General features: G+C 58.6%; 129 protein-coding genes, 4 tRNA genes and 1 pseudogene (1 of these 134 running past the window's edge). 47 read left to right on the top strand and 87 right to left on the bottom strand.

Translation table 11 applies throughout. The features are described 5' to 3' along the window. Together AT6N2_RS02065 and AT6N2_RS02060 are read left to right on the top strand one after the other, a co-directional pair. A protein-coding gene (locus AT6N2_RS02065) for a hypothetical protein (protein ID WP_209088080.1) crosses the window boundary here: on the top strand, window positions 1-258 show its 3' portion. It extends 33 nt beyond the left edge of the window; only the last 258 of its 291 coding nucleotides appear in the window; the start codon falls outside the window, past its left edge; the stop codon is at window positions 256-258. Window positions 259-529: 271 nt separating this feature from the next. After that, complete coding sequence (locus tag AT6N2_RS02060; protein WP_209088077.1) at window positions 530-880, top strand: hypothetical protein; 351 nt, start codon at window positions 530-532, stop codon at window positions 878-880. A gap of 9 nt (window positions 881-889) precedes the next feature. Here the strand turns inward: AT6N2_RS02060 and AT6N2_RS02055 are convergent, their stop codons facing one another. Together AT6N2_RS02055 and AT6N2_RS02050 are read right to left on the bottom strand one after the other, a co-directional pair. Then, the gene (locus AT6N2_RS02055) at window positions 890-1,654 is read right to left on the bottom strand and encodes a phosphodiester glycosidase family protein (protein WP_209088074.1); all 765 of its coding nucleotides are present in this window, start codon (window positions 1,652-1,654) and stop codon (window positions 890-892) included. A 107-nt stretch (window positions 1,655-1,761) separates the two neighbouring features. Beyond that, window positions 1,762-1,923, bottom strand: coding sequence for an entericidin A/B family lipoprotein (locus AT6N2_RS02050; RefSeq protein ID WP_004442283.1), 162 nt, complete (start codon window positions 1,921-1,923; stop codon window positions 1,762-1,764). A 191-nt stretch (window positions 1,924-2,114) separates the two neighbouring features. Between AT6N2_RS02050 and AT6N2_RS02045 the strand changes: the two genes are divergently transcribed. Together AT6N2_RS02045 and AT6N2_RS02040 are read left to right on the top strand one after the other, a co-directional pair. Next, entirely contained in the window at window positions 2,115-2,891 is a 777-nt protein-coding gene (locus AT6N2_RS02045) for a formyl transferase (protein WP_209089587.1), read from the top strand. An 89-nt stretch (window positions 2,892-2,980) separates the two neighbouring features. Next, window positions 2,981-3,901 (top strand): methylenetetrahydrofolate reductase, encoded by a 921-nt coding sequence (locus tag AT6N2_RS02040; RefSeq protein ID WP_209088071.1) that lies wholly within the window; start codon window positions 2,981-2,983, stop codon window positions 3,899-3,901. Between the two features lie 50 nt (window positions 3,902-3,951). Here AT6N2_RS02040 and AT6N2_RS02035 read toward each other — a convergent pair whose 3' ends face one another. Beyond that, the gene (locus AT6N2_RS02035; protein ID WP_172801597.1) at window positions 3,952-4,890 is read right to left on the bottom strand and encodes a LysR family transcriptional regulator; all 939 of its coding nucleotides are present in this window, start codon (window positions 4,888-4,890) and stop codon (window positions 3,952-3,954) included. A gap of 222 nt (window positions 4,891-5,112) precedes the next feature. Here AT6N2_RS02035 and AT6N2_RS02030 point away from each other — a divergent pair, with 222 nt between their 5' ends. Together AT6N2_RS02030 and AT6N2_RS02025 are read left to right on the top strand one after the other, a co-directional pair. Further along, window positions 5,113-5,331, top strand: coding sequence for a hypothetical protein (locus tag AT6N2_RS02030; protein ID WP_063949102.1), 219 nt, complete (start codon window positions 5,113-5,115; stop codon window positions 5,329-5,331). A gap of 271 nt (window positions 5,332-5,602) precedes the next feature. Next, on the top strand, window positions 5,603-6,643 hold the full coding sequence (locus AT6N2_RS02025; protein WP_063948802.1) for a GlxA family transcriptional regulator: 1,041 nt from the start codon (window positions 5,603-5,605) through the stop codon (window positions 6,641-6,643). Window positions 6,644-6,837: 194 nt separating this feature from the next. Here the strand turns inward: AT6N2_RS02025 and AT6N2_RS02020 are convergent, their stop codons facing one another. Further along, complete coding sequence (locus AT6N2_RS02020; protein ID WP_209088068.1) at window positions 6,838-8,313, bottom strand: NAD(P)H-hydrate dehydratase; 1,476 nt, start codon at window positions 8,311-8,313, stop codon at window positions 6,838-6,840. A gap of 358 nt (window positions 8,314-8,671) precedes the next feature. On the opposite strand from AT6N2_RS02020, the gene AT6N2_RS02015 reads away from it, so the two are divergent. The 4 genes from AT6N2_RS02015 to hspQ all read left to right on the top strand — a co-directional run bounded on the left by AT6N2_RS02015 (window position 8,672) and on the right by hspQ (window position 11,925). Next, window positions 8,672-9,010 (top strand): P-II family nitrogen regulator, encoded by a 339-nt coding sequence (locus tag AT6N2_RS02015; protein WP_003515720.1) that lies wholly within the window; start codon window positions 8,672-8,674, stop codon window positions 9,008-9,010. Between the two features lie 71 nt (window positions 9,011-9,081). Next, a complete protein-coding gene (gene glnA, locus AT6N2_RS02010) occupies window positions 9,082-10,491 on the top strand; it encodes a type I glutamate--ammonia ligase (RefSeq protein ID WP_063948800.1) in 1,410 nt (469 codons plus the stop codon). Window positions 10,492-10,587: 96 nt separating this feature from the next. Beyond that, window positions 10,588-11,508: a DMT family transporter gene (locus AT6N2_RS02005; protein WP_209088066.1), complete on the top strand. Its 921-nt coding sequence runs from the start codon at window positions 10,588-10,590 to the stop codon at window positions 11,506-11,508. Between the two features lie 87 nt (window positions 11,509-11,595). After that, window positions 11,596-11,925, top strand: a complete 330-nt coding sequence (hspQ, locus tag AT6N2_RS02000) for a heat shock protein HspQ (RefSeq protein WP_063948798.1) — start codon at window positions 11,596-11,598, stop codon at window positions 11,923-11,925. A 104-nt stretch (window positions 11,926-12,029) separates the two neighbouring features. Here hspQ and AT6N2_RS01995 read toward each other — a convergent pair whose 3' ends face one another. Continuing rightward, complete coding sequence (locus AT6N2_RS01995) at window positions 12,030-12,689, bottom strand: invasion associated locus B family protein (protein WP_063948797.1); 660 nt, start codon at window positions 12,687-12,689, stop codon at window positions 12,030-12,032. A 303-nt stretch (window positions 12,690-12,992) separates the two neighbouring features. Between AT6N2_RS01995 and AT6N2_RS01990 the strand changes: the two genes are divergently transcribed. From AT6N2_RS01990 to AT6N2_RS01980, 3 genes are read left to right on the top strand one after another with little or no spacing between them, the layout of a single operon-like run. After that, complete coding sequence (locus AT6N2_RS01990) at window positions 12,993-14,840, top strand: extracellular solute-binding protein (protein ID WP_209088063.1); 1,848 nt, start codon at window positions 12,993-12,995, stop codon at window positions 14,838-14,840. 39 nt (window positions 14,841-14,879) lie between these two features. Continuing rightward, window positions 14,880-15,548, top strand: coding sequence for a DsbA family oxidoreductase (locus AT6N2_RS01985; RefSeq protein ID WP_144574003.1), 669 nt, complete (start codon window positions 14,880-14,882; stop codon window positions 15,546-15,548). A gap of 50 nt (window positions 15,549-15,598) precedes the next feature. Next, window positions 15,599-16,531, top strand: a complete 933-nt coding sequence (locus tag AT6N2_RS01980; RefSeq protein WP_209088060.1) for a DMT family transporter — start codon at window positions 15,599-15,601, stop codon at window positions 16,529-16,531. 53 nt (window positions 16,532-16,584) lie between these two features. Here the strand turns inward: AT6N2_RS01980 and AT6N2_RS01975 are convergent, their stop codons facing one another. The 3 genes from AT6N2_RS01975 to AT6N2_RS01965 all read right to left on the bottom strand — a co-directional run bounded on the left by AT6N2_RS01975 (window position 16,585) and on the right by AT6N2_RS01965 (window position 20,913). After that, entirely contained in the window at window positions 16,585-16,929 is a 345-nt protein-coding gene (locus AT6N2_RS01975) for a hypothetical protein (RefSeq protein ID WP_063948793.1), read from the bottom strand. A 170-nt stretch (window positions 16,930-17,099) separates the two neighbouring features. Further along, entirely contained in the window at window positions 17,100-20,597 is a 3,498-nt protein-coding gene (mfd, locus tag AT6N2_RS01970; RefSeq protein ID WP_209088057.1) for a transcription-repair coupling factor, read from the bottom strand. Between the two features lie 4 nt (window positions 20,598-20,601). Then, window positions 20,602-20,913, bottom strand: coding sequence for a succinate dehydrogenase assembly factor 2 (locus AT6N2_RS01965; protein ID WP_209088054.1), 312 nt, complete (start codon window positions 20,911-20,913; stop codon window positions 20,602-20,604). A 188-nt stretch (window positions 20,914-21,101) separates the two neighbouring features. Here AT6N2_RS01965 and recG point away from each other — a divergent pair, with 188 nt between their 5' ends. Genes recG through AT6N2_RS01945 form a run of 4 tightly spaced genes read left to right on the top strand, consistent with a single transcriptional unit; the run spans window position 21,102 to window position 24,183 of the window. Further along, complete coding sequence (gene recG / locus AT6N2_RS01960) at window positions 21,102-23,207, top strand: ATP-dependent DNA helicase RecG (protein WP_209088048.1); 2,106 nt, start codon at window positions 21,102-21,104, stop codon at window positions 23,205-23,207. 11 nt (window positions 23,208-23,218) lie between these two features. Beyond that, window positions 23,219-23,491, top strand: coding sequence for a hypothetical protein (locus AT6N2_RS01955; protein WP_209088046.1), 273 nt, complete (start codon window positions 23,219-23,221; stop codon window positions 23,489-23,491). A 54-nt stretch (window positions 23,492-23,545) separates the two neighbouring features. Continuing rightward, complete coding sequence (locus tag AT6N2_RS01950; protein WP_209088043.1) at window positions 23,546-23,803, top strand: type II toxin-antitoxin system Phd/YefM family antitoxin; 258 nt, start codon at window positions 23,546-23,548, stop codon at window positions 23,801-23,803. Beyond that, window positions 23,800-24,183, top strand: coding sequence for a type II toxin-antitoxin system VapC family toxin (locus AT6N2_RS01945; RefSeq protein ID WP_209088040.1), 384 nt, complete (start codon window positions 23,800-23,802; stop codon window positions 24,181-24,183). Before AT6N2_RS01950 ends, AT6N2_RS01945 begins: the two co-directional genes overlap by 4 nt. A gap of 1 nt (window position 24,184) precedes the next feature. On the opposite strand, the gene AT6N2_RS01940 is transcribed toward AT6N2_RS01945, so the two are convergent. The 10 genes from AT6N2_RS01940 to pcsA form a co-directional block, all read right to left on the bottom strand. Further along, complete coding sequence (locus AT6N2_RS01940; RefSeq protein ID WP_209088037.1) at window positions 24,185-24,853, bottom strand: DUF502 domain-containing protein; 669 nt, start codon at window positions 24,851-24,853, stop codon at window positions 24,185-24,187. A 12-nt stretch (window positions 24,854-24,865) separates the two neighbouring features. Further along, the gene (locus AT6N2_RS01935; RefSeq protein WP_209088035.1) at window positions 24,866-25,369 is read right to left on the bottom strand and encodes a GNAT family N-acetyltransferase; all 504 of its coding nucleotides are present in this window, start codon (window positions 25,367-25,369) and stop codon (window positions 24,866-24,868) included. Then, entirely contained in the window at window positions 25,366-27,192 is a 1,827-nt protein-coding gene (gene glmS, locus AT6N2_RS01930; protein ID WP_209088032.1) for a glutamine--fructose-6-phosphate transaminase (isomerizing), read from the bottom strand. Before glmS ends, AT6N2_RS01935 begins: the two co-directional genes overlap by 4 nt. Window positions 27,193-27,294: 102 nt before the next feature. After that, the gene (glmU, locus tag AT6N2_RS01925; RefSeq protein ID WP_209088029.1) at window positions 27,295-28,656 is read right to left on the bottom strand and encodes a bifunctional UDP-N-acetylglucosamine diphosphorylase/glucosamine-1-phosphate N-acetyltransferase GlmU; all 1,362 of its coding nucleotides are present in this window, start codon (window positions 28,654-28,656) and stop codon (window positions 27,295-27,297) included. Between the two features lie 205 nt (window positions 28,657-28,861). Next, on the bottom strand, window positions 28,862-29,599 hold the full coding sequence (locus AT6N2_RS01920; RefSeq protein WP_063948785.1) for a FadR/GntR family transcriptional regulator: 738 nt from the start codon (window positions 29,597-29,599) through the stop codon (window positions 28,862-28,864). 357 nt (window positions 29,600-29,956) lie between these two features. Then, on the bottom strand, window positions 29,957-31,030 hold the full coding sequence (locus AT6N2_RS01915; RefSeq protein WP_063948784.1) for a BMP family ABC transporter substrate-binding protein: 1,074 nt from the start codon (window positions 31,028-31,030) through the stop codon (window positions 29,957-29,959). A 34-nt stretch (window positions 31,031-31,064) separates the two neighbouring features. Further along, the gene (locus tag AT6N2_RS01910) at window positions 31,065-31,985 is read right to left on the bottom strand and encodes an ABC transporter permease (RefSeq protein ID WP_063948783.1); all 921 of its coding nucleotides are present in this window, start codon (window positions 31,983-31,985) and stop codon (window positions 31,065-31,067) included. Then, the gene (locus AT6N2_RS01905; RefSeq protein ID WP_209088026.1) at window positions 31,985-33,076 is read right to left on the bottom strand and encodes an ABC transporter permease; all 1,092 of its coding nucleotides are present in this window, start codon (window positions 33,074-33,076) and stop codon (window positions 31,985-31,987) included. Before AT6N2_RS01905 ends, AT6N2_RS01910 begins: the two co-directional genes overlap by 1 nt. After that, on the bottom strand, window positions 33,066-34,625 hold the full coding sequence (locus tag AT6N2_RS01900; RefSeq protein WP_209089586.1) for an ABC transporter ATP-binding protein: 1,560 nt from the start codon (window positions 34,623-34,625) through the stop codon (window positions 33,066-33,068). Before AT6N2_RS01900 ends, AT6N2_RS01905 begins: the two co-directional genes overlap by 11 nt. A gap of 211 nt (window positions 34,626-34,836) precedes the next feature. Next, a complete protein-coding gene (gene pcsA / locus AT6N2_RS01895) occupies window positions 34,837-35,562 on the bottom strand; it encodes a phosphatidylcholine synthase (protein ID WP_063948780.1) in 726 nt (241 codons plus the stop codon). 211 nt (window positions 35,563-35,773) lie between these two features. Between pcsA and AT6N2_RS01890 the strand changes: the two genes are divergently transcribed. Continuing rightward, entirely contained in the window at window positions 35,774-36,982 is a 1,209-nt protein-coding gene (locus tag AT6N2_RS01890; protein ID WP_063948777.1) for a UbiH/UbiF family hydroxylase, read from the top strand. Here AT6N2_RS01890 and AT6N2_RS01885 read toward each other — a convergent pair. Further along, on the bottom strand, window positions 36,966-37,904 hold the full coding sequence (locus AT6N2_RS01885) for an AEC family transporter (protein ID WP_063949099.1): 939 nt from the start codon (window positions 37,902-37,904) through the stop codon (window positions 36,966-36,968). The genes AT6N2_RS01890 and AT6N2_RS01885 overlap by 17 nt on opposite strands. A 34-nt stretch (window positions 37,905-37,938) precedes the next feature. After that, a complete protein-coding gene (locus AT6N2_RS01880) occupies window positions 37,939-38,685 on the bottom strand; it encodes a cytochrome c biogenesis CcdA family protein (RefSeq protein ID WP_063949098.1) in 747 nt (248 codons plus the stop codon). A gap of 280 nt (window positions 38,686-38,965) precedes the next feature. Here AT6N2_RS01880 and AT6N2_RS01875 point away from each other — a divergent pair. Next, window positions 38,966-39,041: transfer RNA gene (locus AT6N2_RS01875), tRNA-Lys, on the top strand. A gap of 165 nt (window positions 39,042-39,206) precedes the next feature. Here the strand turns inward: AT6N2_RS01875 and AT6N2_RS01870 are convergent. The 3 genes and pseudogenes from AT6N2_RS01870 to AT6N2_RS01860 form a co-directional block, all read right to left on the bottom strand. Continuing rightward, window positions 39,207-39,950: a glycosyltransferase family 25 protein gene (locus AT6N2_RS01870; RefSeq protein ID WP_209088024.1), complete on the bottom strand. Its 744-nt coding sequence runs from the start codon at window positions 39,948-39,950 to the stop codon at window positions 39,207-39,209. 127 nt (window positions 39,951-40,077) lie between these two features. Next, window positions 40,078-41,316 (bottom strand): YcbK family protein, encoded by a 1,239-nt coding sequence (locus AT6N2_RS01865; RefSeq protein ID WP_209088021.1) that lies wholly within the window; start codon window positions 41,314-41,316, stop codon window positions 40,078-40,080. 157 nt (window positions 41,317-41,473) lie between these two features. Beyond that, a pseudogene (locus AT6N2_RS01860) lies at window positions 41,474-41,913 on the bottom strand (VOC family protein). A 191-nt stretch (window positions 41,914-42,104) separates the two neighbouring features. Between AT6N2_RS01860 and AT6N2_RS01855 the strand changes: the two are divergent. Then, window positions 42,105-42,683: a cold-shock protein gene (locus AT6N2_RS01855; RefSeq protein ID WP_063948771.1), complete on the top strand. Its 579-nt coding sequence runs from the start codon at window positions 42,105-42,107 to the stop codon at window positions 42,681-42,683. After that, window positions 42,683-43,165, top strand: a complete 483-nt coding sequence (locus AT6N2_RS01850; RefSeq protein ID WP_209088019.1) for a DUF192 domain-containing protein — start codon at window positions 42,683-42,685, stop codon at window positions 43,163-43,165. Before AT6N2_RS01855 ends, AT6N2_RS01850 begins: the two co-directional genes overlap by 1 nt. A 60-nt stretch (window positions 43,166-43,225) precedes the next feature. On the opposite strand, the gene AT6N2_RS01845 is transcribed toward AT6N2_RS01850, so the two are convergent. Continuing rightward, window positions 43,226-43,474, bottom strand: a complete 249-nt coding sequence (locus AT6N2_RS01845) for a BON domain-containing protein (RefSeq protein WP_063948767.1) — start codon at window positions 43,472-43,474, stop codon at window positions 43,226-43,228. A 213-nt stretch (window positions 43,475-43,687) separates the two neighbouring features. Between AT6N2_RS01845 and AT6N2_RS01840 the strand changes: the two genes are divergently transcribed. Together AT6N2_RS01840 and AT6N2_RS01835 are read left to right on the top strand one after the other, a co-directional pair. Continuing rightward, window positions 43,688-43,957, top strand: coding sequence for a DUF982 domain-containing protein (locus AT6N2_RS01840; protein WP_063948765.1), 270 nt, complete (start codon window positions 43,688-43,690; stop codon window positions 43,955-43,957). A gap of 182 nt (window positions 43,958-44,139) precedes the next feature. Further along, entirely contained in the window at window positions 44,140-45,282 is a 1,143-nt protein-coding gene (locus tag AT6N2_RS01835) for a ceramide glucosyltransferase (protein WP_209088017.1), read from the top strand. A 50-nt stretch (window positions 45,283-45,332) separates the two neighbouring features. Here AT6N2_RS01835 and AT6N2_RS01830 read toward each other — a convergent pair. Beyond that, a tRNA-Pro gene (locus AT6N2_RS01830) sits at window positions 45,333-45,409 on the bottom strand. Between the two features lie 267 nt (window positions 45,410-45,676). Here AT6N2_RS01830 and AT6N2_RS01825 point away from each other — a divergent pair. After that, the gene (locus AT6N2_RS01825) at window positions 45,677-45,982 is read left to right on the top strand and encodes an ETC complex I subunit (RefSeq protein WP_063948763.1); all 306 of its coding nucleotides are present in this window, start codon (window positions 45,677-45,679) and stop codon (window positions 45,980-45,982) included. A gap of 42 nt (window positions 45,983-46,024) precedes the next feature. Continuing rightward, window positions 46,025-46,101 (top strand) — tRNA-Arg (locus tag AT6N2_RS01820). 409 nt (window positions 46,102-46,510) lie between these two features. On the opposite strand, the gene AT6N2_RS01815 is transcribed toward AT6N2_RS01820, so the two are convergent. The 7 genes from AT6N2_RS01815 to AT6N2_RS01785 all read right to left on the bottom strand — a co-directional run bounded on the left by AT6N2_RS01815 (window position 46,511) and on the right by AT6N2_RS01785 (window position 51,391). Beyond that, window positions 46,511-47,203, bottom strand: a complete 693-nt coding sequence (locus tag AT6N2_RS01815; protein ID WP_209088016.1) for a deoxynucleotide monophosphate kinase — start codon at window positions 47,201-47,203, stop codon at window positions 46,511-46,513. Continuing rightward, window positions 47,200-47,511 (bottom strand): hypothetical protein, encoded by a 312-nt coding sequence (locus tag AT6N2_RS01810; protein WP_209088015.1) that lies wholly within the window; start codon window positions 47,509-47,511, stop codon window positions 47,200-47,202. Before AT6N2_RS01810 ends, AT6N2_RS01815 begins: the two co-directional genes overlap by 4 nt. After that, window positions 47,508-47,786, bottom strand: a complete 279-nt coding sequence (locus AT6N2_RS01805; RefSeq protein ID WP_209088013.1) for a hypothetical protein — start codon at window positions 47,784-47,786, stop codon at window positions 47,508-47,510. The genes AT6N2_RS01810 and AT6N2_RS01805 overlap by 4 nt, the downstream gene beginning before the upstream one ends. Further along, window positions 47,783-48,040, bottom strand: a complete 258-nt coding sequence (locus tag AT6N2_RS01800; protein ID WP_209088011.1) for a hypothetical protein — start codon at window positions 48,038-48,040, stop codon at window positions 47,783-47,785. Before AT6N2_RS01800 ends, AT6N2_RS01805 begins: the two co-directional genes overlap by 4 nt. 79 nt (window positions 48,041-48,119) lie before the next feature. Continuing rightward, window positions 48,120-49,013 (bottom strand): hypothetical protein, encoded by an 894-nt coding sequence (locus AT6N2_RS01795; protein WP_209088009.1) that lies wholly within the window; start codon window positions 49,011-49,013, stop codon window positions 48,120-48,122. A 211-nt stretch (window positions 49,014-49,224) separates the two neighbouring features. Continuing rightward, window positions 49,225-50,460, bottom strand: coding sequence for a hypothetical protein (locus AT6N2_RS01790; RefSeq protein WP_233282465.1), 1,236 nt, complete (start codon window positions 50,458-50,460; stop codon window positions 49,225-49,227). Between the two features lie 235 nt (window positions 50,461-50,695). Beyond that, window positions 50,696-51,391, bottom strand: coding sequence for a S1C family serine protease (locus AT6N2_RS01785; RefSeq protein ID WP_233282464.1), 696 nt, complete (start codon window positions 51,389-51,391; stop codon window positions 50,696-50,698). 347 nt (window positions 51,392-51,738) lie between these two features. On the opposite strand from AT6N2_RS01785, the gene AT6N2_RS01780 reads away from it, so the two are divergent. From AT6N2_RS01780 to AT6N2_RS01750, 7 genes are all read left to right on the top strand, one after another. Then, window positions 51,739-51,939, top strand: a complete 201-nt coding sequence (locus AT6N2_RS01780) for a hypothetical protein (RefSeq protein ID WP_022556386.1) — start codon at window positions 51,739-51,741, stop codon at window positions 51,937-51,939. Continuing rightward, window positions 51,929-52,405: a hypothetical protein gene (locus AT6N2_RS01775; protein ID WP_209088007.1), complete on the top strand. Its 477-nt coding sequence runs from the start codon at window positions 51,929-51,931 to the stop codon at window positions 52,403-52,405. The genes AT6N2_RS01780 and AT6N2_RS01775 overlap by 11 nt, the downstream gene beginning before the upstream one ends. Before the next feature lie 2 nt (window positions 52,406-52,407). Continuing rightward, window positions 52,408-53,067 carry an SOS response-associated peptidase gene (locus AT6N2_RS01770; RefSeq protein ID WP_209088005.1) on the top strand — a complete coding sequence of 220 codons (660 nt, stop codon included), beginning with the start codon at window positions 52,408-52,410 and terminating at the stop codon, window positions 53,065-53,067. 157 nt (window positions 53,068-53,224) lie between these two features. After that, entirely contained in the window at window positions 53,225-53,443 is a 219-nt protein-coding gene (locus AT6N2_RS01765) for a hypothetical protein (protein ID WP_209088003.1), read from the top strand. Window positions 53,444-53,487: 44 nt separating this feature from the next. Further along, window positions 53,488-53,790: a hypothetical protein gene (locus AT6N2_RS01760; protein WP_209088000.1), complete on the top strand. Its 303-nt coding sequence runs from the start codon at window positions 53,488-53,490 to the stop codon at window positions 53,788-53,790. A 253-nt stretch (window positions 53,791-54,043) separates the two neighbouring features. After that, window positions 54,044-54,466: a hypothetical protein gene (locus tag AT6N2_RS01755; RefSeq protein WP_233282463.1), complete on the top strand. Its 423-nt coding sequence runs from the start codon at window positions 54,044-54,046 to the stop codon at window positions 54,464-54,466. 116 nt (window positions 54,467-54,582) lie between these two features. Then, complete coding sequence (locus AT6N2_RS01750) at window positions 54,583-55,143, top strand: hypothetical protein (RefSeq protein WP_209087994.1); 561 nt, start codon at window positions 54,583-54,585, stop codon at window positions 55,141-55,143. Window positions 55,144-55,208: 65 nt separating this feature from the next. Here AT6N2_RS01750 and AT6N2_RS01745 read toward each other — a convergent pair whose 3' ends face one another. From AT6N2_RS01745 to AT6N2_RS01735, 3 genes are all read right to left on the bottom strand, one after another. Beyond that, window positions 55,209-55,553 carry a hypothetical protein gene (locus tag AT6N2_RS01745; protein WP_209087990.1) on the bottom strand — a complete coding sequence of 115 codons (345 nt, stop codon included), beginning with the start codon at window positions 55,551-55,553 and terminating at the stop codon, window positions 55,209-55,211. Then, a complete protein-coding gene (locus tag AT6N2_RS01740; RefSeq protein ID WP_146175682.1) occupies window positions 55,550-55,741 on the bottom strand; it encodes a hypothetical protein in 192 nt (63 codons plus the stop codon). The genes AT6N2_RS01745 and AT6N2_RS01740 overlap by 4 nt, the downstream gene beginning before the upstream one ends. Window positions 55,742-55,906: 165 nt before the next feature. After that, complete coding sequence (locus AT6N2_RS01735; RefSeq protein WP_209087987.1) at window positions 55,907-56,833, bottom strand: glycoside hydrolase family protein; 927 nt, start codon at window positions 56,831-56,833, stop codon at window positions 55,907-55,909. A gap of 380 nt (window positions 56,834-57,213) precedes the next feature. Between AT6N2_RS01735 and AT6N2_RS01730 the strand changes: the two genes are divergently transcribed. Next, window positions 57,214-58,455 (top strand): methyltransferase domain-containing protein, encoded by a 1,242-nt coding sequence (locus tag AT6N2_RS01730; RefSeq protein WP_209087984.1) that lies wholly within the window; start codon window positions 57,214-57,216, stop codon window positions 58,453-58,455. A 63-nt stretch (window positions 58,456-58,518) separates the two neighbouring features. Here the strand turns inward: AT6N2_RS01730 and AT6N2_RS24095 are convergent, their stop codons facing one another. The 8 genes from AT6N2_RS24095 to AT6N2_RS01690 form a co-directional block, all read right to left on the bottom strand. Next, window positions 58,519-60,603 carry a hypothetical protein gene (locus AT6N2_RS24095; RefSeq protein WP_233282462.1) on the bottom strand — a complete coding sequence of 695 codons (2,085 nt, stop codon included), beginning with the start codon at window positions 60,601-60,603 and terminating at the stop codon, window positions 58,519-58,521. Further along, complete coding sequence (locus AT6N2_RS01720) at window positions 60,603-60,812, bottom strand: hypothetical protein (RefSeq protein ID WP_209087981.1); 210 nt, start codon at window positions 60,810-60,812, stop codon at window positions 60,603-60,605. Before AT6N2_RS01720 ends, AT6N2_RS24095 begins: the two co-directional genes overlap by 1 nt. A gap of 9 nt (window positions 60,813-60,821) precedes the next feature. Next, complete coding sequence (locus tag AT6N2_RS01715) at window positions 60,822-62,366, bottom strand: hypothetical protein (RefSeq protein WP_209087977.1); 1,545 nt, start codon at window positions 62,364-62,366, stop codon at window positions 60,822-60,824. Continuing rightward, entirely contained in the window at window positions 62,363-64,852 is a 2,490-nt protein-coding gene (locus tag AT6N2_RS01710; protein ID WP_209087974.1) for a phage tail protein, read from the bottom strand. The genes AT6N2_RS01715 and AT6N2_RS01710 overlap by 4 nt, the downstream gene beginning before the upstream one ends. Before the next feature lie 34 nt (window positions 64,853-64,886). Next, window positions 64,887-65,315: a GNAT family N-acetyltransferase gene (locus tag AT6N2_RS01705; RefSeq protein WP_209087971.1), complete on the bottom strand. Its 429-nt coding sequence runs from the start codon at window positions 65,313-65,315 to the stop codon at window positions 64,887-64,889. Beyond that, window positions 65,315-65,983: a hypothetical protein gene (locus AT6N2_RS01700; RefSeq protein ID WP_209087968.1), complete on the bottom strand. Its 669-nt coding sequence runs from the start codon at window positions 65,981-65,983 to the stop codon at window positions 65,315-65,317. The genes AT6N2_RS01705 and AT6N2_RS01700 overlap by 1 nt, the downstream gene beginning before the upstream one ends. Before the next feature lie 330 nt (window positions 65,984-66,313). Next, window positions 66,314-66,958 (bottom strand): hypothetical protein, encoded by a 645-nt coding sequence (locus tag AT6N2_RS01695; protein WP_209087965.1) that lies wholly within the window; start codon window positions 66,956-66,958, stop codon window positions 66,314-66,316. Between the two features lie 3 nt (window positions 66,959-66,961). Further along, window positions 66,962-69,307, bottom strand: a complete 2,346-nt coding sequence (locus AT6N2_RS01690; RefSeq protein WP_209087962.1) for a phage tail length tape measure family protein — start codon at window positions 69,305-69,307, stop codon at window positions 66,962-66,964. Between the two features lie 48 nt (window positions 69,308-69,355). On the opposite strand from AT6N2_RS01690, the gene AT6N2_RS01685 reads away from it, so the two are divergent. Then, on the top strand, window positions 69,356-69,808 hold the full coding sequence (locus AT6N2_RS01685) for a YbjQ family protein (RefSeq protein ID WP_209087959.1): 453 nt from the start codon (window positions 69,356-69,358) through the stop codon (window positions 69,806-69,808). Here the strand turns inward: AT6N2_RS01685 and AT6N2_RS24375 are convergent. The 20 genes from AT6N2_RS24375 to AT6N2_RS01585 form a co-directional block, all read right to left on the bottom strand. After that, the gene (locus AT6N2_RS24375; RefSeq protein WP_209089583.1) at window positions 69,805-69,972 is read right to left on the bottom strand and encodes a phage tail assembly chaperone; all 168 of its coding nucleotides are present in this window, start codon (window positions 69,970-69,972) and stop codon (window positions 69,805-69,807) included. The genes AT6N2_RS01685 and AT6N2_RS24375 overlap by 4 nt on opposite strands. 32 nt (window positions 69,973-70,004) lie before the next feature. Beyond that, on the bottom strand, window positions 70,005-70,364 hold the full coding sequence (locus AT6N2_RS01675; protein WP_209087956.1) for a hypothetical protein: 360 nt from the start codon (window positions 70,362-70,364) through the stop codon (window positions 70,005-70,007). A gap of 1 nt (window position 70,365) precedes the next feature. After that, on the bottom strand, window positions 70,366-70,797 hold the full coding sequence (locus AT6N2_RS01670) for a phage tail tube protein (protein ID WP_013636135.1): 432 nt from the start codon (window positions 70,795-70,797) through the stop codon (window positions 70,366-70,368). 33 nt (window positions 70,798-70,830) lie between these two features. After that, complete coding sequence (locus AT6N2_RS01665) at window positions 70,831-71,241, bottom strand: DUF3168 domain-containing protein (protein WP_209087954.1); 411 nt, start codon at window positions 71,239-71,241, stop codon at window positions 70,831-70,833. Then, on the bottom strand, window positions 71,241-71,735 hold the full coding sequence (locus AT6N2_RS01660; RefSeq protein ID WP_209087951.1) for an HK97 gp10 family phage protein: 495 nt from the start codon (window positions 71,733-71,735) through the stop codon (window positions 71,241-71,243). Before AT6N2_RS01660 ends, AT6N2_RS01665 begins: the two co-directional genes overlap by 1 nt. Beyond that, window positions 71,732-72,088 (bottom strand): phage head closure protein, encoded by a 357-nt coding sequence (locus AT6N2_RS01655; protein WP_209087948.1) that lies wholly within the window; start codon window positions 72,086-72,088, stop codon window positions 71,732-71,734. Before AT6N2_RS01655 ends, AT6N2_RS01660 begins: the two co-directional genes overlap by 4 nt. 125 nt (window positions 72,089-72,213) lie before the next feature. Next, on the bottom strand, window positions 72,214-72,561 hold the full coding sequence (locus AT6N2_RS01650; protein WP_209087946.1) for a head-tail connector protein: 348 nt from the start codon (window positions 72,559-72,561) through the stop codon (window positions 72,214-72,216). Between the two features lies 1 nt (window position 72,562). Then, window positions 72,563-72,904 carry a hypothetical protein gene (locus AT6N2_RS01645; protein ID WP_209087944.1) on the bottom strand — a complete coding sequence of 114 codons (342 nt, stop codon included), beginning with the start codon at window positions 72,902-72,904 and terminating at the stop codon, window positions 72,563-72,565. Next, entirely contained in the window at window positions 72,882-73,142 is a 261-nt protein-coding gene (locus AT6N2_RS01640; protein ID WP_209087941.1) for a hypothetical protein, read from the bottom strand. Before AT6N2_RS01640 ends, AT6N2_RS01645 begins: the two co-directional genes overlap by 23 nt. A gap of 45 nt (window positions 73,143-73,187) precedes the next feature. Further along, the gene (locus AT6N2_RS01635) at window positions 73,188-74,390 is read right to left on the bottom strand and encodes a phage major capsid protein (RefSeq protein WP_209087938.1); all 1,203 of its coding nucleotides are present in this window, start codon (window positions 74,388-74,390) and stop codon (window positions 73,188-73,190) included. Window positions 74,391-74,399: 9 nt separating this feature from the next. Next, the gene (locus AT6N2_RS01630) at window positions 74,400-75,518 is read right to left on the bottom strand and encodes a S49 family peptidase (RefSeq protein WP_209087935.1); all 1,119 of its coding nucleotides are present in this window, start codon (window positions 75,516-75,518) and stop codon (window positions 74,400-74,402) included. Window positions 75,519-75,527: 9 nt separating this feature from the next. After that, on the bottom strand, window positions 75,528-76,757 hold the full coding sequence (locus AT6N2_RS01625) for a phage portal protein (RefSeq protein WP_209087933.1): 1,230 nt from the start codon (window positions 76,755-76,757) through the stop codon (window positions 75,528-75,530). Between the two features lie 24 nt (window positions 76,758-76,781). Next, a complete protein-coding gene (locus tag AT6N2_RS01620) occupies window positions 76,782-78,410 on the bottom strand; it encodes a terminase large subunit (protein WP_233282461.1) in 1,629 nt (542 codons plus the stop codon). 27 nt (window positions 78,411-78,437) lie between these two features. Continuing rightward, window positions 78,438-78,893, bottom strand: a complete 456-nt coding sequence (locus AT6N2_RS01615) for a terminase small subunit (protein ID WP_112515543.1) — start codon at window positions 78,891-78,893, stop codon at window positions 78,438-78,440. Window positions 78,894-79,011: 118 nt separating this feature from the next. Next, complete coding sequence (locus AT6N2_RS01610; RefSeq protein ID WP_209087927.1) at window positions 79,012-79,323, bottom strand: HNH endonuclease signature motif containing protein; 312 nt, start codon at window positions 79,321-79,323, stop codon at window positions 79,012-79,014. Then, window positions 79,316-79,645: an HNH endonuclease gene (locus AT6N2_RS24370; RefSeq protein ID WP_425292729.1), complete on the bottom strand. Its 330-nt coding sequence runs from the start codon at window positions 79,643-79,645 to the stop codon at window positions 79,316-79,318. The genes AT6N2_RS01610 and AT6N2_RS24370 overlap by 8 nt, the downstream gene beginning before the upstream one ends. 799 nt (window positions 79,646-80,444) lie before the next feature. Next, window positions 80,445-80,521: transfer RNA gene (locus AT6N2_RS01600), tRNA-Met, on the bottom strand. Between the two features lie 226 nt (window positions 80,522-80,747). Then, window positions 80,748-81,653, bottom strand: coding sequence for a hypothetical protein (locus AT6N2_RS01595; RefSeq protein ID WP_209087923.1), 906 nt, complete (start codon window positions 81,651-81,653; stop codon window positions 80,748-80,750). Window positions 81,654-81,671: 18 nt separating this feature from the next. Further along, complete coding sequence (locus AT6N2_RS01590) at window positions 81,672-82,160, bottom strand: VRR-NUC domain-containing protein (RefSeq protein ID WP_209087921.1); 489 nt, start codon at window positions 82,158-82,160, stop codon at window positions 81,672-81,674. Window positions 82,161-82,292: 132 nt separating this feature from the next. Beyond that, entirely contained in the window at window positions 82,293-82,454 is a 162-nt protein-coding gene (locus AT6N2_RS01585; protein WP_209087918.1) for a hypothetical protein, read from the bottom strand. Window positions 82,455-82,810: 356 nt separating this feature from the next. On the opposite strand from AT6N2_RS01585, the gene AT6N2_RS01580 reads away from it, so the two are divergent. After that, window positions 82,811-83,344, top strand: coding sequence for a hypothetical protein (locus AT6N2_RS01580; RefSeq protein ID WP_209087916.1), 534 nt, complete (start codon window positions 82,811-82,813; stop codon window positions 83,342-83,344). Between the two features lie 133 nt (window positions 83,345-83,477). Continuing rightward, a complete protein-coding gene (locus tag AT6N2_RS01575) occupies window positions 83,478-84,275 on the top strand; it encodes a DUF4145 domain-containing protein (RefSeq protein ID WP_209087913.1) in 798 nt (265 codons plus the stop codon). Window positions 84,276-84,353: 78 nt separating this feature from the next. Here AT6N2_RS01575 and AT6N2_RS01570 read toward each other — a convergent pair whose 3' ends face one another. Genes AT6N2_RS01570 through AT6N2_RS01545 form a run of 6 tightly spaced genes read right to left on the bottom strand, consistent with a single transcriptional unit; the run spans window position 84,354 to window position 90,077 of the window. Continuing rightward, window positions 84,354-86,579 (bottom strand): bifunctional DNA primase/polymerase, encoded by a 2,226-nt coding sequence (locus tag AT6N2_RS01570; protein ID WP_209087910.1) that lies wholly within the window; start codon window positions 86,577-86,579, stop codon window positions 84,354-84,356. Continuing rightward, window positions 86,563-88,101, bottom strand: a complete 1,539-nt coding sequence (locus tag AT6N2_RS01565) for a DNA cytosine methyltransferase (RefSeq protein ID WP_233282460.1) — start codon at window positions 88,099-88,101, stop codon at window positions 86,563-86,565. Before AT6N2_RS01565 ends, AT6N2_RS01570 begins: the two co-directional genes overlap by 17 nt. Window positions 88,102-88,112: 11 nt before the next feature. Next, window positions 88,113-88,487, bottom strand: coding sequence for a DUF6511 domain-containing protein (locus AT6N2_RS01560; RefSeq protein ID WP_209087907.1), 375 nt, complete (start codon window positions 88,485-88,487; stop codon window positions 88,113-88,115). Continuing rightward, window positions 88,484-88,717: a hypothetical protein gene (locus AT6N2_RS01555; RefSeq protein ID WP_209087904.1), complete on the bottom strand. Its 234-nt coding sequence runs from the start codon at window positions 88,715-88,717 to the stop codon at window positions 88,484-88,486. The genes AT6N2_RS01560 and AT6N2_RS01555 overlap by 4 nt, the downstream gene beginning before the upstream one ends. Next, window positions 88,714-89,532, bottom strand: a complete 819-nt coding sequence (locus tag AT6N2_RS01550) for a methyltransferase (RefSeq protein WP_209087901.1) — start codon at window positions 89,530-89,532, stop codon at window positions 88,714-88,716. The genes AT6N2_RS01555 and AT6N2_RS01550 overlap by 4 nt, the downstream gene beginning before the upstream one ends. Next, window positions 89,532-90,077: an MT-A70 family methyltransferase gene (locus AT6N2_RS01545; RefSeq protein ID WP_209087898.1), complete on the bottom strand. Its 546-nt coding sequence runs from the start codon at window positions 90,075-90,077 to the stop codon at window positions 89,532-89,534. Before AT6N2_RS01545 ends, AT6N2_RS01550 begins: the two co-directional genes overlap by 1 nt. A gap of 108 nt (window positions 90,078-90,185) precedes the next feature. On the opposite strand from AT6N2_RS01545, the gene AT6N2_RS01540 reads away from it, so the two are divergent. Next, a complete protein-coding gene (locus AT6N2_RS01540) occupies window positions 90,186-90,395 on the top strand; it encodes a hypothetical protein (RefSeq protein WP_209087895.1) in 210 nt (69 codons plus the stop codon). Window positions 90,396-90,435: 40 nt separating this feature from the next. Here the strand turns inward: AT6N2_RS01540 and AT6N2_RS01535 are convergent, their stop codons facing one another. From AT6N2_RS01535 to AT6N2_RS01460, 16 genes are all read right to left on the bottom strand, one after another. Further along, window positions 90,436-90,648, bottom strand: coding sequence for a hypothetical protein (locus tag AT6N2_RS01535; RefSeq protein WP_209087892.1), 213 nt, complete (start codon window positions 90,646-90,648; stop codon window positions 90,436-90,438). After that, a complete protein-coding gene (locus tag AT6N2_RS01530; protein WP_209087889.1) occupies window positions 90,645-91,172 on the bottom strand; it encodes a siphovirus Gp157 family protein in 528 nt (175 codons plus the stop codon). Before AT6N2_RS01530 ends, AT6N2_RS01535 begins: the two co-directional genes overlap by 4 nt. Before the next feature lie 90 nt (window positions 91,173-91,262). After that, window positions 91,263-92,996 carry a DEAD/DEAH box helicase gene (locus AT6N2_RS01525; RefSeq protein WP_209087886.1) on the bottom strand — a complete coding sequence of 578 codons (1,734 nt, stop codon included), beginning with the start codon at window positions 92,994-92,996 and terminating at the stop codon, window positions 91,263-91,265. Beyond that, entirely contained in the window at window positions 92,996-93,532 is a 537-nt protein-coding gene (locus tag AT6N2_RS01520; RefSeq protein ID WP_209087883.1) for a sigma-70 family RNA polymerase sigma factor, read from the bottom strand. Before AT6N2_RS01520 ends, AT6N2_RS01525 begins: the two co-directional genes overlap by 1 nt. Window positions 93,533-93,552: 20 nt before the next feature. Next, window positions 93,553-94,482: an oxidoreductase gene (locus AT6N2_RS01515; RefSeq protein ID WP_209087880.1), complete on the bottom strand. Its 930-nt coding sequence runs from the start codon at window positions 94,480-94,482 to the stop codon at window positions 93,553-93,555. Between the two features lie 2 nt (window positions 94,483-94,484). Next, complete coding sequence (locus AT6N2_RS01510) at window positions 94,485-94,664, bottom strand: hypothetical protein (RefSeq protein ID WP_209087877.1); 180 nt, start codon at window positions 94,662-94,664, stop codon at window positions 94,485-94,487. Continuing rightward, a complete protein-coding gene (locus AT6N2_RS01505; RefSeq protein WP_209087874.1) occupies window positions 94,661-94,948 on the bottom strand; it encodes a hypothetical protein in 288 nt (95 codons plus the stop codon). Before AT6N2_RS01505 ends, AT6N2_RS01510 begins: the two co-directional genes overlap by 4 nt. Further along, a complete protein-coding gene (gene dnaN / locus AT6N2_RS01500) occupies window positions 94,948-96,000 on the bottom strand; it encodes a DNA polymerase III subunit beta (RefSeq protein ID WP_209087871.1) in 1,053 nt (350 codons plus the stop codon). Before dnaN ends, AT6N2_RS01505 begins: the two co-directional genes overlap by 1 nt. 75 nt (window positions 96,001-96,075) lie before the next feature. Continuing rightward, a complete protein-coding gene (locus AT6N2_RS01495; RefSeq protein WP_209087868.1) occupies window positions 96,076-96,828 on the bottom strand; it encodes a hypothetical protein in 753 nt (250 codons plus the stop codon). 62 nt (window positions 96,829-96,890) lie between these two features. After that, window positions 96,891-97,448: a DUF669 domain-containing protein gene (locus tag AT6N2_RS01490; protein ID WP_209087865.1), complete on the bottom strand. Its 558-nt coding sequence runs from the start codon at window positions 97,446-97,448 to the stop codon at window positions 96,891-96,893. Window positions 97,449-97,788: 340 nt separating this feature from the next. Then, entirely contained in the window at window positions 97,789-98,562 is a 774-nt protein-coding gene (locus AT6N2_RS01485; protein ID WP_209087862.1) for an ATP-binding protein, read from the bottom strand. A gap of 89 nt (window positions 98,563-98,651) precedes the next feature. Further along, window positions 98,652-98,879, bottom strand: a complete 228-nt coding sequence (locus tag AT6N2_RS01480; RefSeq protein WP_209087859.1) for a hypothetical protein — start codon at window positions 98,877-98,879, stop codon at window positions 98,652-98,654. Next, a complete protein-coding gene (locus AT6N2_RS01475; RefSeq protein ID WP_112501946.1) occupies window positions 98,879-99,079 on the bottom strand; it encodes a hypothetical protein in 201 nt (66 codons plus the stop codon). The genes AT6N2_RS01480 and AT6N2_RS01475 overlap by 1 nt, the downstream gene beginning before the upstream one ends. A 60-nt stretch (window positions 99,080-99,139) precedes the next feature. Next, entirely contained in the window at window positions 99,140-100,285 is a 1,146-nt protein-coding gene (locus AT6N2_RS01470; RefSeq protein ID WP_209087856.1) for a hypothetical protein, read from the bottom strand. Further along, entirely contained in the window at window positions 100,285-100,566 is a 282-nt protein-coding gene (locus tag AT6N2_RS01465; RefSeq protein WP_209087853.1) for a hypothetical protein, read from the bottom strand. Before AT6N2_RS01465 ends, AT6N2_RS01470 begins: the two co-directional genes overlap by 1 nt. After that, window positions 100,563-100,907, bottom strand: coding sequence for a hypothetical protein (locus AT6N2_RS01460; RefSeq protein ID WP_209087851.1), 345 nt, complete (start codon window positions 100,905-100,907; stop codon window positions 100,563-100,565). The genes AT6N2_RS01465 and AT6N2_RS01460 overlap by 4 nt, the downstream gene beginning before the upstream one ends. Window positions 100,908-101,010: 103 nt before the next feature. On the opposite strand from AT6N2_RS01460, the gene AT6N2_RS01455 reads away from it, so the two are divergent. From AT6N2_RS01455 to AT6N2_RS01415, 10 genes are all read left to right on the top strand, one after another. After that, window positions 101,011-101,613 (top strand): hypothetical protein, encoded by a 603-nt coding sequence (locus AT6N2_RS01455; RefSeq protein ID WP_233282459.1) that lies wholly within the window; start codon window positions 101,011-101,013, stop codon window positions 101,611-101,613. Window positions 101,614-102,246: 633 nt separating this feature from the next. Beyond that, window positions 102,247-102,945 carry a LexA family transcriptional regulator gene (locus AT6N2_RS01450; protein ID WP_162249029.1) on the top strand — a complete coding sequence of 233 codons (699 nt, stop codon included), beginning with the start codon at window positions 102,247-102,249 and terminating at the stop codon, window positions 102,943-102,945. Between the two features lie 98 nt (window positions 102,946-103,043). Next, on the top strand, window positions 103,044-103,397 hold the full coding sequence (locus AT6N2_RS01445) for a hypothetical protein (RefSeq protein WP_209087848.1): 354 nt from the start codon (window positions 103,044-103,046) through the stop codon (window positions 103,395-103,397). Beyond that, window positions 103,394-103,528: a hypothetical protein gene (locus AT6N2_RS24305; protein WP_273545422.1), complete on the top strand. Its 135-nt coding sequence runs from the start codon at window positions 103,394-103,396 to the stop codon at window positions 103,526-103,528. The genes AT6N2_RS01445 and AT6N2_RS24305 overlap by 4 nt, the downstream gene beginning before the upstream one ends. A gap of 32 nt (window positions 103,529-103,560) precedes the next feature. Beyond that, complete coding sequence (locus tag AT6N2_RS01440; RefSeq protein WP_209087845.1) at window positions 103,561-103,773, top strand: hypothetical protein; 213 nt, start codon at window positions 103,561-103,563, stop codon at window positions 103,771-103,773. Window positions 103,774-103,775: 2 nt separating this feature from the next. Continuing rightward, a complete protein-coding gene (locus tag AT6N2_RS01435; RefSeq protein WP_209087842.1) occupies window positions 103,776-104,213 on the top strand; it encodes a hypothetical protein in 438 nt (145 codons plus the stop codon). Further along, window positions 104,197-104,676, top strand: a complete 480-nt coding sequence (locus AT6N2_RS01430; RefSeq protein ID WP_209089732.1) for a hypothetical protein — start codon at window positions 104,197-104,199, stop codon at window positions 104,674-104,676. The genes AT6N2_RS01435 and AT6N2_RS01430 overlap by 17 nt, the downstream gene beginning before the upstream one ends. After that, the gene (locus tag AT6N2_RS01425; RefSeq protein WP_209087839.1) at window positions 104,669-105,022 is read left to right on the top strand and encodes a hypothetical protein; all 354 of its coding nucleotides are present in this window, start codon (window positions 104,669-104,671) and stop codon (window positions 105,020-105,022) included. Before AT6N2_RS01430 ends, AT6N2_RS01425 begins: the two co-directional genes overlap by 8 nt. Continuing rightward, complete coding sequence (locus AT6N2_RS01420; RefSeq protein ID WP_209087836.1) at window positions 105,006-105,275, top strand: helix-turn-helix transcriptional regulator; 270 nt, start codon at window positions 105,006-105,008, stop codon at window positions 105,273-105,275. Before AT6N2_RS01425 ends, AT6N2_RS01420 begins: the two co-directional genes overlap by 17 nt. Then, entirely contained in the window at window positions 105,247-106,308 is a 1,062-nt protein-coding gene (locus tag AT6N2_RS01415; protein WP_209087834.1) for a tyrosine-type recombinase/integrase, read from the top strand. The genes AT6N2_RS01420 and AT6N2_RS01415 overlap by 29 nt, the downstream gene beginning before the upstream one ends. Window positions 106,309-106,550: 242 nt before the next feature. On the opposite strand, the gene AT6N2_RS01410 is transcribed toward AT6N2_RS01415, so the two are convergent. Together AT6N2_RS01410 and AT6N2_RS01405 are read right to left on the bottom strand one after the other, a co-directional pair. Then, on the bottom strand, window positions 106,551-107,342 hold the full coding sequence (locus AT6N2_RS01410; RefSeq protein WP_233282458.1) for a DUF429 domain-containing protein: 792 nt from the start codon (window positions 107,340-107,342) through the stop codon (window positions 106,551-106,553). 31 nt (window positions 107,343-107,373) lie between these two features. Further along, window positions 107,374-107,529, bottom strand: coding sequence for a hypothetical protein (locus AT6N2_RS01405; protein WP_077224739.1), 156 nt, complete (start codon window positions 107,527-107,529; stop codon window positions 107,374-107,376). Window positions 107,530-107,562: the final 33 nt, after the last annotated feature.

The raw sequence follows: 107,562 nt of genomic DNA, 5'->3' as shown, positions 1-107,562 counted from the left end.
CAGAGGAAAACCGCGCCGTTTCAAAAACCCGTCATTCAGGAGAGATGCTTATGGGCTGCCAAAAATGTACGTCAATGCGAGAAAAGCGGCAAAGCCTGCAAGTGCGCGCAAGGTGACGCCCCAGCAGGATTTCTGAGCGGTTTCTTCCATGATTACTCCAGCTATTCACTCTCCGGGGGATCTTCAAGACCCGGCCCGTTGGAGCAAGCATTTATTAAAATCCGGCGCGGAACGCAAATGCAAAAAGCGGCTAAATGAAGGCGTTTTTGACGGTCTGCCATTCGCGCGGCGCATAGGTATGTGAAAAAACAAAGCCTTACAGGACTGTCCCAAAGATGGACGTTTGTCGGTGTCGCCGCAATTTAGGCTAAAGTGTAACCGTTATTTAAAGCTTTTCCACAAACCCCTGTTGAAGAGGAGCCTGCTCGGCACGCAGCGGTCGAATTTTGACCGGCCGCGCGCACGCTGTCTTGAAAGGCCACAGCCCCTGCTCTATCGACGATGCCAACAGCAACGAGGCGAGTCTTTCATGCAGCAGGCTTCTTCCTTTCCCGACAGAGATACGGTCGCGTCAAAACTGACGGCGCTCACAAGTGAGGACAAGGCGTGGGTTTCGTTACTGATGGAAAATGCGGTGCAGGACGAGAATTTACTGGCCGGCATCAATCTCTACCTCGACCAGCAGGCCAATGCGCGCTTCCTCAACAGCCTTAAACTTGAAGCCGCAGGCGAATGGCTCGGCAGCAATGCCCCCGCCCGCCTGCAAATCCGTCTGGCGGAAACGGCCAAGGCCAGCCAGCATCCTGCCTATCTTTCTTTCCGAAAGGGGCTGACGGCATCGGCCGGGCTTGAAAAAGCCTATCCCAAGGCACCGATCTGACGTTTCCGGTCAGTCCGGCACACGGTCGACCACGGCGATGATGGGCCCCATCGGGAATAGCTGATCCCGCCGGTTCATGGCAGGGATATCGACACTGGAGATAGTGCCGTCGAGATAAAGCGCATTTGGCGCATCCAGCACATCCCGAAACAGCGTGCCGAAATCGTAAAAACGGACAGTGTTTTCGGAAATGGCGAAATGCACCATGCCGTTGCGGGAGACACCGACGCCATTGCGCCGTTTCAGACTGTCGCTATCGGGCAGGAAACGTGGGTGAAGCTTACCGTCGATGACAAGCATCGGCCCGGACTGGGTGGCGAAATCGGGCTTGGGATCGGCCGCCAGATAGGCTTGCGTTTCCAGAACGCCGGCGGCCGCACCCTTTAAATAAAACACGCCGTTGGGAAGCAGATGGAAATTTCCCCAGCCGCCGCCGCTAATGATGCGCGACCGCTCCATGCCGTTTTCGACGAAAAGCCCGACGGGGGAATAGTCGGAGTGATACATGCCGCCATTCATGGCGAAAACGCTGAACATATGCTGTCGCCACAGGGCCGACGACAGATCGGCGAAGCTGCGATATCCCTGCCCGGAGACAGGGTCGCGGTCATAGATGCGGATGGTGCTTTTTGCCGGATCGAAACTGCAAACGATATAGCGCCCGCCGGCATGATCGATGGTCTTGCAAAAATCCGCCTGCCCGGCTGCCTGCGCCGAAAACGGTAATAACAACGGTAGCAGCACCTGCGCCAGTTTCTTCATCGAATACATCATGACCGCCCACCTGATTCTCGTCGGGCGAACACTCACAGGCAAATCAGGACAAAGAAAAGGCGTCACCCGACTTTTCGGGTAACACCTTTCCGAGAGGGGAGCTTGTGTTAGCGGCGGGCGGCGCGGTCGACGCTGCGTCCGGCGTCCTGCGTTGCATCAACGGCGTTTGCCGTATCGCGGCCCATACCACGGATGGTATTGCCGCAGGAGCTCAGGGTGACAACGGTCAGCAAAGCCACGAAAACGGTAGAAAGAATACGTGTGATCATGTGAAACAACTCCCCTATGACTTGCCGTCCACGGCAAGCGCCGATGTGATGTGCGTCACAATAACGTGAGTCCAAAAAAACGGTTCCAGCGGCGTTTCAAAAAATCCCGTCGATGAAAATTAACATGGTTTTGAACTTCACAGGCGACACTCCAGCAGCAGTGCAGGTTTAGGATAACTTCCGTGGGCGACATGACCGAATTCAACAAACGGCTCCTGGTGATGACGGCGGGCGGCGTGAACCCCAATGTCATGATCAACGCGCTCTCAGCGCAGTTCCCGGATATTCACGTGTTCCTGGAAGAGCCGGAAGGCAAATCTGCCATTCTGAAGCGACGGGCGCGGCGGCTCGGCTGGGTTGTTGCTCTCGGCCAGATGGCGACGATGATCGCTTCCCGGCTTGGCAAACGTGTCGCCGCCCGAAGAAGCGGTGAGATCATCGCCGAGCACGGTCTTGTCGCAGACCTCTCTCCCGACATTCCCGTTACTCGCTTTACCTCGCTCAATGACGAGGAATGCCGCAAGGCCGCCAATATGCTGGAACCGGCGGTGATCTTCACCATTTCCTGCCGCCTTCTGACGGCAGAGACACTGCGTTCCCTCCGCTGCCCGGTCATCAATTTCCACGCCGGTATCAACCCTGCCTATCGCGGCCAGATGGGCGGTTATTGGGCGCTTGTGGAAAAGGACCGCGGTAACTTCGGCGCAACCGTGCATCTGGTGGACAAGGGCGTCGATACCGGCGCAACGCTTTATGAAAAGCGGCTGAAACCCTCCTCTTCCGACACCATCGCCACCTACCCGCTGCTTCTGACGGCGGGTTCGGTCGATATCGCCATCAGCGCCATCGAAGACGCATTTTCCGGCAGCCTCTCGCCACAGCCACCTTCCCACGGCCGATCCGTCCTGCGGTTTCCGCCGACGATCTGGACATGGCTCTGGAACGGCCTGACGAAACGAATCTGGTGACGGCCGTGGAGGCAGCGGCAAGCGAGCTTCGTCGCAGATGCAGGCCTGTCTTGCCGCAACAACTACAGACTTCGCCCTGAAATCCGTGCATGATAATAAAAAGGAACATGCACAAATTGCCCGATAACGTCACCACGTCCGCTATCCCCGCCTCCATCGAAGCCTCGCCCGCGCAGGTGCTCGGCGCGACTGATCTATCCGGTGTTTTTCCGAAAGGTGTGCGGGTCTATCTTACCGATACCGGGGCGGCCTCGCAGGAAAAGCTTGTGCAAGCCGCAGCGCATCTGCGCGACCTGGGTTATATGCCAGTGCCGCATCTCGCAGCACGGCGCCTTCCCTCCCGCGCAGGATTTGAGGAACAGGTAAAGCGGCTGGCGGGCGAAGCGGGCGTGACCGATGTCCTTGTTGTCGGCGGTGGCGTCGACCGGCCCGTGGGACCCTTCGCATCCAGCATGGACCTGCTCTCGACGGGCCTGTTGGACAGTTGCGGTATCACGCAGATCGCCATTGCCGGCCACCCGGAGGGCAGCCCGGACTTCAGCGACGATATTGCCGTAAACGCTCTGAAGCTGAAACGCGAGTTTGCTGAACGGACGAACGCCGACATGCGCATCGTCACCCAGTTCGGTTTCGATCCCGGCCGTTTTATCGCCTGGGCGGAAGGGCTCGCCCTCTCCGGCATCGATTTGCCGGTTCATATCGGTGTGTCTGGCCCGGCCAAAATCACGACGCTTCTGAAATATGCCGCCCTCTGCGGGGTCGGCAATTCCATCGCCTATCTCAAGAAAAACGCGCTGTCCTTGACGACGCTTGCAAAAGGCCATTCGCCGGAAGGTGTGGTGGGCCCGATTGAGCGTCACTGGCGCGCCAAGACGCAAGGGCCGATTCAGCAAATTCACGTCTTCCCCTTCGGCGGCCTGCAGAATTCAGCCGACTGGCTGGTTCAACGCGGAAGTTGGAAAAGGGACCCAACCGCCCACGCCTTGTCACCGGATTCGATGACGGGATAGCGAGTGATAGAGGCTGCGCACCAGCGTGGCCGCTGCGCCTGCCTGCGATATCAGGCCGCCTTGGCAACCTCTCCAAAAGCATTTCGAATGCTCTCCGCCACGGCCAGAACCGGGCGTGAGGCCTTATCACCCATGATCAGGCGGATATCGAAACTGCCAAGCTCCGGCAGGCCCTCCTTGTCACCCAGGATCACCATGTCGTTCTGGACATAGGAGCGCGGTAACGGCGCGATGGCAAGATCCGCCACGATCGCCGCGCGTTGCGCCATGGTATGGCCACTGAGATAGGCCACGCGGAAATTGCGCCCGCGCCGTTCCAGCGAGTTGATCGCTTCCGAGCGCCAGATGCAGCCTTCTTCCCAGATCGAGATCGGCAGCGGATCACGCAGATGAGCAGTCCCGCATTTCGCGCCGGCCCAGACCAGCCGCTCGCGCATCAACACCTCGCCGGTGTCGCGCAATGGATGCGAGGCACAGTTGACCAAGGCAAGGTCAAGCCGCCGTTCATCCATGCGCTTGTAAAGATTGGAACTGGAATCGATGGTGACGTCGATCATTATGCCCGGGAAAACATCGGCAAAACGCTTGAGAATGCCTGGTAGCAGGCCACGCTCGCCGATATCTTCCGGCGCGCCCAGCCGGACGACACCCGACAGTTCCGGCATGACGAAACGCGACACCGCCTCATTGGAAAGCGCGATCATGCGCCGCGCGTAGGTGAGCAGCGTCTCGCCGTGCGCGGTCAAGGTGACGGAACGCGCGTCTCGCAGGAAGAGCGTCGTCTTCAACTGCTCCTCCAGCTTCTTGATCTGCATTGAAACGGCCGAAGGCGTCCTGAACACGACTTCCGCAGCGGTGGAGAAATTCCCTGTTTCCGCAATCGCGACGAAGGTTCTCAAGATGTCGTTATCCAGCAACGGCAGTGGTTGGCGGAAAGTCACGGTCATGGCACGTACCTTCAAATATTTTGATTTATAGATGGATATCATTTCGTTTGATTGAATGTCAACCGAGGCGCATCCTTCTGACATGATTGATGGCGCGCACTGGTCGCGGGAATGAGTGTCAAGGGCATTGATAGAGTTACACCCTGCTCGACAATTCATTCCGAAATTTGATGAATGACATAAGATTCATTCTATTGCCTGATGAAACAGGCAAGCGCATACCGAAGTCGCAAACAGGATCGTTGTTCACGAAAGGACAAAGACATGACCATGGTACATTATCTGCCGGTAACGAACCGGTCTCCACATCGTCCGTCACCCGGAGGCTGGCTCAATCGCCTCTCAGAACAGGTCGCTGCCCGTTATGCGGAATGGCGCCGCGACAGGATGCTTCGTACATTGGAGGGCCTGCCGCCCGAAACCTTAAAGGACATTGGATGGCCGACAGCCGAAACCCCCAGCATGCGCGACATCCGCAAGTGATGGCCGCCCCCTTGGCTCGCAATCTTTGAATGCATTGCGAGCCACCACTATAATTTTGAGTTATATCATGAAGGGCGCAAATAAGCCTGCCTGTTTTGCATGCGACAGACCGCCTGTTTAGAAGGCGCATCGCAAAATTTGCTTATTTCAAAAGCGATTCTTTGACAGCTCCATTTTCGCGACGTATTTTTCGCGAAAGATGTCGCAATGAGGACATCCAGAATACCAATTCCAAGAGAGGAATTGTGTATTCGCAACGGAGCACGGGCAAATGAGCAGAGACTCCCAGAAAAAGCGCTCAATCGTCTTTTTTCTCATTCCGCAATTTACCATGCTGCCTTTTACCGGAGCCATCGAGACACTTCGCCTGGCCAACCAGATGCTGGGTTACACGGCCTACCAATGGCGCCTGGCGTCTCTGGATGGCGGCAAGGTCATGTCCTCAAGCCGTATCTGTCTTGAGGCCGATACCTGTCTTGCCGACGAACGACGTTTCATCAACGGTGAAAAGCGTCCGGATATGGCAATCGTCTGTTCGGGTCTGAATGTGGAGCAATACGGCAATAAATCCGTCAATGCCTGGCTGCGCGAAGCCTATAATCGCGGCATCACGCTCGGCAGCCTCTGTACGGCCACTCACATTCTCGCCGAGGCGGGACTTCTCAACGGCAAGCGCTGCGCAATCCATTGGGAGAACCTCCCGAGCTTTGCCGAAGCCTTTCCGCAGGTCGAGGTCTATGCCGACCTCTACGAAGTCGACAGCAACATCTACACCTGCGCCGGCGGGACCGCATCGCTGGACATGATGCTGAGCCTGATCGGCCAGGATTTCGGTGAGAACCTCGTCAACCGCGTTTGCGAACAGCAGCTGACGGACCGGGTGCGCAGCCCGAACGATCGCCAGCGCCTGCCACTGCGTGCACGACTTGGTGTCCAGAACAGCAAGGTTCTTTCGATTATCGAGTTGATGGAAGGCAATCTGTCGGAACCGCTTTCGCTTCTGGATATTGCCGATGCCGCCGATCTGTCGCGGCGGCAGGTAGAACGCCTCTTCCGCCAGGAAATGGGTCGCTCCCCCGCCCGATATTATCTCGAAATCCGCCTCGATCGCGCACGGCATCTGCTGATCCAGTCCGCAATGCCGGTCGTTGAGGTTGCGGTTGCCTGCGGTTTCGTTTCCGCCTCGCATTTTTCGAAGTGTTATCGCGAAATCTACAATCGCACGCCGCAGCAGGAACGCGCCGAGCGCAAACTGTTGATGAGCGCGTCACGAATGGCAATGGCGAGCCAAGCAGGCAAAGCCGCGCATTGAAGACGCGGCCTTACAAAGCCTCGGACACGATCGCAGGCAGATCGAAGACGAAGCATCTCCCTCATGCCGGAATTGATCCGGCATCCAGCCACGGCGCGTCGGCGCCGTCAAAGAGTCTCTCGCGATCAAGGATTTGATTGCGCTGGACCCTGGACCAGATCCGGGGTGTCGGAAGTGAAGATGAGCATCCTACATCACCCAAACGGCCGGACCGCATGGGCAAGGTCCTCCGCGGTCATGCCATCTCCAGCCCGGTGGCCCGCCTCACCGTGCAGCCAGACACCGGCGGCAGCGGCCTCGAAAGCGGGCGTTCCCTGCGCCAGCAACGCGCCGACAATACCCGCAAGCACATCGCCCGAACCCGCCGTGGCAAGGCTTGCCGGTGCGTTGGCGTTAACGACTGCCCTGCCATCGGGGGCAGCGATGACGGTATCGGCCCCCTTGTAAACCAGCACAGCGCCGCTGAGAGCCGCCGCTTCTTGCGCCTTCTCAATCTTGCTCAGCGTCCTGTCGTCGGCGAGATCGGGAAATAGTCTGGCAAATTCACCCTCATGCGGCGTCATCACGAATTTGCCCTGCCCGGCTCGGATCACCTCGAACAGGGTGTCGGTCTGCGCCTTGAATGCGGTAATCGCGTCAGCATCCAGCACGACAGCCTTGTCTCCAAGCAGCGACACGAACCGCCTTGCCTTATCGAGATCGCCGAACCCCGGACCGATCACAAAGGCGCCGTGGCGATTGTCGTCGAGCCACGCGCGAAGCTCGTCCTCGTCGTCCATCGGCGTGTTCATCACCGCCGTCAACGTCACCGACAGCACGTCCAGCGCTTTCCTGGGCGCTGCAACGGTGACGATGCCTGCGCCTGCCTTCATCGCCGCCATCGCCGTCATGCGGCTGGCACCCGTTGCGTGCGGCGGGCCGGCAAAGACCGTCAGATGCCCTCGGCGGAATTTGTGGGTTTCGATCTCCCGCGCGGGCAAGGCATCGCGCCACACAAGCGGATCGTTTTCCGATACAGACCCCGCATGATCGAGCAGGATGCGCGAGGGAATGCCGATATCGAAAACCTCTAGCGAGCCGCACAGCTCCCGCCCCGGCATCAGCAGATGCCCCGGCTTGCGTGCCATGAAGGTCACCGTCCGTTCCGCCCGGAACGCCGCCCCGAGAGGAACGCCCCGTCGGCCGCAGAGCCCTGACGGCAGATCGACCGCAAGAACCGGAGCCTTCGCCGCCGAAACGGCATCAATCACGCGCACAAGCTCTTGCGGAACATCGCGAGAAAGTCCCGCTCCGAAAACGGCGTCGATCACCACATCGCCCGGCTGCGGCGCGTATTCAGCCAGGGGCAAAGGCTTGACGCCGCTCCGCTCGAATGCTCGCCCCGCGTCACCCTTCAGAGCGTCTACATCGCCCAGATGATGAGCCGTCACCGCCGCTCCGCTCTGCAGAAGCGCCCGCGCCGCCACATAACCATCGCCACCATTATTGCCGCCTCCACAAAGAACGACAAAACGCCGCGCCTGCGGATAGTGCCGCAACGCAGAAGCTGCGACCGCCTGGCCCGCCCGCTCCATCAGGTCATAAAGCGGGATGCCTGACTGGCCGGCTGCCGCGTCGATCCGGGCCATGGTTTCGGGGGCAATGAGAAGCAGGTGCCTAAGAGATGTCATACCCCGATCATCCCTGCAAAACGCGGCAAAGGCAATCGATACAAAAATGAGCAGATTCCAGTGAGGAAATAATAGTCAATTGCATAAAATATAAACAAATCAACATTTAAGCGATCATAAAATTATAAATATTCAAAATTACTAAAATAATACAAATCGGTCGAAATGCAGATGATTTTTTAGAAGTCTGACGAGAAATTGGCTGGAAAATCGCAAAAACTAGATGCATTTTGTGCTGGTGGGGCCGGTGAGCGAAGTTTTTTCTTCAAGCTGGCTTCCGATCTGGCACAATACGTGCATTCTTGTGGCAGAGCGGGATTTACCTGCTTTAACGGGAGAAGCGGAGAGATATTTTCTCATGAAAAAGATCGAAGCGATCATTAAGCCTTTCAAGCTCGACGAAGTGAAGGAAGCCCTTCAGGAAGTCGGTCTTCAGGGAATCACGGTCACGGAAGCAAAAGGCTTTGGTCGTCAGAAGGGACACACGGAACTCTACCGCGGTGCAGAGTACGTTGTGGACTTTTTGCCGAAAGTGAAAGTCGAAGTCGTATTGGCAGATGAGAATGCGGAAGCCGTCATTGAGGCGATCCGCAATGCGGCACAGACAGGACGCATCGGCGATGGAAAGATTTTCGTTTCCAATGTCGAGGAAGTCATCCGCATCCGTACCGGTGAAACAGGCGTTGACGCCATATAATTAAAAACGTCCCGAGCCGGGGAGGCTTGGGTTTTCACCTCGTCATCATCACACTCAAGGAAAATGTTTAAATGACGACCGCAAACGATATCTTGAAGCAGATCAAGGATAACGACATCAAGTTCGTGGACCTGCGCTTTACCGACCCCAAGGGCAAGCTGCAGCACGTCACCATGGACATTGTCTGTGTGGACGAAGACATGTTCGCCGATGGCGTCATGTTCGACGGCTCCTCGATCGCCGGCTGGAAGGCCATCAACGAGTCCGACATGGTGCTGATGCCCGATCCGGCGACGGCCCATGTCGATCCGTTCTTTGCCCAGTCCACCCTGGTCATCCTTTGCGACATTCTCGACCCGGTTTCGGGCGAAGCCTACAACCGCGACCCGCGCGGCACCGCCAAGAAGGCCGAAGCCTACCTCAAGGCATCAGGTATCGGCGACACGGTTTTCGTCGGCCCCGAGCCTGAATTCTTCGTCTTCGACGACGTGAAGTACAAGGCAGACCCCTACAATACCGGCTTCAAGCTCGATTCGTCCGAACTGCCGTCCAACGACGACACCGACTACGAGACCGGCAACCTGGGTCACCGTCCGCGCGTCAAGGGCGGTTACTTCCCGGTTCCGCCGATCGACAGCCTGCAGGACATGCGTTCCGAAATGTTGACGGTTCTCGCCGAAATGGGTGTCGTCGTCGAAAAGCATCACCACGAAGTGGCTGCTGCACAGCACGAGCTGGGTGTAAAGTTCGATACGCTCGTCTCCAGCGCCGACAAGATGCAGATCTACAAGTATGTCGTGCACCAGGTCGCCAATGCCTATGGCAAGACGGCAACCTTCATGCCGAAGCCGATCTTCGGCGACAACGGCTCGGGCATGCACGTTCACCAGTCCATCTGGAAGGGCGGCAAGCCGACCTTCGCAGGCGACGAATATGCCGGTCTTTCCGAGACCTGCCTCTATTACATCGGTGGCATCATCAAGCACGCCAAGGCGATCAACGCCTTCACCAACCCCACCACCAACTCCTACAAGCGTCTGGTGCCGGGTTATGAAGCGCCGGTTCTGCTCGCTTACTCCGCGCGCAACCGTTCCGCCTCCTGCCGTATCCCCTTCGGCTCCAATCCGAAGGCCAAGCGCGTCGAAGTCCGCTTCCCGGACCCGACCCAGAACCCCTATCTCGGTTTTGCGGCCATGCTGATGGCCGGCCTCGACGGCATCAAGAACAAGATCCACCCCGGCAAGCCGATGGACAAGGACCTTTACGACCTTCCCGCCAAGGAACTGAAGAAGATCCCAACCGTCTGCGGTTCGCTGCGTGAAGCGCTGGAAAGCCTCGACAAGGACCGCAAGTTCCTGACCGCCGGCGGCGTGTTCGACGACGACCAGATCGACAGCTTCATCGAGCTGAAGATGCAGGAAGTCATGCGTTTCGAAATGACCCCTCACCCGGTCGAATTCGACATGTACTACTCGGCCTGATCGGTCCTGCGAGCGCTCCACCGGGGCGCTCCACTCATCGCGGCGGTTTTCCCCGGAAAGCCGCCGTTTTTTTTCTACCTGATGTGACGCAAGCCCATGCCAACGAAACCAGTCTCTCAGCCCGCACGCTTCACGGACTGGCTCATCTTTCTTGCTGTGCCGTTCTTTTTCTCCAGCAACGTCATTTTCGGCCGTGGCGTCGTCGGCGAAGTCTCGCCTTTCATCGCCGCCTTCATCCGCTGGATCGGCTCGACCCTCATCATCGCACCTTTCATGGTAGCCGACTGGCGCAATTGCCTTGCCTTCGTCCGGCGCAAGACGCTGCTCTGGCTCATTCTGGGTATGCTCGGCATGGGCGTCTGCGGGGGCGTGGTCTATTGGGGCCTCACCATGACGACGGCCGCCAACGGCACGCTGATCTACACCACGTCGTCGCTGTTCATCATCCTGTTCCAGCGCATCTTTCAGGGCCGGGTCATCAGGAGGCTGGAAGTGGCCGGCATGGTGATCGCATTTACCGGCGTTGCCGCCATCGTGCTTAAGGGCGACCTCTCCGCGCTGCGTCACATGAATTTCAACATCGGCGATTTCGCAATCCTGACCGCCGCCATCGCCTTCGCGACCTATTCGCTGCTTCTGCGCGATCCGGCGGCCCGGCAGATGGCCTCCTTCAGCCTTTTTGGGCTGATCGCCTTTTCCGGCGCGCTGGTGCTTCTGCCGCCGGCCGCACTGGAACTGGCGCAGGGCGGCATGTTGCCCGCGACAGGCCTGGCCTGGGCGAAAATCGGCGGCATCATTCTCTTCGCCTCGCTTCTCGCCTTTTATTGCTTCACCCATACGGTACGCGTTTTCGGCCCGGCGACGGCAGGCATTACCCTTTACATGATGCCGCCAGTATCAATCGTCATGGCGACGCTGTTCCTCGGCGAGACTTTCGAGAGCTACCACGCCATCGGCATCGTGCTGGTCACGGGCGGCGTCATTCTGGCCACCGCGCCGATTGGCAGAAAGCGCTGAGCCTTTCGGCAGGCCGCCACCACGACCGCTAGCCCTTGATATTTCCTAATCTACACCCAACTAATATTGGGAAAGGAAGTACATGCCATGAAACAACGAGACGCAAAATTTACGCTTGGCGAGATCGTTCGCCACAAGGTGTTTCCGTTCCGCGGTGTGGTAATCGACGTGGACCCGGAATATTCCAATACCGAGGAATGGTGGAATGCCATCCCTGCGGAAATTCGGCCGGAACGCGACCAGCCCTTCTACCATCTCCTCGCCGAAAACGACGAGACGGAATACGTCGCCTATGTCTCCGAGCAGAACCTCGTCCACGACGAAAACGAGACGCCGCTGAGAAATCCCAATATCGGCCGCATCTTTGACAAGGCGCCAAACGGGGAATGGCGTCCGAAAATGTCCACTGCGCACTGACGCCCGCCAAGCATTCCCCTCCTCCCGGGGATGTCGAACGCGCATAAAAAAACCGGTCTGTCGCCAGACCGGTTTTCTGTTTTTTCTGAAGCTTGCGCTGGAAATCAGGGCTTCGGCGCGCCCTTGGCAGCGTCCTGAGCGGCTTCCAGCTTCTTGCGAGCCTCTTCCGCCTTCTTCTGCATGCCTTCCTGCAGGCTGCGCTGGCTTTCGGCCAACTGCGACTGCGTGATCGCCGGGCCGTCATAGGCGCCAGTGAAGCCGGAAAGCGCGATCTTGATGGGGTTCGGCGCGCGGCGGAAGTTGATGGAGGTGAAGACCACCTCGCTACCCTTCTTGAGCGACGCGATCATGGCATCCGTCAGCGGAACTTCGGCCGTGCACTTGTCGGGAAGGCAAACGGCGTAGTCGAGCTTCTGGCCCTTGCCGCCGTCGATCTGCATCATCACACCAGGAGGAATGAGACGCGCGGTCGGAACGGAAACCTGCAACAGCTTGCGGTTGACCTTGCCTTCAACGGTGATCAGGCCGACTGCCGTAATCATCTGGCCATTCTGGGCGAGAACCACGTTCTGCACGACGCAGACATCGTTGTCTTCCTGCTTGGAGCAGGTCTTGAACCAGCCGAGCGGAGGAGCGCCAGCGCCGCCCTGGGCAGCCGGGGCAGCATCCTGCGCCTGCGAGATGGCCGGAGCGGAAACTGCGCCGAGAGAAAGGACCAGAGCGGACAGAGCCGTCCGGGTGAATGTGTTTGCCTTGTGCATCATAAGAGTTCCGTCTCCTGAATGTCTGCCAGAACAGAACCGCAAAGTCCTGTTCGCCGATGGCGGTATCCTTCTGCCCGTTCAACTGTCGTTTAAATGAGGCAAATGCGTGACCCGTCTCTTCCGGCCACCCTGTTACATGCCGATCGCGGCGATATCCAGCACTTCTTTAACTTTTTCTTGAGCGGAGCCAAGATTTCCCGCTCCCGCATGGGTCGTGCAATGTCCCTGTGCTACATATCTGCCAGAATCATGACGATAACCATCGTGACGATCATCGGACGGACAGTTAGACAGGATAATAACATGCGCAACCTTGCGGCCCTCATCCCCGCATTGTTCCTTTTGGGATCATCCCTGCTTCCAGGCGGCGCCGCGCAGGCACAGCCGCTGCACGGCATCTCCATGCATGGCACACCTGCCCTTCCTGCCGATTTCCGGCACTTGCCCTATGTCAATCCGGACGTGAAAAAAGGCGGGCGTATTTCCTATGGCGTGGTCGGCACGTTCGACAGCCTGAACCCCTTCGTTCTCAAGGGAATGCGCACCACGGCGCGCGGCGTCTGGGATCCGGAATTCGGCAATCTGCTTTACGAGCCACTGATGCTGCGCTCCAGCGACGAGCCCTTCAGCCTCTATGGCCTGCTGGCCGAAACCGTGGAGTGGGACGAGGAGCGAAGCTTTGTCCAGTTCAACATCAACCCCAAGGCAAAATGGTCGGATGGCGAGCCCGTCACGCCTGACGATGTGATCTTCAGCTTCAACCTCCTCAAGGAGAAGGGCCGGCCGCCCTTCAACACCCGTCTTGCCGGCGTAGCCAAGATGGAGAAGACCGGCGATCGCAGCGTGCGCTTCACCTTCAACGACAAGGCGAATCGCGAAACCCCGCTCATTCTCGCCTCCTCGACACCGATCCTGCCTAAACATGCGACGGATCCTGAAAAATTCGAACAGGCGGGCCTCGGCGAGGTTATCGGCTCCGGCCCCTACCGAATCAAGACGCTGCGCCCGGGCGAGCGAATCATCTGGGAGAGAAACCCCGATTACTGGGGCAAGGATATTCCCGGCAAAGTCGGCTTCGACAATTACGACGAGATCAGCATCACCTATTTCCTCCAGGTCACGACCATGTTCGAGGCCTTCAAGAAAGGTGAGATCGACATCTACCCCGAAGGCGATGCGATCAACGGCACCTCCGATACCTCCCATTGGGGACAGGCCTATAATTTTCCGGCCGTCCATCGCGGCGATATCGTCAAGGACGTGTTCCAGCCACGCCTGCCGACCGGCATGTTCGGCCTCGTCTTCAACACCCGCCGCGCCGTCTTTGCCGACGAGAAGGTGCGCGAAGGCCTGACCTATGCCTTCGATTTCGAGTGGATGAACAGAAACATCCTCGGCGGCTCCTTCAAGCGAACGCAGAGCTACTGGCAGAACTCGCCGCTCGGCGCCTATGGCAACGCCGCCGACGCGCGCGAACTGGCGTTGCTGGGCGATGCCGCAAAATCCATGCCGCCGGAACTGCTGGCCGGCACCTACGCCCTGCCGACCACGGACGGCACGGGCGCCGACCGCAAGGTTCTGAAAATGGCCGTCGACAAGCTGAAAGAGGCGGGCTACAGCATCAAGAACGGCAGGATGTCCGATGCCAATGGCCGCCAGCTCGCCTTCGAAATCATGACGCAGAATCCGGCGCAGGAACGCATCGCGCTTGCCTATCAGCGCTCGCTGAACCTGATCGGCGTCGCCATGGGCATCCGCTCGGTCGATGACGGGCAATACCAGGCCCGCTCGAACAGCTTCGACTACGACATGATCATCCGCTCCCTGCCCTCATCGCTTTCGCCCGGGATGGAGCAGCTGAACCGTTGGGACTCGCTGTCGCGCGATGCGCAGGGCAGCTTCAATTATGCAGGTGTTGCAAATCCCGATATAGACCGGATGATAGAGGCGTTGTTGCAGGCCCGTTCGACGGAAGATTTCCAGGCAGCCGTGCGCGCCTATGACCGCCTGCTGGTGGCGGGACATTATATCATTCCGCTCTATTATATAGGCGCCCAATGGGTCGCGCGCTGGAAATATATCGACCGCCCGGATATGACACCCATACAGGGCAATCAGAAACAGACCTGGTGGGATGCGCGGGCGCAATAACCTGCCGCCATCATGTCGATCATATAAGGAATATCAGCCATGGAACGCATCGTTGTCGACGTCGTATCGGACATGGTCTGCCCATGGTGTTATCTCGGCAAAGCTCGGCTCGATCTTGCCATTGCCGAGGTGCAGGACGAAATCAGCGTCGATGTGAACTGGCGTCCCTATCGCCTCAACCCCGATTATCCGCCAGAAGGCGTCGACCAGAAAGCCGCACTCGAGGAAAAGCTCGGCAAGGAACGTCTGGAACAGGCCCATGCGACGCTGGTCCAGCTGGGCAAGGAAGTCGGCATCAACTACGATTTCGACGCGATCAAGATCGGCCCGAACACGCTCGATGCCCACCGCCTGTCGCTCTGGGCCCATTCCGAAGGCCGCGACGTTCAGGAACGCGTCGTGACCGGCCTGTTCAAGGCCAATTTCGAAGAGGGCCGTAATATCGGCGATCACACCGTGCTGACAGACATTGCCGCAAAGGCTGGCATGGATGCGAAAGTCATCGAGCGGCTGCTGGCTTCAGATGCGGACAAGGATACGGTCATCGCTGAAATCGATGCTGCCCAGCAGATGGGCGTCGCCGGCGTGCCCTTTTTCATCATCGACCAGAAATATGCCATAAGCGGTGCACAAACACCCGATGTCCTGATTGCTGCATTGCGGGATATTGCAAAAATCAAGGCGGACGAGCATAGATCGATGAACTGACGGTCAAATCACCGGCGGTTTTCAACAACTCGATTTTTGCCGGTGTTTCCGTGTCCGACCAGACCCTGAAAGGCATTCTGCTCGCCTTTGCAGCCTTCGCTGCTTATGCCTGGAGCGATGCCAGCGTTAAACTCATTGAAGGCCAGATTTCGCCGATTGAATCTGCCTTCTTCGGAGCCCTGTTCGGCCTCGTCGCCCTACCCTTCATCCGCAAGCGCAATGACAGCTGGCTGGATGTGGTAAAGACGACCAACCGGCCTTTGTGGATCATCCGTTTTTTCGCCGCCGGCACGGGCGCGGTCGGCAGCGTCACCGCTTTCACCCATCTATCCATGGCCGAAGCCTTCGCGCTGATCTTCCTGCTTCCATCTTTCGTCACCATCATGTCGGTGGTGTTTTTGAAGGAGCAGGTGGGTATCCGCCGCTGGTCGGCCGTCATCATCGGCTTCCTTGGCGTGCTCGTCATCCTGCGGCCGGGCTTCCGTGAACTTGGCATCGGTCATCTCGGTGCCATCATCGGCGGCTTCAGCGGCGCGCTCAGCATCGTCATCTTCCGCGCCATGGGCCCATCGGAAAAGAACGTCTCGCTTTATGGGGCGGGCGTGCTCGGCTGTCTCACCATCAGCGGCATCGCCATGGTGCCGACATTCATCATGCCGGGTGGCGAACAATGGCTGCTGCTGGCGGGATATGGCCTGCTCGGCGCGCTCGGCAACGTCCTGGTCATGTATGCCGCCCAATATGCGCCCGCCGCCATCATCGGCCCGACGCAATATAGCCAGATGCTCTGGGCCATCCTTTTCGGTTATCTGATTTTCGGTGATCGTATCGACGGATGGATGCTGATCGGCATCGCCCTCATCGTCGGCTCCGGCCTGTTGACGCTGATCCGTGAAAAGCAGAGAAAAGTACCGCTGCCCGCCTCGATCGCCGCGACCGACCAGAACGTGGCCGTCGGCATCACGCCGGAAGACAGCCGCTAGCTGAAACATGCAAAAACCGGCGACGCTCTGCACGCCGCCGGTCTGCCTGTCGATCAATCACAAACCCTGACCCGATACATGTCGCCCCAGGCATTCTGCCTCCAGGCCACATGGCAGCGGGGATAGACCGGCTGGTAAACGACAGGCGGGCCATAGGCCGGAGAAGCGTAAACAGGCGGACCGTATGCAGGCGCATAATAGGCCGGGCCGTAAGCGTAGCCCGGATGTCTTGCCCCCGCAATCAGCGCTCCGCCAATGATCGTGCCGGCAATGCCTGCGGCAAGGCCGCGGCCGAAATTATTGCGCGCTTCCGCCTGGCTGGTGGTGGCAATTGTGGTGCCCGCAATTGTCAAAGCAACCAGACCAGCGGTGGCAAACCTGTTCATATTGGTCCACATCGTCCTGCTCCTTCAAAACCCGGCGGCAATCACTGATCCGCCGCACCGGGTATGAGGAAAAGATTACGCCCGCGAAGACTACCGATACATGTCCGTTTCGTTACATCGGGGTAATTTTCGCTGAGCCGCGTGGGGGGCATCTGTGAGTGGCCACACCCACCAACGCCGCGTCAGGACCGAGCCAGCTCCGCCAGTTGCGTCATGATCATCGCCGCTCCCGTCAGCCGCTTTTCCGGCGTCGGCAGGTCGCGGTTGAGGAACAGGCTGTGATCGGGACGGATCTTCGCCATCGATCCCTGCTTACCGATATACCCCACCAGCGCTGCCGGGTTCGGGAATTCCTTGTTGCGGAACTGCACCACGACGCCCTTCGGACCGGCATCCAGTTTCTCGACATTGGCAATGCGGCAGAGCGACTTGATGTAGACGATCTTGAGGAGGTGCTGCACCTCTTTCGGCAACGGGCCGAAACGGTCGATCATTTCCGCGCCGAAACCGTCGATCTCGCTGATATCCGCAAGCTCGCCAAGGCGGCGGTAAAGACCCATGCGCAGATGCAGATCAGGAACATAATCTTCCGGGATCATGACCGAGGTGCCCACAGAGATTTGCGGCGACCAGCCGCTATCCTGCACCTGCTCGTCACCCTTCACTTCTGCGACAGCTTCTTCCAGCATCTGCTGGTAAAGCTCGAAGCCGACTTCCTTGATATGGCCGGATTGTTCCTCGCCGAGCAGATTGCCCGCGCCGCGAATATCAAGGTCGTGGCTCGCCAGCTGGAAACCCGCGCCGAGCGTATCGAGCGATTGAAGCACCTTCAGCCGGCGCTCGGCAGTCGTCGTCAGTACCTTGTTGACCGGCAGGGTGAAGAGCGCGAAGGCCCGCACCTTGGAACGGCCGACACGGCCGCGCAGCTGGTAAAGCTGGGCGAGACCGAACATATCGGCGCGGTGCACGATCAGCGTATTGGCGGTGGGCACGTCAAGGCCGGATTCGACGATGGTGGTCGACAGCAGCACATCGTATTTGCCGTCATAGAAGGCATTCATGATGTCTTCCAGCTCGCCCGCCGCCATCTGGCCATGCGCCACCGCCACCTTCAGCTCCGGCACATCCGACTGCAGGAAGGCGTGGATATCGGCGAGATCGGCAAGCCGCGGGCAAACGTAGAAACTCTGGCCGCCACGATAATGCTCACGCATCAGAGTCTCGCGGATCACCAGCGGATCGAAGGGCGAGATGAAGGTGCGCACCGCCATGCGGTCGACCGGCGGCGTGGTGATGAGCGAGAGTTCGCGAACGCCGGTCATCGCCAGCTGCAGCGTACGTGGAATTGGCGTCGCAGAAAGCGTCAGCACATGCACATCGCTTTTCAGCTCCTTCAGCCGCTCCTTGTGCTTCACGCCGAAATGCTGCTCTTCATCGATGATCAGCAGGCCGAGATTGGCAAAGCTGATACCCGCGCCGAGAAGCGCGTGCGTGCCGACGACGATGTCGGTCTTGCCATCGGCGACTTCCTTTTTGGTCAGCGCCAGTTCCTTGGAACCAACAAGGCGCGACGCCTGCTGCACGCGGATGGGCAACCCGCGGAAACGCTCCGAGAAAGTCCGGAAATGCTGGCGGGCGAGCAGCGTGGTCGGCACCACGACCGCCACCTGCACGCCATTCATGGCGGCAAGGAAAGCGGCGCGCAGGGCCACTTCCGTCTTGCCGAAGCCGACGTCGCCGCAGATAAGGCGGTCCATCGGCCGGCCGGCCGCGAGATCCTCCCGCACCGCCTCGATGGCGTTCAGCTGGTCCTCGGTTTCGTCGTAGGGGAAACGAGCTGCAAACTCATCATAGAGCCCGTCCGGCGCAATGAGCTCCGGCGCATGGCGCACCAGGCGCGCGGCCGCTATGCGGATAAGCTCATCGGCCATGTCGAGAAGGCGCTTCTTGAGCTTGGCCTTGCGCATCTGCCATGCGCCGCCGCCGAGCTTGTCGAGCGTTGCCTCTGCCGCATCCGAGCCGTAACGCGAGAGAAGATCGATGTTTTCAACCGGCAGAAACAGCTTGGCATCATCGGCATAGTGCAGTTCTAGACAGGCACGCGGTGCGCCCGCCGCCTCTATGGTCTGCAAACCGACAAAACGGCCAATGCCGTGTTCCGCGTGAACGACGAGCGAGCCCTCGTCCAGCCCGGCCACTTCCGAAATGAAATCCGCACCGCGCTTGCGGCGCTTGGAGCGCCGCACCATGCGGTCGCCGAGAATATCCTGCTCGCCGATGACGGCAAGGTTTCCAGTCTCGAAACCCGCTTCGAGGCTCAGCACCGCCGAGGCGGCCTCGCCCTTGCCAAGCTTCTCCACCTCTTTCAGTGAGGCAACCGGCTTGATCTTCTCAAGCCCGTGCTCGTTCAGCACCTGCAGCAGCCGGTCGAGCGAACCTTCCGACCAGCCTGTTATCAGCACCTTCCAGCCCTTGGCGCGGCGCTCGGCTATGTGTTTCACGGCCAATGCAAAGACATTGACCCGCTCTTCGCTTTCGCCTTCGGTTGGCTGCCGCGCCCAGCGCGGGCCGACATGCGCGTCCAGCGTGGCGACGGGCCTTCGCTCGCTATCCTGCTCATTAAAGGGTGTCAAACGCACCGCATTGACGGCAGACAGGGCCGTGTCGAAATCCTTGCCGTTGAGATAAAGCTGGCCGGGAGACACGGGCTTGTAGGGCGCACCCTGCGTCGATCCCTTGGTCTCGCCGGAAGCCCGCCGCGCCTCGTAATAATCGAGCACCAGCTTGGACCGCTCCTTGGCCGCCTCTTTCGCCGTATGGTCCGTGACGATGCGAAAACCCTTGAGATAATCGAAGGCGGTTTCCAGCTTCTCGTAAAACAGCGGCAGCCAGTGCTCCATGCCGGCATAACGGCGGCCTTCGGAGACGGCCTGATAAAGCGCATCGTCGCGCGTCGCAGCACCGAAAAGCGAGAGGTAATTCTTGCGGAACCGGCTGATCGTATCGGGCGTCAGCGTCACTTCGCTCATCGGGTTCAGGTCGAGCGAGCGCGCCTGGCCGATGGTGCGCTGGCTGGCGGGATCGAAGGTGCGGATGCTCTCCAGCGTATCCCCGAAGAAATCGAGCCGCACAGGCTCTTCGGTGCCCGGCACGAAAACATCGAGAATGCCGCCGCGCACGGCGAATTCGCCCACTTCACGCACCGTCGCCACCCGGTCGAAGCCGTTGCGCTCCAGCCGCGCGGCGATATCCTCCATGCGGATCTGGTTGCCGGGTCTGGCGGAGAAGCCAAGGCTTTCGATGATGTCGCGCGGCGCCATCTTCTGCAGCATGGCGTTGACGGTAACGAGAACGATGGCGGGATGCGGTTTTTTGGCGTGACTGATGAGACCGGCAAGCGCCGCCAGACGGCGCGCCGACGTGTCGGCGCTCGGTGACACGCGGTCATAGGGAAGGCAGTCCCAGGCCGGCAGCGTCATGACCGGAATATCGGGCGCAACGAAGCCGAGGATTTGTTCGAGATCGGCGATACGCTGGCCATCCGACATGACGTAGGCAACCGACGTGCCTGCGCGCGCCATCTCGGCAAGCAGCAGCGCTTCCATGCCTGCGGGAACGTTTCCGATGGTCAGCGGCGTATCGGCCGACGACACCAGCTTTGCATCGAATCCGGCTATCATGGTTTCAGGCTTTCACATTGTCTGCAGTGACGAGATCGAAATCGGGACGATAGGATGCGATCTTCATGAACAGAGGGGTCTGGAACTTTTCAGGAATGGCAAGCGCCCCCGTCACCATCTTGACGAGGTCATTGTCTTCTTCCGACATGATGACTTCAAGCTCATCGAGCTGGTCATCGGTAAGCAGCGCGATATTGTCTTCCGCGAATTGCCCGAGAACGAGGTCCATCTCGCGGATGCCGCGGTGCCAGCAGCGGTAAAGTATCCGCCGGCGTCTCGGATCGAGATCGGCGCTCGTGCGCACCAGTCCAGTCATCGCATTCACCTTTCGGTTGACCATTCAACAGCATGTTGATCGCGACCTCCTATAGAACAGGAGGCGAACGCTTGGGAACCGGTTTTTATCGAAATAATGCCACGGCCGCGAAAATCTGCCGGTGATAACCCGGCTTTGTGACCCGCGAAGTCTTGCATAAGCCATTCCCTTCCCCGATTTTGCTGGCCATGCGCCCGGCCATTCTCGATCCGCTGTTTGCCTCCGTCTCCACGCTCGCCGGTGTGGGGCCGAAGCTTGCCGATCTCCTGGCGAAACTTCTGGGACGGGAGAGTGCGGACGATACGCGCGTCATTGACCTTTTGTTCCATGCGCCCTCCAATGTCATCGACCGGCGGAACCGCCCCGGCATCGCGCTCGCAGCCCCGGGCGCCATTGTCACCATTCAGGGACGCATTGACCGTCACCAGCCGCCACCGCCGGGAAACCGCTCCGCCCCCTATCGCGTCTTCCTGCATGACGAAACCGGCGAACTGGCTCTGACCTTCTTCCGCGCCAAGGGTGACTGGCTGTCCAAGGCCCTGCCCGTCGATGAAGAGGTTCTTGTCAGCGGCAAGGTTGACTGGTTCAACGGCCGCGCCTCCATGGTGCACCCGGATTTCATGGTAAAATTATCCGAGGCGGACAACCTGCCTTTGGTCGAAGCCGTCTATCCCATGACCGCCGGCCTTTCCGCCAAGGTTCTGCGCAAGGCGATCGAAGGCGGGCTGTCGAAGCTGCCGGTTTTCCCGGAATGGATCGACGAGACGCTCAAGACCCGGCAGGGCTTCGGTGACGTGGCGTCCAGCTTCCGCGAATTGCACGACCCGCGCGACAGCGCCGATATCGAACCGCAAGCCCCGGCGCGCAGACGGCTTGCCTATGACGAATTCCTGGCCGGGCAGCTCTCACTGGCGCTGGTGCGCCAGCGGCTGCGCAAGGTCGCGGGCCAGCCGATCCGCGCCAAAGGCGATACCGCCGCAAAGATCCTGTCGCAACTGCCCTTCTCGCTGACGGCAAGCCAGAGCGCCGCCGTGAAGGATATCCTGACCGACATGGCCGGCGAAGACCGCATGTTGCGGCTGCTGCAAGGCGATGTCGGCGCTGGCAAGACGCTGGTAGCGTTGATGGCCATGGCGACGGCGGTGGAAGCCGGCGGACAGGCGGTGCTGATGGCGCCGACGGAAATCCTCGCCCGCCAGCACTATGCCACCATCTCCAAACTCGCGCAGGCCGTGGGCCTCACGGTGGAAGTGCTGACCGGCCGTACCAAGGGCAAGGAACGCCGCGAGATAGAGGAGCGCGTCGCTTCCGGCGAAGCGCAGATCGTCATCGGCACCCATGCGCTGTTTCAGGACAGCGTGAGCTACAAAAACCTCGTGCTGGCCGTGGTGGACGAACAGCATCGCTTCGGCGTGCATCAGCGCCTGCGCCTCACCGCCAAGGGCATCACGCCGCATATGCTGGTGATGACCGCCACGCCCATTCCACGCACGCTGGTTCTGGCTGCCTTCGGGGACATGGATGTCTCCAAGCTCACCGAAAAACCGGCGGGCCGTAAACCCATCCAGACCGTGACGATCCCCACCGAACGCATCGGTGATATTGTCGAGAGGCTGCGCGCAGCGCTGAAGGAAGGCAAGAAAGCCTATTGGATTTGCCCGCTGGTGGAGGAGACGGAAGAGTCCGACCTGATGTCGGCGGAGGAGCGACACGCGGTTCTCTCGCAAATGCTTGGCGCTAATATCGGTCTCATTCACGGACGTATGAGCGGCCCGGAAAAAGACGCCGCCATGTTGGCCTTCAAGAACGGCGAAACCCGGCTTCTGGTGGCAACGACAGTGGTGGAAGTGGGCGTCGACGTGCCTGACGCGACGATCATGGTCATCGAACATGCCGAACGTTTCGGCCTTGCCCAGCTTCACCAGCTGCGCGGCCGCGTCGGACGCGGCGACGAGGCCTCCACCTGCATCCTGCTTTACAAGGGCCCGCTCAGCGAAAACGGTCGCGCACGGCTCTCCATCCTGCGCGACAGCGAAGACGGGTTCCTGATCGCCGAGGAAGATTTGAAGCTGCGCGGCGAAGGGGAATTGCTCGGCACACGTCAATCAGGCACGCCGGGCTTCCGCATCGCCAGCCTGGAAGCCCACGCCGATCTTCTCGAAATCGCCCGCAAGGACGCAGCCTATGTCATCGAGCGTGATCCCGAGCTGACAGGTCCACGCGGCGAGGCGCTACGCACCTTGCTCTACCTGCACCGCCGCGACGAAGCGATCCGCTTCCCGCACGCCGGCTGAAAGTGATCGCCATGAACATGATCGACCCCCGCCGCCCGCCGCCCGCCTTCCGCAAGGGATACGCGCTGTGCTCGCCGCAGAACATCCTGCAACCCGAGACATTTGCGAAGAGCGAGAAAAAGGCGATCGGCAAGATGTTCAAAAAGCCCGGCCGCAAGAAGGCTTGGAGCCTGGCGCTGGAAGAAGGCTGGAGCGTGAGGCTGGTCTATATGCGGCTTTTCGTGCCGGTGTTCCATGCCACGACCACGGGAGCAGAGGTGGATGATCTGGACGACGAGGATTGATATGGTCCATTGAATGGACTAATATAACGCTAACTTTAACGCCCGAGGTTAGCCGTGCAGATATCCGTGACTGATGCAAAAAGTCAGCTTACCGAACTGGTGCGCCGCGCCGAAGCCGGTGATGAGGTCATTCTCACTCGTCATGGCCACGCAGCCGTGCGGCTGGTTCCGGTCACCGTCGTGGCGGATAAAACATCCCGTAGCGCCGCGCTCGCAAAAGTGCGCGCGACTGTCGCCAATAAAGGCGATAATGGCCCGGATGCCGCGCATAGTCAGGATTTTCTCTATGACGAGCACGGCTTTCCGAAATGATCGTTATCGATACGTCGGCTCTGATGACGATCCTGCTCGATGAACCCAAAGCGGATGCCTGCGCCTCAGCGCTCGAAACTGATGAACCTCTGCTCATTTCAGCGGGGACGCTTGCGGAGGCCATGATCGTGGCGCAGCGGCGCGACCGCAGCCGGAAACTAGAGATGCTGATCGAAGGCCTGGGCGCCGAAATCAAGCCCGTCACCCCCAAATCGGCGCATGGCATTTCGGAAGCTTATCGCATTTGGGGCAAGGGCGTTCATCCTGCCGGACTAAATTTCGGCGACTGCTTTGCCTACGAGCTGGCGAAAACAGAGGGTTGCCGTTTGCTTTATGTCGGTAACGACTTTTCGCAGACGGACATCCCGGGCGTTCTCTAGATTAGACCGGCGCAATCATCTTCGGCGGCGTGAAATCCGGCGCCACGAGACCACCCGAGATCAGCAGTTTTGCCGCGTCTTCCGGGGTCATGTCCAGCATCACGATCTTGTCCTTGGGCACGAACAGCAGGAAACCAGCCGTCGGCACCGGTGTCGGCGGCAGGAATACGGCGACCATCTGCTGACCCATCTCGTTGAAGCGATGCGCAAGCTCGCCCTTTGCTTCGGACGCTACGAAGACCATCGCCCATGTGCCCGGGGACGGGAACTCGATGAGGCCGACCTTCTTGAACGAGTTCGAGTGCTCCTTCAGAACGGATTCGAACAGCTGCTTGATGCTTTTATAGATCGGCCGCACCAGCGGCATGCGGTTGAGGATGGATTCGCCGACGCCGACGATCCATTTGCCGATCAGATTATTTCCGAGGAAGCCGATGAGGGTAATGCCGATGACGGCGATCAGCAGGCCAAAGCCGGGAATGGCGACATCGAAATATTGCTCGGGATCGTAACGGGCGGGGATGTAGGGCTTCACCCAGCTGTCGGCCCATTGCAGGAAGCTCCACACCAGCCACATGGTGATGGTGACGGGCGCGAGAATCAGAACGCCCGTAAGGAAGCTGTTGCGCAACCGTGTCGCAAAGGAAATTTTGGGAGGAATGTCGGTCATTTACCGTTCGCGTTAAGCGCTGTCGCTATCGAAACCCGGATGAAAACTGACAATGCCGGATGGCGTTCCCCCATGCAAGCGAAGAACTGTGAAATATTCGTCAGGAATCCCAAGAGCGCCAAGGCCTTCGACGGCGCAAAAACCGAAGCGTCCATAATAATCGGGATCGCCAGCAACGACACATCCCGACGCGCTCAGCCGATCGAGCGCACCAAGCCCCTCACGCACCAGCCGTGAGCCGATGCCCTCGCCCTGCCGTTCCGGCGTCACCGAAAGCGGCGCAAGACAAAACCATCCCGTCTCGCCGCTTGAGAGCGTCACGGGCGAAAAGCCGATATGGCCGACGATCCCTTCGCTGTCTTCGGCCACAAGCGAAACGGTGAGCGTACCGGCCTCACGCAGCCGCGCCACGATCAGATGTTCGGTCTTGTCGCTGTGGTCGACGTTACGGAAGGCTTCTTCCGTAACGCTGGCAATCGCCTCTTCGTCACCTTGGCGCTCCGGCCGGATGATCATTCCACCGTGACCGATTTTGCAAGGTTGCGCGGCTGGTCGACATCCGTCCCCATGAAAACGGCGGTGTGATAGGCCAGCAACTGGATGGGCAACGAGAAGACCATCGGTGCGATCAATTCATCGACGGTCGGCAGCGTGATTGTCGCCATGGTATCGAGCTTGGAAGCAGCAGCTCCCTTCTCATCCGTGATGAAGATGATCCGGCCGCCACGGGCTGCGACCTCCTGCATGTTCGAGACGGTCTTTTCGAAGAAGCGATCATGCGGGGCGATGACGATAACAGGCATGTTCTCGTCGATGAGCGCGATGGGTCCGTGCTTCAGCTCGCCAGCGGCATAACCTTCTGCGTGAATATAGGAGATTTCCTTGAGCTTCAGCGCACCTTCCAGCGCCAGCGGAAAGCTGGTGCCACGGCCGAGATAAAGCACGTCCTTGAAACGCGACAGATCGCGCGACAGCGCCTCGATCTGCGGTTGGATGATGTTGAGCACCTTGCTCATGATGCGTGGCATCTCGATCAGATGCTGCACGAGTTCGGTTTCCTGCCGAGGTGTGATCGTGCCGCGCGCCTTGCCGGCGGCAATCGCCAGCGACGCGAGCACGGCGAGCTGGCAGGTAAAAGCCTTGGTGGAGGCGACACCGATTTCCGGCCCGGCAAGGATCGGGAAAATCGCATCTGATTCGCGTGCGATCGTCGATTCCCGTACGTTGACGATGGCGCCGATCTTGAGATCATTTTCCTTGCAATAACGCAGCGACGCCAGCGTATCGGCGGTCTCGCCGGATTGCGAAATGAACAGCGCCGCCTGCGATGGCTGAAGCGGCATTTCGCGATAACGGAACTCGGAGGCCACATCGATTTCCACCGGCAGGCGCGCATAACGCTCGAACCAGTATTTGCCGATCAGGCCGGAAAGATAAGCCGTACCGCAGGCGGAAATCGCGAGGCCGGAAAGCTTGGCGAAATCGATGGCTTTATCGGCTTCCTTCACTGTCTTGGAGGCGAAATCCACATAATGGCTAAGCGCGTGAGAAATGACTTCCGGCTGCTCGTAGATTTCCTTTTCCATGAAGTGACGGTGGTTGCCCTTGTCGACCACATAGGCCGTCGCCTGCGAAATCTGCCGCTCGCGCTTCACCGGTCTGCCGGAGAAATCGATGATCTCAGCACCCTGACGGGTCACGATGGCACAGTCGCCATCGACCAGATAGGTGATTTCGTTGGTGAAGGGCGAGAGCGCGATGGCATCCGACCCCAGGAACATTTCTCCGCGGCCATAACCGACGGCAAGCGGCGGGCCGGAGCGCGCCGAAAGCAGCGTGCCGGGATCGTCCTTGAACATCACCACCAGCGCATAGGCGCCCGTGACGCGGTTGAGCATCTTCAGCATCGCCTCACGATGGCCAAGACCATCGCGGGTGTATTTGGCCAGAAGCTGGGCAACCACTTCCGTGTCGGTCTGGGTGGTGAAGGTGGCACCCTCGGCGATCAGTTCTTCGCGCAGTTCGGCGAAGTTCTCGATGATACCGTTATGGACGACGGCTACGCCATCGACGAAATGTGGGTGCGCGTTGGTTTCGTTTGGCACACCATGGGTCGCCCAGCGGGTGTGCGCGATGCCGACCACGCCCGGCAGCGGCTGTTCGGACACCAGCTTTTCGAGATTGAACAGCTTGCCCTCGGCACGGCGGCGATCCATCGCGCCATTGTCGATGGTGGCAACGCCGGCTGAATCGTAACCACGATATTCGAGGCGCTTCAGCGCATCGACAAGCCGTTCAGCAACGGGCTCAGTTCCGACAATTCCGACAATTCCGCACATATATATCTCCAGACGACGATCTCTTCGCCAAAACTACTCATCTTTCCCGCACAATCAGCAATGATGCCGACGGTCGGGTTCAATATCGTTTGGTAACGTCCTTCAAGACGACTTCTTCTTTGCTTCCTTCAGCGCCTTTGCCCGCTCGCGGACCACCGTTGCCCGACCCGGCTTCACTTCCTGGCGCGCGCGCCCAAAAGCCAGCGCATCGGCGGGCACATCATCGGTAATGACGCTGCCGCAAGCGATATAAGCCCCTTCGCCAATCGTCACGGGTGCGACCAGCGACGAGTTCGAGCCGACGAAGCTGTTGGCGCCGATCCGCGTTTCAGCCTTGTTGTAGCCATCGTAATTGCAGGTGATCGTACCGGCACCGATGTTGCTGCCAGCGCCAATAAAGGCATCGCCGATATAGGTCAGGTGATTGACCTTGGCGCCCTCGCCTATCTCGGCCTTTTTAACCTCGCAAAAATTGCCGACCTTGGAATTAGCGTGCAGGTTTGCCCCCGGGCGCAGCCGCGCATAGGGACCGATCTCGGCGCCTTGTGCAACATGCGCGCCTTCCAGATGCGAGAAGGCATGGATAACGACGCCGGACTCGATCGTCACCCCGGGTCCGAAGAAAACATTGGGTTCAATCAGTGTATCCTGTCCGATCACCGTATCGAAGGCGAGGAACACGGTCTCGGGCGCGATCATGGAAACGCCATCCACCATCAATTCATGACGCCGGCGCTCCTGCCAGAGCCTTTCGATGAAGGCCAGTTCCGCGCGGTTGTTGCAGCCAACCAGTTCGGCCTCCGGCGCATCGATGGCGACAGCGCGGCGGCCGAGAGAGCGGGCGATTTCCACCACGTCGGTCAGGTAATATTCGCCCTTTGCATTGCTGTTGCCGATGCGGTCGAGTAGATCAAGCGCATTGCGGCCATTGATCGCCATCAAGCCACTATTGCACCATGTGACCTTGCGCTCCGCATCGGTTGCGTCTTTTTCCTCACGGATTGCCACCAGCTCGCCATCCTTGACGAGCAACCGGCCATAACCCGTTGGACGCTCGGTATGAAATCCGATTACCGCGACATCGGCGCCGGCCGCGATGGCATCCCTCGCCCGGTCGAGCGTTGCGGACGTGATCAGCGGCACATCGCCATAGGCCACGATGACATCATCGAAGCCGCGAGCGATGGCGGCGCGGGCGGCAAGAACGGCGTGGCCCGTGCCCTTCCGCTCTGTCTGCAGGAAAGCTTCGACCTCAACACCCGGCAGGCTCGCTGCCGCCGTGACGTTTTCGGCATCCCGTCCAACCACGAGGGCAACCGTTCCCACACCCGATCCAGCCACAGCGCCGACCACATGCGCAATCATCGGACGCCCGGCGACCGGATGCAGCACCTTGGATTTCGACGATTTCATGCGCGTGCTGTCGCCCGCTGCGAGAATTACGGCTAGAGAGCTGCGCTCCATAAGACCTCCGACACCTTGTCACGACCGCAGGAAGCCGCGACGACGGCATATGTTTGACTTCGCGCCGCCCGGCGGACAGGCGGACGCATCGATAATTTCATTCCGGAATTGCTATAGCGGCGGCCCGCTTAAGAAACCATGCAAATATGCACCAAATTTCCGCACCGATTTTCATCAATCGTGATCAACGCCAGAGCGAAATCATCTATTTGCGCGGGTTGCGGGCGGTGAACTCCAGCACCTGCTGGCGACCGTTTTCGATCAGCCTTTCCATCTCGCGCCGCGCCGTAACCTCGTCGCGCTGACGAAATGCCTCGACAAGTCTCAGATGGGAGGCGGAGACATCGGAGATCTCGTTTGGATCGGTATCCGGGTTGCTCATCCGGAAAATGCCAACGAGCGCCGCCTTGATCAATGACCCCACCGTGCGCATGAACGGGTTGCCGGACATTTCCGTGATGAGCACGTGGAAATTCATATCCGCGAGCGCCCGTTTCTCCTTGGAATAAGCGGTATTTCCCATCTCGTTGGCATAGGCGGCGAGCCTGGTGATGTCTGCATCCTTCGCCCTGACGGCGGCGAGCGCGGCACCATAGGGTTCGAAAGCGTGGCGGATATCGTAGAGATGCAGCAGAAACTCGTCACTGACCCCGGCTTCGAAATGCCAGAGCAGCACTTCGCTGTCGAACATGTTCCAGCTGTCACGCTCCGTTACCCGCGTTCCGATCCGCGCCTTCGGCGAAATCATTCCTTTGGCGGTCAGCGTCTTCATCGCCTCGCGCAGCACGGTGCGGGAGACTTTCAGCCGCTCCATCAACTCGGCATCACCGGGAAGAATGTCGCCAGTTTTGAAGGTGCCGGAGACAATATCCAGACCGAGTTTGTGAACGACCTGTGCATGATTGGTCCGCAGCTTTCGAAAACCGATCGCTGCATCGAGCATTCCGCGCTGCAAATGTCATGTCCTTCCGTTCGGCTGGTGATCTCAAAAAATCGCGCCAGACGCGTATATCTCAAGTCAGATTATAGTGAAAAACATCAAGTTGCGTGAAAAGCAAAGGCAAACTTCGTTCAAGCAATAAAACCGGTGAAAATAACAAAGGCCGCGCATGAATTCATGCACGGCCTTTGTTGATGAAGTGGTCGCTACTCTCTCCCGTCATGCCAGACCTGATCCGGCATCCAGCCACGGCGTGTCTGCGCCGTCAGAAGACTCATTGCGATGAGGACTTGATCGCGCTGGATCCCGGCTGAAAGCCGGGATGACGGCGTGCGGATGCGGCCTATGCGACGCGCGTCATTACTGAGGCAGCTTGTCATCCACGCCGGCGACGTAGAAGTTGAGGCCCAGCAGCACCTTGTCTTCAGCCTTTTCGCCAGCCTTCAGCCACTCCGAACCGTCCTGCTTCTTCACCGGGCCGGTGAAGGGGTGCAGTTCGCCGGACTTGATCTTGGCTTCGGTTTCCTCAGCCATCTTCTTCACGTCGTCGGGCATGTTGGTGTAGGGGGCCATGGTCAGGATGCCGTCCTTCAGGCCGTCCCAGACCGATTCGGACTTCCAGGTGCCGTCAAGAAGCGCCTGCGTGCGCTTGATGTAATAAGCGCCCCAGGTATCCTTGATCGCCGTCAGCTGCGTCTCGGGCCCGGCCTTGATCATGTCGGAAGCCTGACCGAAAGCCTTGATGCCGCGCTCGGCTGCAACCTGCATCGGCGCCGTCGTGTCGGTGTGCTGCGTCAGGATGTCGACGCCCTGGTCGATCAGCGCCTTGGCGGCATCGGCTTCCTTGCCGGGGTCAAACCATGTGTTGGCCCAGACGACCTTGACCTTGAACTCAGGATTGACGGACTGTGCGCCGAGAACGAAGGCGTCAATGCCCATCACCACTTCCGGGATCGGGAAGGATGCGATGTAACCGGCAACGCCCTTTTTCGACATTTTCGCGGCGATCTGGCCCTGAATGTAACGGCCTTCATAGAAGCGCGAATTGTAGGTCGCAACGTTCTCAGCCGTCTTGAAGCCGGTGGCATGCTCGAACTTCACCTTCGGGAATTTCTGGGCAACCTTCACGGTGGCGTCCATGAAGCCGAAGGAGGTGGTGAACACCAGCTCACAGCCGGAACGGGCCATACGCTCGATAGCGCGTTCGGCATCCGGGCCTTCCGGAACGCTTTCGAGGAACGGCGTTTCGATCTTGTCGCCGAAGTGCTTCTGCAACTCTTCGCGGCCGATATCATGTGCCTGCGTCCAGCCGCCATCCGTGCGGCTGCCGACATAGATGAAGCAGACCTTCTTGGCGTCGGCGGCTTCAGCGGAGGAAACAACGCCTCCAAGTGCCGCGATGGAAGCGGCAAGTGCGATGACCAGTTTTTTCATTTTTACCCCTGTTGGTTTGGAGACTGGATAGTTTTTACCTGTCCGGCACGAAGGATTTGCCGAGCGATGCCGGTGTGTTGATCAACGTCGTGCGGCGATTATGCGAGATGATGACCAGCACGACAATGGTTGCAAGGTAAGGTAGCGCCGAAAGCAACTGCGACGGCACGCCGATGCCGAAGGCCTGCGCGTGCAGCTGTCCGATGGTGACCGCCCCGAACAGATAACCGCCAGCCAGCAGACGCCACGGACGCCAGGACGCGAAGACGACGAGCGCCAGTGCGATCCACCCGCGCCCGGCGGACATGTTTTCCACCCATTGCGGCGTGTAGACGAGTGACAGCTGCGCGCCAGCAAGACCGGCACACGCACCGCCGAACATGACGGTTAGATAGCGGGTCCGGATAACGTTGATGCCGAGCGCATGGGCCGAAGCATGGCTGTCGCCGATAGCGCGGATTTTCAGGCCCGTACGGCTCTTGAACAGGAACCAGCCTATGCCGGCGACAAGCGCTATCGAGAGGTAGAAGATCAGATCCTGCCGAAAGAGCAGCGGCCCGATGAAGGGTATTTCCGACAAGACAGGAAACACGATCGGCTGCAGCTTGATGCCGGGCAGGCCAACGAAGCTTTCGCCCAGCATGCCCGATACACCGAGGCCGAGAATGGTCAGCGCAAGGCCCGTCGCCACCTGGTTCGTCACCAGCGTCAGCGTCAGGAAGCCGAACAGCAGCGAAAACACCGCGCCCGAGGCAATGCCGGCAAGAATGCCGAGATAGGGCGAACCCGTCATATGCGCGGTCGCGAAAGCGCAGACCGCCCCCATGATCATCATGCCCTCGACGCCGAGATTGAGCACGCCCGAGCGCTCCACCACCAGCTCGCCGGAGGCGGCTATGACGAGCGGCGTCGCCGCGGTGATGACGGTGAGGAGAATGGCCTGAAGCATATCCATCATGCCGCTCCTTCTCTGCGATGCGCCCTGCCGGAAAAAACGACACGGATGCGATAGAAGATCAGCGTGTCGCAGGAGAGCACGAAGAACAGCATCAGCCCCTGAAACACGCGCGTGACCTTGTCCGAAACACCGATCGAAAGCTGGGCTGCCTCGCCGCCGAGATAGGTCAGCGCCAGAACCAGGCCGGAGAGGATAATGCCGAGCGGATTGAGGCGGCCAAGAAAGGCGACGATGATGGCGGTAAATCCATAGCCCGGCGAAATGCTGGGCTGGAGGTGGCCGATGGAGCCGGACGCCTCCGAAATGCCGGCAAGCCCGGCCAGCGCGCCGGAAAGCAGCAGTGAAAACCACACCATGCGGCTGGAGGAGAAACCGGCAAATCGCCCTGCCCGGGCCGACTGGCCAAGCACGGTGACTTCGAAGCCCTTCAGCATGTAGCGCATCATGAACCACAGCGCGATGGCCGCAACGATGGCGAAGACGAAGCCCCAATGCGCCCGGCCGGACGCCAGCATTTCCGGCAGCACGGCGCTTTCGTTGAAGGGTTTCGTCTGCGGAAAATTATAGCCCGCCGGATCGCGCCAGATGCCGCGCGTCAACCAGTCGAGAAACAACTGCGCGACATAGACCAGCATCAGGCTGACGAGAATTTCATTGGTGTTGAACTTGGTCTTCAACAGCGCCGGAATACCCGCATAAAGCGCGCCCCCGACAGCGCCCATCACCATCATCAGCGGCAGGATGAGCGGGGAATGCCAGTCGGGATAAAGCACTGGCAGTATGGAGCCGGTAATCGCGCCGATGGTGAATTGCCCTTCCGCGCCGATGTTCCAGTTGTTGGAGCGATAACAGATGGAAAGACCAACGCCGATCAGGATCAGCGGCGCGGCCTTGATCGCCAGCTCATGCAGCGACCACACTTCCAGCAGCGGCTCGACGAAAAAGGCATAAAGCGCATGGGCCGGATTTTTGCCAAGCATGGCGAACATGATGGCGCCGACCAGCAGCGTCAGCACCAGCGCCAGAAGCGGCGAAAGCAGGGTGAAAAGTTTCGAGACCCCTGCGCGTTTTTCAAGTTCAATGCGCATGCTGGGCGGCTCCCGAATGTGACGTGTGAATGCCGCCCATCAATAGGCCGATCTTTTCAAGCGTCATCTCCTCCACCGGATGAACATCGGAAAGCTTGCCGTCGGAAATGACTGCGATATTGGTGGCGACCTCGAAGATTTCATCGAGATCCTGGCTGATGACGATAACGGCCGAGCCGGCCTTGGCGAGATCGACAAGCGCCTGACGGATGCGGCTCGCCGCACCCGCATCCACACCCCAGGTCGGCTGGTTGACGACGAGCACGGAAGGCTGCCGATCGAGCTCGCGCCCGACGATGAATTTCTGCAGATTGCCGCCCGAAAGCGATCCGGCCAGCGGATCAGCGCCGCTCTTGCGCACATCCATGTTTTCGCAAATACGGCGCGCCGCCGCCTTGATCACCGAGCCCCTGATGACCCGCAGGAACCCGCCGGCGAGAAATGCCTTGCGGTCGGACCGCGCGCGCGCAAGCAACAGATTGTCGGAAAGGCTCATGCCGGGAACGGCAGCGTGACCGTGGCGTTCCTCCGGCACGAAGCCCGCGCCCATCAGCCGGCGGCCATTGATGCCGATTCGACCCACCGGCTTACCGCGCAGATGAATGGCATCATTATTGTAGACAGGATACTCGCCGGAGAGCGCATCGAACAGCTCGCCCTGCCCGTTGCCGGCCACACCGGCAATCGCCAGCACCTCGCCTGCGCGAACATTCATCGAGATCGATTTAAGCGCCACCGCGAATGGCGTGCGCGGTGCAACTGACAGCCCCATCACCTCGATCTGCGGCGCGCCGAGCGCTTCGCCCGTCGCCCGCGAGACGCTGGCGACATCGCTGCCGACCATCATACGCGCCAGCGACGCCGGCGTCTCCTTGCGCGGATCGCAAGCTCCCGTCACCTTGCCGTGGCGCAGGACCGTGGCGCGGTCGCAAATGCGCTGTACCTCTTCCAGCCGGTGGCTGATATAAAGCACCGAACGGCCTTCCGACTTCAGTTTTGCCAGCGTCTGAAACAGCTTGTCGGCTTCCTGCGGCGTCAGCACCGAGGTCGGCTCGTCGAGGATGATGAGGCGCGGGTTCTGCAACAGGGCGCGGACGATCTCGATCCGCTGACGTTCTCCGACCGAAAGATCGGCCACATGCGCGTATGGATCAAGCGGCAGGCCATAGGCGCGCGACAACGTCTCGGCTTCCTTGGCGATTTCCTTCAATGAAATTTTTGGGTCAAGCGACAGGGCGATATTTTCAGCAACCGTCAGCGCTTCGAACAGTGAGAAGTGCTGGAACACCATGCCGATGCCGAGCCGGCGCGCTTCGCTTGGCGAGCCGACGGATACCGGCTGGCCCTGCCACACGATCTCGCCTTCGCTTGGCGCGAGAACGCCGAACAACATCTTCACAAGCGTGGATTTGCCGGCGCCGTTTTCACCCAGAAGCGCGTGGATTTCACCCGGCGCGATATCGAGGTCAATGCCATTGCAGGCGGCAAAATTGCCGAAAAGTTTGGTCAGCTTGCGAACCGACAGGAGAGGCACGGCCTCTGGCGCCATAGTTCCAGTCACGAGTTCCCTCTCTCACCAGCCATCCATGCCTTCTGCGAGGCGTTTCAACGGCCGTGGTCATTGTTCCCAATCGCGCGGCAAGTCGTATGCAATGCTGCGCCATCATGATGTATTGATAACTGTTTTGCTGCTGCGCACAACTGAAAAAGACGGTGCTTAAATGCAATTTGCGCAAACAATAAACAGCTTTATCTTTTCATCATTCTGCCCCGAGCGACGGGAAAAACTGCAGGATTCCGCCAATGCAATAGAGGTAGATGCCGCTCGCCACAAAACCGATGACCGCCCAGGTGGGCGTCTGGAAGTGCATGAGCAGGGCATACCCGCCAAGCGCGCACCAGATGGCGACGACCAACAGATTAAGCGGCCGCAGCCGCTTCACCCGCACCGGGTGCAGGAAGTTGATCGGCAGGAATGTCAGGAACACGGAGACTGTCACGACAGTCATCGCGGTGGTCGCGCTGGCATCCATCACGAACAGGGTAAAGATCACCATGTTCCATACGACGGGAAAGCCCGAGAAGAAATACTCATCGGTCTTCATGCCCATATCGGCATAATAGATGGCGCTCGATACCACGATCATGCCGGCCGCCACAAACGACCAGGGTTCGCCGATCATGCCACTCTGGTAAAGCGCAAAGGCGGGCAGGAGCACATAGGTGACATAGTCGATGATATTGTCCAGCGTATCGCCGGACCAGTTTGGCAGTACTTCCTTGACCCGCACCTTGCGTGCGATGGGTCCGTCGATGCCATCAACGAGCAGCGCCAGCCCCAGCCACCAGAACATGTCCACGAAGCGGTGTTCGGAAGCCGCGACGACGCCGAGGAAGGCCAGAAATGAGCCGGATGCCGTCAGAATATGAACGGAAAAGGCGCGGATTTCCGCATAGGGAACACGCTTGTAGTTGAAAATTTTCATGGTCAGCGTCTGCGCCCCGTTTTTTTCATCCGCCCTGTTCCTTCCGGTATGCGGCCATTCACCACGCTTTGCAACCGGCTGATTTCGCTTATCCTAAGACTAATATAGCCCGGCCATCAACGAATCGTCTTGATGGCATGTTCCCGTACCCATGTGGATTTGCCCCGGCAAAGGCACTATGTTGGTGCGGAAATAACAATGGATCAGGACCATGAGACACTTTGATATTGCTATTACCGGTGCGGGCCTTGCGGGCCAGATAGCGGCCATCGCTTTGGCGCGCGCCGGCCGGCATGTGGTTCTCATCGCTCCCTCCAGCGGCCGCAGGGACCAGCGCACCACGGCGCTGATGGATCAGTCCATCCGATTCATGGATCGTCTCGGCCTGTGGCAGCGCATCGCCCCTTCGGCGGCTCGCCTTTCCACCATGCAGATCATTGACGGCACGGACCGGCTGCTGCGTGCGCCGACGGTCCAGTTCCGCTCGTCCGAAATCGGCCTTGATGCTTTCGGCTGGAACATTCCCAATGAAGCGCTGCTCGGCGTTCTCAGCGAAGCGGTTGAACAGGAGAACAATATCACGCGGCTGGAAACGACAGCGGAGACGATTGATATCGGCAATGACCGCGTCTCCGTAACGCTTGGGGACAATGAGGTCGTTTCGGCCGATTTTCTGATAGGGGCCGATGGCAGGAAATCGATGGTGCGGGAAGCGGCAGGCATCGGCGTCAAGTCGTGGACCTATCCGCAGACTGCCGTGGTTCTGAACCTCAGCCACACCCGCCCGCACGGCAATGTCTCGACGGAATTCCACACGCCGACCGGGCCTTTCACACAGGTCCCGCTGCCGGGAGATCGCTCCAGCCTCGTCTGGGTCGTCACGCCGGAGCAGGCGAAAGAACTGACCGCCTTACCGCTCGATGCGCTGAGCCTTAAGGTTGAAGAACGCATGCAGTCGATGCTCGGCACCGTGACCGTCGATGACAGCGTGCAGGCATGGCCGCTCTCCTCCATGACCGCGCATCGCTTCGGCAAGGGTCGTGTCGCCCTGATCGGCGAGGCTGCGCACGGCTTCCCGCCTATCGGCGCGCAGGGGCTGAACCTCAGCCTTCGCGACATTATTGCCCTGACCGAACTGCTGGGCGCCGTCTCCGACCGCCTGATTGCCGCAGACGCCGGCAGCAGTTTCGACCGCAGGCGGCGCGCGGACGTCTATAGCCGCACGCTGAGCGTCGATCTTCTCAACCGATCCCTGCTATCGGATTTTCTGCCGGTGCAGATGGCTCGGGCGGCGGGCCTGCATGTCCTCTCCGGCATCGGCACACTCAGGAGCATCGTCATGCGCGAGGGCATCGAGCCCGGTCGCGGACTGAAGGCCCTGCCCTCGCTCCTGTTCGGCAGCTTCAAAAAGGCTGGATGAAATAAACCACGCCCGTCAGCGTGAAGACTGAAAGCACCGTCGAGATCAGGATCGTGGCCGACGCCCTCTCCTGCCAGACGTGATATTGCTGACCGATGACGAAGACATTCGTCGCTGTCGGCAGCGCGGCCAGCAGCACTGCGGAATAAATCCACACCGGCTCGAATCGCCCGAGCGACGAGAGAACGAGATAAGCCGCAAGCGGATGCAGGATCAGCTTGGCCGGCACGATATAGCTGATTTCCACCGGAACCCGTTTCATCGGCCGCAGTGCCAGCGTCACCCCCATGGCGAAGAGCGCACACGGGGCGGCCGACTGCGCCAGATAATCCACCAGCCGCTGCACTGCCTCCGGTGGCTGCCAGGAGAACGAAGCGGCCAGAAAACCGGCGACGACAGACACGATGAAGGGATGGGTGATGACCTTGCGCGCGACATCCAGGGCAAGCCTTGCCGCCGAGCGCTTGTCGCCACCCGCAACCGCCATCATCGCTGGCGCCACGATGAAGTGGGCAGCATTTTCAAGACAGACGATCAGTGCCACCGGCACCGCCGCTTTTTCCCCTAGCGCCAGAAGCGCGATGCCCGGCCCCATATAACCGATGTTGCCGTAGCTCGCCGCAAAGCTCTGGATCGTGGTTTCGGAAAGACTGTTTTTCCGCACGAAGCGGCTGATCAGAAACACCAAGAGGAAAACGCCGTAGGTGCAGGCAAGGCTTGCCGCGACAAAATCCATCCGCCCCAGCTCTTCCACCGGCGTCTTGGAGACGAGCTTGAAAAACAGGGCCGGCAGCGCCGCGTAGATGATGAAGGTATTCAGCCAGCCCATCGCCTCGACCGGCTGCTTCGTGATACGCGCCGCCACGTAACCGATGAAGATCAGGCCGAAAAATGGCAACAGCAATCCCACGATATCGGCCACGATCATTCCCCTCGCCTAATATGTCAGCGGAGGCTTAGCCGATTTTCATCAGGATCGGAAAGGTCTCCTGGAACCAGATCGCCACATTGGTGATGAAACCGGACATGAAAGCGAGGCCGGTGAGCACCAGTAACACGCCCAGCAGCTTTTCAACCAAGCCGAGATGGCGGCGGAAGCGGACAAGGAAACGCATGAAGGACCCGGAAAACGCCGCCGCGATCCAGAACGGCACCGCAAGGCCAAGCGAATAGACTGCAAGCAGCATCGCGCCGTCGCCCACGGTATCACGCGCGGCGGCGACACCCAGGATCGCCCCCAGTACTGGACCTATGCAGGGTGTCCAGCCGAAGGCGAAGGCAAGCCCCATCACATAAGCGCCTGACACTGTCGCCGGCTTGCCCCCACTTTGAAACCGCGCTTCGCGGGCAAAGAGGCCGATGCGGAAAACACCGAGGAAGTTCAGGCCCATCAGGATGATGATGAAACCGCCGATCTTGGCGAGAATGTCGAGATTCTGGCGCAGCAAGGTGCCGATCGTCGAGGCGCCTGCCCCAAGCGCCACAAACACGGTCGCAAAACCCAGCGTGAAGAAAAAGGCCGAAAGCAACACCGCCCGGCGAATCTCCGGCCGCGGCGCCGCATCTTCCGCCCTGAACTGCTCCACCGAAACGCCGGCCATATAACAGAGGTACGGCGGCACCAGCGGCAGGACGCAGGGCGACAGGAACGAAAGCGCACCAGCCAGAAGGGCGCTGAAAAGGGAAATATCGGCGATCGACAAGAAAAACTCCGCATCCCGCAAAGCCGATGCGATTCCTTCGATTCGCCGCCGCTTTACACATTCATTTCGTGCATGTCATTGCTGCAAAAGGATTTCACCCATCGGCCCGACATGCCTGAGGCCGGTTTTAGCCCCAGCCGCCGCCTCTCTCCAATCACCTTTTTGGGGGTGCGACAAAAAAAACCGTATTGAGTGTTGAAACCGCTTTTTTTGGGTTGACCGAACGGATCGCTCTACCTATGTTCCGCGCACTTCCGAAGGGCAACCAAGCCCGCCGCGGGAGAGCGTAGCTCAGCCGGTAGAGCAACTGACTTTTAATCAGTAGGTCCAGGGTTCGAATCCCTGCGCTCTCACCACCTCAAAATATCTTTTCCGTTTCCTCATGAAAGACTTAAGCGCTCCGCGCCTGTCCGTCAGCCGCAATGCGTCAAAAGCTTGATATTGGGTGGATTGAAACCACGTGGCCGGCTCCCGCCGCCCACGCGCCGAGCCCGACGTTGATCTAGCTCAAGCTGTGCAGGTCAGCGATAAGCGTAGATGTAGCGCGCTATATTGTCGTAGAAGCTGGAAAGGTAGGCTGGCACGCGCTTTATGCGCGCGAATTTGCTCTTCTTATATTCCGCTCGTGTCGCGACCAGCGTATTCGGGTCGCCGAAGGGCAGGAAATCCTTGTCTGTCACGTAGACCTTTGTGCCGTAACCCCAGCCGCATTCCAGAGCGCGGTCGAAAGGCAGCGTCATGACGCGCGCGGCGTTTAGGAAGCGTTGCGCGGCGCGGCGCGAGATGATGTAGCATGCGGAAGACCCTTGCGGGCCGTAAATGCAGCGGCCGAAACTGTCGCCAAGCGCGCTGGTTCCGCGGCCCTTGAAACCTTTGCGGCGGTGGTTTGTCAGTTTCACGATCGCATCGTCCGGCATGATCGCAACGATCGCCTTTACCCGCTCCGAAAAATCAGGCGTGAAAGCGACGTCATCTTCGACGACGACGGCGACGGGCGCATCGGTCGACAGGAAGAGTTCCAGCGCCTTGATGTGGCTGGCATAACAACCATATTCGCCCGGCAGCGCATGGCGGCCATTGCGCAATTCAAAACCGCTTCGGTCGAAATCGCGCCAATTCTCAGGGGCAATGGTTTTACCATCGACACCGTCGACCGGCCGCAGATCAAGATCGAGGCCAGAGGCCCCCTCCAGCATTTTCTCCAGCCGCGCCCGCGCACGGGCAATTGAAATAATATAGACAGGAAAGGTGGAGATCGGCTGCATTTCGCGGGCACCATAAGCGGAAAATCGGATGGCCGCGTCCTACAGCAAAGAAAGCCTGGCGTCCACGGTTGCGGCGCTCGCGGGCTAACACGCCCGTGCGTTGGCTTACAATCTGATCAGTTGGGAATCAGCGACGCGCGGCGGTGCGGCGGCAGCGCCAGTTCCAGTCTCTTGGCTCGCCCGTATCCATATGAACGGACTCCGTGTGGCAATAGGTGCCCACCCCACCGCGATCCGGCAGGGACCGCAGATAGGTGGCAAGCTCCCACTTGGAAACACCCTTGATCTGAATGTCCGCGGCATCACACGTATAATGTTTGGAGCCCTGCCTGATGCCTTTCGGCGGGCGATAACCCGAGGTGACGATCGCCGGGCTATTATAGTGCCGCTCGACATCCTTGATCATGCGCACCAGTTCCGGCTTGAAACAGCCGACCTCGACGTGATCGGTCTGGAGAAACAACCCGTTCGGGGAGACACGCGTGAGGCCTGAAAGAGAGGCAAGCTTCATCAGGCCGGTCGGCTGGTCGTCTTCTTCATCGAGATGCGCATCATCAAACTCATCGGACATCACCGAGCGACCGTAAAGCGCAATGCCCATTGTTCCCCCCTGCCCTGCCGGCAAGGCCGCCACCTGCGTAGTATCAGCCGACCCGCTCTCGATCATCTTGGGCAGGCGCTTCTTGGCAGCCCCTGCGAAAAATGCCGCCAGCGTCACGCCCTTGCCATCACTTTCCGGCGCCTCACCTGCCGCATCCGAAGCCGGTTGCCCGGCAACCGCTGCCACCTGCCCGGAGGCCGGCTGCGGGACCGGCACGGCAACCGGAACCGGCTGGCGATTTTCCGTGTGCTGTTCCGCTGGCAGCTGAGCCGCCGGGGGCACGACCGGTGCTGAGACCGGTTGCGGTTGCGCCGCTGGCACGGGCGCGGAATAAACGCTGCTGACTGCGGGGACAATCCTGTTTGAAGCGGCTCCAGGTGCGCCTGTTACAACGGCGGGTGCGGCACTGGAATAGATGCTTGTCGTTCCAGCAGAAATCGCCGTTGGCTGGGTCGCCAGGCCGCCGATATCAGCGGCGGCGCCATAGGCCTGAGCCGGGGTGCCAGGAGCCTGGGGATGGACAGGTGCTGCCGCCGCACCGGCAGCGGACGCCACGGCGGGATCCACATAATGGCCGGGCTGGGTGGCGGCGGCAGACGCTGGCGCCTGGGGCTTTTGCGGCGCGGCAATTTCGGGCTTTTTGGCGGCGGCCGCCATCTCGTCGTCGGTCACTGCCGAAACGCATCCGGAAAGCCCAAGCAGCGAAACAGCGGCGAGAAAACGCTGACAGACAACGCGTCCTTTCGCGCTTTCGACAGATTTCATGGGTGCCTCCGTATCTTGCATTTACAACAGCAGCACGGGAACGGAATCGTCTGCTTTTCCAAAACGGAACAGGCCGTTTTTGATTCGAGGACTATGCCTCATCCTTTCGGGACAAGGCAAGAGCACCCGAAAACGCCGCTACCTCACCGGATAATCCCTACCAGGAACCGGTGTTCTGCATAGATATCCACGGCTCGGCTGGTGCGAGGCTTTCGCCTTTCTGCAAAATTTCGAATGAAATGCCGTCCGGTGAGCGCACGAAGGCCATGTGGCCGTCCCGCGGGGGCGGTTGATGACGACGCCGTTCTCCTGCAGGTGCGCGCAGAAGTCGTAGATATTGTCGACTTCATAGGCCAGATGGCCGAAGTTGCGACCGCCCGTATAGTCTTCGGTATCCCAATTATAAGTGAGCTCGAGGCAGGGAGCCTTGTTCTCCTTCGCCGCAGCAATGTCATCACGCGCGGCAAGAAACACCAGCGTAAACTTGCCCTTTTCGTTCTCGATCCGGCGTATTTCCGTCATGCCAAGCAGGTCGACATAGAATTTCAGTGATTCGCCAAGGTCTTTGACGCGAACCATCGTGTGCAGATACCGCATTTTAGCTCTCTCCATTACAAGGTCCGGAACCGATAAACGCCTGATGGCAAGCCCCGGACAAGGACGGCGACATAAAAGCAGCTGCGTAAATCAAAAACTAGGGCTTGCGTGAAACCGTTACCAAGATGTTAATCTGGCGCCTGGGAATCAGTTGACCGGTGTGTGGCGCGTAATCGAGGGGTTGGCAGGATATGGCTGATAGGATGTCATCGAAAACGATAGTCGATGTCGAGGACCTTTCGGGCGATGCCGTGGACCTGACCGAAATCACCGGTGTTGTAAAGTGGTTCGATGTCGCCAAGGGTTTTGGCTTCATCGTGCCCGATAATGGCACACAGGATGTGCTCCTGCACGTCTCCTGCCTGCGTCGCGACGGTTACCAGACAATCCTTGAAGGCACGCGCATTGTCGCCCTCATCCAGCGGCGCGACCGCGGCTTTCAGGCGTTCCGCATTCTCTCCATGGACCAGTCGACCGCCGTTCACCCCTCGCAGCTGCCGCCGGTGCGCACCCATGTCCAGGTGACGCCGTCCAGCGGGCTGGAACGCGCCATCGTCAAGTGGTTCAACCGCACCAAGGGTTTCGGCTTCCTGACGCGCGGCGAAGGCACGGAAGATATCTTCGTGCATATGGAAACGCTGCGCCGTTTTGGCCTGACGGAGCTCCGCCCCGGCCAGGTCGTGCTGGTGCGGTATGGCGACGGCGACAAGGGCCTCATGGCGGCGGAAATACACCCCGACAACCCGGTTTCGATGGGGATGTCGCACTAATGTCCGCCCTGCCACAATTGCTGAAGAGCGCCGTCGCGGCGCTTCTTTTTTTCGCATTTGCCAGCGCCGCACAGGCGCAGGAACGCGTGACCTTCACCTCCGAGCCGCTGGCGATTGAGACAGCGGAAGGAAAAACATACGATTTCACCGCCGAACTGGCATTGAACGATGCCCAGCGGGAACAGGGGCTGATGTTCCGCAAGTCAATGCCGCCTGACCACGGCATGTTGTTCGATTTCGATGAACCACGCGCCGTCGCCATGTGGATGCGCAATACGCTGATCCCACTCGACATGCTGTTCATCGGCAGCGATGGCCGAATCACCCATATCCACGAAAATGCGGTTCCGCATTCCGAAGCGATCATCAGTTCCCGTGGACCGGTCAAATTTGTGCTGGAGTTGAATGGCGGCGCCGCGCAACGCTATGGCATCAAGCCGGGCGATATGGTTCGTAGCGCGCAAATTGGCAACCGGAAGTGATGCTGCCGCGTTATTGCGTTTGAATGCGCCGGACGAAATGTCGCCCGGCTCTCGCAATAATCAGTAAACCGGCTCGATATGGCTCAAAATCCGGCAATTCGAAATGGAAGCGGCAAGGTTGATGGCGATATCGATCGCCTCAACGGAGTCAGCCGTGCCTTCGAGATAAATCGTGTCGTTCTCGACGCTTGCGGAAATACGCGACTTTTCAAGACCTGATTCGAAGGCCAGTGCCGAGGTGATCGCCTGGCATACGCCTGCCATGCGGTCGCCGAAGAAGCTTTCCTGAATGCCTGACATATTGAACATGTGCGTTCTCCTTCTTATGGACATACCAACGCTTGAGCGCCAGTTTTGTTCATCTCCGGTTCATCTATTCGTTCATCTTCCATTCATCTTGAAAAAATGGAACCCCCCTGCCGATCACATTTTAGGTGATCGGGAACAATTCCGTGAGGCCGGCATTACGCGCATGGGAGTTGGGAAGGCCTGCAGAGCAGGCAGAACAGGGAGGAGAATGGCATGCTGATTCATAAAACGGAGCCATGTCACCACGCCTCGTGGATGAAGCCTGTGGCGATCCATCTTCCGCTTTCGGCGGCGGTGGAAATCTATAGCCCATTGGTGGCGCTCGACATGCTGATGTACCGCTGGCCCGAAGAACACGGGCCTGAATATGAGGAGGCGCGCAGGAACTGCCTCGATGCCATCGCCGGACGTTGCGATATCGAAAAGGCGAGAGAATCATTTCTCGTTGCGAGCAGCCATGCGCATATCCTGAACGTGCACTGAAACTGACAACCATCATAAAGACTGGGCCCTTCGATACGGAGGGCTTTTCTTTTGCGCGGAACCCGATGGCCCGCCCCGTCATGATGACATGTAACTGTCACGCAAACGTTATAATCGGCAGAGACGAATTCCATGGAATCGGCGGCTGGACCGCCCCAACATCGGAAGTGGAACTGGCCCGCATGGAAACCGTCTTCGCTCTTTGCGCAACGCTGCTCATCGGCTTCAATCTTCTCGGAATCGTTCTCGCTGGCTGGCGGCTGATGCGGCGAGAGGCGGATAATGACCTTGTCAGGCAACGTCCGCCTGTCTCGGTCGTGGTCCCGCTGCGAGGGGTGGAAACCTTCACGCCGCTCACGCTTGCACGCGCCTTCGAGTTGGACTGGCCAGATTATGAACTCCTGTTCTGCGTGGCCGACCAAGACGATCCGGTCATCGAGGAAGTTCGCAGGGCTGAAGCGGCCCATCCGATGATCCCAACGCAATTGCTGACGGGTGATGATCGCATCAGCGCCAATCCAAAACTGAACAATTGCGTCAAGGGCTGGCGGGCAGCGCGACATGACTGGGTCATTCTCGCCGATTCCAACGTGCTGATGCCGACATCCTATATCAAAACCATGATGTCAGCCTGGCAACCGGCTAGCGGGCTCGTCTGCTCGCCGCCGCTCGGATCACGCCCGATCGGCTTTTGGGCGCATGTCGAATGCGCCTTCCTCAACGGTTCCCAGGGTCGCTGGCAATATGCGGCGGAAGCAATCGGAATTGGCTTCGCACAGGGCAAGTCGATGTTGTGGAACAAACCGTTCCTCGAAGACCATGGCGGAATTCGCGCACTGGCGGCGGAAATTGCCGAGGATGCAGCGTCGACGAAGCTCGTGCGAAGCGCCGGTCTTAAGGTGCATCTGGTTTCCGCGCCGTTCGAACAGCCACTTGGCCGCCGCCACGCGGGCGAAATCTGGTCCCGCCAGGCGCGCTGGGCGCGGCTGCGCCGCGTGACTTTTCCCCACTACTTCGCCCCCGAAATCCTCACCGGTTCGTTGCCCCCGCTTCTCTTCGCCGTGGCAGCCGCCGCCATGATGGAGATGAGCCTCGTCGCAACCGCCTTTGCGGTTCTCGCGCTGATGTATGTACCGGAACTCGCGCTTGCCGCCCTCAACCGCTGGCCTATCTCGTTCCACACGCTCCCCGCCATGATTGCGCGGGACATGCTCATGCCCGTCGTCTGGGCGAGAAGCTGGATCGGTACCGCCGTCGCGTGGCGCGGCAACGTCATGACGATAGGCACGGCGGAAAGCACGCTTGCAGGACCGCACGCCGAATAATCATTATGTTGGGAAGGCTTACGCCGGAAAGCTGATATTCAGCTTTAAAATGGTCGGAGTGGAGAGATTCGAACTCCCGACCCTCTGGTCCCAAACCAGATGCGCTACCAGACTGCGCTACACTCCGCCGAGGCGATGGCTGGGGAATACACGGTTCACCCGCAGTCCGCAACAGGGAATTTCATCTTTATTGGGACAAGATGCCCTCGGTCGAAAGTGAACGGGTAAGCGAGCCCGCGCGATCCGGCTCCAAGGGGATAATCGTCTTGACTCTCAACTGAAGTCAGTCCATTTCAAATTCAACGTTCCTGACACGATTTGGTTATTCTATTCAGGTACGTGATGGATAATTTCGGGGTCATATGCCCCATTCGTCAACCGGAGCAGTTTCGACATGTCTGCGAAGATTTACCGCCCTGCAAAAACCGCCATGCAATCCGGCAAGGCGAAGACCAATGTCTGGGTTCTGGAATTCGACGCCGAGGTTCCGCGCAAGATCGATCCGATCATGGGCTATACCTCCAGTTCCGACATGAAGCAGCAGGTGAAGCTGACATTCGACACGCAGGAACAGGCCGAAGCCTATGCCCAGCGCAAGGGCATCGAATACCGCGTGATCCAGCCGAAGGAAGCAGCGCGCCAGGTGGTTTCCTACACCGATAATTTCCGTTTCAACCGCACCCAGCCCTGGACGCACTGAAACACCGCAGTTTTCGCCGGCAGCACCGCTGCCCGGCAGGACGGCCCCTTAGCTCAACTGGATAGAGCAACTGCCTTCTAAGCAGTAGGTCGCAGGTTCGAGTCCTGCAGGGGTCGCCAATTATTTCAAACACTTAGCGGCATTTCCTGAATCACCAGTTTGCAGTTTTCTGGCGCAGTTTGCAGAATTCGTTCTGCGGGCGTTCTGGTGGTGCAACTTATGCGACGGCATAATGTCCGGTGGTTACTAGATAGGGGACTGGCAAACGCGCAGCCGAACTGTTAGATTCACATCAACAAGGAAAGAGCCGCGTGCCCGAGGGGGAGCCGATGGCGTAAAATAATCCCCCCAAGCATGGCTGGGTTTGGTGTGGAAAGCGGTTAAGTAGCAGTCTGCCACACCCGAGTAGGAGAAGCCTATGAAGGCTAAGTTCTCACTCGAAGCCAGCAAGTCTACCGGAGACATCCGGGTAGCAGTTGACCTAAGTGTCAACCTGGCTGCTATCCTGACGATCTTCGGCAGGCTTTTCTAAGAAGAAGGCCCAGCGCTAGGCTGGGCCTTTTTTCTTTCAAGCCGCATCTTCCAAGTGCCAATGCAGGAAAGCATCAAGCTGGCGATGCAAATCCACGATTTCCCCGGTATTGTGGATCTCGATATCCGGACGGCCACACCCCGCCTCGCTCTCATGGATGCCAGCAATCCCGCCACGACCGACAAGCTGCCAAACAACCCCCCAAGCTTGCGCACCTCGTCGGCTTCATTCTGGAATCGGCAGTCATCGACGACGACGCGGCCGCCGAATGCCAGCACGCCATCCGCGCGCGATCGCCAGAGATTGACCCAGAAGTCATCACCCATGCACTTACGGCCCCATTCTGTGCCGAGCGTCTGCATCGCGTGCCTTGGCGTGTGTCCCGACAACATCGCAAGGTCGGTCTCTTTGTGCGCTCCCTCGATGTGACCTTCACCAAGCCCGATCGCCCGCAGCATATCTTTCAGCGGCCCTGCGAACTTCACCAGTTGGTAGCCGTGCGTCTCGACCAGGTATTTGCTGGCCGTGCTCTTGCCGCTGCCAGCTAGGCCAGTGAGAGCGATGACGGGTGGTAGAATAGTTGTGCTGGCCTTGCCGATCGCTGCGCCGAGCGCAAGCAACTCGGCAGGCACGTTATCATTCGCCGGTACGGCTGTGAGGCAGCCTGTGTCTTTGGATGTGATGGTCATGCCTTCTCCTTCAGTGCTGCATCGATAAGGGCAGTCCAAACGTCGCGTGCCTTCTGCGGATAACCTGGAATGCCGAGATAAATGTTGCCGTCGCCACATGCGAAGTCATCAAAACCGACGACGATGTCTTCGGCGGCTTCAAGCTGCGCCTCGGTGGGTTCGCGCATGGCTTCGATGGCTGCGCGGGCTACAGATTTGAGGCTGTCTTGAATTGACGGCAGCAACACATCGAAATCATCGTGGTTGATGCCTTGCCGGTGGTAGTCTGCAAAAATCGCCCGCGCCACCCTTTCAATCATCTCGCTCATACCGTCTCCTCAACCTTCTTCTCTTCCTTGACCTTCGGCTTCACCACCGGCCTGAACCGGCGCAGCGCGAACGGTGGATCCTCTTCGCCGAATTGCGGGCACACGCCGCGGTTTACGCCAGCCAGCCTGATGCCAGCGTAGTCGCCGCCGAGATACGTGCGGCACATGCCCACCCACGTTGCAACATAAGTCTCCCCGGCACGAATGCCGAGGTATTGCTCTGGAAGGGTGGTGTCGTCGATGCAGACGACTTCGTCGCCGGGTTTGATGGTCATGTTGATTGCTCCAAGCTCTTCAGGCCGGACTCCGTGAGAACATACCCTGCCCCAACCATAGCCCCGTCGTATTCATCGAAGAGGGTTCTCTGGAACTCTAGGGCACCCTTCCTCGCCAACGCCCGCACAGCCCTACGGATCTGATGGCTGGGAACCCCAGAGCGCTCGGCCGCAACCTTAAATCCAAAGCCAAAGCCGACTTCGCAGTTAGCCCAAGCGTTGAGCGTTAGTTTTTCGGTGACTGATAGTTTCATGCGCACCCCCGCAAGAACGGCGCGATCACAAAAACAATTATGGCCAGAGAGCAGACGATGATTTCATCGTCTCTGAACATCAAGCCGCCCTCCCCGCCATCAACGCATCAAACGTCGCCAGGAACTCAAGCTCCGCCTCCTCCGCCGACCAATACCGCAGTTTCACGCCAAGTTCTTTGCCGGCGTAGCGCGCGTGCCACGGCATCTCGCGCAGATTCACCAGCTCATCGGCGATGATGCGGTTGTCGGCGTCATGCACCTCGCGCGGCAACTCTTTCGGCAAACCAAACCGAGCAGCAACAGCCAGCCAGTTGTCTTGCTCGATCGCACGATAGTTCGTCAGGTACGGCTTGAGAGGGCGTGGAATGTCCACGCAGTATGCTTCGGGCGCATCGTGCAGAAGGCCAGCCAAAGCCACCTCCGGCGCGTGCTTGGCTGCAAGGTGACGGGCAATCAGAACTGAATGTTCGGCGACGCTGTAGAACTTGATGCAGTGCCCTGCGTAGCGGCATTGCAGGCCGAGCGAATGGGCGATGTCTTCGATGTAGACTTCGTGCGGTCTCGGAGACATCGGCCAGTATTTGCGACCGGTGAAGGTCTGCATGAAGTCGCCGGCGCGGGGTGGTTCGGCGGGCACAAACACGCCGCGCGATGCAGGGTCGTTGCAGTCGGGAATCAAATGCCCTTCCACCCACTCCTTCGGTCCATCGCCATTCCATTCTTTTGCAATCGCGGTTTTAATGGGCGCCGCAAACATCGCTTCGTCGAGTTCGACTTTCTCGTCGTCGGTCAGCTGGCTTTTTAAGAGCCGCCGCAGCTTGTCGTTGGGCTGCGGCACGTTGTCATTCGCGGCCACGTACTTGTCGAGCGGGCCAAAGGTGGTGGTGGTGGTGGCGACGCCGACCTCGGCCCTCGTCTCGTTCAGGAGCTTATCGATCCTGCGTCGCGCTAATTCTCTGGTAACTGAACCCATTCTCATCTCCTCAGTGGTGTGGTGGTTCACCGCCAGTTGGTCGCTGGCGGTAGGTGGACATTTTTACCGAAAGTCTGACTTGAAACCTCCGCAGCAACGACCCAGATATTTCGGACGACGGGGGTGGCCGAGTGGTTGAAGGCAGTCGATTGAAAATCGATCCTGCCCGTAAGGGTAGCGCGGGTTCGAATCCCGCTCCCCCCGCCAATATTTAAGACGCCGCCCTCACCTGCTCATTATCATTCGCGGCATCCATCATCGCCACGCGGACGCGCGAAACTTCGCCGTACTCCTTGTGGTAGCTGATCGACTGCATCGACCGGCCAGACAGGAAGCCCGAGCCAAAGTGCCACGCATCCTGCGGCGTCGGCGTCTGGTGCGATTCCGAAATCACCCCGCCGCCCTCGGACGCAAACTTACTCGAGTGGTGGATGTGGAAGCCGTGGACGAAGCGGTGGCGAGTTGCGCCCCAGTCTTCGGCACGGCGGTGTGCCATGATGCTCGCCATGTCTTTGAGCTTGACCGTGTGACCATGGGTGGCGCCAATCATCACCTTGCCGAAACGGAACCAGAAGAACAGCGACGGGTCTACGTCAACTGTCACTCTCGGCTCATTGCGATACCAAGCGAGGAGAAAGTACGCGACAGCTACCGAGGCATGCTCATCATGGTTGCCGGGCAGGATGCGGACGGTGACGTGGCCGTGGCGCTTGAGGCTGGCATCGATCGAGCGAACGACTAGGCGGCATGCTGTCATCAGCACCTTCTGGTAACGCCCATCGACCTGAAGAACGTTGCCAGACCGCGCTGTCTTGTTCTCGTTGTTGTCCGAGTGGAGCAGGTCTCCGCCACCTAAGACGATAGCGTTGGCGGATGGGGGCGTTCGCGCGATTAGGTCTTCAATCGCAGAGCCGATGACGCTTTCCGCGATCTTCAAATCCCAATTCGTGTCTGTCTCGCGATGCCATGAGAAAAGACCGATATGCCAGTCTGCAAGTGGCGTCAGCGTCAACAGATCATCGTAAACCTGTGCCGGAACGGCGACAGGCTCGGCGGGTTGAACGTCATGAAATGCCTCTTTGAGTATGGCGGCAACATCGACCGGCGATTGCTCCACCGCCGTCTTCTGCCACTGCTGGATAACGCGCCCTTCAGCATCGACGAGCGCAGACACGCCTTTGACGACGTGGCCGGCAGGCACTTCAAAGCGCTCGCCTCGCTCTTGCGTCTGCTGAATGAACGTGCCGCTCGGCGTGTTGCTGATCTTGCTGATGCGGAAGCCAGGCAGGACAGGCTCCGTGCCGAGAAGGCCAACCTCAGCGGCTCGGCGTATGCTTTCAGAGAGCGCAGACTTCTTGATGCCTAGTGCAGCGGCGGCCTTCTTCAGCGTGCCGTGCTCTTTGTAGGCGTCGGCTCTTCGGCGTAGTTCTTCTATGGGTAGAGGCATGCAGTCTCCTCGATGTGGTGGTGAAGGCCGCTTGGTGGGCGGCCGTGGAAAAGTTAAAGGAGAGTTGGCGCTTCGTCGCTGTATGGCTTCTTTCCTTCGACGTACGGCTTTATCGCGCGCCACATCATGTTGTATTGCCTTATGAGGCGAGCCTCCTCTCGCTTCGTCTCTGCCTCGTAAGACAGGTGTCTGCAATGCTCCATCAGGCGCAGCTGCTGCTCGACTTCTCTCCGCTTCACCCCACCCTCCCCAGCAACTCACAAACCGCAGTCGAAGGCACGACATAGCCATAGCCAACCAGCGAGCCTGAGAAGCCAATAGGCGCAGCCATGACGCCAACAGTGATGCCGATCAGGTCGCCGTTGTCTGCGTAGACGGGTCCGCCTGACTGGCCCATCACAGTTGTGATGTCTGTCACATAGACCGATTTCCAAGGACCTGTTTCGCGGGACTCGCCAGCGATCTTTCCGTATGCGGCAACGAATTCGATTTTCAGAGGATTGCCGTAAGCAACGATAGGATCGCCAACATTCACAGCGTGGCAGGCCAGTTTTGCGACGCCGAGGCCGTCCGACGACGTGCGCAGCAGTGCAATGTCATTGGCTTTGTTGATCCAAAGGACATCGGCCTTGCGAAGAGGGCCACCTTTCGCCTTTAGCTGGACTTCTTTCGCGTCGCCGACGACGTGCGCAGCAGTGACTATAAAGCCGTCGCCGATATGGACGCCGGAACCGTGGCCGTCGTTGACGACGATCTTAACGGTGGCCGTTTCGGTTGCTGCGGGTGTTGGTGGAGGCAGGAGCGCATAGGCGGCCGCAGAGGTCGCGGCGATGACGAGGAATAAAGCAACGAGGAATGCGCGTGGCGACAAAATACGCCGCAGGAATCGTCTAAGCATGATTATCCCCTCTTTCTGGCGACCGTGCGCCAATGTGGTGGTCTCGGTCGGTTGCCGAGCGGCTGGTGAGGCCGACAATCAAGCTATACTGTTTTTACAAATTTGTCAAGATTTGCGACCGACTCAGAATCCCGATTGACTCTTTGGAGTATGAGAACATAATAAGAACATCATGTCTCACAAGATGCGAACACAAGCAATGAAACAGTACAGATTTCAGGCTGGGCGCTGGATCGTAACAGTACGCGCGCCGACCTTTGCCCACGCTAAAATCGCCGCTGCAGCAAAGCTGGATCAGCGGGCAGCAAAGCTTTTTGCTAGTCCGCCTGCATGCGGCTGGAAGCTTGAGCGACTAGCAGACACCACCAGAGGATAGTCCTGTGCGCCCAAATTCAAGAGAACCGCAAGCTGATCCGGTTGACCACATCATTGCATGGCATGACGGCGATAGCCGCGCCGCGATTGAGACGCTGATGGAAGACATCCAGCACTTGCGGCTGCAGCTTGCGCTGGCGACCGCAGCGATGGGAACCGGCTTCACGAGAGGATGGAAGCCGGACGCCGACAGAAATGCCAGGTGAAGGAGCTTATCTGCTTTCGGACTACGGCGGCGAGCCTGTCGGCGTCATATGTGAGGAATGCGAGCTGCTGAAATTCATTAGTTCGGCCGAGCTAATGGTCGAATTTGGCGATCTGTCGATGCCGACGATGCTGCGGCGCATTTCCCAAGAAGTGATCAAATGCGCTAGGCCGATGGAGGGCTTTTCAGGCCGCTGCATGCTTCATTACCACGCGCGCGCCGGCAGTCAGATCGATGCATTGAAACAAGCGACGCTGCCGGCCGTTAGAGTGAAGGAAATTCGAAACTGGGAGATTGTCGTTGCCAAGTGCAACTACTGTGGCCACGTTTCAAATATCCCGCACTGGCAACTGAACCGTGCAGCCAAAACCGACACCACGGTAGACGAGATAGCCAAGCGACTGAAATGCAAACGGTGCAACGTCAAGGGTGATGTGAAGATCACCATAGCCAAGATGCCGAGGTGAGGATGTGTAACCTATACCGCGTGAAGACCAATCAGGAATCGATCCGCGATATCGTGGGCGCCATGCAGGAGCGGCTCAATCTGGAGCCGGATGTCGAAGTCTACCCTGATCGACCGGCGCCAGTGGTGCGCAATGGCGAAACCGGCCGGGAGCTCGTCGGACTAACATGGGGCATGCCGTCGCCTCAGTTCGTTACGCAGGGAAAGCCAGATACAGGCGTGACCAACATCCGCAACGTGACATCGCCGCACTGGCGCCGATGGCTTCGGCCGGAAAATCGTTGCGTGGTCCCGTGGACAACGTTCTGCGAGTGGGAGGATACCAAGCCGCGGAAAACAAAGCGTTGGTTTGCGCTGAACGAGGAAACGCCCCTCGCCTTCTTTGCTGGCATTTGGACCGACTGGCACGGCGTGCGCGGATCGATGAAGAACCCGCGCGAGGGAGACCATCAGCTGTTTGCTTTCCTCACAACCGATCCGAATGGTATTGTGAAGCCGATCCACCCGAAGGCGATGCCGGTCATACTGACTAGCAAAGATGAAGTAGAAACGTGGCTAACCGCGCCATGGGAGGAAGCCAAGGTGCTTCAGCGTCCATTGCCTGACGACGGGCTTGTGCTGCTGCCTGTCGAGGAGCAGAACGAGCAAGGTTCCCTTCTATGAGCGACCAGACCAAAAAGGCCGGCGACGGCATCCACGAGAATCACTGGTGCGAGCATCCGGGCTGTCGTAAATGGGGAGGCTTCGGCTTTAGCCGAAACAAGGTCGAAAAGTCATCCTGGCATTGCTGGGAGCATTATCCGCACAAGGAGCCACCCAGATGATCACTCGTATCACTCGACAGAAAGACGCAAAGCAGCGCCTGTCCATGGCCCTGCGCCAGTTGAACGACGCCGTGAGGGATCTTCACAAGAGTGGCCTCGATGTGGAAATCTTGGAGCTGACGATGCTGACGTCACGCGGAGATATGAAGCAGTTCGATATCCGGACGTTTAGGGCAGAAGGCGCGCCGCCGGATTTGAAGGTGGTGGGAGACTGACTATTCTGGACCGACCCCGATGTGAGAAATGGGAGCAGCAGCCAATGTCCGAGCCGACAGGGGAAACTGACGGCCCGAAAAGCGGGTCATCTTGGTTGGTACGTTACATCGCTGGTACATCGGGATTCTGGAAAGCAGCGGTGTGCTTTCAAATAGCCTTCTTGGTTCTGATGCTGCTTCACGCCGGCGCCTTGCTTGCAGGCTGGTACAACGTTTCCAATCGGATGTTAGGCTACTCGTCGCTGGCCTTCGTAGGATTTTTCGTATCGCTACTGTTCCACGCATGTGTGAGCATTAGGGAGTCGATGAAACAGAAAGCGGAAAAAGAGCAGAATGAAACGCGTTGAAAAGGTTTGCTATGTTCGGATGCTTTCTTGAGTCCCTCTTGGGGAGCTTGTTTGGCGGCGCCAACAAACCGAAGAATGAGACGGAGCGGAAAGTACGCAGGGTGATGGTCCCTCTTGTTATATTGTTTCTCGTTGGGCTGGTGACGTTTTCAGTGGCGTAATCGGCCTTCCTAATAAAAATTCTAGTTGAGTAGACTCGACTCCAATCTCACTGCGTGTTTTTGTATTCGCGGGGACTTTATTGGGGGCTTTCTTGACAATCAATTATTTGAGGGTGCTTGTCGCCCTGCTCATTTCGTGCGCCCTGGGTGCATGCACCACTTCGCGTGAAGCATTTAACGCGAATCCTAAGTCGGTCGATAAGCCGACGCTCTGTCGGACATATCTTCAGAGCCAAGATCCCGTCTTTCAGCAGGACCTGGCAAAGGAACTGAACCGGCGAGGCGTGCAGTTTTATCAATGTCCAGAAATGGTGAGGAATCAAGATGCGGCGGCGGCGGCTTTGGTTGCTGTCGCTCTGGTCGGGACCGCAGTCGCCGTATGCGCGAACAACAATTGCGGGGGCGGCTACCCGACAAGAAACTACCCCGGAAATTGTTACTCCTATTACGACCGTGCCGCCGACGGCAGCCTGTGTGGCCATCGAAGCGCGATGTCGCGGCCTGGCGGCTGGTGAAATGGTAACGGCGACCTAGTAAATCTGCCGACGCGGCAAAACCCGCAGCGGAAACACTTATGTCGTGAACAGCCGATTCCAGGCAAAAAGACACTGAGATAATAAGGACGTAGCACGTGAATATCGCAGAAAACCTGTTAGAGCTTGCAAATATCAGCATCGCTCTATCGGTCTTTTTATGGGGAATATTACAGTGGTATCTCACCGTCCGCGGCGAAAGCCGCAAGCGTGATATCAACCTGACCAGCTGGGGATTCGAGGTGATGGAGATGATGGCGGAGCTGTATTCTCTTTGCTCAATCGAGGGACAGGACAATGCTGTGAAAGCAGCATCCCGACGCGTCGCATGGAAAGCGAGCGCTCTGGTGGAGCAGGGTCGCATGTTCTTTCCTAACGTTCATCCTACGGCTTTGCACAAAGGGTTTCGCCCTAAGCTTCTAGATGAGGTCGTGCGATGCTGTTACGTTGCAAGGTACCTATCCGAAAACTCCGGTCCCGCTGACACAAAAATCCTTAGCCGTCACGTCAAAGACGCTCGAAAAGCCTTCCGTATTCAATTGCAGAAGAAAATCCACACGACACTCCTCCACGTTGATAGTGAGGATATCGGTGGCTCAATTCCTGTCGATCCAATGACGTGGCCGACTCGTATCGTTCCCCCATCAGTATTGAGCTAGATTTGTGGTCCTCGCTCAGAAACATCCTTGAACGCAAACGTCGGGTCGATGCATGAACAAGCTGTCTACCCCGCCCTCGTCGCGCGCGGCTTCGACTGATTTTCAACGATCCTGTCAACGCGCATGGTCATCTTGTCGACGGCGTCCTTCACTGCGCCGATAGCGCCCATGATCTGCTCAGTCTGCTCGCGAAGGCCGGACTTGGAAACGTACGTTTCGGCCACATGGAGGCGGTGCTGAGCCAGCTCTTCCCTTGCTAGCGATGCCAGCGCCTGGGCGGCAGCTGCTGCACCCGCCGCCTCCGTCTTTGCTGCGCCGATCTTCGCGTCAACGTACTTCCACAGGCCGAAGAAGAAGCCAAACAGCAGAACGAAGAATCCGCCCACAGCCATGATCTCGGGGCCAGTCACGGCTTCACCCCGCACAGCTTCTGCAGCTTCTCGTTTTCGGTGAGGATTTGCCGCTTCGTTTCCGGCGTCATCTGGTCATCGACAGAAGGACGCACCGGGCGAGCGATATCGCAGTAGCTACCGCTTGTCGCGCATCCACTTGCCAAGAGCGTCATTAACGCCAGCGTCATCCAGATTCCTGATTTCATTTTCAACATCCCCGGCCTTCTTGATGGCCTTGGCATTCGCTGCGGCCTGTTCGTCTTTTGCCGCGGAGCGCCCTGCCCTCTGGCCATACAAAAAGACGCCCGCGATGATCGCGAGCGCCGTACCGATTGCGGCTAGATAGCCTTTGAATTTTGCCCACAAGAGGATCAAACCACCACCTCCTTGCCGCGCCAGCTATTCCACCGGCGAGAGATGACATCGCGATTGCGATAGGCGACATAGGCAACAGCAGCCACGGCAACACCGGCGACGATCCAGCCCCAAGGGAGGCCAGCCACGAAAGCCAGCAAGCCTGAGCTTGCAGCTGAGCCGACACCTTTCGTTACAGCTTCCCTTGCGGCCGCGGCGTCGCGCCGCAGCTGCGCGAGTGTAGCAGGACCGATGATGCCATCGGCGATCAAATGCGGGTGCGCCTTCTGGTAGGCAATCACCGCTGCCTTTGTCTTCTCGCCCATCCAGCCGTCGATGGCGCCGGGATTGAGACCCGCCGCGGTCAGCAGCTCCTGCGCTTCCTTAACAACCGGATCAGGCTGCGCAGGCGGCTCGGCGGTCGCCTCCCTCGTCGCGCTAGCTACTCCGGTGTAGATGCCCTTTTCGAAAAGCAGAGCCTCTTCCTTGCGGCGGCGCACGAGGCCCGGCAGCTTCTTGCCTTTCGCCGTGTTGTAGTTGGCGGCGAGATGCGCGGCGGCCTTCTTGATCTGGCCTTTGCGCCAATAATCTGCCCACGTCCAATTCATGGCGCCGACGCCCAGATTGAACGTGACAGAAGCGGCCGCGTCGAGTTCGTGCTGCTTGCGATCGCCAGGCGAGCTGGCAACAACGGCAGGCACGTACTCCGCGGCAAGCACGGCATCGAGGATAGCGTCGCTCTGGGCCGCCGTGATCTTGGTCTTGCCTGGCACAAGCTTAGTGATGCCAATCTTGGCCAGCTCGCGGCGCACGGAATCGCTTCGCATCGTGAAACCGGTCCCGATAGTCGGCACCCCGACGGGATCGAGATAGGCGGTTAGTGGATTGCCCTCATGCAGACGCACGAAAGCCCTCCCCTGTGTGGAGATTTTGGTGATTGGCATTTGGTTGTCCTAGTTGGGATGAGGCTGGAACATTCGGACAGGAGGCGCGTTACTCAGCCACCATGTCCCCAGTTCATGGTTTAAAGACCCGCGCAAACCCGTCCCCCAGTTGCGCGGGTCTTTTGATTCTATTGATAGCGTGGTGGCTGGCCGATATAGCTAAAGAGCCGCATGTCCCCTGAAACAGGCTGCGGTATTGAGGCCCTGGCGCTTGGCGGAGCGACGGGCCTCTTTTGTTTTGCACCATGAGTCAGTTCGCCGGCCCGCCAATACGGCGTCCGCGCGCAACAGACGTTAGAGAGTGAAAGATTCGTTTCCCGGCAGGTTGTCTGATTCTAGACGCACATGTATGACTCCTCGTCCATCGAAGAGGGTACGATATGGCAGTTTTAGTTCTGGGTCCGTCGAACGCGGGCAAGTCAACATTCATTTCCTCGCAAGCCAAAGGCGAGAAGGCGATTTTTGGATCGCAGATTTCGAGTAAACGCGACGTCCCAGCGAACGGCTATATCCATTACAATCTGCTGCATCATCGTCTGGTTACCGACGCTGCAAACGATGAGATGCGAGAATGGGATTTACTGAGTGAGCGGATCCTCGGAGATATCATCACCTCTGAACGCGTAACGAAGGCAGTCGTCATCGTCGCGCCGACCAAGGAGTTGCTTGACCGGGCAAATACGCGAGAGCATATCGAGATTTCCGCCGGCCAGAAGAACGGCTACGATCAGGTGCTATGGTCAAAAATCATTGCCTCAGTTGACTTCTTTGCTCTCTATGAGCGAACGTTTGACATGCTCGAACAGCGTGGCATCCCCTACGAGGTTCTCTATTCCTCCCGGGAACTTGGTGGCGATGCTAGGACGTTCCTTCCAAGCGACAGGACGATGGTTCACCACAACCTTCGTGGATCGTTTATCTCGACACCGCTCGAAGACGACGTGAACCAAGTGAATGAGATGCCTGGCATCGACTATCAAAAGCTCGTCATGCCGCGGGGCGTTACGTCAACAAACCGAAACTATGGGCACGTCTCCGATGGGCGTGTGAAGACGTTCAACCTCCTTCGTGACCGATCGTTTGCTGGTAGAAGCGTCCTTGATATCGGGTGCGCGACGGGGGACTTTCTATTCCGTTACGAGAGGTATGGAGCCGATACGCTCATGGGCGTGGAACTAAACCATACCCGATGGAGCGCGGCGGTTGCGGTTTCAAAGCTTTTGCATAGCCGAGCGGACATCAGGATGGAAAACTTCCTGAGCGCACCCATTACGCAGAAATATGACGACGTGCTGGTTCTCAACGTGCTGCACCACGTCGCTGACTATAAGTCCTTCCTTGCGAAAGCCGTTGAAGCCACCGCCGATCGACTGATCATCGAGTACCCCACTCTGGCCGACAATCTGTTTCAAAGCTTGCAGCCGTTCGAAGGTGACTTCGAACATTTGCCGATAGTTGGCGTCAGCTCGCATAGGGTCGATCAAACATTCGTCTTCACAGAAGCGGCGCTGAGCCGGCTTGTTGGCGATCTCGGCGAATTCACCCACGTCACCCACGCATCACCAATTGCAGGGCGAAAATTGTTGATTTTCAGCAGAGTCAAAGCTGCGGAACCCGAATAAGAGACCGTAACAATCGGATATGAAACGACCAGGACGAGGCATCCACCGCCCTGGTCGTAAGGACTACGGCAGATGACCGTCTACTACAAGCGCCGCAGTCGCAGTTTGCAAGCGAAGGTTATACATCGCCCCCGCTGAAAACGCGCCATCAAGAGAGAATTTAGCCACCTGCTTGCTTCTCTGAAATGATTGCAAATTGGCGACTGTCACGCTCGCCCCTCCGTTGGTTGATTGAACTAACACATCACTGTTTAGCGATCCTACGAAGCTGATGAGTGGAGGATTGTACATCTGCCTTTGAAGGAGAATGTCGAAGTTAACCGAAGTTGTCCCTGGCGAAGATCCAAACGAAACGTTTACGCCTCCGCTTTCTTGCTTAATGACAATGTATTCTCGGTCACACTCACTCATCACCGCCTCGATGTCTGGGAGTACGAATTGCCCAGTAACCTCTGGCGATATCTGCAGCTTTGTCAAAAAGAATGTGTTACCGACCGTGGCAATCCAGTTAACTTGGGATGATGTCCCGGATTTGTTGCCAGCGTTCCATGCGTCCTTTGTTGATTGCATCCCAGATGCGGAAACGAGACAGAATCTGAAGCCTACACCGTAGCCGTCGTCAAGGTTCCATGTGCCGGATTTTGAGCCGAGAGGAAATGTTAGTTCCTTCTCCTCCCATGTGTTCGCGGCGTTTATCGCATATTCGCGGACGAAATGCGTGTCCCGCGTCTCGTTGATCGCGGTAACGCAATACGTTCCGACCACCGAAGACTTGACCCAGAATTTGACCTTCATGTTGGTCGACGCATACGGCTTAAGCTTCCGACCGTAAATCGCCCATCTGATGTGGTTCTCAGTGTCGGCCGCAAGTGAGGTTGCCCCAGCCGTCACTGTCAGTTTCATCGAGTACGGCACACTCGGATCAGGAACATCAGTTGATCGCTCACCCGTCACCGCGACGGCAGTTCCGCTCTTGCCGTAGAGAAACCCAACCGCAAGCGGTGTGCGATGGGGCATTGCCGGCACTGATGTCCTCGCCTGCCAGACTTGGCAACCAGGATTGTAGCACAGGTTCACACCGCGCAAATCCTGAACGGTTACGCCGCTATCCTTGATGATCTTGCCGGTGGCGCCATCGAAGACAGCCACCCTAAGGTCCGCTGCGCCAGCAGGCCCAACAACATCGCCCGTCCCGGTCCCGTCCGTTCCCTTGCGGGCCAACAGCCGCCAATATGCGTTGCTTTCGGCTGGCAGGACTGGTGGCACATTGCCCGTGGTCGGCTGAAGCGCAATCCACGTCGAGCCATTGTCGAGGACAATGTCGTTCGCGGCGTAGGCCGTTGCACCGCTATAGGCGCCACGATCGACAACACCAGCCGTGCCAGAGCGAGCGAACAAGAGCCACTGCGTGTTCTCGGTCGTCGGGAGCGTGGGAGGCGCGTTGCCGCTCGTAGCAACCTTGGCAATCCAAGTTGAACCGCCATACTGGACGATATCTCGGATCGCGTAAGCCGTGCCTGCGCTATAATTACCGCGCTGGTTGATGCCGGCAGGCCCGACAGGGCCAGTGATGTAGTAAGGGACGCTCCAGTCGCCTGACGTCGCCGAGTTCTTGATGTAGAGCGCTGTGCGCCCATCACCAATATCTGCGACAAGCACACGAAAGCCAGCAGCAGAGCCGTTGTATGCCGCGCGGCCAGCAATGTTCGGAACTGCCACGTTGAACTGAACGCCATCCTTCAAGGTGTACTTGTTCACGACTCCGAACACACCCGGCCCGATACCGATCGGAATATCGTCAGTACCGACAGAAATTTCTGACAGGCTTTCGAGATTGCCATTGGACAACGACGCCAGCAGCCGACGCATAGCCTCAACCGCGGCAATCGTGGGAGAGGTCAGCTCGACCTTGTAGGGTGCGTCCGTCTGGGCTGGCCCAGGCCAATCATCGGCAAGCAGAAGTTCTGTGTTGCTGATGATCTTCTCGATGACGATAGGGCGGCCGACGTGAATACCGAACTTGTCACCAGCCTTGATTGGCGTCAGGCCGGCAACTTCCGTCAGCCAGCCTGTGTTCGTGCCGGTCACGGTCCGAGAGCCAACTGCGACGGTTGCCGTGCCGTCGCCATACCATGTGACCGTAGCCATTATTCGGATGCTCCATCGATTTCCCCACGCGCAACGCGCAGATCGGCCTCAAGGCCGCTGATCTTGTCGAGCAGGGATTTCTGTTCCTCTTTCAGCATCGCGACATGCTGGGCGAGCAGGAGCGTGCGCTGCTTGAGGAATTCTTCGCGCACTTCCACTTCCTGCAGGGCGACGAGGACGCTAACCTGCATCTGGTTATTTGCTGACATTGATTGATCCTATTTCGGGATGCCGAAGATGTAGTAGCGGATGCCCTCGATCTGCCCTTGAATTGGCTCGTCGGTGACTTTCCCGCTCTGATAATCGTTGGAGGTCGCATAGTAGGTTCTGACGGGGTTTCCCCTGAACGTGTAGAACTGGACCGAATTACTGTTGATAACCGAGTAAGTGCTGTCGCCGGCATCGAACCAGCCCGTACCGCCGGACGCCGCAGCGCGTCGGATTTTGGCAGTGATCGGCGGGCAAACTCTTTTGGAGAAGCTGTTCGTCCCGCCGGCGACGCCACCGTAGCCGCTATGCACGGTCATATATCGAACGATGGGGTAGAAGCTGGTCGTGTCTATCCCGACCGTATGCACCTGCGCCCCGTCACCTACGCCAATGTAGCCTTGGCTCAGCAGCCTGATCGCCGGATATCGGCTATCGATGACGATGTCAGCAAAGCTCGGATTATCCCCTGCCCCCGGCCTCAAGAACTGAACGACGTTCTGGCCATTCTCCGTAAATTGCCTGAGGACGTTGTTGTTTCCCGACGTCGGCGGCGTGTCGTCAAAGGCAATGATCATGAACCTCGCGCGGCATGCCTCGTTGGCGTTGGAGAACAGGATCTGGTTGCCCTGAACCTTCCACCTCGCGCCGATCGGCGTTTCTCTGGGGTTGGTGGGGTAGAAGACCTGACCGCCCTGATAGAAGTTGATCTCGCAGATGGTCGTGTCTGGCACGAATGTCGGAAGCGTATAGGTCGAAAACCCAGACGGGATATCGATATCGCCGGCAGCGACAATCTTCGAGGTTGACCGGCTGCTATCGAATGCCAGCTGCGTGCCGATCGCGGTGTCAACATCATATCCCGGCTTGGCAACCCTGAGCCCTGCCGACGTCAGCGAAATCGCTTTCATGCCTGGGACGGGCGACAGCGCCGGCGCATCAATAATACCTGCCCCATCCCCCGGCAGGTTCCAGATGAGCAGATCATTCGTCAGGTAGCTGTAGATCGACGACGAGCCTTCCGAGGCATCGTATGTATTCACGAAGTCCAGAACATTCGAATAGGTGAGATCGGCCTGATAAATCGAGTTCAGTTGCGCGTTCTGCTTCCAGCCGAAGACTCCATTCACACGGTACGGCTTTGTTGCCGTTCGTATGCCTGTGTTCTGATAACCGTTCGTCGTGGTGATGACGCCGCCAAAGTCATAATATCCGTCTGCTACGTTTCGCTGAAGCACCGAAAACAGCGGGAAATCGTAGTTCAGAGACGGGAAATTGAACCGTGTGTAAAAGACGTCATTCACCGCGAACGACGTGTTTCTCTGCCACGATCGAAACGTCGCCGTCTGCGGCGAAGAGCCAGGAGGATAGTTATATTCGCCACCGCGAAAGGGCTCACGCGTGTAGCTGTTGATCGTGGGGTTGACTGAGAACTTTGAGTTATAGAGGAAGGCGCCGGCATCTGAATCGGGCGTGGTAATCGGGTCCAGGTTGCCCTTGGTTATCTTCAGGCACCCTGTACCCGTACTATCGATGCCAATCAGTGTCTGCGTCACGAACGTATCACCATTGTGCCGTTGTTGAGGTTGATGGTCATCTTGCCGTTAAGGCTGTTGATGATGCCGCTGTTGACGGTCCCGATGTTGGCGACGTTCAACGTCAGCTCGCCGTTCTGGAAGACGAGCGGCTGCCTCGTACTCGCGAGATCGTCGCTGAACACCAGAAACTGTCCGGCCCTGATCAGGACACGCGTCGGCAGCGCCGGATTTGCAGGCACGTCCATGAGGAACGATGCAGAGCGGTACTGCTCGTCATTGACGGCAGCAATAATCCCGTAACGCGCCGCATACCCCGATGGAGCAGCGACAGCAGCCCATGCGATGTTGATCGACGCGGTATTGCCGCCCAGCGCCGCCGTCAGTGTTTCCACCTTGCCGGCGACGGCCATGGTCTGGTTAACGGCAAGCTGGATGTCCTCGCGATACTCGGCGCGCGCTGCGCCGAGCTCGACAGACAACTCTCTCGCAAGATTGCGGGTGTCTTTGTAGGCAACCGCTGCCAGCTCCATCTGAGAAGCGATCAGCCCTTCAATGGCATCCTGAGCCGTTCTGGTGCTGTCGCGCAGCCAGCCCAGCATGTCCTCGACGCCGGTCAGGTCGATGTCGACATAAACGTCAGCATCCGACAGCAGCACGTTCGGAGTGATGACCGGAATGAAGCCAGACCAAAGCACCGGCCTGTCACCGCCGGGGATGTAACGCCCACGGACAACGTAGCTCTCATTCGGCAACAGGCTTTGCGAGATGAGCATCGAGCCGACCTGCGGCTGATCTGTCCGGCCTTCAGTGACGCGCTCAAGCGTTGCCTGTAGTCGCACCTCGTATTCGATGCCAATGACATCATCGAGACGTCCGTCGCTGTTATCCCACGTGATGCGGATTGCTGGCCGTCGGTCCTGACCAGTGCTGTCCTTAACCGTCGCCGGTTCGGCATACCATTCGATGATCGGCTGCGGCGTTGGACGAATGACGCCTAGCTGTCCGTCAACCGGCGGCTTGAACTCGGTATCGCTGCTCCAGTCGTAATCGGCAGGATCAACCTCAGTGATATCGATCATCACATCAAGGTTGGCGCGGTCAGCAACACCATCGATCCGCATCAGCTTTGCATCGTAGCCATTGCGGTCGGACGTCCACGAGAACACCGTTCCCGGCGTTGCATAGGCCCAGAACTTCGGCGGCAGCACAATCGTGTGCCTGCGGAAGCGGCGAGCCTCCTCAAGCGCCGATTTCATCAGCCGCTGAACCTGCTCTGGGTAAGGAACGAAGTTCAGATCGACGTCGGCCATCAGGCGGCGATTACCGTCGCTTGCCTCAAAGTCCGGCCGGTAAAGCGGTGGTGCTGTCTTGGCGACCCAACCGTCGGCCGGCGAAGGGTAGTTGGCGGAAATGCCGTTGATGGTGTCAGCCAGACCGAGGAACGGGGTAAATTCCTGCTCCTCCGTCGACAGGATATCATCGTCGGTGAAGTTGATGACCGGAGCACCTGGCGCACCTGAATGAAGATAGTAGACGCCGCCGACTTCCGAAATCCGGCCTTGGCACGCCGTCAGCAATGCCTCGACGGCGGAGGTCAGCGGTGCGTCAACCTGTATCTCGCCGCCGCTGCGGTAGGTGTTCACCCAACCGGTTGATTCCTGAATACCGGCGCGATGCTTCTCGATCTGCGCAATCCACGCTGCGGCAGGCAGCCGAGCGGCGGCCATGTTCTGCAGACCATAGAACCATTGGCCGTTATAGTTGATGCCACGCAGCAGGTTGTAGATCTGGACGGCAGGCAGGAAATCACCGTCGCCGCCCCAAGTCGCCGGATCGGCAAAGCGCTGCGGACCAACGCCGCCTTGCGTGCTGTCGCGCGAGATATCGTAGAGCCGCAGTCCTTCGAGCACGAACTTGAAGGACGGCACGCCTGAAAACATGTTCTTCGAGACGCGAGCCGTCACGATGGCATAAGCAACGCCGCGCCCGATGCGATCCGGGTTCCACCATCTGTTTCCGTTCGATACGGATGTGAACAGGAAACTGTCGGCCGTCGTCTGCGTGCCGTCGTAGAACTTGATCCAGAGGCTGTCCGCATATTCGTTGACCGCGTAACCGCGATCCGTCAGACCGCCGAGAGTGGCGCGCTCACCGTTGACCCAGACCTCGGCAAGGCCACGCACAGGCAAATCCGACAGCGCGATGACCTGCGTCAGATAGGCGTTCGGCGTGTCGCCGTCATTACCCCAGGTGTTGACGAACACGAGCGAGCCAGCGGTCGCGGTGCGCCCCAGAATGAAGGAGCGCGGAACATCGCCGCCGCCCTGTAGCGTGCCGTTGATGGAGAACGTCGGATCTTTTGGCTTGCCAGCGAGCGATTGCGCCAGAAGGCTGAGGCCGACGCCGACGGCGGTCTTCAGCAGGAATGCGCCGACAGCGCCAAGTCCGCCGATAAATCCAGACACGGCCGTAAAAACAGAAGCAATCGCCGTGAAAATAGCCATCGATTTTCCTTGGGATGCGCGATACGCGCGGCCGCTAGAGCGGCTTCATGAAGTGTGTTTCGACAGCGCTGTAACCGCGCCGTTCGTAAAGACTTGAGATGTCATTTGTTGCCAGCGACGCCATGCCAGCAGAGACGCAACCGACAGACCGGGCCCACGCCTCATAGGCATCGAGCATCCTCATCGCGCCCCGACCGCGTGCCGATAGAGTGACGTACCAGACTGTTTCCTTAGCAATGCGACCAGCGCCGAACGGGTGCTCAAATGCACAGGCCATAAGGACGCCCTGCGCCGGATTGCCGACAACGAGGACACAAGCCTTGTCTGACACCAGATGATGTTGAAACAGCCGATCGGCATATGCCGCCTGGAATGGAAAGGTGAAGCCTGCGGCGTCATGGCTTTCGCGCAGGAGCCCCACAACACGGTCGCGATCCTCGGCAGTAGCGAAGCGGACGTCCATCAGAACAAACCTAAAAACTTTTTCCGCTTCTTCGGCTCGGTCGCGACCTTGCCTTTCTCAGAGCCCCAGAAGAACTCCCACTCCGACGAGGTGTCAGCATCTGTGTAGAATGCATCCCCGGCCTGTCGCAGCACCTGCGTGGCATGACTACGCGTCGACGGGTTAGACCGTGTCATTTCCTGCGTGTGGCTAGCGCACACCATCGTCACGCTGCCTTCCTCATTCTCGGAAGGCGTGTTGATCGTGATGGTATCCACGAAGCCAACGAAGCGGCATTCGGCAGGCGCCACCATCTGGCGGCTGTCCGGATCAAACAGGCCTCGGTAAATCTCGACGCGAGCCTGACGGCAATCATACTGCCTCACCAGCGTCTGGACGTGCTCGCTGACCTGAGACAGGCGGATGTTGACGTTCTGCACCGAGAGGTTGGCGACGAGCGGAATGTCATCAATCTGTACCAGCGTGCCGGAGCCGTACCAGTCACGAGTGACGGGCAAGCCTGTATCTGGGTGAATAATGGCAGCGGTGACGTTTCCGACGTCCGACCACATGCCATCCGTAACCGGCGCACCAGTCGCTCTATCGCGCGCAACGAACCAGAGGAAGTCACGCGCCACCAGTTGCCGCGCCTCAAGCGCAGCAAGGTTTTCTGCTGAGATGTTTCTCATTGATTTCCCATGGGAACTTAGCGGCAGCGAAGCCACTGAAGCGGCCTAGACACAGACTTAAAGTTGAGCATAATCCCGCCGTCACTGGGGGATTTCATGAAGTACTTAATAGTAGCGCTATCGGCTGCGTACCTGACCGCATGCCAGCAAGGACCGATCGTGAAGTCAGAGCCGTTTGACTGGAGGAAAGCAGTCAGTAGGAACGCCGAGAGGTATTGCCGTGACAAGAAGGGCACCGATCAGTACGCGAAGTGCTTTGATCGTGAAGTTGCGAAGGGCACGCGTGAGTCGAAAATGATCGCCGCACATTTTGGTGTAAAGCTCCAGTGACTACCGGGCTTCAATCGCCTGGAACGTGACCGTGCCGCGCCCCGTTGCCATGTCGGCTGTCGTCGAGATCGAACCAGGCACGATCGCCATGATGCAGGAAGGCTTTACCAGCGTAGCGGAGACAGGTGCCACCACCCCCGCCCACAGATGGGGGCGGACCTCAACCTGCGTTGTCACGCCGCCGCCACTGGCCGTCATGGGCTCCATAACCATGTGAAGGTCTTTGTCGCCAATCTGGATGTAATCGCCCACTGTGACTTTGTAGCCAGCGGGAAGGCCTGACAGCGAGATTGCCTTGCGGTTACTCGCAATCGTAGCCACCTGCCCTACGCCACTAAACGCGCTACCGGTTGGCCAACTACCGTTCGGATAAGCCACCGGGAAACAGCGCGACTTCGGGAATGCGCGGAACGTCTTGAGCCCGTTTTCCAAGCTCGTGAGCCGCGCACGCCAATAGTCCAGTTCGTTCGGCTTCATCGAGCGTGACTGCGAAGTCATCTGCCAGAGCGGCGAGCCCATGTCCTTGACGACAGTCCGGCCGCCAGCAGTGCGCGATTGCTCTTGCCGCCAAAGCAGATTGAACTCAGTCGACCAGCCTGGGAACTCGTCGAAAAACGAAGTTGGGAGCGGATATGTGATTGTCATTACTCACCCCAACTTCACATTTCGTTTCTGAGCCGACCGAACGGCGGCCTCAACGCGGCTTTGTAATTCGCCCTGCATTTTGGCTAGCGCCTTTTCCTGTCGAGCGACGGCTTCAACAGATGCGCCGCGGTTGTCGACGACTGGGTTGAAGTTGACGACGACGCCGGCAGATTGCGCGGACATTGACCGCAAGCTCGGTACACTCGGAACCGAGATCCCGACCGGGCCGCCGTTGGCGTAGCCTTTGCGAAGTGCTTCAACTGCTCCTACTCCCCCGGCCCGCGCCACGTCGGCTTGCGACCACACGACCTCGCCTTTGTGTACGATGCCGGCTGGCTGGTATTTGCCACCCGGACCAGTGAATCCGCCTTCTGAGAAGAGGCCACCTGACAGCCCTGCGTACCGAGAAGCCCCACCGCCGAAAAGACCGAGCAGTCCGCCTAGAAGCCCGCCACTGCCGCCAGCCGCGCTGTTGACCTTGAAGATGCTATTGAGCACATCGTCCAGCAGGGCATCTGCAATCCGGCTGAGCGCACCAGCAAATGCATCCGCGGCACTCTCGCCATGGATCAAATCGTCGATGAATCCGCGCGTTGCGTCTCTCGCGACGTTGTTCCACTCATTCAGCTTCTGCTGTTCCTCTTGCGCTTTTCTAAGCGCCTCAGATTGCCGCGCATATGCAGCAGACTCCTGCTCGATTGCGGCAATCTTATCGGGCGAAAGCTTGATGCTTTCCAGGTCTTTTTCGCCCTTCTTGCGCGCCTCTTCGCGAAGATCAGACAGCGCCTTTTGCTCCAGGTCTAGCGCTGTACGGCGCTTAACTTGAGCCTCATTGGACAGCCCAATAAGGTTCATCTCCTGGCGCAGCGCCTCAGTCCTGTCTCGAACAGCCTGAAGATCTTCGGCGAAGCGGTCGGATGCAGTCTTTTGCGGAGCCCTTGCCCGCTTCGGTGTGCCGAACCCTCTGTTTTTGTCCGTGTCCAGATCGGACGGGCGCCGTTCTGGCGTGGGCCCGTTATCCGGTAGTGGAAACTGCGTTCCTTGGATTGTGGCGTCGGCGCCGAATTGGGAATCTTGCTGGCCTGCTCCGCGCCACGTCCTTGGATCATTGATCCTAGAGGTCGCAACGGAGGTGACCTCATTGACCTTTTGGACGCTATCCGCGGCAGTCAGCGCTGCCGCCGACAGCGTGGAGAAGTATTTAGCGAACTCAGCGAGTGCCGGAATGCCAGTGCTGTTGATCGCCGCACTTAGAGCGGCCTGCACACGGTCGACATCTTCTGTCTGCGCTTTGCCTTCTTCAGCCGCTTTCGCAAAGTCATTGAATGCGGACTGGAGGTTCTTGATAACGTCAGCTTCTTCGCCTGCGGACTGAAGTTGCGAAACCAGGTCAGCAATGGTGGCGCGCGTGCTTTCGACCTCCTTGCGGACGTCAGCAAGCGTGTTGGTGTTGACAATGTCGGCGCCCTTAGTGAGGTCGGCATTGTCTTGCGCGCGCTTGAGCTGGTCGGCGTAGTCACGCAAAGCAGGAACTGCATCGCCCCAACGTTCGGCGACCGCAGCAATCAGCGCAGCCTGCTCTTTGAGCACTTCGGCGGACTTATCGCCTTCGCTCATAATCGTCGAAAAGTACTGAAATGCTGCTGTGCCTGCGGCGATGACGCCAATCGTTACCAGCGACAACGGAGAAATCACCGACGCGAAAGCAGCCGCAAGACCTTGGCCGACACCCTGCCCGCTATCCTTTATCTGCTGCAGGACGGCCGAAAGCTGGGTGCCCTGCTGCAGGGCGATCTGGATGGGAGACATCCCCATCGCTGCGGTCACGCCGATGTCCTGGAACTGAGCGGCAATGTTTGCGGTATTGAAGCTGTTGCCGCTACTCGTCGTGACCGTAGCCTTCAGCGCGGCGTTGCGACCCTTAATGGCCGCGGTCGACGCAAGTGCCGCCTGTCGCTCCCTCTGAATCGCAGACGCCATCTCGTTGGCGGAAATTGCGCCGGCGGCATGGGCCTGCCGAATTTCGGCGACCGCGTTCTTATAATTCGAAATTGTTGCGAACAACGGGCTGTATTTGGCGCGGAGGCGATCAAGCTCTTTCTGCTGATCCGCGAGAACCCCGTTCCATTCTTTTGCTGCCGTCGTACCGATGCCCACCATACTGTTGATGCGATCCTGCATCGAGGTGGTGAGCGAATTGTTGATCGACTTTCCGGTTGCGGCAAAACGTTTCTCGATGCCGTTGGATGCCGCGCCCACGTCCGACACCAGCCGATTTAGCGCACGCTTTACGGTTGCAAGGTCGGTGCTGATTGAGATAATCAGATCATCACTGTTGTTACCGGCCAAGTCGGTGTCCTAACGTGAAAAAAGCCCGCCATTGGCGAGCCGAAAAGGATGGATATGCCCAAGTGCAAACGATGCGGTTCGGACTATTATCTGGGCGGGAAGGACGGCCACTGCGTTGACTGTGAAGAAGCGGTCGCGAAAAGCGACGGCGACGCCAAAAAGCAGTCGATCATCATGACGACTTCGATTGACGTGCCCAACCGTGAAGTAGATAGCGTCATATCGATCGTCGCGTCCGAAGCTGCCCTTGGCATGAACATTTTCAAGGACGTGGCCAACAACTGGCGGGACTTCGTGGGCGGCCGGGCCAACGCATCGCAAGCCTCCCTAAAGGAGGCTCGTCTCGCGTGTTTGGATGGCCTTAGGTCAGAAGCTCACGCGGTCGGTGCCGACGCTGTGATTTCAGTCGACTTGGATTACAATCAACTGGCTACCGGCGGCACCGGTGGCATTCTTTTCGTCGCCGCCACGGGTACAGCGGTCAAGCTGAAGCCAGCCTAACCACCATACCTCTTGATCAACTCATCCATCTCTTCGTCAGATGGTGGAGCGACAGACTTCTTGGCTCCGTTTGCCTCGGCCTTGCCTTTCACCGCGAGGGTGAACTCGGTCAAGCTAGACGACCAGAATACTGCCGGCGTCCAGTTAAGGCCGCCGAATGCAATTTTTTGCCAGTCGCGCCAAGGGAAAGGTTCTTCTACGCCGCCTTTTGAGCGGCTTCCCCGTTTCCCTCGTCTTCCTCATCAAAATGATGGGATAAGGCCTCAGAAATTGCTTTAGCAACAGCGCCGAAGTGCTTCAGTTTCAACGCCCCGATAGCCTTCACCTTGTCCCCCCGCACCGCAAGCAGATCGAGCGCGGCCACTGTGGCGGCCGGCTCAACGCCAGAAAGGCGAAGAAACAAATCAGACATGCTCTTGCACGACAAGCGGGTGGACACGGCAGCAAGTCCACCCATCTCAGCAACGATAACCAGCGGTTCCTTGCCGACCCACAAGCCGACCTCCCCGCGAGCTCCGTTCACTTCCAACGGAAAAGGTTTTTCAGCGTCAGCCAAATTACACCTCCGCAACGAATGTCAGAACGCCGGCAGCAACGAACGTGGCGGTGAATTCCATGTTGCCTTCCATTTCGCCGCTGAACTCGAATTCGGAAACGAACCACGGGCCGGTGTAAGTACCGAGGCCAGGCACGATCACCTTGGCGTTGAACTTGGTAGCATCGTTGACGTGCGTCATGAATGCGGTGTTGGAAGCGCTCTTAACGAACTTACCGGAACCGGAGAACGTGCGGTTCTTGATGCCCGGTTCTGCCGTTTTCTGCGGCGTGTTCTCCGGGTTCACGCAGTCCGTGATGGTCGTGTCGACCTCATTGGCGGACATATTGAAACTGCGGGTCGTCAGACCGCACAGATTCGAAAAGACTTCAGGAGTTTCGCCGTCACCAATTTGGATGAGCAGCGTACGACCAATCTGTTGACCGTCGGCCATTTGTAAACCTCAAAAAATAGGGGTTGGTGGCCGTCAGGCCGATGTTTCGACGCGCGCGACAAATTCGACGACACCGTGTGTCGTGACTTCGTCCGGGTCTTTGAAATGACGGGTGTCCTGCCGCGTGATCGATATCAATCGATGCGAGGGCAGCACTAAGGGAGCCTCATCCAGAGCCTCGACGACCTCGTGAATGATTTCCTTCAGCTCCTTGAAGCCTCCGGAGTATTGCGACCAAACGTGGATCTTCACATAGATGAGGTTCGATTTCAGACAGTCGACATCATCTCTGATGACTTGGCTTTCGCCGTATTCGACGTATGGAAACGGTGCGTTGGTCGGTGGTCGGTCATAGATCCGCTGGGCGACCAAAGCGGTTAGACCGGTTCGCGCCTTCAGCCTGGCAACGATGGCGCCTTGCAATTCTAGATCTGGGCTTGCCATTATTTCTTCATGGCCTCCCTCACGCCTCGCCAGACAGCGTCGTTGATCCGCTTTTTCGCCTTAGCCCTGAACGCGCGCCATGTCGGGAAAATATGCGGTTGCGCCCGCGTGCCAGGGTGCATCTTTGCGCCTGCCGCCTGTTTCTTGCCGGCAACCGTACCGCCACCCTTCGCAACGTTATGCGGCCGAGTTCCGAACTCCAAAAAGTGCCAGATCCACGCGGCGAAAACGCCTGTCGCATCCGGATCTTTGCTGGCCGTTGTACCGACTAGCGCCTTCGCGCGCGGCCGGTCAGAAATCTTGCCGCCCTGTATCGAGGCAGCGTAGTCGCCAGCAGTTGCGCTGTTGCTTATCGGCGCTCGGTCAGAAATTTTATCGGCGGCTTCGGTAGCGATCTGTAGCTTCGCTTCGGCGGCGTACTTGTTGGCGAGCGGTGCGACCTGGTTGAGCTTCTTCGTCAGCGCTTCGCGCCCTAGGACTTTTGCCTTGATCACCCCGCCTCCCCCTGCACCACAAGCAGTTCGATCCACTGGTTTCGCTCGTCGATGTTGACCGCAGCCTTGATCGCGTAGACCACGCCGGTGCGCTTGTTCCGCGCCCGCCACGCTGGCGTGAGGGTGCGCGTGCGCTCGTTGCTGCGAACAGTCATGGTGTATGGTTGGGTGCCCTGAAGGCGACTGGCTATGACCGTTTCCGAACCGACGCGCGGTTCAAGGCGGGCTGGCTCTATGAATTGCTCCTGAAAGCCAACCACCACGCCACCATACCCATCATCACCTTCGACCTCGGCTTCAAAGCCGATGCGCTCACTCAGCGAGCCTGCGCCCGCTCTCTTGCGTTTTGGCATTCGGTCGATCCTTGGTGGGTTCAGCAGCCTTGGCAGCTATCGCAGCCGCGGCGCATTGCCTGGTGACGTTGTAGAGGCCGGGCTTGTAAGCGATAGTGAAACCCGGCTGTCGCCAGTCGAAGGGTTTAAGGAAGCGGAGCCACATAGTCGTCTGCCACTGTTCGCCAGACACGCCACGGTGCCAAAAGCATCCGCACTGCGCGCGGAAGCACTGCATCGCCAGTTGTCTTCTGGTCCGGCTCGCGCACCTCGTAGAGGTCACCGGTCACGAGAAGGATCGCCGAAACGATAGCGGGCGTCGCCGCAATGCCGTCGGCAGCCGTAGGCGTTTCGCCGGCAGCTACTACTTCACGATCAAGATGCTGCATAACAATGCTTTCGGCTGCGTCGCGATAAAAGCCGATCTCCGTATCTTCATCTTCATGAAAGACACGGAGATGCTTCTTTACGGTTTCCAGATCGACGATCGCCATATCAGGCCGCCACAACTGCGGCAGTCGGTGCGCTTGTGACTGACACGCTGCCCTTGTCATTCGTGGCCGTGACGCGGACGGTGATGGCCTTACCAACGTCACCCACAACGGGAACGTAAGTCGCGGCCGTAGCGCCAGAAATCGCGACGCCAGCAGCAAACCACTGGCGGGCGTAAGTCGGCGAGCCGGACCACGTGCCGGTTGTCGCCGTTAGCGTCTGGCCGACCTGCGCCGTGCCCGTGATGGCAGGTGCAACAGACTTCACCGGCGAGCCGATACCGTTGACGATACCGGCGCCGATATAGGACGCGACCCTGCGCTTACGAACCTTCGTTGACAGCATCGGGTTTGTCCTTCTTCTTCGTCGAGCGAGCAGAGGAGATCACCGGCTTGTCATCGGCCTCATCCGCGGCGTCGTCTTCAACGGCTGCCTTTGCCTCGCCCACGATGTCGACAAGCCCCTGCGCCTCAAGCTGCTTCGCCTCGCCTGCCTCGACCTTGAATGGATCACTCTTTTTGGTCTTCAGTTCCTTGCCAACCGCGAACGTGCGCTTGGCCTTCACTTCCAGAAAATCGGTCATGTTGTCTCCCTAAGGAAAGGGGAGCCGAAGCTCCCCGTAGTTCAATCAGGCGCCTTCGACATCGCCAGTCACAAAGGACTCAGGGCGATAGACTGCGAACGCCAGGCGCTCTTCAGCGCGGATCGTGAACATGTTCTTCTCGAAGTCGTCGACGTTCTCGCTGGAAAGCAGCACTTCGATTTCCATGCGGTCGTAGATCTGAGCCGCGAAGCTGAATGCGCCAGTGAGGAACTCGCCTGCAGCCATGGCCTGCGTCGAAACGACCGGCAGATTCCAGAGCGTTGGAGTGAGTGAACCCTGTGGATTGCCGATGATATAGTTTCCGCCGGCATCCTTGGTCAGTTCAATCTTGGTCCAGTCGATCGGGTTCAGAACGAATGCAGTTGCAGGGTATTCGGCAAGAACGACCTGCAGAATGGCCAGTCGCAGACGGTCAATTCCAGTTTCATCGGCGACAGAGAATGCAGGGTTGAACGCAGTAGCCTGCGGAACAAGTCCATGGAGATTTTGGCCAGTGCCGGAGCCGTTCAGAAGCTGGTTTTCCTCGGCGAAGCGAAGACCGTAACGAGCGCGGCCGTCGATGTAGGAACGAAGCGCAGGCGCGTCGTCCAGGATCTGGCGGGAGGCCTTGAAGAGGTGCGGAATGGTACGAACAGGCGCTGAAGTCATGTCAAACGTCAGATCCGAGTAAGGCTTCTGAGTCCCTTCAGCGACTGGTGCAGCATTATTCGTGAAGCCTGTTTCCTTGACGTACTCCACTGAGCTGGAAGTGGTCGTGCCAGGAAGAACGAGGTCGCGAATAGTGAGCGTGCGCTCAGGGAGACCAAAGATACCGGGAACGCGGGCGCCTGGAACCAGGGAAGTACCCTGTGAACGACCAGCGCCGACAGTGGTATTGGCGGAGGTGATCGCGGCGCGGTCAGCCTTAACGCGGATAGAACCACGAGAAGCTCCAGTCAGCATGCCAGCCTTGTAGTCGGCTGAGTCGATGACCATGTCGCCAAGAGACTTCAGTTCGTTCTCGCCGCTTTCTTTCTCTCGAGCTGCACGCTTCTCCATATCGGAAAGGCGGGTCGTGACGTCGCCGAGTTCAGAAAGCGCCTTGTCGGTCTTTTCCTTCAGCTCTGCGGATACTTCGCCGTTGGCGGCAAGCTTCGAAGTGAAGTCGGTAGCGAGGTTGCCGACCTGCTCCTTGATGGATGCGAGGGAGGCGCCAAGTTCGCCAATTTTTTCTGCTAGTTCGGCCATGAAAGGCTCCTATCGAATGAGTGGTGATTTTGCTTCGGCGATAAGCCGGTCAATGGCTGCCAAAGCAGCAGCATCCGTCTCGACGTCAGGAGCCCCCTGACCATCCTTGAGGTAGAGCCGAGCGGCCCGCTCTGCCTCAGAGCCCGACAACCCCATCAGTCCCCTGATGCCGTTTTCGAACTCGCGTTTTGTGATTTGTTCGCCGGCGGACATCTTCTCGACCAGCGTTTGTGCGGCATCAGCCTTTGCGGTGTTGGCAGCTTTAATGCGCCTCACCGGCGCAGGCTCAACGTCGGCGCCGTAGCGGGCCAAGGTCTCGTCTAGCGTCGCAATGCGGTCGACCATGCCGCGGTCCATTAGAGCTTCTGCGTAGAACACGCGGCCCTGACCGTAGTTGTCCTCAACCTTGCTGACGGTCACGCCGCGCCCCTCGGCAACGGACGCGACGAAGCGATTGTAGGACCGGTTCACGCCATCCTGGACATGGGCTAGCGTGTCCTTACTCATGGGTTCGGTCTCGTTGCCCTCAACCTTGTGCTTTCCAGCCGAAATGTACGTGCGTTTGATGCCGCGCTTTTCAAGGGCAGCAGACATGTCATCGTGCGCCGTGTAAACGCCGATCGAACCGGCGCGACCGGAAGGCGTGACGACAATTTCGTCAGTCGAAGCCGCGATCCAGTAAGCAGCGCTTGCCGCAAGGCTGTTGACCTGCGCGATGATCGGCTTTTCGCCGCCGCGCAGCTTGCGAATTTCGGTCGCAAGCTCGTCTGTGCCTGGCACCGTGCCGCCAGGGCTGTCGATGTCGAGCAGGACAGCCTTGATATCTTCGTTCGAAAGCGCCTTGTGCAGTGCTTTCTTGATACCGGCATAGGAAGTGCCGCCGCTCATCGCGGAAAACAGGTCCATTTTATCGGCCAGAACCCCATAAACCGGGATTACGGCGACGCTGCCGCTGGTTTCCGCGATTTCCTTGGCGCGGGCATCGTCGATCGATGACGCGAATTCGGACGAAAACAGTTTCTCACCTTCGGCCCGCGCCACCAAAACATCAGCCAAAACGCCCAGTTTTTCGCGCTGAATAGCCCAAGGTTCGGCCAAAAAGGCCGAAATCAGGTGTTCAAACTTCATGATTTTCCCTTATGCAGCGCGCGCTGCTGGCGTTGGCGCCGGAGTTTCGGTCTTGCCGAGCGTATCGAGACGCGTCATCGTGCCATTCACGATGGCCTTGCTGCCGCCGTCCACGGGCGCCTTGTCTTCGTAAGAGCGAGCCTCATCGACGAGGTAGATGCCGTTCGTGACCATCTTCGACAGGAATTCTGCTCGCGCCGTGCTGTCGCCGCGCAAGAGCTCTTCCATGTTGAACTTCACCTTCGTGGTTTTCCTGGTCTTTGCGTCCAGCAGGTCACGGTAGATTGCCGCTTCGATGCGCTTGAGCATTGGCCGCATGCAGGTCTTGGTGAATTGGAGGATCAGCTGCTCTATGCCGCTGCCCCAAGTCGTGGTTCCGTTAGCGGCGTGCCCGATCATAACGGGGGGCACACCGAAGATGCGGCAGATCTGCTCGACACTGTATTGTCGCGCCTCAAGGAATTGAGCATCCTTGGGGTTGATGGACATTGGATACGGCTTGAAGCCGGCTTCCAATACCGTCACCCCGCCAGCCTTCTCGGCGCCGGCGAACTGCGTCAGTGTGTCGGCGATCTGCTTGCGCTGCTCAGGCTTCAGGATCTGATCCGAGCTGACAATGAGCGAAGAAAGCAGGCCGTTCTTGAACATCCGGCCAGCGACTTTCTCGCCTGCCAATGCACTACCGACGGTATTGCGCACAACACCGATTGGCGACATGCCTCGGTCACAGCCAGGCAGCCGGACGCCGCGGACGTGAAACATCTTGCCTTCGGAGACTCGGCGCTTTTTGCCGTCTTCCGTCACCTCGTAGTAGCGCGTATTCCGACCGTCTTTCGACCGGCACACATCGACGCTCAGAGGGTGAAGAGGATTGAGCGCAACGAGGCGCTCGCCGTTCATCTTCTTTTCCGCGAAGAAGTTGCCGTCGAGTAGCAGGCACATCGCTGCCATCGACCAGAACTCTGGCGCCGTGTCGTCCATGTTCGGCATGTCGTGCAGAAGCTCGTAAAGCGGAGCGTTCTTATCGACCGTCACGCCGTCCTCGCCGTAAACGATGCAAGGAAGCGTGCCGGCCGCGTTCTGCACGAGGTTGACGCATGCCCAAACCGCATCAAGCGACAGGGCACTCTCAATTGTGACCGTCTCCCCGGACGTGGTGCCGAGGCCAAAGAAGCCTCGCCAAAACTCGCCGTCGGTGAGCTTGATAGGCCTTCCGACCCATCTCTCAAAAAAGCCCATCAGGCCTCACCACTAGGTTGCCCGTCACCAGGTGACAGAAATGATATTGTTGACGAAGTCGTCAAGGTTGCCGCTATCGCCGCCCTCGTAGGTTCCAGCCATCGCCGTTGCCATTGCCAAGGCGACTGCGCCGTCGATGCGGCGTTCGCGGTTATGTTTGACGAGCTTTCTATTGCCGGCGGGATCCGCCTTGACGGTTGCATTCATCATGCACATCGTCAGAACCGGGTGGTCGCCGTGGGCGAGATTGCCGTTCAGGATGATGCTTTCTAGCTCACGGAGAGCGGGAGACATCGACTGGAAGCCCTGCCCGAATGGCTGGAAAACAGCGTCGTCACCTTCTAGCTGATCGTCAGTGAAGCCTGCCTTCTGCAGCCATGGCTTCAGGTGCCTGAAATTCCACCGGTCGAACGCGATCTTGCGGATATCCATCTCTTCGAACCGGTCGCGCAGGTAATGCGCAACGAACTCGTAGTCGACGGTTCTACCTGGGGCGGCTTCGACATGGCCATCCTTGTGCCAGACATCGTAAGGCACACGGTCGGCCTTTGCCTTCGCCCGTATCCCGTCGCCGGGCAGCCAGAACGTCGGCTTCACTTGCCAGGTGGTCTTTCCGCCCTGCTCTTTCGGCGCCATCAGCACCAGAGCAGTTAAGTCGCTTACCTCAGAAAGGTCGAGCCCGCCAAAGACAGGGAGACCATCAAAGTCCACAACTCGAGCGTTGCACGCTCGCCAAATAGCCGGCGACACAAACGGAGCATTGGCATCGATCCTTTGGTTGAGATGGAGCCAGCGAAAACTGGCCTCTTCGGTCGGCATACGTGCCGCGCGCTGCGCGTCGTCGCGAACCGATGAAACGGACTTGAACTTGCCAAGCGCAGGGTTTGCCGCCTTCCACGCTTCCTCGTCGAGGACGTCGCAATCAGCCGGAGCTGTATAGAGGTGCGAAACCGTTCGTGGTGCTTTTGATGTCTCGGCATCGTCCAGCCATCGCGAAAAAAGATCGCCGTCAGTCGCTGCCTGCGTCGAGATGGCGAAGATCATCGCCTTGTCGCCGTACGCGCCCTGCGACGTCACGATCGCTTCGACGAAGTCGTCGTGCGGGCCTTTGATCTGGCCGACCTCATCGAGGATGGCGACCAGTGGCGAACCACCGTGCGCACTCTTGGCTTCCGCCGAGCTGGCGCGATAAACGACGTTCTTGCGCAGGCCGACAATCATCTTGCCGGACGGGACGATGCGATACAGCCCTTTCAGGCGCGGCGACATCATTAGCATCTTGCTGGCGTAGTTGAAGACTTCCGCCGCCTGGTCGCGCGAACGCGCGCCAGACATGATGCGGCTGTTCGGAAACGCCTCAGGGCCAATAACATGGCCGAGCAGCAGACAGGCGATGGTGGCCGTCTTGGAGTTCTTACGTGCGATCGACAAATACGCTCGCGACGTGCCGTTCGGGTTGTCATAGACCGACAGAATGAAGGACACCTGGAAGTCCAGCAGCCTGATCGGCTGCCCGACGAGCGCGCCCTCTGGCACGACCAAGTATTCCTCAATGAATCGGCACATCTTCTCGCCGCGGGTGAGCTCCGACGTCGGTAGTCCGCGCCAGTCGCGCAGAACCGGGATCGGGCCGCACTTGATGGCGCCGACCACGGCCTCAGAAAGCATTCACAACCTCAATCAGGCTAGGAGTTCGTCGTCCACGCTCGCACCCGCCTCAATCTCCTTGGCCTGGTCGCGCCTCTTGGCTGCATCCCTCGCCTCGCCCTGTACGGCGCGTGCATGCAGCGCCAGCGACCGGCGGAACGAAAGGATCGAGGACGCGTGCATCTGGACGACCGACTTGCGTGGATTAGCGACCGGCGTGCCTTTTTCGGTAACGGCGACCGAACCCTCGGTGCGAAGCAGGTCTTGCTCCCTCACAAGGTCGGCCATCGTGCGGGCAAGCATCGCGGCAATCTCAAGCTGGTGCGCCGACCAATCGGCGCGGGCGTATTCGGCAATGACGTTCTTGAAAAATGGGACATCGCCGTCGTCGAGCGGCACGTTTTCGGGAAACTGGATCTCCTCAGAGGCCGCCGAGGCAATCCTTATGGCCTCATCTACGCTGTCGACACGGCTTTTCTTCTCAGACATGCGGAATCCCTTCGCGCACGCGCGCTTGCGCACGCGCTAGGCAAAAATCTGTGTTTGCATATGCGTTGCGTTACCCCGGCGCTCCTAAGCGCGAGGTCGTCAGACTCTCGATGCACCCCTACCCACCTACTTCAACGAGGTATCCATCAACGCCGACTATGACAGCCTCTTTGCCGGCCTCGATGCGAGCCTTTAGTCTGTCGTGGCATTGGGTGCACAGCGATTGTAGGTTCGCTGGATCGTGGAATAACTCAATCGATCCTTTGTGAGGAACCACGTGATCGCAAACTGTTGCCTCGGTAACCTCTTCGACTGCCAAGCAAAAACGGCAGAGAGGCTCGGTTGATAGCTGCGCCTCTCTCAAGCGCAGCCAACGAGACGTCTTGTACAATCGCTGCCAAGCCGCACTCTCTCTCCGTTTGCTAGCCATAAGCGAACAAGCTCACCTGCTCAGGTGGAGTATTACCCTTCTTGGCATTGCACGATCGGCATAGGCACTGCGTATTCATGTAGCTATGTGCTCCGCCTAGCGACAGTGGCATGATGTGATCCAGCTCTGGTGCGTCAGCATCGTACGTGCCCCGCTTCTCACGAGGGGTAGCGCAACCGCAATCTCTACAAGTCCAACCATCTCGCTCAAACACCGAAATGGGATCCACGCTTTCGACAAACGCATTCCGAAGTCTTGCGCGGTTCTTTCTGTGGCTGACGCGACGCGCCTTTTTCACAGAGCATTCTGACGAGCAAAACATCCTGCGTCGGTCACCATATTCTGGCGCGAAGGACGTCCCGCATTCTGCGCAAGGTCGCCCTGACCTGTCTCGGCCATTGTCGTTCGCAGCGATGTAGCGCTCACGAGTGAACTTATCTCGACAATCTTGACCGCAATATTTCTCAGCCAGAGTGGTGGCGCGAAAGCGTGACCCACATGCGGCGCATCGGCATACCTTCACTGTGAATGACACGTTCATTGAGGCGGCCGCAGATCGCAACCGTTGCGACTCCGATATGTTTGATCCAGCGTCAAACCCACACTGCCTCGAACAAAACCTTGCAGCGTTTTTTCTGTCGCTTCTGCGCCTAAATGTAGATCCGCAATGCTCACACACTCTTTCGGGCGCCAGCTCTTCTCTGCGGATACGCTCTGCATCAAGATCACGATTGAGACGTTCGTTTGCCCTACGACATTTGGCACAGCAGAATTTTTTGGATTTCGGCCCCGTAACGGCAGAGCCGCACATAGGGCATACACGTTCAACGTTGTCATTGGCGGGAACCGGGCCGCTGAATAGTTTATCCATCAAGGTCTCGACTCCTTGTCGACCTCATGTAGAGCGGGTGAGCCGAAGCCCACCCGCGACACCAGCGCAAGAGGTCGAGAATTGCGCCGATCTTCGGAGGGAAAACCAAAAGCGGCCCGCTCAACCAACCAAGGGAACGGGCCGCACGATCACCATGCAAGCGGAGGAGAACGCGCATGGGATTAGAAAGCAAGGAACGACCAGGAAGCCCCAATCTTCTCAGGAGTTACAATTTCCTGCCTTGCTAAGTTGGTTGCGGAGGTGAGATTCGAACTCACGGCCTTCAGGTTATGAGCCTGACGAGCTACCAGACTGCTCTACTCCACGTGATAGTTACCCGCCCACCACTGCGCGTCCACAGCGGATGCCTGTCAATTCAGGGCCAAGCTTGCAAGCAGAGGGTTGGGGCGGCGATAGTTACCCAAAGCTCAGAGGCTGCAACAAGTGCAGCATGGCGATGGGTCCGACGCATAGCGCTCGGAGAGTGGTGGGGTTCGCAACTACGTTGCGCCACCCCTTCACATTACTCTCTCCGAGATCGTGGAAAGGGACGTTACGAAGCCGACTTTCGTAGTGCTGCCATCAGATTGTCATTAGCCGCAATCAATCGACGCTTCCCCTGACGTTCTGCTTGCTTCCCTTGGTGGCCGGCCTTCATGCCAATTTCGGCCATGTTTCTCGCGCTCCTTGCCGCCTCCAGCGTCGCCCTGTCCTCGTCCTTTAGCTCGTCAACCGCATCGAACCATTCCTTGCGATCAGCCATCGCAGTGACGATGTCCTGCCACATCATTGAGCCGCCGCCAGCGCATGTGGTCTTTTGCATCCCCAGAAAGCTATCTGCGATCCTGGCGGAGCCACACGGCAGTCCATCAGGGCAGCGGGTGAATGTAACCTTGCTCATGTCTGTGTTGGCGTAAGCCTTGACTAGCTCCGATCTGGCTTCTTCTGCCGTCATCCTCACACGCGGGCCTTTGTGCTTTTTGCCGGTAAGGTATCTTGCCTTTTTCGTGTCGAGCATCTCGGCGAAGTATTGGTTGCTTTCGGTGACCTCTTGCGGATTGTCGTCTCCACCTAACGCAACATCCACCTTATCTCGAGAGCCAAGCATGGCACCGGCCGGCATCCTTGCTGCGTACTCCTCGACGCCACCGTCGATGGTGAGGCGGTACGCTTTCTCAGTCTGGGTGCCATCGCTGAACCGTAGTGTACCGATCCGCACCACCTGCCCAGCAGAGTTGCGCTCGACCACTCCAGTCGCAACGTTCTTCATGATCTCGGCGACGGATGGGGTAACCAGCCTTTTGCGATCGTGCTTCAGGTCTTCGATTTCATCCGGGTTGTTGTCGTTTGCTGGAACGACAGACCAATTTGTCTGTAGCGGCTCGGGCTGATGATCGGGTTCGGTGGCGAAGCGTCGCACCGCCGCCAGCTGCTCTGCAAGTGAACCATGTCTGGCCATATCGTCTCCCCTGTGGTGTTACTGCTGCTGCGCTTGCGATGGGTGGTTGTCGTTATCGGCCAGCCACCCTTTGACCAGTGCCACCGCCTTGCTGGCCGCTTCTGCCGTGGATGTGAACCGCACCACCTCAACTGGATGCCCGATCCGCGCCAGCGACGCATGACGCTCGACCTGAGCCGGAGATAGCCTGCCCTTGCCGACCTTGTTCTCGATCATCCGCAGCACGCCGCCCTTGAGGTAGATCCGCAGGTCAGCTTCGCCCGGCGTCATGCCGGTTGCGATCGCATCCGCCTGGGCACGTGGTCCGCGCTTCGCGCTGTTCATGTCGCCGGCCAGCAGGAACTGGCGGCCGAACTCTGGCAGGGACCGAAGGGCGCGCACCTGGGCCGCCTGCCCTTCGCTTTCCTTGATCGGGGCATCTGCAACGGTGACCTTGCCTTTGGGCGAGGTGCGGATGACGACACGCTTGCCGTTGATGCGGGTGGTTTGGCTGGTGGCTTTGCGCATGGCGGTCTCCTCATGGTGCGGTGTCGTGGTGGCGACACACATACTTTCCGAGAACGGGCCGAAAACGGGTAGTCGAATTGCGAAATATTTTTGAGCCAAAAGAAAAGACCGGCTAAATGCCGGCCCTTCGGTCTAGTGCTCGTCACCGCGATGCGGACATCGCTTCATCAGCTTCCTGATCGTCCGTCGGTCTCCGCCGAACCGGTCCATGACTTCAACAGCCTTTGGCAGGCTGACCGAGTATTCCTGTTGCAGTTGCTCGACGGTGTATGGCTGCGTTTCATTGTCTGGCATTGCGCCCTCCTTCTGACCCGCAAATGCGACCACCCTGATTCGAGTTCCAGCCAAAAGGCAGGTTGTATCCGGAGCGCCCTTTTGCCCGCCGCACGTTGCCCGAATAAAAAACCTCAAGAACCGTGCAGCCAGCACACCGCCCTGCACGGTTGCACGAGTAGGGTATATATTTAAAAATATATATACCCCTAAACGTGCACCAACCGGGCAGAGCTGTGCAGGTGTGAACGCACGGATGTGCACAGTTGGTGCACGGATAAAAAATGCGCTATCCGGGCGGTACTTCTAGTTGAAATGCGCGTTCGTTTTTGGTTGTGTCTCAGTTTGTGAATAGAACCGAATCCTAAGAGGCAGATATGACCGAAGCTAACGCCAACACCCCTCCTGTTGAGCCGAAGCAATTCATGAAGGGGCGAGCTGAAGTCGCTGAGATCGTCTATAAAGACTACAAGGAGATGCAGAGAGCGACCTTTGATATCGCTAGCCAGTTAGGAAGGTGGTTGCTCGCCAGCTTGCTGTTGATCCATGGCGGCGCGTTGTTTGGTCTCTTCACATTCCTCAGTGAACTGGCGGACAAACCGGATGCGCTGGCGCGCTACCAGTGGACGGTGTGGTGGTTCGTCTCAGGACTGATGCTCACGCTTTTTGCGGGCTTGTTCACTTGGTTGAACTGGTCGATGCACAGCAACAATTACGAGGCTTGGGCGAACAAGGCAATGTTGTGGGACCCAGATCAATGGGCGGGTCAGAACGTCCACACTTGGGGTGTAAACTTCTGCTATTGGGCGGCTTTAATCTTAGGCGTGATGTCATCTCTTTGCATTGTTGGAGGTGCATACTCTACGCTCAACGGAGATTGGGTGCAGCTCGTAAAAACGGCGCTTGCGTAACAAAAAAGGCCGGTGCATCGCTGCCCCAGCCTTCCTGTCGCTCGCCGCTGCTGCCAGTACATCCGTGGTCAGTGCGCAAGCTGTCTGGCCACATAACTAGCTTCGGTGGATTTGGTTCCACAAGAATGAATAAGTGAAGGCCAGAAAAAATAAAGATAGATTAAGACCTGTTTTACGGCTGGCAAAAGAGGATAGCGTGACCGAAGCGTCAATTTACAATAAACGTTTTAACTGTCCACACTGCGGAGCATTTGCGGATCACGAATGGCGTTTTACATACGGCCGCCGTATGTGGCGAAATTCTAGGAACGTCCCTCCTGCGCAATTGGTCGATGATAATGTCCCATCCTACATTAGTGGCGTCACAATTACTGATGGGCAAACGACTTCCGAAGTCGGCCTCCAAAACATGTTCACATCCCGATGTGAAAGCTGCGAACTTGTTACGATTTGGGTGGGCGACAAGCAGGTTTACCCGATCGCATCCACCGCACCGCGGATTAATCCAGATACTCCAAATCACATAGCTGCCGACTATCAAGAAGCCGCCAGCATCATGAATTCTTCTCCGCGTGGAGCGGCTGCGTTGCTTCGGTTGGCGATACAGAAATTGTGCGGTTACCTCGGTGAAGGAGGAAAAAACATCAACACGGATATATCTGCGTTGGTTAAAAAGGGACTAGATCAGCGTATCCAACAAGCGCTCGACGCCCTTCGTGTTATAGGAAATGAAGCTGTTCACCCGGGGACCATGGATCTCAATGACGACCCTAAGACGGTCGAGAGTCTGTTCAAGTTGTTCAATATTATCGTCGACCGAATGATATCAGAGCCCAAACACATAGCGTCCGTGTACGAACTTCTTCCTCCCGAAAAGGTCGCTCAAATTGAAGCCCGGGACAAGGAGAGAGAAACGAAAGAACAGAATTGAGGTTCGTATAGCAAAAGAGAAAGCCGCCAACCCAAAAAGAGGGCTCGCGGCTTTATTTTTAGCAACATAGGGCAGCCCCTAAGCCGCCCTCACAAACACCGCCAACTCTCGCCGCACAGGATCCCGCTCTTCGCGCTCGACAAGCGCACCTTCACGCATCAAAGCAGTCACAAGGCTGGCCGCACGCTTGCGCTGCACGTTATCGTCCAAATCCAGCCCCACAGCGTACGCTACAGCGCCTCCGACCCAGTTCTTGGCCTTCGGTGACTTCTTGTAGTCGGACGCGCTCACGGCCGCCAGAATGGACGCGCGCTGGTCTTCTGTGAGGTCGCCCGCGACATCCTCGGCGCTAGGCCACTGCCATTCTGTTACGACAGGCGCAAAGTCCTGCGGCTGAGCTAGGCCGGTCCCGTTTCCGAGCGGCGTCGACACCAGATGGCGCCACTCTGCCTTGTGCGACAACGGCGTCAGGTTCGACTTGCCGTAGGTGGTGTAGAAGTACCCAAAGCGGTCCTCCTTGTTGATACCCGCCTCGCCTGCCTGCTCTTCGGACATACGGTTGAGAACGCGCACCGAACGCGCCGCACCGATCAGTGACACCGCGCCTCGAGCATCTTCAACCGTCGCCTCACGGTCGGCCACCTTGCGCAGATGGTGCACAATGTCGATCGAGCAGTTGGTGTAGTCGGCAATCTGCGCCCAGAGCTTCGCCACCTTGTCGATCGCGCCGTTGTCGTTCTCGTTGACGCCGTGCGTGGACACGAACGGGTCGACTATCATAACGTCGATGCCGTTGCGCTCGATCTGCTCCACCACCGCCTCAACAATCGGCTGCTGGATCCGAACGCCGGCCTTCTTGTCTTCGATGGCGACGCACAGTTCCTGCTCGCGGCCACTGTCCAAGAAGAGATGCCCCTCGAGGTCGGCAGGCTTCAGCTTGTAGTGAACGCACGCCGCCATGATGCGCCGCTCCATTTCGTCGCGCGGATCCTCGGCGTTGAATATCCACGTGCGCAGCCGCTTAGGCGGCTTGGTGCCAAGAAGCGCCCTGCCCGACACCATGGCCAGCGCCTCGGCGATGCTGCTGGACGTCTTGCCGAGACCTCCCGGCGAGACCGTCACCGACACGTATTTGCGGATAAAGTGCGAGCCATATGCGAACTCACGGCGCGGCAGCGTCTTGGGGTCGATCCACTTGAAGGCTGTTGCGGTGATGGGTGACGGAGGCGTGTTGTCATTGGCAGGCTCACTGTCGCCGACTGGTGACGTAGCTTCCCCATCGGGAATATCTGTGTCGTCTCGCGGCACATCTTCCCGTGCAGTAAGGTCGTCGTTGGTCGCCGCCGCCTGCTCGCGCAACCTACCCTTCTCAAGCCCCCGCTGAATCATTCGCGTGATGTCCACCAGGCGCGTGTTGTCGTGTGCCGGGAAGTCAGGTTCCGGAATATGTCGCGGGTTTTGGATGCCAGCCTTCAAACCGTTCTCGATCGTCTTGCAGCAGCGCGACCAGTCCCTGCCCCAGCCGCGCGCCACGTCCTGAAGCAATGCACGCGCCTCGGCCTCGCTGAGCGCACCAGCGCCGACGATAGTGCCGATCGAGAACGCGGCGTCGTTGAGCGCATTGTTGCGCGTGCCCATAGGAGCGCCGGCAAGGTCCGCCAGTTCGCGATCGACGGCCGCATCCACATAGGCGTTGTTGGTCGCGGCCGACAGACTGTACTGGGTGTGAGCAGGCGCCGACTTCGGCAACAGCAGGTCGAGCAGCCACGCCGGTGCGTCCGCGATCTCGCGCGTGTCCGTTTCCCACTTGTAGGACCGGCCGTTGGCCATCGTGCTTCCAGCGGCCAGCACGTAACCACCCTCTGACCGGATATCCACGCCAGCACCAAGAGCGCCGCGGTTGCGCGTGCCGACGACGTAATTGAAGTAGATATGAAGGCCGCCGTTCGGGCTCATCACGCGTGCCGTGTCTGGCAGCGGGCCATGCTCGGCTTCCATCTCGGCCAGCCAGTCGAAACCGTTGGCGCCACCCGGCTTATTGTCGATGTCCAACGCGAAGAAGCCCGTCTTTTCGCCGGTCGGCAAGCCAACGGCGGCATCCGGCCAATCCGACCACCATCTTTCAATGATGCGCGGAAAGCGCGTCGCGCCCTTGAAGCCGTTAGGCGTCAAAGGCGTTTTTTCGCCGAGCGTGATGATCTCGCCGGTCGCCTGGTCGACATTCTCCTCAGCGTGGGAGCGGCATGGAAATACCGGCCAGCCTTGGGCGACGTAATGTTGCGCTAGTTCAAGCGGCGTTTGCAATGGGGGTCTCCTGATTGTCGTTGGCTGGCATGAACCGCGCGATGCGCTGACCGAGCCAGACGAACTTCGGCACTGCCCAGCTGTTGCCGAGCGCCTTGTATCGTGGGCCGTCCGGGCTCGTTGGCTTGCCGCGCCATGGGATGTCGGTGTAGTTGTCTGGAAACCCTTGGAGGCGTTCGCATTCTTTTGGCGTCAGTCTCCGGACGGCAGACTGCAAGATGTAATCGCCACCTTGGTTGCCGCCTACCGGGCCGCCTGCCATTAGTGGCTGAGCGACCTCGACGGGCCTCGCTTTGTAGTCCTTGCCGCTGTTCTGCGGCATGATGCTGTAGGCTTGAGCCAAAACATGAGGCTTATCACCACCGCCCTGACTTGCCCGAAGCGCCGTCGCGATATCTCCGCCTAGTTCCGCTGTCGCACCGCCGTCACGTCCTCGGATGGAAACCGCTACAGCTGGCTGCATTGTTGTTTTCAGTGGTGGCGAAAATTCATTTACCGGCAAACTTTGCGATGACGACGCATACCAATCGAAAGCCACCGCCTGTACCTCAGCGCGAGCCTCAAGCGTGTAGGCGACACCCTCCTGAACGCCGACGCCGTCTGGCCCGCTATTAGGATTGGTGCGTAGCGCGCCTGCCTGTATGGCATGGGCAACAAAGGTCTCGCTCTCGAAGTCAAGCCGCCCATAAGGGCCGCCGTGAGCGTTAACCGCCGTAGCCACGTCTAAGGGACCAGAAGTCCGGTTGCCTCCGTAGGCAACCGGACTCTCTACCGACCCACCATCTAAATCGAAATCGGTTCCAAGCCCGCCGCTGCCTTTAGTGCGTGCGCTAAATGTCGGGGCAATGTCTTTCCCCGCTTCTCGGCTCGGCGGAGTATCCCGGAACATGCTTTCGGGCTCAAAAAGAACCGCTGCGGGATCTGCCCCGTTTCCAAAATCTGCGACAACGAGCACACGGCGGCGTCGTTGGGCCACTCCGAAAAATTGCCCATCTTTGACAGCCCACGCGGCCCGTCCTTTAGGTCCAGAGACCATACCGTGACGCGCCCACTTTCCTCTTCTCGGTGGTTCGATGGGGGAATCTGCGCCCACAAGTCCGGCGAGGAAGCAGCCGAAGGCGTTGTCTTTGGTGCTGAGGACGCCGACGACGTTTTCCCAGACGACATTCCGAAGTCCATTGTTAGCTGCAAGCTCATGCGCAAGCCTCACGAATTCGAGTGACAAGTTGCCGCGCGCGTCGGCGAGAGATTGACGAAGGCCAGCCACACTGAATGCCTGGCAAGGTGTACCGCCGGCGAGAATGTCCACGCGGCCCAAGGTCTTGGCGTCAATCTTGGTAAAGTCGCCAAGGTTCGGTACGTCGGGGTAATGGTGCTTCAGCACAGCCGACGGGAATTTCTCGATCTCCGAGAACGCCACGGCTTTCCAGCCAAGTGGGTGCCAAGCGACCGACGCCGCTTCAATGCCGGAGCAAACAGATAAGAAGCGCAGACCGGTGTGATTGTCATTTGCATGCTGCATCTTGCCCTCCATCAGAATGGAGCCTCACTAAGCGCCGCCCTCAGCCCTCGCGCACAGCCTTCCCATGCGGCCTTGACCATCATGCGCTGCATGAGTTCGTCGAAGTGCGCGAGGTCCGTCACCCCATGCTCGGCGATGTACTCGCCGACGGCATCAACGCCAGCGTCCAAGGCCCGCAGTTCGTAGTCGTCGAGCCGCTCGATCTTCTTGTAATTGTCGATGCCCACGGCGCACCTCCGGCAAATATAGTGGGGGTCTTTGTCGCGGCCGTTGGCGTTCACGCCGATACCAAACGCATGCATACCGCAGACAAAGCAGGTGGTGGGGTTATGGTCGGCGTCTATCGTCGGTGTGTGTTGGCGCGGGGTTGTTGGAAGTTTGGTCATGCCTGCACCTCCGCCCATTCGACCCACGCCATCAACTTCTTTGCAGGAAAGCTGCGCAGTCGGCTGCCATCATCCTTGACCTGCAACAGATATCCGCGCGGGAAACGTGTCGGTGGCTTGAAGCCTTTAGGCAAGACCAGCGTGACGCTAGCCATGCTCTCCTCCAATCCGAATTCGCGCGCGCCAGCAAGGCTTGCGTTGCAGGCTTCCTTCATCTCGGCGGGGGTCATGCTGCCACCCCAAACAAATCCGCCTGCACCCGCGACACATTGTCATTCACCGCCGCAACAACCCGCCCCTCTTCCGGACGAGCAAACTCGATGCAAACGATCTCGCACATGGGTGAGACTCCTTTCCAATCATTGATGTAGAAGGCAGTATCGATCCCGCAGCCAGCTTCGAAATGAAGGCCGGTGAGCTCCTGGAACTTCACCGCCTTGCCTTCCTTCTGCCGCTCGTAGCAAGGCCGGCCGCTGTAGTTAAAACCAGCTGACATCTGCGGCACGATGAACGCGCCCGAGTCGGCCAGATGCGCAGCTATATCGATCACATGGAATTCGAACTCTGCCCCGGTGTAGCGAGGAGCGCCGCCTTCTCGTTTGATCTTACCGAAAGGCGGGTTGCTGATCGCCACGTCGAACCGGCCCAGCCCCATGCCCAGCACGTCCATCACGTCGGCGAGGATCCATTCGGCCTCTGGCAAAATCTTCTGACCCACAGCGAGGTAATCCGGATTGCGTTCCACGCAGGTGATACGGGCCTTCTGGTGGCTTCGATGCCAGCAAGCGTAGGACAACATGCCGATGCCAGCGCACAGGTCGATGATCTGCCCGCCATATCCGCCCTGCCCGATAGCATCGATCGTGAAATCGAACGCCATGTCGTACGGCGTGAAGAACGCGCCGGCTGCTCCGTTGAGGTGGTTAGCGCCCTCGTTCCAGTTCTTGAGAACGTAGTCCTTATCGTCTTCGGTCAGCACTGGCTTGGTCAGCAGGTCGCAGGCCTGCGCATGGGCTTTCGCTTGAGCTTTGGTGAGCTTGGCCATTACGCTGCCTCCTCGACTTCAAACTTCCCGACCTGATTCCCCCAAGCCGACCAACCCGGCCACGCCTGTCGAGCGAACAACTCGAGGTACGGACCAGCAACAAGCGACTCGATGCGCCCGTACTGCTCATCAGGCTTGCGGGAATGCTCACGACGGGGCGCACGGATGACCGATCTAACTCCGCGGCTTAGGCGCCTCGGGCGACCACGCTTGAACAAATGGCAGACCTCGACCTCCTGCCTGGTCCAGTAGCCCATGCCCATGCGACCTTTGTCCCAGATGAAGGCCAGCGAGACGGGCTTGAAGCCCCACGCTTCGGCGACGTCGAAAGCTTCGCGCTGCAGGTGACTAACCGTCCACAGGAAGAGCAGGCAGTCCTTTGCCGCGACGTCGGAAACGGGCAGCGCCGCAATATCGTCTAGCGACATCACGGCATAAGGCTGCGCACCGCGTGCGGGCGCGACGTTGTCGTTGGCGTAGGTTCTGAATGACCACGGCGGGTCGGCAAGGATCGCGCCGTAGCGCCCCTTTGGTAGCGGGTTCATATTGTCTCCTCAGACTGTGGTGTTCCCGCCGAAGCGGAAGCCGCGTTGGTGGCGCGGTTGGTGGTGTTATGTTATAACTGCGGTACCGATTCAGAAGAGGAACCGATTGTGAAAGAAAATAAGACCGCAGAAGAACTGAAGTCTATGATGAAAGCGCAATTGGATTGCTCAATCAACATCATCGCGCAAGGTGCTCCAGGTGACTGGAATGCCACTTACGCCGGCTCGAGCGCATCCACTGAATTCCTAAAGAAGTTCGAAGACGCACGAGACCATTACCGCAGCATCTACTCGCTTGCCCCTGATCGCGCAGCCTGAACAGCTGCGCTACCGTAGGCGATCATGTATTTGGGGGTGGTCATTCGTTTTCATCCGGCGCCGCGCCGATAAGGGCGCGAAGGGAAGCGCGCACGTCATTCTGACCTGATGCGAAAGCAGCGTTTATTGCATCTGCCACGCGCTCTGCTTGCCACTTCTCCTTAAACGGCACGCCAGCAACTCCACATGAAATCGGCGTCACATAGAACTTGCCATCTGTCTCGGATTTTATCGCTGTCGCTAGAGCCATCACGCCACCCTCACCGACAGCTGCTCACCCGCCTCACCCATCTTTGCTCCCGGCACGTCTGTGCCCGCCTTGAGAAGGTCGGCGATGGCCTTCTTGTCCGGCGCGATGGTGATGCGCACCACTTCCGCAGGCAGCAGCGCCTCGTCGATGATCTCAACGGATGCAGCCTTCTTGCCGATGGAGATCGTCGCCTCGGCCAGCGGCACGCGGGGCACGCCAGCGGCCTTCAGCAACTTAAACATCAGGCTGCGCATCGCCTCCTTGCGGCGCTCGGCGCGCGACTTTCTTGCCTGCAGGTCTGAGATGCGGCCAGCCACTGCCTTTGCCAGGCTATCGGCATCGCGCTCGCCGTTGACGAGGCGCGTCAGGACAGCGTGGAAGTTGGTTTCGCCTTCAAGCATATCTGCGCGCAGTTCTTCGTCGGCCTCCAATTCGGGATAAGCGGCAAGCATGTCGGCGAAAAGCGCTTCGAGGTTGGCGACGTCGGCGGCCAAATAGTTGTCGTTGGCGGATCTTCTCTCGCTCATTTATGTCTCCTCAATGTGGTGACGCCATTGGTGTGGCGTAGAGTTTGAAGCTAAACCGTTTTTACAAATTTGTCAAGACTTGCGCCCCAGTCAAAAAGGCACGTCATCGTCCATCAGCACCCGCCAATCCTCCTCTTCCGGCACATTGTCATTAGCCGGCGACACCCTGTTATCATTGGCCGCACCAACCACGTGGCCGACAACATCCCAATACTTCTGGCGCGGCTTCACCGTGATCTCCACCGTGTCGGCCAGCTCTGACTGACGCTCGATCCATTCCAGAACAGTCTTTGGAAACGGCATCTTGCCGCCATGTGCTCGCCAGTAACGGTCGGCCTTCGACTTCGGGAATCCGCTATGCTGCGGGCAAAGCCACTCGTTGATCGCCGTCATGCCGGACATATAGCTGACCTTGACCGACGGCGGCTTATCACCCTTCCCTTCGTGGTAGTAAAAGCTGCGGGACGTGACTGTGCGCGGTTCTGGTGGAGCAATGCTGAGGACTGGAACATCGGCTGCCTGCGCAGTGATTTTCACCTCGTCGCTTGGTGGGAAAATGTAGCCGCAGCAATGGCAGGTCATCCGCGAGATTGGAATCTGCTCACCGCAACCCGTCTTGCCTTCAATATCTGTCTCTTCCTGCGGACAAACCTTCTTTGGCTGATCGCCTTCACCCTTGCCTGGCGCGCGTGGGCTGATCTGATCAATAGGTCCGTGGTAGGCCAGGTTACGGCCATGGTCGGCGATAAGGCAGTCATCCTTACCGGGGCAGTTGCGAGTACCGCGACCGAGAATCTGCACCAGTTTTCCTGGGCTTTTTGTCGACAAGATCAAGCTGATGAAATCCACGAAGGGAAAGTTGGTGCCAGTGGTGATCATGCTGACCGAGCTGATTGCCCAGTATTTGCCCGCCTTGAAGCCCTCGAAGATTTCCTTCGTTTGATGCGCGTTGTCGCTGGTAAGGACGGCGCACGTCCTGCCATGCCGACGGATGGCGTCCGCGACGTGCTTCGCGTTCTCCTTGCTCGTGCTGAAGAATAGGCCAGCGCGGCGACCGGCAGAAATCGCCATGTCCTCAGCAATCGCCGCTTCTATGATCTGTTCAGCCGCAGCAGACACTTGGCCGGGGATGTATTCGCCGCCACGCGTGCCGATGCCCTTCAGGTCGATTTTGGACGTCGTTTTAGTACTGGTGAGGCGGGTCAGGAATCCCTTTTCGATGCACTCGCCAATGCCGATCTCGTAGACTACGTCATCGAAAAGCTTGAAGCGGACAGGCACGCCGGTTGCTTCATCTACGGTGTCATCATCGTCGAGGTCGTCGGTCAACCGGCCCGAGTCCATGCGGTAATCGGTGGCCGTGGTGCCGCACGTCCTGCTGTCGGGATTGTATTTGCGCACATCCTTGAAGAACTTGCCGTACTGCGTGTTGGCGTTGCGGCTGATGGCGTGGGCTTCATCAACGATCACAAGGTCGATATTGCCAAGCAACTCGACCTTATTCCACACAGACTGGATGCCGCAGAAAAGCACCTGCGCGCGAGCATCGCGACGATTCAGGCCGGCCGAATAGATACCGGCCGGTGCAAACGGTAGGAGGCCTATGAACTCCTTAAAGTTCTGCTCCACCAGGCTTGCTGAATGCGTCACATTGAGGATGCGCATATCGGGATAGTCCGACAGCAGTTCTTCGATCAGCTTGGCAATTACGAGCGCCTTACCGGCGCCAGTCGGGAGCACGATGAGGCCATTACCACCTCCGTTTCGCCAGTATTCGTAAAGCGCGTCGAGCGAATCTCGCTGATAATATCGGAGCTCAAGCATCAACCCGCCTCCCGCAGCAGACCAAGCACCCTCGCCCGCTCCTTTATGACGATCTGCCGCACTCGCTCTTTGGTGAGACCGTGGTCGTTGCCGATGGCCTCCAGCGTCTCGCCCATCGCCCGACGCATCAACATCGTGCCATTGCGGCCTTCCAGCAGAGAGACAACACGCGATAGGTCGGTGCCCTCCTCCTGATGCGGATCGGTTGAGCCCGGCAGTTCTTCGAACGCCGAGAGACTGCAGACCTCTGCGGACCTCGACTTGGTGGAATTGGTGCGAACGAACTCCTGCGCGGTCCCCCGAACGCAGAGGACGGCCCACGTCCAAAACGTCTCAAGGCGGCATTCGCGATGGCGGCGCAACATGACGACCATCGCCGACTGAAACAGCTCGTCGGCCGCGTCGTCGTTCTTCGTGATCTTCAGCGCCAGTCTCCGCAAGGCCGGCTCGTAGGCCAGAAGCTTGCGGTCGAACTCGGGACTGCGCGGATTGTTGTCGTTGGCAGCGACAAGCTGCGTGCGTGCTACAAGCGGCATGATCGTCTCCTCATGTGGTGCTAGGCGTTGGTGGCGCCATCAATCCATGTCGTGCCGTCTCGCAGCACATAAGTGATTGTTTCGTCCTCTTCCGAGCAATCTACTTGGTCGCCGGGCACGAGAGCCGGAATTGTCAGATGCGTGGGGCAGCCTTCCTTCTGCTCGTCAAACGAGATCGGCTTTGCCCATCGCGCGCAGGACCAGTGCCCGTCGCCGCCCATCTCTGGTGACGAGTGGATGCACGACCTGCATGTAACGCGAGGCCAAGCGCTCTCCTTGCAGACAGGCTTGTGCTTGCAGAAAGTGCACTCAAACCAGTCTGCGGCCTCATTGATGCGGGACGGCGGCTCAGGCGAATTGATGATGCGCTCTAACCGCGCCAATAGACGCAGACAGAACTCTGGATCGTATTCGATACGCTCGGCGTAGAGAGTGTCGTCGTCTTTGCAGCTGACGAGGTAAAGGCAGCGCGACAGACCGAAGGCATGCATCCCAAGCTGACATTGGCCGTAGTGGAGCGGTTTTGCTTCCTTGCAGCCCTTCTTGATGATCTCTTTCATGCCTTTGGTGTTGCTGGACTTGAATTCGAGTAGATGCTCAGTCTTCGGCGCCTCAACTACGCCCATTGCCTTGCCGTCGCACTTACCGCGCACGTGACCCTGCACCAGCCTGATCTTCTCCTGCTGCCCGTAGACATCGACGCCAATGCGCTCGAGGTCGGCGACGAGCCGGTCTTCTTCGATGTTGCCAGTTTCGAACAGACGCAGCTGGCGGCCATGATGTTTTTCCAGCGGTGAGGCCCAGCGAAAGGCATACCATAGGGCGCGATCACATGGATTATTTGCTTCGCCGACGGATATGCCGAGGCTATCCCATGAGGAGGCTGCGGCTTCGTAGGCGTGGTAGATGGCTCTGACCGTGCTGGATTCCGGTTTGGGGAGTGGGGCCAAGGTTACGAGACCTCTTTGTTGATGATGTCTTCAGCCTTGGCGTCGCGCCAATGCGTGGTCTCGCCCTCGTCGTAATACCCGCTCCCATTCAGGTCGTGGCAGTAGTGCCTAGTGAATTCGACTTGTAAAATTAGCTTGCCGCGCCAGTTTGTTCGGTAACGCGTGCGTCCGGTCAGCTTCATTCATCCATCTCCTTAGTAAACAGGCAGCGCGCTGGCTTCTCGGGATCCTGGCTGAAGGCCACACACCACGGCATGCCATCACGGCGCACCCACTCATCTGGCTGGCCGCCCCATAGAGCTTGAGCTCGGATTACGCAGACGCCGGGAACGTCGTTGCCAAACTCGTCTTCCCAGTTCTCGCCTTCATCGCTGCGACAGTGGCGACACCAGTTGCGCTCAAAATCTGCGCCTTCGGTGGAGTTGGCGGGCCTCCATAGCCCGCCGTTCTGGTTCTCGGCGCTCATCAGACACGCATAGGCATACACACGAGCGTCAGCCCCTCAAGGCCATCGGACGTGATCAGCCCCGGCGTGCCACCATCCTGCAAGGCCAGCTTGACCGGACCAGACGGAAGGACATTCAGCACGTCGCGGACGTAGGCGGCGTTGAAGCCGATATCCATCGGCTCGCCGCTGTATTCCGCCTCGACTTCATCATTGGCCGATGCCTCGCCAGCCGCAACAGCCAGCGCAATGCTACCCGGTGCGATGCTGAACTTCACGGCGCGACCACGCTCAGACGACACCGTTGAAACGCGATCGGAAGCCTTCATCAGCGCATCGCGGTCAACGGTCACAACGCGCTCGTTGCTCTTCGGAATCACGCGTTCGTAGTCAGGGAATGTGCCGTCGATCAGCTTCGACGTAATGCGCACGTCGTCCGACACGATGCGGATTTTCTGCTGGCTGACAGCCACCTGCACTTTGCCCTTCGGCAGCAGGCCCACCGTCTTGCGCGGCACGATAACGCCCTGGAAGGCTGGCAGCTCAGGGCCGAAGTGGCGACCGAGACGATGACCGTCGGTGGCGACGGCTTCCGACTTGCTGCCGCCCTTGAAGAACACGCCATTTAGATAATAGCGCGTTTCCTCCGTCGAGATTGCAAACGACACCGGCGCAAAAAGCGCAGCAAGGTCGATTTCGAATTCAGCGTCGAACCTGTCTTCGCCGAGCGTTGGGAAGTCTTCTGCAGAGAGAGTGGCGAGCGAGAACCGCGAGCGTCCGGATTTCACCGAAAGCTTGTCTCCATCCAGAGACATGGTGATGTCTCCCGTTGCCTTGCGGGCGATGTCGTTGAGTAGCTTGGCGCTGACGCAGATATTTCCGGGCTTGCTGACCTCTGCGGACACGCCTGCCGTGGCGCTGATATCGAGGTCGGTGGCGGTGATGGCCAGACCGTCGCCTGCGGCAGCAAGCTGGACGCTCGACAGGATGGGGATGCTAACTCTGCTCTCAACGACCTTTGTCGTGGCGGCAAGCGCACGCGTCAGGTCTTCCTTGTGGATGACAAGTTGCATGGGTATCTCCTCTGGTCGCGGGTTGGCCCGCGGTGTGTGGTGGTGCCTGCCGCGGTGAGCGGCAGGCTGGGTGTGTTAGTTGTCGAAGAAGAATGTGGCTCGCACGTTGTCCGCGCCGCCGACCTCCTGCGCGACCTTCAGCAAGCGCGGGATGGTGCGGCTGAAGAATTCGCTGTTGATGGCCTCAAAATACGGTTCGGACCAAGACACGAGCGTGTATGGCGAGCCGCCAAGAATCTCCCTTAAGCGCTTCAGATCGCCCGCATCTTCTTGGTGACGGTTCAGGTGCGCAGAGGCGTAGCGCTGCTCAGGATACCCTCGTTCTTGGCGAACCTTCTGCCAAGCTGCCTCGAATTCCTCGTTGCTGAGATGGCGAACGTTGCCGCCGCCGATACCGCTGCTCCATCCGTTCGGCTTCCCGTAGTCGCGCCACTGAGCCCACTCAATTGGGTTGACCCATCCCTGTTGTTGCGTGACTTGCGTCCAATCGTAAGCCAGCAACTCTGCGAGGGTGAAATACGAGTGCGAGTGCCCATCGCAACCATAGTCCTCCATCATCTGCCGATATTCAGAGCAGCAATCGTCGGGCACGCCGCGCGGAGCGGCGATCGGGTTAAACCCTTCTCCTGTCTTCATCCCTGCAAATCCGCGACCGTTGCGGACGTCGGCAAGTATGGCGAACAGATTGTACGATCTGCCGCTGTAAAACTGCTTCTTATAGTCGACGGTCTTGCGACCCTCATCGTATTTGTCATCTTCCCATTCGTCAGCAGTGACCCACTGATCGCCGATTTTCTTTTCGACATAGAAATGGATATCGCATCCCATGCGCAAATCTCCTCAAACGTGGTGAAGTAGCGGGCCGCTGGTGAGGCAGCCCGCGTTGATGGTTACTTGCTTCCCCAGGGCCGACGCGTCGTGCCAGCGGCCGCAGCGGCAGGCTTGTTGTCGTTGGTGGCGGCAGTGCGGCGGTTGTCGTTGGCTGCGGGTGGCTGTGGTGCGGGCTGGTTGGCGTCGATCGCAGGCGCCGGGACGTTTCCTTCATCTTCGAAGAAGTAGCGCTTGATCTCGGCGCGCGCCTGGTAGCCGTTCTGTGCCTTGCCAAGGCCGATCTTGGCAGTGAACGCCAGGAAGTGAAGCTCTTCGCTGTCCTCGACCGCAGAAACACCAACGGCGCGGCAAAGGCTGGCGAACTGCTTCTGCCCGATCTCCTGGGCTTGCGGGTTGGAGTTTTCGAGATTGTAGGTCGTGAAGAGCTTGCGGCCCTTGAGGCTTTCGGGCTCGATGACGACCATTGTCGTCTTGAGAATGGTTCCGTTGCCTGCCTTCGTCGGGCCGACGTCACTCGCCTCGATCTCGAGCTTGTAAATGCCGTTTGGAAGTTCGGCATAGTCGTTCTGCTGTGTGTCGTGTGCGGTCGCATCAAATCTTTGACCAAGTCCTGCCATGCGCAGTCTCCTTGTGGTGTGGTGTGGTGGTTAGCGGAGGTAATAGCGGAAAGGCCCGCTACCGAATTGCGTCGACGCCTGGTCGCGCCAGACATGAATGAGCCAAACCCAAATGAGTTGGCCGGAGCGGGTGCGGGCCTTTACGGGGTGCCACGCGAACCACGATTCGCCGCGGAACATGGTCAAAAGAAGCCTCCCGCGCAGAGGAGGCCAGCCCCTATGCCCGTGCCAACCAATGTTTGCCAAAAACTGTGCGGACCGCGGCTTTCACCGTGCTTTGCTGCGCTGATCGCGACGCCTGCGGCGGCAAGAGCGATCCATGTAATCTGCGGCCACCCCATCACGCCGCCACTCCCGTGGGCGCCGGGAAGTGCTTCGCCAGTTCGGCATAGCCCTGCCCTTTTCGATACGGGACGGCGTCGGGCATTGAGTACCGATTCTTGGCGTTGAAGCCCGCGCCTTCGACGAGATGGATCTGACGTTCCTTGCCGCCTTCAGCATGAGCGACCCTCGTCTGGCGCGCGACTTCCTTCTCCTTGATGGAGATGCGGTAGTTCATGAATGCGACGATGTCGGACTTCTCACGAACCAGGGCATTTGCACGCTTGTGCAGCTTCGGCTGGTAGCGGCTGTACGGATCGGTCACAGGGCTGTCGAAACGCACGATTTCAGGGTGCGCCAGCATCACAACGCAGATGCCACGCTGAGCGAGCGCAGAAACCGCCGCCATAAGTTCATTCCATTCACTGTCAGCTTCGACGTAACCTTTGCCGAAGCCGGCCTCCTCGATCGATGCCACGCCGATCCGGCGGCAGGTTGCTGCCCAGACCAGCGGCTCCAGCCCGTCGAGGCTGTCGAGGATAACGGTCTTGCGGTCGTGCTCCTCAGTGAGCAGTTCGCCGAAGACGTCGAGCAGTTCGTCGAAGCTTTCGATGGTGCCAGGCGTGACGAGCTCGACGTCGGACGGTGTGCGCTCGCCTTCTGTCGGTAGGTAGAGCGCGTCAGGGAATTCGGCGGCAAGACTGGTTTTACCGATACCGTCGACGCCGTAGAGCAGAATGACAGGCGGGTCCGCTCTCTTCGTCGACTTCAGGGACGAAAGTGAAATAGCCATAAGGCCTCCTCAATGTGGTGGTGCAGTGAAAATGATGGCGGCGATGTAGGCGGCGGCCGCAAAGACAATGAGCCAGCGCCAGTGAGCGATCAGCGCGCGAACAGACGGCAAAACAGCCACCAGATTGCGCCGAGGACGGCGAGTGCCACGATCGCGAACGGAAACAGCATGATGAGGCCGACGGCAGCTCCTGCGGTGAGTGCAGCGATGCCGCCGCGTTTCAGGCCGCGCGTTACGTATTTGCGCGGCGTCGGTGTGACCGGCACGTGGTCGAGCGGTGGTGCCGTGATGGATTCGGTGTACTTGGGGTAGGTCATCAAAACGCCCCCAGCCATACGCCGACGCCGTGGATGATGCCGACAGGTGCGACGACGCAGCCAAAGGCCAGCAGGATCCACGCACTTGCCTGAATACAGACATAGACGTGCGTCACCCAAGCGGCGACCGCGGCGACAACAGCGCTGAGCGGCACGAGCGTGATCAGTGTCGCGCCGAGGATTGCGAAAGCATCCTTCATAATAGTCTCCTCAATGATGTGGTGAGGGGCGGCTGGTTGGTGTCCAGCCGCTAGCGCTGGTTAGGCGGCGTTCTCGTATTCGATCCACGCCTCGACGGCGTCTTTGGCGCCCTTCAACGTGAGGCCAGCCACAGCGCGCAGCTCCTTGATCGCGTCGATCTTAAGGCCCAGCGCCGCCATGTTCTGCCACTTGTGGTCATAGACCGGCGCGGCTTCTTCATGCGTCGTGGTCAGCGTAAACACGCCGAACTGCTTGCCTTTGTATTTTGCCGCTAGGCGCTTGGCTTCCTTCTCGGCCGCGCCGGTGGACGCGTGAACGTGCGGCGTCGACGACGGCTTTGGCTGGCCGTTTTCGATGAGGGCGACGATGGTGGTGGTGGGTGCTACAAGCTCGAAGAACTCAGGTAGCCAGCCGTTCTCGGTTGATCCCGCATCATCGCGCTTGACCTTCACGCTCTCATATTTGCGGCCAAAGTGATCGGCAGAGACGACATATTCCTTTCCGGCAGTGAACTGCCCTGGATAGCTCTTCAGGCACTTCACCCTATCACCGACCTTAAACTTCGGCTGCGCGTTGTCGTTGCTGGCCTTGGCCTTCGCGACGACTGGCTCGTCGATCCATTCGGCGATGATGTCGTTGTCTTTCAGGCTCAACTTGTCGCCTCGATGAGATGAGCGACCATCGTCTGCCCATACCGCGCTGGCATAATTGCTGCGGTCGCCGAATACCGCGCAGCTGCCAACAATAAAGGCCGGCCCGACTTTCCGGCCATCTCGCGTCTTATAGAAGCGACCGGCCTCGATCTTGAGGGTGGCGGGCTGTTCTGGTGCGGTGGTGGTGAGGACTGGTTCGAGATGACGCGCGCTGCGCCAGATCTTTGTGTCGCCCCATTTCTCTATAGGCTTGTCGAGCTTGACCCTCAAGTTCCGGTCTGTCGCGCCGTCATCAGTCTCAATGACACCTTCAACACCGATGTACTCAATATCACCGCCGCTGATGGTGCGCACCCGCTCGCCAACGCGCGGGTGCCATGGCTCGAATGCGCCCTGCATTGCCGCAGTTGAACCGGCGATCACAACGACATGACCACGTTTAGACACTTCCAGCACCTTGTACACACCATCAACCACGCCGTATTGCTCCGGCCAGTCGCTTGGCTCCACACGGCGAACCCAGTCACCAACCTTAAATCTCTGCTCACCCATCACGCTGCTCCTTCCGTTGTTGTCCCGGCGGTCATCGCGCGCCGTTGTGTGAAGTCGACCTTGACGACGTTGGTGTCGTCATCCTCTTTCGCCGGCGGTTCGCCATCCGGATCGTGTTCGATCTCGAAGCCATGCCACCAGATCGTCGAGGCGCCATCGGCAAGGCGCACCTGATACTCGCTGCCCCAGTTGCGATCGCCGATGACGACGCCGGTGAGATGAGGATTTTGCCGGTTGCGGACCGGATCGCCGAAATTGAAGAAATCGCAATCGCAGGTCATGCCGCCACCCCACGCAAAGCGTAGTCGTTGACCGCCTGCCCGGCTGCCAGATCGTCAGCATTGTCGTTCGCCGCGGTCAGAACACGCGGCAACGAAACTGGCATAAGGCCCGAAAGCGTAGAGCAGCCGCCGTTGTGGGGCGCCAGGCGCGTCGTGCGGTCGGGATTGTTGTCATTGGCTGGGATGATTGCCCGCTGCTTCTGCAGGCCGTATGTGCGCCGCAGCCTCTGGTATGCTGCCATTGGCTTGACGTTGTATCTGGCGGCGATATCTGCGACGCTCTCACCGTTTTCACGGCGCGCGTGCATATCCGCCAGCATAGTGCTGGTGATAAGCGTCATGTCGTCTCCTCTGGGTGGTGGCCGCCTTGTGGTTGACAAAGCAGCAGGGTTATGAAACTAAACTATTTTTACAAATTTGTCAAGATTTCACCAAGGTGGATGCATGCCTGAAGTTAAGTCGCGCCTCCTGCAATCGATACTGAAAGAGCAGAAGCGGAGAGCCGTACAGGATCGCGCTGTCTACGAAGAGTTAGGCGTGCCTCAGCAGACCTTCAGCACCTGGAAGGCTGGTGTCATCCCGAGACCTAGACAGTTCCCGGCCATAGCTACCTTCCTCGGTGTGTCCGAAGAAGATGTGGCGGAGATGGCTCGCGAGGCGGCCGAAACCTCCCCTTCCATCACGCCTATTACGGTTGCCCGCACCTACGGCAAGATTTCCGACCGCAAGGCTGGCAAGTTCAAGTTTGAGCCCATCAACTACGGCCGCAAGCGCATCCCCGAAGGCAGGTACGCTATCGTCATCGACACGAAAGTGATGGAGCCCGTCTTCCACGTTGGCGTGAAAGCTTGGCTTGACCCTTCCCGCTGGCCCGTCGTTGGCGACGACGTTCTGGCACATTCGGGCGGCTTCGCCTGGATCGGGCGATTCGAAGGAATGAGCAATGGCGCTGTTCAGCTTAGCCGCTACGACGGATCGCAGCTTGAGGTGAAAAACGTGGAAGCTGTTCATGTCATCGTCCTTTCGGAGCGGGTGGTTACGGCGTAGCAGGTTGGCGGACCGCGATGCCGCTTGACAATTCCTACAAATTTGTGTAGGAGATTGGCTGTCCGCTGTGGTGGCGGATATGGAATACGCGCTTTGATCCCGCCTTTCGGCGAAGGTCTCCTCGGCGTGTTAGTACGGAGAAGGGGCGGAGTTACGGGTGGTGCCGGCTCATTACGCCCCTTTTCGTTTTTTGCTGCATGCACGACAACGCCGGCAGAGCTTCATGCTCCACCGGCGCTAAATTTTCGAAGTCATTGGTTGCGGTCTTTCTCATAGTCGTCTCCCCTTCTGGCATTATTGGTTTTGTTATCGCCAGTTGGTCGCTGGCGTTTACGGCGGCCCGGTCACCGGCCGCCATCTTCTTCTGTGGCCGGGAGCTTCATGCTCCCATCTTCTTCTCGCCGTCATGGCGCTCATGCCGATCAGCGCTTGGGTCGTCGATCGTCTTCTTTCGCAATCCTTAAACATGCGCATTCCCTTTCATGCTGCAGGTTCGTCTTGGGGTCTTTTGCCCTGTCGGCTTCTTGTGTGGCCGCTGTTGATTTTGGTTCTACCGTTTTACCGGTTTAGTGTCAACTCTAAACCGGTTTTATTTTTCGATATTTTTCCGTTATACCGGTGCGCATGGCAAAGTTGAGCGACATCATAAGGTCTAAGCGCAAGGAAATGGGCTTAACGCAGAAGGCGTTCGGCAACCTTTTTGGTGCGCAACAGACAACCGTCTCCGATTGGGAGAAGGGCAAGATATCTATGATGCGCAACTGGCAGAAGCTCGCCGGGTCTCTTGGTCTGCGCGAATCGGAGTTTCTCGACCTTATGGCTGAGGCAACGACCGAGTCGGAAAAGACCGAGCGCATGATCCCCGCATTGCGCCAAGCTACTGCCCCTGTCATCAATACCGGTAGTATTATTGCCGCTCCTAAACCGCCGTCCGGGGAGCGTGACGTGCCTGTTCTGGGCAGGTCGAAGGGAGGGTCGGACGGTGAGTTTGAGTTCAACGGGCAGATCATGGGCTGGGAATGGAGGCCGCCTCACCTGGCGGGCGTCGCCGAGGCATATGCATCTTATGTAGACGGCGAGAGCATGTATCCGCGTTACAAGCCAGGCGAGACGGTATGGACCAATCCGCCAAAGCCAATCGCGCGCGGCGATGACGTTATCGTGCAGCTGGCACCGAACGAAGAGGACGGCGTTCCTCGCGGCTTCATCAAAGAGTTTGTGCGGTGGGAGCCGAGCTTTCTGGTCGTATGCCAGTTCAATCCCCCGATGGAAATCAAATACCCGCGCGACGACGTCGTCTCGATCCACAAAATCGACTATGCACAGAAATAACGGTTTACCGTTTTAACGGTTGACGACGCACCGGTATCGTTCTATATCTCCTCTTGCAACCAGCAAACCAAGCTGGCCACCACAAGAGGAGATTTCCAATGTACAGACCACGTCCCGAAGAGTTTGACGATATCCACGTAGCAGCGTCCAGCGTTGAGCCAATGCTCCGCCCGGATCACAAGGCCAAGAAGCACGGCAAGCCCAAGACGAAATACGAATACATGCGCCGCTTCCCCAAGAAGCCGCGCAACGGCGAGGAAGTCGGCGGTGGCCACTTCGTATTTCGCCGTGGCGACAGCACTGGGCGCATTCGTCCCTGCATGTGGCCCTTTGAACATCCCTCCTATGATTCCGCACTGGTCGAAGCGGCACGCTTGCACAAAGAGCACGGCGGCACCTTCGAGGTGTTCGTTCGCGTCGGCCGCGTTGAGGCGCTGGAGGCCGGCGAATGAGTGCGGCTGCCGTCGAGACGCCGAACGTCCAGCAGATCATCACCGAAGAGCACGCCGACCTGTTGAAGGACATAGCCGGTTTTCTGGCTTTGTCGCTCTTCATCACCGCAGTGCTGATCTGGGCTTACTGACACCAACCACCACCACACCCGAGGAGACACAAATGTCGAGAAGACGCGACACGACATACACCCCTGCCCCATATGACGGCGACGGTCTTGAAGTCGTAGCCAACCTTTCATCCGGAACCGCACCGACGGCCGTTCTCGTCGCAGTCGCCAAATGGCACGAGCGCAAGAAGGACGGCCGCAACCGTGCCATCGCCTCCAAGCTGCGCGAGCTCGTAGCGGCGAATGATAATGGGAGGAGAAGATGAGCGTGGAGGCAATCAAGAAGGCGCTGGAAGAACTTCGCGCTAAAATCGGCCTTGCTTACGACCAAGGCGACAACCGGCTTAGTAATATGGCTTTCTGGTCAGTTGATTTGGAAATGGTTCTCTCCACCCTCGAAAGCTTGCAGCGAGAGAACGAGGAACTGCGCGAAGACCGTGACCGCACAGCGCGCAATCGCGACATGTACAAAGGTCAGGTTGAGCGCCAAGCAGTCCAGATTGAGGATTTCCGATCTGAGACAAAGCGGCTTCAGGTCGGCGTCTATGTCGAAACCATTCCTGCGGTGCACCTTATCCGCGTCTTCGCTGACGACATGAACGAGCGCAACTGGGATGACAAGCGCGCCTATATCAAGCAGCAGGCTGATCGTATCCGCACAGCACTCGCCAGCACAGGAGGCGAACACCATGCAGATAACAACTAAGATGGTTTATCAGCTGATGGGGTATTTGGATGGGATATCCCAACTTTCGTTCAACGAAGCCAAAGGCGCCCTCGAAGCCGCCCTGTCCGCTGCGGAGCCGGTGAGTACCGCGCCAGCCGTGGCGGTGAAGGACACACCGGAAGCCCTTGAGCAATTCACGGCATACTTCGTGAAAAACTATCCCGGCCCCGACACGGTCATCTTTGATCCGAAATGGCATGCGCCTAAGATTTTCCGCGCTGCTGTTTCCGCCTTCTCCGCACAGGTGCAGGACGTGGCGGGGTGGCGGCGAGAGCATGAAGCCTTAGGCGAATTGATTAGGCTTCTGGAGGCCGAGCCATCGATTGGCGATGCTGAGATGGCCGACGCGCTGGAACACGCACGTTGCGTATGGGACCACTATCATGCGCCTGCCGGCTCACCCGCAGCACCAGCGAAGCAGGAGGGCGGCACCAATGAGTGATATCGTGGAACGGCTGAGCGTGGCGTGGGAGAAGCAACCCGGCGCAGCGATGACGAAAATCAACCGCATTCAGATAGAGCGGAAAGACGCGATTGCCGAAATCACCCGCCTCCGCCAACTCCTATCCGAAGCCGAGACGCGCGAGAGGGAGGCAAGGGTGAAGGCGCTGGGAGACGCCGCCGAGGCAATCTTCGTGATGGGTGCTTGGTATCATGGCTTCGCAGATAAAGGGTTGCCCAACACCTTCGATGAAGGAACGAGTGCCGCCTACGAGGTTGTGCGCGAGCTTCAAGGCAAGGCTGAGATACCCATGCAGCAGGAGAGCGGCAATGTCACCAGCCAATGACAACGCCCCTCGCCTCATGGGCAGAAGAGAAGCCGCCGCCTATCTCGGCATTGGGCAGTCAACGTTCTCGCTGTGGGTATCAACCAACAAGATGCCGGCAGCTATTGCCGGCACTCGCAAGTGGGACAAGCGAGCGATTGACGCTAAACTCGATGAGATAAGCGGGCTGCTGCCGGCGAACGACAATACCGAGGATGAATTCGAACGATGGGAGCGCGAGCAGAATGCGCGAAAAGCTCAAGGGTCTAGCTAGGGTCAAGAAGCGGCTGGCCAGCGGCAAGACCATCACATACTGCTACGCTTGGCGTGGCGGACCGCTGTTGAAGGATAAGGCCGGCCGTCCGCTGCAGCCGGGCGATCCGCTGCTCATGCGGGCATTCGTCGAAGCCACAAAGGATCGCTTCGTCGACCAGACCGACAACATGAATCGGTTGATTACCGAATACAAATCATCGACGGACTTCACTGGCCTTTCTCCTAAATCGCAAAAGGAATACAGCCGATACATCGACAAGGTGCGCGATGCGTTCGGCACGATGAGCCTTGTCGCTATCCAGGACAAGCGGGCTCGCGGCAAGTTCAAGGAGTGGCGCGATGGGATGGCCGACAAGCCTCGCAGCGCGGACTTCGCGTGGATGGTGCTCGCCCGCATACTATCGGTGGCAAAGGACCGAGGCCGGATCTCGATCAATCAGGCGGAACGCGGCGGCCGCATTTACAGTGTCGATCGCAACGAAAACATCTGGACCGATGAAACCTTGGCTCGCCTTTTCGCCGTAGCGTCGGAAGAGATCAAAGCCGCAGTCATCATGGCGCTCTGGACCGGTCAGCGTAAGGGAGACATTCTTAAGGCCCCATGGAGCGACTATGACGGTTCACACATCAAGGTGAAGCAGGGCAAGACTGGCGCGCGCGTGAAGATACCGGCTGGCGCCGAGCTGCGCGAGCTGCTGGACAGCATGCCGAGGATTTCGCCCACTATCCTCACCAACAAGCGCGACAAGCGCCCTTGGACCTCTGACGGGTTCAACACGAGTTGGACGAAAGCAAAAGCCAAGGCCAGCATCACTGACCTAACCTTCCACGACCTACGCGGCACGGCCGTCACGCGCCTTGCCATCGCGGGATGCTCAGTGGCGCAGATCGCAGCGATCACCGGCCACAGCCTCAAAGACGTCGAAGGCATCCTCGATGCGCACTACCTTGGCGGCAAGGCCGCCCTCGCCGAGGAGGCGATAAAGAAGCTCGAAGACTATCGCGCAACGCCAAATAAGAAGCCCGCTTGATGCGGGCTTTCTTCATTCCGCTATTGCCACGACAGGTTGAAGCGCGCTATCTTCAAAATACAGTCAGCCGAACGCAGAGCAGTTTGCAAACGAATTGTAACGTATTGATTTTTGGTAACAGATATTAGAAGCAGTTTGTTCTCAGCTTTTCGCAATCATTACATAAAAACCTAGCTTCTAAGCAGTAGGTCGCAGGTTCGAGTCCTGCAGGGGTCGCCACCTTCCCTCCAAGGCGTAAATCTTCACCGCGCCGCTGGAATCCAGATCGCGGACGTCTCGTCACCGTAAGGGATCGCATCGCCCTCCAGAACGCAGATGCCGATCCACGCGCAAACAACTGCATCCATCATGTCTTCGAAAGCCTTCATTTCCCATGCTCGCGCCCCGATGGGGGGAATGGCGAGAGTATCGGCAACGCCGTCGATGCGGGCATCGAGATGCGCGATAATCGAGCGCCACACGTCGACCAGTTTCATACGCCGAATGGGAATGGTATCTGATCGCCAGTAACTGCCGATTTTCGCATGTTTGTACGGCAGCCGCTTCTCGGATTTCGTCAGCTCAACCAGTGCGGGGTGGGGATAGACCTCGAGCAGACCGCGGTCAGAGACCTGCGTCGTCAATAGCGGATATCCTGCATGCTCGAATGATAGCTTGAGATCGTCGCTGATCTTGCCTGGCCTCAGGGCATTCGGCGTGTGAGTGCCGCAGTAGCGGGCACCATAAGCTGAGGAAACCCTGTTGTCCGAAACCCGCCGAGCCGTTATCGGGGCATGTGACAGCGGCATATCAATTGCGACGAGGTTGACCTGACCGCAGAGCGCTTCGGCAGCATCCAGAAGCGCCGTCGCCTGTACAAACGAACCACGAGGACGGTCGGTGCGCGCAATTGCATCGTCCTGTCGTGCAAGAAAATGATCGTAAGAGGCGGCAACCGCGCGCAGCCGCCAACATGAGCCATCCTTGACGACCAGGGCGACGCCGCTTGGCTCGGTTGCCGTCCATGCGGCGTCAATTCCCAATATTGCCGTCATACACCGCTTCCGGATTTCCGTTGCGAACGCGTTACCCCTGCCCCACGAACGTGAAATAACCCCAGGCGGCCACAAAGAATGCGATGACCGCCGCGATCGTCAGCGCCTTTTTCGCCTTCGGCCCCATCGGTTCGCGTGGTTTTTTCGGCGGCACCGGTTTGCGGAACTTCACCACGTTGTCGTTCATTTCATCATCGTCCTGAATGTCGCTGCTGAAACC

It is taken from the genome of Agrobacterium tumefaciens, from assembly GCF_017726655.1.
Lineage (GTDB): Bacteria > Pseudomonadota > Alphaproteobacteria > Rhizobiales > Rhizobiaceae > Agrobacterium > Agrobacterium tumefaciens_B.
This window is presented reverse-complemented; position numbering and strand designations above follow the sequence as displayed.

What these genes read in the sequence shown, in the direction of transcription:
- AT6N2_RS24095 (WP_233282462.1), bottom strand. Translation starts at nt 60,603, where the DNA reads ATGGCTACGGTCACATGGTATGGCGACGGCACGGCAACCGTCGCAGTT.
- AT6N2_RS01995 (WP_063948797.1), bottom strand. Translation starts at nt 12,689, where the DNA reads ATGATGCACAAGGCAAACACATTCACCCGGACGGCTCTGTCCGCTCTG.
- AT6N2_RS01555 (WP_209087904.1), bottom strand. Translation starts at nt 88,717, where the DNA reads ATGACCCCCGCCGAGATGAAGGAAGCCTGCAACGCAAGCCTTGCTGGC.
- AT6N2_RS01865 (WP_209088021.1), bottom strand. Translation starts at nt 41,316, where the DNA reads ATGAAATCTGTCGAAAGCGCGAAAGGACGCGTTGTCTGTCAGCGTTTT.
- AT6N2_RS01845 (WP_063948767.1), bottom strand. Translation starts at nt 43,474, where the DNA reads ATGTTCAATATGTCAGGCATTCAGGAAAGCTTCTTCGGCGACCGCATG.
- AT6N2_RS01705 (WP_209087971.1), bottom strand. Translation starts at nt 65,315, where the DNA reads ATGGACGTCCGCTTCGCTACTGCCGAGGATCGCGACCGTGTTGTGGGG.
- AT6N2_RS02035 (WP_172801597.1), bottom strand. Translation starts at nt 4,890, where the DNA reads ATGATATCCATCTATAAATCAAAATATTTGAAGGTACGTGCCATGACC.
- AT6N2_RS01835 (WP_209088017.1), top strand. Translation starts at nt 44,140, where the DNA reads ATGGAAACCGTCTTCGCTCTTTGCGCAACGCTGCTCATCGGCTTCAAT.
- AT6N2_RS01630 (WP_209087935.1), bottom strand. Translation starts at nt 75,518, where the DNA reads ATGAAGTTTGAACACCTGATTTCGGCCTTTTTGGCCGAACCTTGGGCT.
- AT6N2_RS01990 (WP_209088063.1), top strand. Translation starts at nt 12,993, where the DNA reads ATGCGCAACCTTGCGGCCCTCATCCCCGCATTGTTCCTTTTGGGATCA.
- AT6N2_RS02030 (WP_063949102.1), top strand. Translation starts at nt 5,113, where the DNA reads ATGACCATGGTACATTATCTGCCGGTAACGAACCGGTCTCCACATCGT.
- AT6N2_RS01825 (WP_063948763.1), top strand. Translation starts at nt 45,677, where the DNA reads ATGTCTGCGAAGATTTACCGCCCTGCAAAAACCGCCATGCAATCCGGC.
- AT6N2_RS01425 (WP_209087839.1), top strand. Translation starts at nt 104,669, where the DNA reads ATGAGTGATATCGTGGAACGGCTGAGCGTGGCGTGGGAGAAGCAACCC.
- AT6N2_RS01985 (WP_144574003.1), top strand. Translation starts at nt 14,880, where the DNA reads ATGGAACGCATCGTTGTCGACGTCGTATCGGACATGGTCTGCCCATGG.
- AT6N2_RS02050 (WP_004442283.1), bottom strand. Translation starts at nt 1,923, where the DNA reads ATGATCACACGTATTCTTTCTACCGTTTTCGTGGCTTTGCTGACCGTT.
- AT6N2_RS01740 (WP_146175682.1), bottom strand. Translation starts at nt 55,741, where the DNA reads ATGAAATCAGGAATCTGGATGACGCTGGCGTTAATGACGCTCTTGGCA.
- AT6N2_RS01710 (WP_209087974.1), bottom strand. Translation starts at nt 64,852, where the DNA reads ATGGCTATTTTCACGGCGATTGCTTCTGTTTTTACGGCCGTGTCTGGA.
- glnA (WP_063948800.1), top strand. Translation starts at nt 9,082, where the DNA reads ATGACGACCGCAAACGATATCTTGAAGCAGATCAAGGATAACGACATC.
- AT6N2_RS01855 (WP_063948771.1), top strand. Translation starts at nt 42,105, where the DNA reads ATGGCTGATAGGATGTCATCGAAAACGATAGTCGATGTCGAGGACCTT.
- AT6N2_RS01685 (WP_209087959.1), top strand. Translation starts at nt 69,356, where the DNA reads ATGGATATGCCCAAGTGCAAACGATGCGGTTCGGACTATTATCTGGGC.
- AT6N2_RS01615 (WP_112515543.1), bottom strand. Translation starts at nt 78,893, where the DNA reads ATGTCTGAGAAGAAAAGCCGTGTCGACAGCGTAGATGAGGCCATAAGG.
- AT6N2_RS02005 (WP_209088066.1), top strand. Translation starts at nt 10,588, where the DNA reads ATGCCAACGAAACCAGTCTCTCAGCCCGCACGCTTCACGGACTGGCTC.
- AT6N2_RS01460 (WP_209087851.1), bottom strand. Translation starts at nt 100,907, where the DNA reads ATGACGCTTATCACCAGCACTATGCTGGCGGATATGCACGCGCGCCGT.
- AT6N2_RS01700 (WP_209087968.1), bottom strand. Translation starts at nt 65,983, where the DNA reads ATGAGAAACATCTCAGCAGAAAACCTTGCTGCGCTTGAGGCGCGGCAA.
- AT6N2_RS02045 (WP_209089587.1), top strand. Translation starts at nt 2,115, where the DNA reads ATGACCGAATTCAACAAACGGCTCCTGGTGATGACGGCGGGCGGCGTG.
- AT6N2_RS01815 (WP_209088016.1), bottom strand. Translation starts at nt 47,203, where the DNA reads ATGACCATCACATCCAAAGACACAGGCTGCCTCACAGCCGTACCGGCG.
- dnaN (WP_209087871.1), bottom strand. Translation starts at nt 96,000, where the DNA reads ATGCAACTTGTCATCCACAAGGAAGACCTGACGCGTGCGCTTGCCGCC.
- AT6N2_RS01795 (WP_209088009.1), bottom strand. Translation starts at nt 49,013, where the DNA reads ATGGGTTCAGTTACCAGAGAATTAGCGCGACGCAGGATCGATAAGCTC.
- AT6N2_RS01490 (WP_209087865.1), bottom strand. Translation starts at nt 97,448, where the DNA reads ATGGCAGGACTTGGTCAAAGATTTGATGCGACCGCACACGACACACAG.
- AT6N2_RS01525 (WP_209087886.1), bottom strand. Translation starts at nt 92,996, where the DNA reads ATGCTTGAGCTCCGATATTATCAGCGAGATTCGCTCGACGCGCTTTAC.
- AT6N2_RS01910 (WP_063948783.1), bottom strand. Translation starts at nt 31,985, where the DNA reads ATGGATATGCTTCAGGCCATTCTCCTCACCGTCATCACCGCGGCGACG.
- AT6N2_RS01850 (WP_209088019.1), top strand. Translation starts at nt 42,683, where the DNA reads ATGTCCGCCCTGCCACAATTGCTGAAGAGCGCCGTCGCGGCGCTTCTT.
- AT6N2_RS01940 (WP_209088037.1), bottom strand. Translation starts at nt 24,853, where the DNA reads ATGACCGACATTCCTCCCAAAATTTCCTTTGCGACACGGTTGCGCAAC.
- AT6N2_RS01585 (WP_209087918.1), bottom strand. Translation starts at nt 82,454, where the DNA reads ATGCCAGACAATGAAACGCAGCCATACACCGTCGAGCAACTGCAACAG.
- AT6N2_RS01775 (WP_209088007.1), top strand. Translation starts at nt 51,929, where the DNA reads ATGCCAGGTGAAGGAGCTTATCTGCTTTCGGACTACGGCGGCGAGCCT.
- AT6N2_RS01905 (WP_209088026.1), bottom strand. Translation starts at nt 33,076, where the DNA reads ATGCGCATTGAACTTGAAAAACGCGCAGGGGTCTCGAAACTTTTCACC.
- hspQ (WP_063948798.1), top strand. Translation starts at nt 11,596, where the DNA reads ATGAAACAACGAGACGCAAAATTTACGCTTGGCGAGATCGTTCGCCAC.
- AT6N2_RS01610 (WP_209087927.1), bottom strand. Translation starts at nt 79,323, where the DNA reads ATGGCTAGCAAACGGAGAGAGAGTGCGGCTTGGCAGCGATTGTACAAG.
- AT6N2_RS01550 (WP_209087901.1), bottom strand. Translation starts at nt 89,532, where the DNA reads ATGGCCAAGCTCACCAAAGCTCAAGCGAAAGCCCATGCGCAGGCCTGC.
- AT6N2_RS02040 (WP_209088071.1), top strand. Translation starts at nt 2,981, where the DNA reads ATGATAATAAAAAGGAACATGCACAAATTGCCCGATAACGTCACCACG.
- AT6N2_RS01945 (WP_209088040.1), top strand. Translation starts at nt 23,800, where the DNA reads ATGATCGTTATCGATACGTCGGCTCTGATGACGATCCTGCTCGATGAA.
- AT6N2_RS01415 (WP_209087834.1), top strand. Translation starts at nt 105,247, where the DNA reads ATGCGCGAAAAGCTCAAGGGTCTAGCTAGGGTCAAGAAGCGGCTGGCC.
- AT6N2_RS01455 (WP_233282459.1), top strand. Translation starts at nt 101,011, where the DNA reads ATGCCTGAAGTTAAGTCGCGCCTCCTGCAATCGATACTGAAAGAGCAG.
- AT6N2_RS01810 (WP_209088015.1), bottom strand. Translation starts at nt 47,511, where the DNA reads ATGAGCGAGATGATTGAAAGGGTGGCGCGGGCGATTTTTGCAGACTAC.
- AT6N2_RS01485 (WP_209087862.1), bottom strand. Translation starts at nt 98,562, where the DNA reads ATGGCTATTTCACTTTCGTCCCTGAAGTCGACGAAGAGAGCGGACCCG.
- AT6N2_RS01440 (WP_209087845.1), top strand. Translation starts at nt 103,561, where the DNA reads ATGTCGAGAAGACGCGACACGACATACACCCCTGCCCCATATGACGGC.
- AT6N2_RS01665 (WP_209087954.1), bottom strand. Translation starts at nt 71,241, where the DNA reads ATGGCAAGCCCAGATCTAGAATTGCAAGGCGCCATCGTTGCCAGGCTG.
- AT6N2_RS01495 (WP_209087868.1), bottom strand. Translation starts at nt 96,828, where the DNA reads ATGGGATGCGATATCCATTTCTATGTCGAAAAGAAAATCGGCGATCAG.
- AT6N2_RS01965 (WP_209088054.1), bottom strand. Translation starts at nt 20,913, where the DNA reads ATGACTGGACTGGTGCGCACGAGCGCCGATCTCGATCCGAGACGCCGG.
- AT6N2_RS01770 (WP_209088005.1), top strand. Translation starts at nt 52,408, where the DNA reads ATGTGTAACCTATACCGCGTGAAGACCAATCAGGAATCGATCCGCGAT.
- AT6N2_RS01430 (WP_209089732.1), top strand. Translation starts at nt 104,197, where the DNA reads ATGCAGATAACAACTAAGATGGTTTATCAGCTGATGGGGTATTTGGAT.
- AT6N2_RS01565 (WP_233282460.1), bottom strand. Translation starts at nt 88,101, where the DNA reads ATGCAGCATGCAAATGACAATCACACCGGTCTGCGCTTCTTATCTGTT.
- AT6N2_RS01890 (WP_063948777.1), top strand. Translation starts at nt 35,774, where the DNA reads ATGAGACACTTTGATATTGCTATTACCGGTGCGGGCCTTGCGGGCCAG.
- AT6N2_RS01475 (WP_112501946.1), bottom strand. Translation starts at nt 99,079, where the DNA reads ATGAAGGATGCTTTCGCAATCCTCGGCGCGACACTGATCACGCTCGTG.
- AT6N2_RS02020 (WP_209088068.1), bottom strand. Translation starts at nt 8,313, where the DNA reads ATGACATCTCTTAGGCACCTGCTTCTCATTGCCCCCGAAACCATGGCC.
- AT6N2_RS02055 (WP_209088074.1), bottom strand. Translation starts at nt 1,654, where the DNA reads ATGATGTATTCGATGAAGAAACTGGCGCAGGTGCTGCTACCGTTGTTA.
- AT6N2_RS02025 (WP_063948802.1), top strand. Translation starts at nt 5,603, where the DNA reads ATGAGCAGAGACTCCCAGAAAAAGCGCTCAATCGTCTTTTTTCTCATT.
- AT6N2_RS01760 (WP_209088000.1), top strand. Translation starts at nt 53,488, where the DNA reads ATGTCCGAGCCGACAGGGGAAACTGACGGCCCGAAAAGCGGGTCATCT.
- AT6N2_RS01590 (WP_209087921.1), bottom strand. Translation starts at nt 82,160, where the DNA reads ATGCGCAAAGCCACCAGCCAAACCACCCGCATCAACGGCAAGCGTGTC.
- AT6N2_RS01655 (WP_209087948.1), bottom strand. Translation starts at nt 72,088, where the DNA reads ATGCCAAAACGCAAGAGAGCGGGCGCAGGCTCGCTGAGTGAGCGCATC.
- AT6N2_RS01480 (WP_209087859.1), bottom strand. Translation starts at nt 98,879, where the DNA reads ATGACCTACCCCAAGTACACCGAATCCATCACGGCACCACCGCTCGAC.
- AT6N2_RS01625 (WP_209087933.1), bottom strand. Translation starts at nt 76,757, where the DNA reads ATGGGCTTTTTTGAGAGATGGGTCGGAAGGCCTATCAAGCTCACCGAC.
- AT6N2_RS01650 (WP_209087946.1), bottom strand. Translation starts at nt 72,561, where the DNA reads ATGGCGATCGTCGATCTGGAAACCGTAAAGAAGCATCTCCGTGTCTTT.
- AT6N2_RS02060 (WP_209088077.1), top strand. Translation starts at nt 530, where the DNA reads ATGCAGCAGGCTTCTTCCTTTCCCGACAGAGATACGGTCGCGTCAAAA.
- AT6N2_RS01420 (WP_209087836.1), top strand. Translation starts at nt 105,006, where the DNA reads ATGTCACCAGCCAATGACAACGCCCCTCGCCTCATGGGCAGAAGAGAA.
- AT6N2_RS01920 (WP_063948785.1), bottom strand. Translation starts at nt 29,599, where the DNA reads ATGCTCGATGCAGCGATCGGTTTTCGAAAGCTGCGGACCAATCATGCA.
- AT6N2_RS01645 (WP_209087944.1), bottom strand. Translation starts at nt 72,904, where the DNA reads ATGCTGTCAACGAAGGTTCGTAAGCGCAGGGTCGCGTCCTATATCGGC.
- AT6N2_RS01975 (WP_063948793.1), bottom strand. Translation starts at nt 16,929, where the DNA reads ATGTGGACCAATATGAACAGGTTTGCCACCGCTGGTCTGGTTGCTTTG.
- AT6N2_RS01935 (WP_209088035.1), bottom strand. Translation starts at nt 25,369, where the DNA reads ATGATCATCCGGCCGGAGCGCCAAGGTGACGAAGAGGCGATTGCCAGC.
- AT6N2_RS01510 (WP_209087877.1), bottom strand. Translation starts at nt 94,664, where the DNA reads ATGAAGCTGACCGGACGCACGCGTTACCGAACAAACTGGCGCGGCAAG.
- AT6N2_RS01790 (WP_233282465.1), bottom strand. Translation starts at nt 50,460, where the DNA reads ATGCCTCTACCCATAGAAGAACTACGCCGAAGAGCCGACGCCTACAAA.
- AT6N2_RS24305 (WP_273545422.1), top strand. Translation starts at nt 103,394, where the DNA reads ATGAGTGCGGCTGCCGTCGAGACGCCGAACGTCCAGCAGATCATCACC.
- AT6N2_RS01735 (WP_209087987.1), bottom strand. Translation starts at nt 56,833, where the DNA reads ATGCCAATCACCAAAATCTCCACACAGGGGAGGGCTTTCGTGCGTCTG.
- AT6N2_RS24370 (WP_425292729.1), bottom strand. Translation starts at nt 79,645, where the DNA reads ATGTTTTGCTCGTCAGAATGCTCTGTGAAAAAGGCGCGTCGCGTCAGC.
- AT6N2_RS01640 (WP_209087941.1), bottom strand. Translation starts at nt 73,142, where the DNA reads ATGACCGATTTTCTGGAAGTGAAGGCCAAGCGCACGTTCGCGGTTGGC.
- AT6N2_RS01730 (WP_209087984.1), top strand. Translation starts at nt 57,214, where the DNA reads ATGGCAGTTTTAGTTCTGGGTCCGTCGAACGCGGGCAAGTCAACATTC.
- AT6N2_RS01840 (WP_063948765.1), top strand. Translation starts at nt 43,688, where the DNA reads ATGCTGATTCATAAAACGGAGCCATGTCACCACGCCTCGTGGATGAAG.
- AT6N2_RS01670 (WP_013636135.1), bottom strand. Translation starts at nt 70,797, where the DNA reads ATGGCCGACGGTCAACAGATTGGTCGTACGCTGCTCATCCAAATTGGT.
- AT6N2_RS01695 (WP_209087965.1), bottom strand. Translation starts at nt 66,958, where the DNA reads ATGACAATCACATATCCGCTCCCAACTTCGTTTTTCGACGAGTTCCCA.
- AT6N2_RS01955 (WP_209088046.1), top strand. Translation starts at nt 23,219, where the DNA reads ATGAACATGATCGACCCCCGCCGCCCGCCGCCCGCCTTCCGCAAGGGA.
- AT6N2_RS01915 (WP_063948784.1), bottom strand. Translation starts at nt 31,030, where the DNA reads ATGAAAAAACTGGTCATCGCACTTGCCGCTTCCATCGCGGCACTTGGA.
- AT6N2_RS01465 (WP_209087853.1), bottom strand. Translation starts at nt 100,566, where the DNA reads ATGACCTGCGATTGCGATTTCTTCAATTTCGGCGATCCGGTCCGCAAC.
- AT6N2_RS01765 (WP_209088003.1), top strand. Translation starts at nt 53,225, where the DNA reads ATGATCACTCGTATCACTCGACAGAAAGACGCAAAGCAGCGCCTGTCC.
- AT6N2_RS01530 (WP_209087889.1), bottom strand. Translation starts at nt 91,172, where the DNA reads ATGAGCGAGAGAAGATCCGCCAACGACAACTATTTGGCCGCCGACGTC.
- AT6N2_RS01470 (WP_209087856.1), bottom strand. Translation starts at nt 100,285, where the DNA reads ATGGGTGAGCAGAGATTTAAGGTTGGTGACTGGGTTCGCCGTGTGGAG.
- AT6N2_RS01520 (WP_209087883.1), bottom strand. Translation starts at nt 93,532, where the DNA reads ATGCCGCTTGTAGCACGCACGCAGCTTGTCGCTGCCAACGACAACAAT.
- AT6N2_RS01595 (WP_209087923.1), bottom strand. Translation starts at nt 81,653, where the DNA reads ATGGCCAGACATGGTTCACTTGCAGAGCAGCTGGCGGCGGTGCGACGC.
- AT6N2_RS01405 (WP_077224739.1), bottom strand. Translation starts at nt 107,529, where the DNA reads ATGAACGACAACGTGGTGAAGTTCCGCAAACCGGTGCCGCCGAAAAAA.
- glmS (WP_209088032.1), bottom strand. Translation starts at nt 27,192, where the DNA reads ATGTGCGGAATTGTCGGAATTGTCGGAACTGAGCCCGTTGCTGAACGG.
- AT6N2_RS01870 (WP_209088024.1), bottom strand. Translation starts at nt 39,950, where the DNA reads ATGCAGCCGATCTCCACCTTTCCTGTCTATATTATTTCAATTGCCCGT.
- AT6N2_RS01800 (WP_209088011.1), bottom strand. Translation starts at nt 48,040, where the DNA reads ATGAAACTATCAGTCACCGAAAAACTAACGCTCAACGCTTGGGCTAAC.
- recG (WP_209088048.1), top strand. Translation starts at nt 21,102, where the DNA reads ATGCGCCCGGCCATTCTCGATCCGCTGTTTGCCTCCGTCTCCACGCTC.
- AT6N2_RS01805 (WP_209088013.1), bottom strand. Translation starts at nt 47,786, where the DNA reads ATGACCATCAAACCCGGCGACGAAGTCGTCTGCATCGACGACACCACC.
- AT6N2_RS01545 (WP_209087898.1), bottom strand. Translation starts at nt 90,077, where the DNA reads ATGAACCCGCTACCAAAGGGGCGCTACGGCGCGATCCTTGCCGACCCG.
- AT6N2_RS01635 (WP_209087938.1), bottom strand. Translation starts at nt 74,390, where the DNA reads ATGGCCGAACTAGCAGAAAAAATTGGCGAACTTGGCGCCTCCCTCGCA.
- AT6N2_RS01900 (WP_209089586.1), bottom strand. Translation starts at nt 34,625, where the DNA reads ATGGCGCCAGAGGCCGTGCCTCTCCTGTCGGTTCGCAAGCTGACCAAA.
- glmU (WP_209088029.1), bottom strand. Translation starts at nt 28,656, where the DNA reads ATGGAGCGCAGCTCTCTAGCCGTAATTCTCGCAGCGGGCGACAGCACG.
- AT6N2_RS01505 (WP_209087874.1), bottom strand. Translation starts at nt 94,948, where the DNA reads ATGAGCGCCGAGAACCAGAACGGCGGGCTATGGAGGCCCGCCAACTCC.
- mfd (WP_209088057.1), bottom strand. Translation starts at nt 20,597, where the DNA reads ATGATAGCCGGATTCGATGCAAAGCTGGTGTCGTCGGCCGATACGCCG.
- AT6N2_RS01560 (WP_209087907.1), bottom strand. Translation starts at nt 88,487, where the DNA reads ATGACCAAACTTCCAACAACCCCGCGCCAACACACACCGACGATAGAC.
- AT6N2_RS01580 (WP_209087916.1), top strand. Translation starts at nt 82,811, where the DNA reads ATGACCGAAGCTAACGCCAACACCCCTCCTGTTGAGCCGAAGCAATTC.
- pcsA (WP_063948780.1), bottom strand. Translation starts at nt 35,562, where the DNA reads ATGAAAATTTTCAACTACAAGCGTGTTCCCTATGCGGAAATCCGCGCC.
- AT6N2_RS01445 (WP_209087848.1), top strand. Translation starts at nt 103,044, where the DNA reads ATGTACAGACCACGTCCCGAAGAGTTTGACGATATCCACGTAGCAGCG.
- AT6N2_RS01720 (WP_209087981.1), bottom strand. Translation starts at nt 60,812, where the DNA reads ATGTCAGCAAATAACCAGATGCAGGTTAGCGTCCTCGTCGCCCTGCAG.
- AT6N2_RS02015 (WP_003515720.1), top strand. Translation starts at nt 8,672, where the DNA reads ATGAAAAAGATCGAAGCGATCATTAAGCCTTTCAAGCTCGACGAAGTG.
- AT6N2_RS01410 (WP_233282458.1), bottom strand. Translation starts at nt 107,342, where the DNA reads ATGACGGCAATATTGGGAATTGACGCCGCATGGACGGCAACCGAGCCA.